This is a genomic window from Streptomyces sp. NPDC006365, assembly GCF_042870755.1.
GTDB classification, from domain to species: Bacteria; Actinomycetota; Actinomycetes; order Streptomycetales; family Streptomycetaceae; genus Streptomyces; species Streptomyces xiangluensis.
Genome location: NZ_JBIAHS010000006.1, coordinates 1 through 115,343, shown reverse-complemented (window position 1 = coordinate 115,343; position 115,343 = coordinate 1). Strand labels below are relative to the sequence as shown.

At 70.9% G+C, this 115,343-nt stretch carries 87 protein-coding genes and 4 pseudogenes (1 of these 91 running past the window's edge); 54 read left to right on the top strand and 37 right to left on the bottom strand.

Annotated features, from left to right (window positions below; genetic code table 11):
- Both ACFYO0_RS18850 and ACFYO0_RS18845 read left to right on the top strand, forming a co-directional pair.
- On the top strand, positions 1 to 1,074 hold the 3' portion of the coding sequence (locus ACFYO0_RS18850) for a helix-turn-helix domain-containing protein (protein WP_388676837.1). Its footprint begins 117 nt before the window's first position; only the last 1,074 of its 1,191 coding nucleotides appear in the window; its start codon lies beyond the left edge, outside the window; it ends in the stop codon at positions 1,072 to 1,074.
- Between the two features lie 172 nt (positions 1,075 to 1,246).
- Complete coding sequence (locus ACFYO0_RS18845) at positions 1,247 to 1,612, top strand: hypothetical protein (RefSeq protein ID WP_388676834.1); 366 nt, start codon at positions 1,247 to 1,249, stop codon at positions 1,610 to 1,612.
- A gap of 262 nt (positions 1,613 to 1,874) precedes the next feature.
- Here the strand turns inward: ACFYO0_RS18845 and ACFYO0_RS18840 are convergent.
- Positions 1,875 to 3,132, bottom strand: a pseudogene (locus ACFYO0_RS18840) (glycosyltransferase).
- A gap of 22 nt (positions 3,133 to 3,154) precedes the next feature.
- Positions 3,155 to 3,952, bottom strand: a pseudogene (locus ACFYO0_RS18835) (ABC transporter substrate-binding protein); the annotation flags it as partial.
- A gap of 175 nt (positions 3,953 to 4,127) precedes the next feature.
- Here ACFYO0_RS18835 and ACFYO0_RS18830 point away from each other — a divergent pair.
- A complete protein-coding gene (locus ACFYO0_RS18830) occupies positions 4,128 to 4,982 on the top strand; it encodes a phosphotransferase enzyme family protein (RefSeq protein ID WP_388676831.1) in 855 nt (284 codons plus the stop codon).
- A gap of 14 nt (positions 4,983 to 4,996) precedes the next feature.
- Here ACFYO0_RS18830 and ACFYO0_RS18825 read toward each other — a convergent pair whose 3' ends face one another.
- The gene (locus ACFYO0_RS18825) at positions 4,997 to 5,902 is read right to left on the bottom strand and encodes a LysR family transcriptional regulator (RefSeq protein ID WP_388676828.1); all 906 of its coding nucleotides are present in this window, start codon (positions 5,900 to 5,902) and stop codon (positions 4,997 to 4,999) included.
- A gap of 80 nt (positions 5,903 to 5,982) precedes the next feature.
- Between ACFYO0_RS18825 and ACFYO0_RS18820 the strand changes: the two genes are divergently transcribed.
- From ACFYO0_RS18820 to ACFYO0_RS18810, 3 genes are all read left to right on the top strand, one after another.
- A complete protein-coding gene (locus ACFYO0_RS18820) occupies positions 5,983 to 6,969 on the top strand; it encodes a DMT family transporter (protein ID WP_388676825.1) in 987 nt (328 codons plus the stop codon).
- Positions 6,918 to 7,427 (top strand): YbaK/EbsC family protein, encoded by a 510-nt coding sequence (locus tag ACFYO0_RS18815; protein ID WP_388676822.1) that lies wholly within the window; start codon positions 6,918 to 6,920, stop codon positions 7,425 to 7,427. Before ACFYO0_RS18820 ends, ACFYO0_RS18815 begins: the two co-directional genes overlap by 52 nt.
- A gap of 176 nt (positions 7,428 to 7,603) precedes the next feature.
- Entirely contained in the window at positions 7,604 to 9,400 is a 1,797-nt protein-coding gene (locus ACFYO0_RS18810; RefSeq protein WP_388676819.1) for a protein kinase, read from the top strand.
- Positions 9,401 to 9,502: 102 nt separating this feature from the next.
- Here ACFYO0_RS18810 and ACFYO0_RS18805 read toward each other — a convergent pair whose 3' ends face one another.
- The 4 genes from ACFYO0_RS18805 to ACFYO0_RS18790 all read right to left on the bottom strand — a co-directional run bounded on the left by ACFYO0_RS18805 (position 9,503) and on the right by ACFYO0_RS18790 (position 13,930).
- Positions 9,503 to 10,225 carry a 3'-5' exonuclease gene (locus ACFYO0_RS18805; RefSeq protein WP_388676816.1) on the bottom strand — a complete coding sequence of 241 codons (723 nt, stop codon included), beginning with the start codon at positions 10,223 to 10,225 and terminating at the stop codon, positions 9,503 to 9,505.
- A 122-nt stretch (positions 10,226 to 10,347) separates the two neighbouring features.
- A complete protein-coding gene (locus ACFYO0_RS18800; RefSeq protein ID WP_388676813.1) occupies positions 10,348 to 11,580 on the bottom strand; it encodes an SAV2148 family HEPN domain-containing protein in 1,233 nt (410 codons plus the stop codon).
- A gap of 102 nt (positions 11,581 to 11,682) precedes the next feature.
- The gene (locus tag ACFYO0_RS18795) at positions 11,683 to 13,014 is read right to left on the bottom strand and encodes a copper amine oxidase (protein WP_388676811.1); all 1,332 of its coding nucleotides are present in this window, start codon (positions 13,012 to 13,014) and stop codon (positions 11,683 to 11,685) included.
- Between the two features lie 85 nt (positions 13,015 to 13,099).
- Entirely contained in the window at positions 13,100 to 13,930 is an 831-nt protein-coding gene (locus tag ACFYO0_RS18790; protein WP_388676808.1) for a Tat pathway signal sequence domain protein, read from the bottom strand.
- Positions 13,931 to 14,102: 172 nt separating this feature from the next.
- Between ACFYO0_RS18790 and glgX the strand changes: the two genes are divergently transcribed.
- From glgX to ACFYO0_RS18775, 3 genes are all read left to right on the top strand, one after another.
- The gene (gene glgX / locus ACFYO0_RS18785) at positions 14,103 to 16,220 is read left to right on the top strand and encodes a glycogen debranching protein GlgX (protein WP_388676806.1); all 2,118 of its coding nucleotides are present in this window, start codon (positions 14,103 to 14,105) and stop codon (positions 16,218 to 16,220) included.
- A gap of 206 nt (positions 16,221 to 16,426) precedes the next feature.
- Positions 16,427 to 18,829, top strand: coding sequence for a malto-oligosyltrehalose synthase (treY, locus tag ACFYO0_RS18780; protein ID WP_388676804.1), 2,403 nt, complete (start codon positions 16,427 to 16,429; stop codon positions 18,827 to 18,829).
- A gap of 104 nt (positions 18,830 to 18,933) precedes the next feature.
- Positions 18,934 to 20,184: a M14 family zinc carboxypeptidase gene (locus tag ACFYO0_RS18775; RefSeq protein WP_388676802.1), complete on the top strand. Its 1,251-nt coding sequence runs from the start codon at positions 18,934 to 18,936 to the stop codon at positions 20,182 to 20,184.
- Between the two features lie 11 nt (positions 20,185 to 20,195).
- On the opposite strand, the gene ACFYO0_RS18770 is transcribed toward ACFYO0_RS18775, so the two are convergent.
- Positions 20,196 to 21,524, bottom strand: a complete 1,329-nt coding sequence (locus ACFYO0_RS18770; RefSeq protein WP_388676800.1) for a M14 family zinc carboxypeptidase — start codon at positions 21,522 to 21,524, stop codon at positions 20,196 to 20,198.
- 193 nt (positions 21,525 to 21,717) lie between these two features.
- Positions 21,718 to 22,272, bottom strand: a complete 555-nt coding sequence (locus tag ACFYO0_RS18765) for an FHA domain-containing protein (RefSeq protein WP_388676797.1) — start codon at positions 22,270 to 22,272, stop codon at positions 21,718 to 21,720.
- A gap of 197 nt (positions 22,273 to 22,469) precedes the next feature.
- Here ACFYO0_RS18765 and treZ point away from each other — a divergent pair, with 197 nt between their 5' ends.
- On the top strand, positions 22,470 to 24,215 hold the full coding sequence (treZ, locus tag ACFYO0_RS18760; RefSeq protein WP_388676795.1) for a malto-oligosyltrehalose trehalohydrolase: 1,746 nt from the start codon (positions 22,470 to 22,472) through the stop codon (positions 24,213 to 24,215).
- Positions 24,216 to 24,352: 137 nt separating this feature from the next.
- Here treZ and ACFYO0_RS18755 read toward each other — a convergent pair whose 3' ends face one another.
- Both ACFYO0_RS18755 and ACFYO0_RS18750 read right to left on the bottom strand, forming a co-directional pair.
- Positions 24,353 to 25,270, bottom strand: coding sequence for an aminoglycoside phosphotransferase family protein (locus ACFYO0_RS18755; RefSeq protein WP_388676792.1), 918 nt, complete (start codon positions 25,268 to 25,270; stop codon positions 24,353 to 24,355).
- 139 nt (positions 25,271 to 25,409) lie between these two features.
- Positions 25,410 to 26,033: a LysE family translocator gene (locus ACFYO0_RS18750; protein ID WP_388676789.1), complete on the bottom strand. Its 624-nt coding sequence runs from the start codon at positions 26,031 to 26,033 to the stop codon at positions 25,410 to 25,412.
- Between the two features lie 249 nt (positions 26,034 to 26,282).
- On the opposite strand from ACFYO0_RS18750, the pseudogene ACFYO0_RS18745 reads away from it, so the two are divergent.
- From ACFYO0_RS18745 to ACFYO0_RS18695, 11 genes and pseudogenes are all read left to right on the top strand, one after another.
- Positions 26,283 to 27,547 (top strand): annotated as a pseudogene (locus ACFYO0_RS18745) (endonuclease/exonuclease/phosphatase family protein).
- 140 nt (positions 27,548 to 27,687) lie between these two features.
- Entirely contained in the window at positions 27,688 to 28,161 is a 474-nt protein-coding gene (locus ACFYO0_RS18740; protein ID WP_388676786.1) for a hypothetical protein, read from the top strand.
- Between the two features lie 54 nt (positions 28,162 to 28,215).
- Positions 28,216 to 30,579, top strand: a complete 2,364-nt coding sequence (locus ACFYO0_RS18735) for a hypothetical protein (protein ID WP_388676783.1) — start codon at positions 28,216 to 28,218, stop codon at positions 30,577 to 30,579.
- A gap of 355 nt (positions 30,580 to 30,934) precedes the next feature.
- Entirely contained in the window at positions 30,935 to 37,051 is a 6,117-nt protein-coding gene (locus tag ACFYO0_RS18730) for a CHAT domain-containing protein (RefSeq protein ID WP_388676781.1), read from the top strand.
- On the top strand, positions 37,048 to 37,407 hold the full coding sequence (locus ACFYO0_RS18725; protein WP_388676778.1) for a hypothetical protein: 360 nt from the start codon (positions 37,048 to 37,050) through the stop codon (positions 37,405 to 37,407). Before ACFYO0_RS18730 ends, ACFYO0_RS18725 begins: the two co-directional genes overlap by 4 nt.
- Before the next feature lie 14 nt (positions 37,408 to 37,421).
- Positions 37,422 to 37,871 carry a nucleotide exchange factor GrpE gene (locus ACFYO0_RS18720; protein WP_388676775.1) on the top strand — a complete coding sequence of 150 codons (450 nt, stop codon included), beginning with the start codon at positions 37,422 to 37,424 and terminating at the stop codon, positions 37,869 to 37,871.
- Positions 37,868 to 40,009: an Hsp70 family protein gene (locus ACFYO0_RS18715; RefSeq protein WP_388676772.1), complete on the top strand. Its 2,142-nt coding sequence runs from the start codon at positions 37,868 to 37,870 to the stop codon at positions 40,007 to 40,009. The genes ACFYO0_RS18720 and ACFYO0_RS18715 overlap by 4 nt, the downstream gene beginning before the upstream one ends.
- Positions 40,006 to 41,820: an Hsp70 family protein gene (locus ACFYO0_RS18710; RefSeq protein WP_388676769.1), complete on the top strand. Its 1,815-nt coding sequence runs from the start codon at positions 40,006 to 40,008 to the stop codon at positions 41,818 to 41,820. The genes ACFYO0_RS18715 and ACFYO0_RS18710 overlap by 4 nt, the downstream gene beginning before the upstream one ends.
- Before the next feature lie 61 nt (positions 41,821 to 41,881).
- Entirely contained in the window at positions 41,882 to 43,135 is a 1,254-nt protein-coding gene (locus tag ACFYO0_RS18705; protein WP_388676767.1) for a hypothetical protein, read from the top strand.
- Positions 43,132 to 43,626 carry a hypothetical protein gene (locus ACFYO0_RS18700; RefSeq protein ID WP_388676765.1) on the top strand — a complete coding sequence of 165 codons (495 nt, stop codon included), beginning with the start codon at positions 43,132 to 43,134 and terminating at the stop codon, positions 43,624 to 43,626. Before ACFYO0_RS18705 ends, ACFYO0_RS18700 begins: the two co-directional genes overlap by 4 nt.
- 83 nt (positions 43,627 to 43,709) lie before the next feature.
- On the top strand, positions 43,710 to 45,878 hold the full coding sequence (locus ACFYO0_RS18695; protein ID WP_388676762.1) for a hypothetical protein: 2,169 nt from the start codon (positions 43,710 to 43,712) through the stop codon (positions 45,876 to 45,878).
- A 33-nt stretch (positions 45,879 to 45,911) separates the two neighbouring features.
- Here the strand turns inward: ACFYO0_RS18695 and ACFYO0_RS18690 are convergent, their stop codons facing one another.
- The 4 genes from ACFYO0_RS18690 to ACFYO0_RS18675 all read right to left on the bottom strand — a co-directional run bounded on the left by ACFYO0_RS18690 (position 45,912) and on the right by ACFYO0_RS18675 (position 51,374).
- Entirely contained in the window at positions 45,912 to 47,285 is a 1,374-nt protein-coding gene (locus ACFYO0_RS18690) for a protein kinase (RefSeq protein WP_388676759.1), read from the bottom strand.
- Positions 47,282 to 48,175 (bottom strand): protein phosphatase 2C domain-containing protein, encoded by an 894-nt coding sequence (locus ACFYO0_RS18685; RefSeq protein WP_388676756.1) that lies wholly within the window; start codon positions 48,173 to 48,175, stop codon positions 47,282 to 47,284. Before ACFYO0_RS18685 ends, ACFYO0_RS18690 begins: the two co-directional genes overlap by 4 nt.
- The gene (locus ACFYO0_RS18680; protein ID WP_388677596.1) at positions 48,172 to 48,837 is read right to left on the bottom strand and encodes a tellurium resistance protein; all 666 of its coding nucleotides are present in this window, start codon (positions 48,835 to 48,837) and stop codon (positions 48,172 to 48,174) included. Before ACFYO0_RS18680 ends, ACFYO0_RS18685 begins: the two co-directional genes overlap by 4 nt.
- A 173-nt stretch (positions 48,838 to 49,010) precedes the next feature.
- Positions 49,011 to 51,374, bottom strand: coding sequence for a GTPase-associated protein 1-related protein (locus ACFYO0_RS18675; protein ID WP_388676753.1), 2,364 nt, complete (start codon positions 51,372 to 51,374; stop codon positions 49,011 to 49,013).
- 262 nt (positions 51,375 to 51,636) lie between these two features.
- Here ACFYO0_RS18675 and ACFYO0_RS18670 point away from each other — a divergent pair, with 262 nt between their 5' ends.
- A complete protein-coding gene (locus ACFYO0_RS18670) occupies positions 51,637 to 51,825 on the top strand; it encodes a hypothetical protein (RefSeq protein WP_388676751.1) in 189 nt (62 codons plus the stop codon).
- Between the two features lie 212 nt (positions 51,826 to 52,037).
- Here the strand turns inward: ACFYO0_RS18670 and ACFYO0_RS18665 are convergent, their stop codons facing one another.
- From ACFYO0_RS18665 to ACFYO0_RS18650, 4 genes are all read right to left on the bottom strand, one after another.
- The gene (locus ACFYO0_RS18665) at positions 52,038 to 52,715 is read right to left on the bottom strand and encodes an AIM24 family protein (protein ID WP_388676748.1); all 678 of its coding nucleotides are present in this window, start codon (positions 52,713 to 52,715) and stop codon (positions 52,038 to 52,040) included.
- Between the two features lie 190 nt (positions 52,716 to 52,905).
- Positions 52,906 to 54,708 (bottom strand): S8 family serine peptidase, encoded by a 1,803-nt coding sequence (locus ACFYO0_RS18660; protein ID WP_388676745.1) that lies wholly within the window; start codon positions 54,706 to 54,708, stop codon positions 52,906 to 52,908.
- A gap of 565 nt (positions 54,709 to 55,273) precedes the next feature.
- Positions 55,274 to 57,037 carry an ABC transporter ATP-binding protein gene (locus ACFYO0_RS18655; RefSeq protein ID WP_388676742.1) on the bottom strand — a complete coding sequence of 588 codons (1,764 nt, stop codon included), beginning with the start codon at positions 57,035 to 57,037 and terminating at the stop codon, positions 55,274 to 55,276.
- 266 nt (positions 57,038 to 57,303) lie between these two features.
- Entirely contained in the window at positions 57,304 to 57,834 is a 531-nt protein-coding gene (locus ACFYO0_RS18650) for an ATP-binding protein (protein WP_388676739.1), read from the bottom strand.
- 241 nt (positions 57,835 to 58,075) lie between these two features.
- Here ACFYO0_RS18650 and ACFYO0_RS18645 point away from each other — a divergent pair, with 241 nt between their 5' ends.
- The 4 genes from ACFYO0_RS18645 (at position 58,076) to ACFYO0_RS18630 (ending at position 63,371) form a co-directional block, all read left to right on the top strand.
- Entirely contained in the window at positions 58,076 to 58,951 is an 876-nt protein-coding gene (locus ACFYO0_RS18645; RefSeq protein ID WP_388676736.1) for a helix-turn-helix domain-containing protein, read from the top strand.
- Positions 58,952 to 58,979: 28 nt separating this feature from the next.
- The gene (locus tag ACFYO0_RS18640; protein WP_388677593.1) at positions 58,980 to 59,192 is read left to right on the top strand and encodes a DUF397 domain-containing protein; all 213 of its coding nucleotides are present in this window, start codon (positions 58,980 to 58,982) and stop codon (positions 59,190 to 59,192) included.
- Positions 59,193 to 59,308: 116 nt separating this feature from the next.
- The gene (locus tag ACFYO0_RS18635) at positions 59,309 to 60,124 is read left to right on the top strand and encodes an SAM-dependent methyltransferase (protein ID WP_388676734.1); all 816 of its coding nucleotides are present in this window, start codon (positions 59,309 to 59,311) and stop codon (positions 60,122 to 60,124) included.
- A 145-nt stretch (positions 60,125 to 60,269) separates the two neighbouring features.
- Positions 60,270 to 63,371: a beta-N-acetylglucosaminidase domain-containing protein gene (locus ACFYO0_RS18630; protein WP_388676731.1), complete on the top strand. Its 3,102-nt coding sequence runs from the start codon at positions 60,270 to 60,272 to the stop codon at positions 63,369 to 63,371.
- 9 nt (positions 63,372 to 63,380) lie between these two features.
- Here the strand turns inward: ACFYO0_RS18630 and ACFYO0_RS18625 are convergent.
- The 5 genes and pseudogenes from ACFYO0_RS18625 to ACFYO0_RS18605 all read right to left on the bottom strand — a co-directional run.
- Positions 63,381 to 63,518, bottom strand: a pseudogene (locus ACFYO0_RS18625) (sugar isomerase); the annotation flags it as partial.
- Between the two features lie 155 nt (positions 63,519 to 63,673).
- Positions 63,674 to 63,796 carry a hypothetical protein gene (locus ACFYO0_RS18620; protein WP_388676728.1) on the bottom strand — a complete coding sequence of 41 codons (123 nt, stop codon included), beginning with the start codon at positions 63,794 to 63,796 and terminating at the stop codon, positions 63,674 to 63,676.
- Positions 63,797 to 63,894: 98 nt separating this feature from the next.
- Positions 63,895 to 64,518: a hypothetical protein gene (locus ACFYO0_RS18615; RefSeq protein WP_388676725.1), complete on the bottom strand. Its 624-nt coding sequence runs from the start codon at positions 64,516 to 64,518 to the stop codon at positions 63,895 to 63,897.
- A gap of 265 nt (positions 64,519 to 64,783) precedes the next feature.
- Positions 64,784 to 65,227, bottom strand: coding sequence for a hypothetical protein (locus ACFYO0_RS18610; RefSeq protein WP_388676722.1), 444 nt, complete (start codon positions 65,225 to 65,227; stop codon positions 64,784 to 64,786).
- 827 nt (positions 65,228 to 66,054) lie between these two features.
- Positions 66,055 to 66,564, bottom strand: coding sequence for an ATP-binding protein (locus ACFYO0_RS18605; RefSeq protein WP_388676719.1), 510 nt, complete (start codon positions 66,562 to 66,564; stop codon positions 66,055 to 66,057).
- Positions 66,565 to 66,738: 174 nt separating this feature from the next.
- Between ACFYO0_RS18605 and ACFYO0_RS18600 the strand changes: the two genes are divergently transcribed.
- Together ACFYO0_RS18600 and ACFYO0_RS18595 are read left to right on the top strand one after the other, a co-directional pair.
- Positions 66,739 to 67,608: a helix-turn-helix domain-containing protein gene (locus ACFYO0_RS18600; protein WP_388676716.1), complete on the top strand. Its 870-nt coding sequence runs from the start codon at positions 66,739 to 66,741 to the stop codon at positions 67,606 to 67,608.
- Positions 67,605 to 67,814, top strand: a complete 210-nt coding sequence (locus ACFYO0_RS18595; protein WP_388676713.1) for a DUF397 domain-containing protein — start codon at positions 67,605 to 67,607, stop codon at positions 67,812 to 67,814. Before ACFYO0_RS18600 ends, ACFYO0_RS18595 begins: the two co-directional genes overlap by 4 nt.
- 109 nt (positions 67,815 to 67,923) lie before the next feature.
- Here the strand turns inward: ACFYO0_RS18595 and ACFYO0_RS18590 are convergent, their stop codons facing one another.
- On the bottom strand, positions 67,924 to 68,688 hold the full coding sequence (locus ACFYO0_RS18590) for a sugar isomerase domain-containing protein (RefSeq protein WP_388677591.1): 765 nt from the start codon (positions 68,686 to 68,688) through the stop codon (positions 67,924 to 67,926).
- A 279-nt stretch (positions 68,689 to 68,967) separates the two neighbouring features.
- Here ACFYO0_RS18590 and ACFYO0_RS18585 point away from each other — a divergent pair, with 279 nt between their 5' ends.
- From ACFYO0_RS18585 to ACFYO0_RS18560, 6 genes are all read left to right on the top strand, one after another.
- Positions 68,968 to 69,858, top strand: a complete 891-nt coding sequence (locus tag ACFYO0_RS18585; RefSeq protein WP_388676710.1) for a MurR/RpiR family transcriptional regulator — start codon at positions 68,968 to 68,970, stop codon at positions 69,856 to 69,858.
- A 122-nt stretch (positions 69,859 to 69,980) separates the two neighbouring features.
- Positions 69,981 to 74,306 (top strand): NEW3 domain-containing protein, encoded by a 4,326-nt coding sequence (locus ACFYO0_RS18580; RefSeq protein ID WP_388676707.1) that lies wholly within the window; start codon positions 69,981 to 69,983, stop codon positions 74,304 to 74,306.
- 26 nt (positions 74,307 to 74,332) lie between these two features.
- On the top strand, positions 74,333 to 74,971 hold the full coding sequence (locus ACFYO0_RS18575) for a peptidyl-prolyl cis-trans isomerase (RefSeq protein ID WP_388676704.1): 639 nt from the start codon (positions 74,333 to 74,335) through the stop codon (positions 74,969 to 74,971).
- Between the two features lie 198 nt (positions 74,972 to 75,169).
- Positions 75,170 to 76,540 (top strand): extracellular solute-binding protein, encoded by a 1,371-nt coding sequence (locus tag ACFYO0_RS18570; RefSeq protein WP_388676702.1) that lies wholly within the window; start codon positions 75,170 to 75,172, stop codon positions 76,538 to 76,540.
- Positions 76,540 to 77,559, top strand: coding sequence for a carbohydrate ABC transporter permease (locus ACFYO0_RS18565; protein ID WP_388676699.1), 1,020 nt, complete (start codon positions 76,540 to 76,542; stop codon positions 77,557 to 77,559). Before ACFYO0_RS18570 ends, ACFYO0_RS18565 begins: the two co-directional genes overlap by 1 nt.
- Positions 77,556 to 78,470, top strand: coding sequence for a carbohydrate ABC transporter permease (locus ACFYO0_RS18560; protein WP_388676696.1), 915 nt, complete (start codon positions 77,556 to 77,558; stop codon positions 78,468 to 78,470). The genes ACFYO0_RS18565 and ACFYO0_RS18560 overlap by 4 nt, the downstream gene beginning before the upstream one ends.
- On the opposite strand, the gene ACFYO0_RS18555 is transcribed toward ACFYO0_RS18560, so the two are convergent.
- The gene (locus tag ACFYO0_RS18555) at positions 78,434 to 80,746 is read right to left on the bottom strand and encodes a glycoside hydrolase family 3 N-terminal domain-containing protein (protein WP_388676693.1); all 2,313 of its coding nucleotides are present in this window, start codon (positions 80,744 to 80,746) and stop codon (positions 78,434 to 78,436) included. The two genes, ACFYO0_RS18560 and ACFYO0_RS18555, sit on opposite strands and share 37 nt — an antisense overlap.
- A 241-nt stretch (positions 80,747 to 80,987) precedes the next feature.
- Positions 80,988 to 82,232 carry a glycosyl hydrolase gene (locus tag ACFYO0_RS18550; protein WP_388677588.1) on the bottom strand — a complete coding sequence of 415 codons (1,245 nt, stop codon included), beginning with the start codon at positions 82,230 to 82,232 and terminating at the stop codon, positions 80,988 to 80,990.
- Between the two features lie 106 nt (positions 82,233 to 82,338).
- Between ACFYO0_RS18550 and ACFYO0_RS18545 the strand changes: the two genes are divergently transcribed.
- Complete coding sequence (locus tag ACFYO0_RS18545; RefSeq protein ID WP_388676690.1) at positions 82,339 to 83,364, top strand: N-acetylglucosamine kinase; 1,026 nt, start codon at positions 82,339 to 82,341, stop codon at positions 83,362 to 83,364.
- Positions 83,365 to 83,735: 371 nt separating this feature from the next.
- Here the strand turns inward: ACFYO0_RS18545 and ACFYO0_RS18540 are convergent, their stop codons facing one another.
- Entirely contained in the window at positions 83,736 to 85,214 is a 1,479-nt protein-coding gene (locus ACFYO0_RS18540) for a glycoside hydrolase family 3 protein (protein WP_388676687.1), read from the bottom strand.
- A 170-nt stretch (positions 85,215 to 85,384) separates the two neighbouring features.
- Between ACFYO0_RS18540 and ACFYO0_RS18535 the strand changes: the two genes are divergently transcribed.
- The 8 genes from ACFYO0_RS18535 (at position 85,385) to ACFYO0_RS18500 (ending at position 94,581) form a co-directional block, all read left to right on the top strand.
- Positions 85,385 to 86,317, top strand: a complete 933-nt coding sequence (locus ACFYO0_RS18535; RefSeq protein ID WP_388676684.1) for an SCO3242 family prenyltransferase — start codon at positions 85,385 to 85,387, stop codon at positions 86,315 to 86,317.
- Between the two features lie 40 nt (positions 86,318 to 86,357).
- Positions 86,358 to 87,263, top strand: coding sequence for a sugar phosphate isomerase/epimerase family protein (locus ACFYO0_RS18530; RefSeq protein ID WP_388676682.1), 906 nt, complete (start codon positions 86,358 to 86,360; stop codon positions 87,261 to 87,263).
- Between the two features lie 17 nt (positions 87,264 to 87,280).
- The gene (locus ACFYO0_RS18525) at positions 87,281 to 87,547 is read left to right on the top strand and encodes a hypothetical protein (protein ID WP_388676679.1); all 267 of its coding nucleotides are present in this window, start codon (positions 87,281 to 87,283) and stop codon (positions 87,545 to 87,547) included.
- A gap of 2 nt (positions 87,548 to 87,549) precedes the next feature.
- The gene (locus tag ACFYO0_RS18520) at positions 87,550 to 88,416 is read left to right on the top strand and encodes a TatD family hydrolase (RefSeq protein WP_388676677.1); all 867 of its coding nucleotides are present in this window, start codon (positions 87,550 to 87,552) and stop codon (positions 88,414 to 88,416) included.
- 7 nt (positions 88,417 to 88,423) lie between these two features.
- Positions 88,424 to 89,881, top strand: a complete 1,458-nt coding sequence (gene eboE, locus ACFYO0_RS18515) for a metabolite traffic protein EboE (RefSeq protein ID WP_388676674.1) — start codon at positions 88,424 to 88,426, stop codon at positions 89,879 to 89,881.
- Positions 89,878 to 91,299, top strand: coding sequence for an alkaline phosphatase family protein (locus ACFYO0_RS18510; RefSeq protein ID WP_388676671.1), 1,422 nt, complete (start codon positions 89,878 to 89,880; stop codon positions 91,297 to 91,299). The genes eboE and ACFYO0_RS18510 overlap by 4 nt, the downstream gene beginning before the upstream one ends.
- 321 nt (positions 91,300 to 91,620) lie before the next feature.
- A complete protein-coding gene (locus ACFYO0_RS18505; RefSeq protein WP_388676668.1) occupies positions 91,621 to 92,292 on the top strand; it encodes a cinnamyl alcohol dehydrogenase in 672 nt (223 codons plus the stop codon).
- 3 nt (positions 92,293 to 92,295) lie between these two features.
- On the top strand, positions 92,296 to 94,581 hold the full coding sequence (locus ACFYO0_RS18500; protein ID WP_388676666.1) for a Tat pathway signal sequence domain protein: 2,286 nt from the start codon (positions 92,296 to 92,298) through the stop codon (positions 94,579 to 94,581).
- An 8-nt stretch (positions 94,582 to 94,589) separates the two neighbouring features.
- On the opposite strand, the gene ACFYO0_RS18495 is transcribed toward ACFYO0_RS18500, so the two are convergent.
- Positions 94,590 to 95,471 (bottom strand): PhzF family phenazine biosynthesis isomerase, encoded by an 882-nt coding sequence (locus ACFYO0_RS18495; RefSeq protein WP_388676663.1) that lies wholly within the window; start codon positions 95,469 to 95,471, stop codon positions 94,590 to 94,592.
- A 365-nt stretch (positions 95,472 to 95,836) separates the two neighbouring features.
- On the opposite strand from ACFYO0_RS18495, the gene ACFYO0_RS18490 reads away from it, so the two are divergent.
- From ACFYO0_RS18490 to ACFYO0_RS18465, 6 genes are all read left to right on the top strand, one after another.
- Positions 95,837 to 98,692 (top strand): nitrate- and nitrite sensing domain-containing protein, encoded by a 2,856-nt coding sequence (locus tag ACFYO0_RS18490; RefSeq protein ID WP_388676660.1) that lies wholly within the window; start codon positions 95,837 to 95,839, stop codon positions 98,690 to 98,692.
- Between the two features lie 11 nt (positions 98,693 to 98,703).
- Positions 98,704 to 99,129, top strand: a complete 426-nt coding sequence (locus tag ACFYO0_RS18485; RefSeq protein WP_033328462.1) for a roadblock/LC7 domain-containing protein — start codon at positions 98,704 to 98,706, stop codon at positions 99,127 to 99,129.
- Position 99,130: 1 nt separating this feature from the next.
- A complete protein-coding gene (locus tag ACFYO0_RS18480) occupies positions 99,131 to 99,487 on the top strand; it encodes a DUF742 domain-containing protein (protein ID WP_388676657.1) in 357 nt (118 codons plus the stop codon).
- Positions 99,474 to 100,112 (top strand): ATP/GTP-binding protein, encoded by a 639-nt coding sequence (locus ACFYO0_RS18475; RefSeq protein WP_388676654.1) that lies wholly within the window; start codon positions 99,474 to 99,476, stop codon positions 100,110 to 100,112. The genes ACFYO0_RS18480 and ACFYO0_RS18475 overlap by 14 nt, the downstream gene beginning before the upstream one ends.
- 231 nt (positions 100,113 to 100,343) lie before the next feature.
- Positions 100,344 to 101,354: a YbhN family protein gene (locus ACFYO0_RS18470; protein ID WP_388676652.1), complete on the top strand. Its 1,011-nt coding sequence runs from the start codon at positions 100,344 to 100,346 to the stop codon at positions 101,352 to 101,354.
- A gap of 340 nt (positions 101,355 to 101,694) precedes the next feature.
- Positions 101,695 to 102,564 (top strand): SDR family oxidoreductase, encoded by an 870-nt coding sequence (locus ACFYO0_RS18465; protein ID WP_388676650.1) that lies wholly within the window; start codon positions 101,695 to 101,697, stop codon positions 102,562 to 102,564.
- Here the strand turns inward: ACFYO0_RS18465 and ACFYO0_RS18460 are convergent, their stop codons facing one another.
- The 3 genes from ACFYO0_RS18460 to ACFYO0_RS18450 form a co-directional block, all read right to left on the bottom strand.
- Complete coding sequence (locus ACFYO0_RS18460) at positions 102,565 to 103,662, bottom strand: fatty acid desaturase family protein (protein WP_388676647.1); 1,098 nt, start codon at positions 103,660 to 103,662, stop codon at positions 102,565 to 102,567.
- Positions 103,663 to 103,796: 134 nt separating this feature from the next.
- Positions 103,797 to 104,000, bottom strand: a complete 204-nt coding sequence (locus tag ACFYO0_RS18455; RefSeq protein ID WP_388676644.1) for a cold-shock protein — start codon at positions 103,998 to 104,000, stop codon at positions 103,797 to 103,799.
- Between the two features lie 299 nt (positions 104,001 to 104,299).
- On the bottom strand, positions 104,300 to 105,658 hold the full coding sequence (locus ACFYO0_RS18450; protein WP_388677585.1) for an FAD-dependent oxidoreductase: 1,359 nt from the start codon (positions 105,656 to 105,658) through the stop codon (positions 104,300 to 104,302).
- Positions 105,659 to 105,921: 263 nt separating this feature from the next.
- Between ACFYO0_RS18450 and ACFYO0_RS18445 the strand changes: the two genes are divergently transcribed.
- The 4 genes from ACFYO0_RS18445 to ACFYO0_RS18430 all read left to right on the top strand — a co-directional run bounded on the left by ACFYO0_RS18445 (position 105,922) and on the right by ACFYO0_RS18430 (position 107,477).
- Entirely contained in the window at positions 105,922 to 106,044 is a 123-nt protein-coding gene (locus ACFYO0_RS18445; RefSeq protein WP_388676641.1) for a hypothetical protein, read from the top strand.
- A gap of 11 nt (positions 106,045 to 106,055) precedes the next feature.
- Entirely contained in the window at positions 106,056 to 106,487 is a 432-nt protein-coding gene (locus ACFYO0_RS18440) for a hypothetical protein (RefSeq protein WP_388676638.1), read from the top strand.
- Positions 106,488 to 106,607: 120 nt separating this feature from the next.
- Positions 106,608 to 107,261 carry a DUF3105 domain-containing protein gene (locus ACFYO0_RS18435; RefSeq protein WP_388676635.1) on the top strand — a complete coding sequence of 218 codons (654 nt, stop codon included), beginning with the start codon at positions 106,608 to 106,610 and terminating at the stop codon, positions 107,259 to 107,261.
- 54 nt (positions 107,262 to 107,315) lie between these two features.
- Entirely contained in the window at positions 107,316 to 107,477 is a 162-nt protein-coding gene (locus ACFYO0_RS18430; RefSeq protein ID WP_388676632.1) for a hypothetical protein, read from the top strand.
- A gap of 153 nt (positions 107,478 to 107,630) precedes the next feature.
- Here ACFYO0_RS18430 and ACFYO0_RS18425 read toward each other — a convergent pair whose 3' ends face one another.
- From ACFYO0_RS18425 to ACFYO0_RS18405, 5 genes are all read right to left on the bottom strand, one after another.
- On the bottom strand, positions 107,631 to 109,307 hold the full coding sequence (locus tag ACFYO0_RS18425; RefSeq protein ID WP_388677582.1) for a VanW family protein: 1,677 nt from the start codon (positions 109,305 to 109,307) through the stop codon (positions 107,631 to 107,633).
- Between the two features lie 510 nt (positions 109,308 to 109,817).
- Positions 109,818 to 111,095 (bottom strand): MFS transporter, encoded by a 1,278-nt coding sequence (locus ACFYO0_RS18420; protein WP_388676629.1) that lies wholly within the window; start codon positions 111,093 to 111,095, stop codon positions 109,818 to 109,820.
- Between the two features lie 17 nt (positions 111,096 to 111,112).
- Positions 111,113 to 112,234, bottom strand: coding sequence for a PLP-dependent cysteine synthase family protein (locus ACFYO0_RS18415; protein ID WP_388676627.1), 1,122 nt, complete (start codon positions 112,232 to 112,234; stop codon positions 111,113 to 111,115).
- 1,465 nt (positions 112,235 to 113,699) lie between these two features.
- Positions 113,700 to 114,332: a DUF305 domain-containing protein gene (locus ACFYO0_RS18410; RefSeq protein ID WP_388676624.1), complete on the bottom strand. Its 633-nt coding sequence runs from the start codon at positions 114,330 to 114,332 to the stop codon at positions 113,700 to 113,702.
- Positions 114,333 to 114,419: 87 nt separating this feature from the next.
- Positions 114,420 to 114,833, bottom strand: coding sequence for a DUF6153 family protein (locus ACFYO0_RS18405; RefSeq protein ID WP_388676622.1), 414 nt, complete (start codon positions 114,831 to 114,833; stop codon positions 114,420 to 114,422).
- Positions 114,834 to 114,918: 85 nt separating this feature from the next.
- Between ACFYO0_RS18405 and ACFYO0_RS18400 the strand changes: the two genes are divergently transcribed.
- Positions 114,919 to 115,293 (top strand): BlaI/MecI/CopY family transcriptional regulator, encoded by a 375-nt coding sequence (locus tag ACFYO0_RS18400; protein ID WP_388676620.1) that lies wholly within the window; start codon positions 114,919 to 114,921, stop codon positions 115,291 to 115,293.
- The last annotated feature ends 50 nt before the right edge of the window (positions 115,294 to 115,343 follow it).

The following is a 115,343-nucleotide window of genomic DNA, read 5'->3' as shown; positions in this document are numbered from 1 at the left end:
GGGGTGCGCCGCTTCACGTCACTTGACCTGGCGCTGATCGCCGAGGCGGGCGGCAGGACGGTGGACTGGCTGCTCACGGGGCGCGAGCCGCTGCGTCCGTCGTTCGCTGCGCGGACAGCCGCCGGAGCGACTCCCGGACGGGACCGCGTGAGCGATGCGGCGAGCCGTTTCACGGCGGCGTACGAGGTGCTCGAACTGCTGGGGAGGCCACCGAGGCTGCCGCCGCTGCCCACCGTGCGCGACGATCTCAAGCGTTACGTGGATCAGGGGAAACGGCTCGCGCAGGATGCCGTCGGCGTCCTGACGGCTCAGGGCGCCTCCCCGACCGTGGCCGATCTCGAGACCGACGTACTGATTACGGCGTGTGCCCAGCTGTTCGGCGTGGACATCGCGGTGACGCGGCTGCCCGACGGCGTGGACGGGCTCACGTGGCAAACGGACACCTTCCGGCTCATCCTCATCGGGCCCACGGAGATCTGGACCCGGCAGAGGTTCACGCTGGCTCACGAACTCGGCCACATCCTGGCCCGCGACGCCCAGGAGCTCGTCGTCGAGTCGCATGTGGCGCCGGGGCGGCAGAAGGACCTCACAGAGGTCCGGGCCAATGCCTTCGCCTCGAATCTGCTGATGCCCGCATCGGAAGTCCGGGATCAGTTCCGTCGGGTGGCCGACCGACATGGCAGGCTCTCTGACGAAGCGTTCTCCGAACTGGTCGTCGGCTTCAAGGTCTCGCCCAGCGCGCTGACCGCACGGTTGAGCCAACTCGGGCTTGTCGACGGGAAGTCGGCACCGCACTTCCGGGGGCTCACGACAGAGATCTGCCACCTGATGGCGGGGGCGACGGACGCGTTTCAACGGCAGCTCGCCTGGGCCGCGGCCGAGCGGTTCCCCGTACGTCTCGTGGCCGCCCTCTACCAGTGCTATGCCGACGGGGAAGCGACGCTTCGCCCCCTCGCCGCCCTGCTGGGGATGGACGTGGACCATCTGCACGACCTTCTCGACCCGGCCGAGGCCGACACACCGGATCTTGCCGGCGGCGAAGTGGAAGAAGGGGACCTGATCTTCCAGCCATGAGAATCTGCTGGTTTCCCGATAACACCGTGTTGTGCAACTTCGCAGCCGTCGACCGCCTGGCATTGCTGGAGAAACTGCTCGACGGGCGCGGCCGCTGGACGGAGGCCGTGGCCCACGAAGCCGAGCAGTCCGCCGCGTATCTGCCCCGGTTAAGGACATCGTTGCGGTCGGCATGCTCGGTGAGCCGATCGCCATCACGGACATCCGGGAAATCGCCGAGGTCGATCGTGTACGTCGGGCCGTCTTCGGTGGTGTCGTGTCGGCGCCGACCAAGCACCTTGGTGAGGCGGAGACCTGCGTACTCATCACGATGCGTCGCGAGTTCCACGATTCGGTATGGATCACCGATGACCGGTCTGCCGGCGCATTCGCACGGCGACGGGGCATCACCACGAAGGAGACCTTCGATCTCGTGAAGAAGGCCGTCGTCGGTGGGCTGGTCAGCGCCGTGGACGGCCATGAACTGCTCGGCCGGATGGTGGCCGCCGGGCGCTACTTGCACCGCGTCTCGACACGTCCGGAAGACCTGATGCGCTGAACCTTCCTGGGCCACGGGCTTCCGCATCCCCAACGAGGCGGTTCCGCTGCTGCGCGAGACGCCGTGCCGGAGCGGCTGGCCCAAGCACATCCGCGAGCTCGGGCGGGCTACAAGGCGTCGGGGCTGACCCGATCCATGGGAGGAGCACTTCCCGCGCCTTGCCCGCCGCCCCTCCTGTGACTCACGCTCCTGCGACTGAATTCGACGTGTGACCGGCTGCCGTGGTTTGCTGCCGAGCCGGCCGGTTGCCGGTTCCAGCCACCTACACTGCAGCGCCGAGCTCCGCCTCGATCAGGTCCGCCGCCCGCTTCGTGCCGCCCTCGGCCGCCATCTGCCCCTGGATCTCCTTGAGGCGTCGCGCCACCTCCGGGTCATCGGTCAGCGCGAGTACGGCCTCGCGCAGCGTGTCCGCGGTCGCTTCCTCCATCGGTACGTGGCGGGCGACGCCGAGCGCCTGGAGCATGTCGGCGTTGCCGAACTGGTCGACGGCCTGGGGTACGCAGACCATCGGTGTAGCGGTCGCCAGACCCTCCTGGCTGCCGCCCGCACCCGCGTGCGTGATGAACGCGTCGGCCTGCTTCAGGATCGCCAACTGCGGTACCCAGTCCCGTACTTCCACGTTCGCGGGGATCGGGCCGAGCTCGGCCCGGTCTACGTGCTTGCCGACCTGGAGCACCATGTGCCAGCCCGGCAGATCGCCGAAGGCCTTGACGCACTCGCGATAGAAGGCGGGCTGCTTGGTGAAGGCCGAGCCCAGCGACACGAGCAACACCTTCTCGGCACCGACGGGCCGCTGCCAGTCGCCCTGCGCCGCGCGGTCGCCCTGGCAGGCGCCGACGAAGGAGTGCACGGTCTCGTCCACCTGGTCGGCGTTCGGCTGGAGCGCCTTCGGGATCAGGACGATGGAGCGGGCCGGTCGGCCGACGAACGAGTCGGGGTGCTCGGTGATGCCGTTCTCCTCCAGCCAGGCATGGAAGCGGGCGTAGTACGCGTGGCCGCGCTCGGTTTTCTTCGGCTCCTCCCACATCGGCTCGGAGACCTCCTCCTCGTAGCCGTCCCAGGCAACGAGGTTCGGCGAGAGGGAGACGACCTTGACGCCCCAGCGGTGGGCGAGGACGCGGGCCGGGTACGAGGTGATGTCGTGCAGCACGAGGTCCGGCTCGTCGCCCTCGTACGCCTCGATGAGCTGCGGCAGGGCCTGGATCGCGTCGTCGAGGAACGGCTCCACATTGTCGAGGAGCGTGGTCCCCCATGCCTCGGGGTCGGCGTCGGGGCCGGGCAGCGTCGAGTTCCAGAGCTTGGGCTCGGCGCCCGTCTCGGCGACCTGCTCGGCGAAGGCGGGCGGGATCGCGTACGTCACGCGGTGCCCGCGGGCGACGAGTTCCCGAATCACCTCGATGCTCGGGTTCACGTGCCCGTGGGCGGCGATGGAGAACATGGCGATGTGGGCGGGGCGTGGGGTGGTCATGACGACGACCATAGACGAGACGATACGTCTCGTGCAATCCATATTCGGTCACCGTAACCTCCGATCGATGACCGTCACCTCTGATAGCGCTTGAGCACCAAGTTCCCGTCGTCCACCAGGCGCCCGCGCAGCTCGTCCAGGTCGATCGCCCCGCTGTAGTACTCCTGGAAGGCAGGCGTCGCGATCTTGTCCTTCCACTCGGGATAGCCGCGTACGGACTGTGCCAGTGCCGAGCGCAGGTGGGCGGCGAGGGCCGGTCCGGTGGCCCAGTCGTGCTCGGTCGTGTCCAGTGCCGGGTCCTGGAGGGCCTCGGTGCCCGTGGGCAGCATCCAGTCGCCGAGCGCGAGCCGGACCATGTTCTCGGGCAGCAGCAGGAAGTCGATGAACTCGGCGGCCTCCTCCTTGTGCGGGCTGTCCTCCGCGATCGACAGCGTCTGCGGACTCACCCCCTGGGCGAGCCCGTCGGCACCCGCCGGCGCGGGCAGCACCTGCCAGTCGAAGCCCTTGGGCGCCTGCTGCACGATCGGCTGCCGCTATGAGAAGCCGAGCGGCACCATCGCGTACCTGCCGCCGAAGAAGCCGGGAAGTATGTCGGAGCCGCTGCTGCCGAGTGTCGAACTCGACGCGCTGCCATCGGTGTTGACCTGGTCGTGGATGGTGTTCGGCACCACCTCGTCGGCCTTGCCGAAGCGGATCTTCACCTTGCCGTCCGCGCCTCGGTGGAACAGCTGCCCACCGGTCGACAGCGACAGGTTGAGCGTGGCCGAGACGGGCTCTTTGAGCGGCCATGCCACGCCGTACTTGCCGTCCCCGTCGCTCAGTTCGTCGGTGATCTCCATGAACTCGCCCCAGCTCCAAGGCTTCTCGGGCGTTCGGCCATCGTGCTGGCGGACTGACGTGCCGTCAAGGCAGTGTGCAGGCCCTGGCCAGGGCTCCCACCTGGGCGAATGCGACACTGGGCGGCGTATGGCGCGATCTCGACGCCGTACGCGGGCATGCGGCGCGTACGTGTCTGATGCCGGACTGAGCAGCCATGGGAGGCGACCGATGGACGAGGCACGGGCGCGGGACGTGCTCACCGCAGCGGGGTTCGGGCAGGCCGGGGCGGAGCTGCTCGCGCTGGGCGAGAACGCCGTGTTCGCCGCCGGTGACCTGGTCGTCAAGGTGGGGCGTGACGCCGAACTCCTCGACCGGGCGCGGCGGGAGCTGGCCGTCGCGTTCTGGCTCGCGTCGGTGGGCGTCCCCGCGGTACGGGCCGCCGAGCCCGAGGCACGGCTCGTGGCCGGTCACCCGGTGACGGTGTGGCACCGGCTGCCCGATCCCGTACGCCCCGCCGAGCCCCGCGATCTGGCCGAACTGCTGCGGAGGGTGCACGCCTTGCCCGCCCCCGCCTTCGACCTGCCGCGCCGCGAGCTGCTGGGCGGCGTCGAGCGCTGGCTGCGACTCGCGGGCGACGCGATCGACCCGGCGGACGCGGCGTATCTGCGCGATCGCCGCGACGGCTTCACGAGAGCCGCCGCCGAGCTCACCCCGCAGCTGCCGCCGGGCCCGATCCACGGTGACGCGCTCCCGCGCAACGTCCATGTCGGCCCGGACGGCCCCGTCCTGGTCGACCTGGAGACCTTCTCCGCCGACCTGCGCGAGCACGACCTGGTGGTCATGGCCCTGTCCCGCGACCGCTACGGGCTCCCGGCCGAGGCATACGACTCCTTCACGGACGCGTACGGCTGGGACGTGCGCGAGTGGGACGGCTGCGGCTTGCTGCGCGGGGCGCGCGAGACGGCCAGCTGCGCCTGGGTGGCCCAGCACGCGCCGAGCAGCCCGAAGGCGCTGGAGGAGTTCGAGCGGCGGGTGGCTTCGCTGCGGGAGGGGGACGCGACCGTGCGGTGGTACTCGTTCTGAAGCCCGGCTGAGGTTCAGCGGTCCTGGCGTCGGATCGCGTCGGCTGCCCGGTGCAGCTCCGCCAGAACCGTGCGGACGGCCTTCCGTGCCGTGCGCTCGGGGCGGTAGAGGGCATCGATGTGGCGCCGGGCCCGCACGCCGGTGAGTGGCTTGAGGACCAGTGCGGGGTGCGGGCGTGTGGTCCAGCGGGGCATCAGGGCGAGACCTCCGCCTGCGGCGACTGCCTCGGCGACGACGGCGAACTCGTTGATGCGGTGGGCGAGATGGAGCCTTTGGCCCGCGGCTGTGGCGATGGCTTCGATGGTGGCCATGAGCGGGAAGCCGTCGTGCACGGTGATCCACGGCTGGTCGGCCACATCGCGTGGGACGAGCCGCCGCTTCACGGCCAGCGGGTGATCGGCGGGCATGGCCACGTCGAGCGGCTCGCGCAGCAGCGTGGTCGCGGTCACGGTGCGCGGCCACGAGGGAGCGTGCTCGAGACGGTGGGCGAGTACGAGGTCGTACTCCCTGGTCAGCGGCGGGAAGTCGGCCTGCGGGACGTCCTCGTCGGCGAAGGCCGGCCGTGGCCCGCCGGGTGCGGCGAGGCCGCGCAGCAGCAGGGGGAAGAACGCAGAGCCCGCGCTGTGGAAGGCCGCGACCGAAACCTCGCCGTCCGGCCGGTCGACAAACTCGGCGACGGTGTGCCGCGCCCGCGCCAGTGCCGTCTCCACCTCGATCGCCGCGTCGGCCAGGGCCTGACCGGCGTCGGTGAGCGCCAGCCGGCGCCCCTGCCGCTCGGTGAGCGGGACGGGCATCGCGCGTTGCAGCAGCCGCAGTTGCTGCGAGATCGCCGAGGGCGTCACCAGCAGCGCCTCGGCGACCGCCGTGACGCTGCCCAGTTCGCCCAGCTCACGCAGGATCCGCAGCTGCCGTTCGTCCATTGCCTCAGTGTAGGGCAGCTAAATGATTGCTTAAGAAGGTGGCTCTGGGCTTCATGGACCGGGAAAGGCAAGGTGGGCGCGTGCCTGATGCCCGCCGTACCGATGCGGTACTTCTCCTTGTCGCGCTCGTCTGGGGCTCGAGCTATCTCTCCGCCCAGACGGCAGCCGCCGCGCTCCCGGTTCTGGTGGTGCTGTTCGCGCGGTACGCGCTGTCCGCGCTCGCCTGCCTGGGCCTGGCCGTCACCGCCCGTCGAGGGCCCCGTGGGTGGACCCGTGAAGAGATCCGGGCCGGTGTGCCCCTGGGAGTCACACAGGCGGCCGTCCTGCTGATCGAGACATACGGCGTCGCCCACACGAGCGCCGCCAACGCGGGGTTGATCATCAGCCTGACCATTGTGCTCACCCCTCTCCTGGACCGCTCGGGTGACCGTGGCGGTCTGCCTCCGGTCTTCTTCGTCGCCGCCGGGGTGTGCGTGCTGGCCGTCGGGCTCCTCATGGCCGGCAACGGGTTCCACGCACTCCGCCTCGGTGACCTGCTGATGCTCGGCGCCGCGGTGGTGCGGGCGGCGCACGTGGTCCTCGTCGGACGGCTCACCGCGGGCCGGGCGATACGTCCGCTGCAGCTGACGGCGGTTCAGACCCTGGTCGGCTCGGCCCTGTTCCTGGCGCCCGCCGCCCGCGGCCTTCCGGACCTGGCGCACGTCGGCCTCGCGGCCTGGGCGCAGCTGCTCTATCTCGCCCTGTTCTGCAGTGTGTTCGCGTTCCTCGCACAGACCTGGGCCGTGCAGCGCACCTCGGCCAGCCGGGCCAGCCTCCTGCTCGGCACCGAACCGATCTGGGCCGCGGCGGTCGGCATCGGTCTCGCAGGTGAGCACTTCACCGTGCTCACCGCGCTTGGCGCGGCCCTGATGGTCACCGGCACGTACTGGGGGCAGGCCGTGGAGCGCGCCCATCGCGGCACCGCGCCACACGCAAAGAACCCGGAGATCCCGCACCACACCGAAGAGGACCCCGCATGCCCGACAGCCACGGCGCAACCCACACCCACGACACCTACCAACGTCTGATCACCCTGCTCGACACCTCCTCCATCGCATACGAACTCATCGACCACGAGCCCGAAGGCACCACCGAAGCCGTCAGCGCACTGCGCGGTCACCCCATGTCCGAGGCCGCGAAGTGCATCGTCCTGAGAGTCAAGGTCGATCGGCGGACCACGCGCCACGTCCTCGCGGTCGTCCCCGGAGACCGCCGCGTGGACCTGGACGCCGTCCGCGCGCTCTATGCCGCCCGCTACGCGGGCTTCAGCGACGCGGCCACCGCCGAGCGCCTGGCCCGTGCCGTACCCGGCACCGTCCTCCCCTTCAGCTTCGATCCCGACCTCGAACTCGTCGCGGACCCGGACGTCGTGGCGCAGCCGAGGCTCTATTTCAACGCGGCCCGCCTCGACCGCTCCCTGGTCATCTCCGGTGAGGACTACGCCCGTGTCGCCGAGCCACGGGTGGAACGGATCGCGAGTCCCTGAAGGATCCGCGCTCCCGCCTGGCCCGGCACACCGAAGCCGAGCACCAGATCAAGCCATCCCTGGTGGTCCGGGTGACAGAAGTGGTTGAAAGCCTGAACGCGGGTCCGGGCTGGGGTTAGCCTCGTTCTCCCATTGGGGGCGAACTGACGTACGCATGAAATCACTTCGGGGGGTACGTGTCAGAACAACGGCCGGCGCCACCGGACTCACCGACGAACGAGGCTGCCGCACTACGGGAATCCGGTGCCACACCCCTGCGGCCCGGCGACCCGGGCCGTGTCGGCCCCTATGTGCCGCTGGGGATGCTCGGCAGCGGTGGCATGGGGCGGGTCTATCTGGCTCGTCCCGCGGACGGCGGCCCCGGCCTGGTCGCGGTGAAGGTGATCAGGCCTGAGTACGCGGAGGACGCCCAGTTCCGCCGCCGGTTCAAACATGAGGCGTCGGTGCACGCCCGGGTCCGTACGCCCCGCACGCCGCGATTATGCGGCACGGACTTCCAGGACGAACTGCTGTGGATAGCCACCGAGTACGTCCCGGGACTCGATCTGGCCGATGCCATACGTGAGGACGGCGCCCTGGAGACGGCCACGGTCTGGCGTCTGGTGAAGGAACTGGGGCAGGCGCTTGCCGACCTCGCCGCCGGGGGGATCGTGCACCGGGACCTGAAGCCGTCCAACGTTCTGCTGTCCGTGCGGGGCGCGCATGTGATCGACTTCGGCCTTTCGAAGGCCGCGGACGCGAGCGCGATCACCGGCACGGGCAACCGGGTGGGAACTCCGGCCTACATGTCGCCGGAGCACCTGCGGACGGGCCGGTGCGACACGGCGTCGGATGTCTTTTCGCTGGCCGGGACGCTGGTCTACGCGGCGACGGGGCGTGGTCCGTTCGGCGACGGCACGGGTGTGGATGTGATGCACCGGGTGGCGTTCGAGGAGCCGAATCCGGAGCTGATGGCCAAGGTCTCGGCGGCGGACGCGGCGCTCGGTTCACTGCTGTCCATCTGCCTGGCGAAGGAACCCGAGAGGCGGCCCACCCCGCAGGACCTGATCGACGCGGCGGCCGGGGCGCTCTCCGGGACGTCCACCTGGCGCGAGCCACTGCTCGGCAAGGTGCTGGCCCGGCAGCGGGCGTACGAGGCGCTGCACCGCCTCCCCGTCGAACAGACGACTCGTCTGCGGTCCTCGGACGACCGGCCGGCGGCGGAGCCGCGCCCCTCTTCCGAGCCGGTGCCCCAGCCCAGTCAGCCCGGTTCCGGACCACCGGTACAGGCGCCAGCTCCTCTCGACGTCACACCGCCGGGACAGTCACGCCCGGCGGGAGCCCGTCCTTGGGCACGGAGGAAGCCGGTGCTGGCCGTCGCCGCAGGCATCACCCTCTGCGCGGTGGCCGCGGGAGTCTTCATGCTCACTCGTCAGGACAGCGACCCGAACGCTTCGTCTCCGGGAGCCGGTGCGACGGCCTCCGTCGGCACCGTGCCCGGCGATGCCGACGTCTCGCCGGTGCCGGGGGTCTCGGACGGCACGTCTGCCCCGGCTGCGTCCGGCAACGATGCGTCCGGCAACGGTGCCAATGGCCTCGGCGGTGTCGACGCCTCGCGTCCTGAGGTCTCCGGCACCGCCGACGACAGCCAGCGAAACGATCCTTCTGCTCCCGGCACCGAGACCAGCGGCCCCGCTGACGCCTCTCCGTCCCAGAGCAGCCCGTCTTCCGAGCTCGCAACCCCGCCTTGGATCTCCGACTGCACGCACTACTCCGGCAACGGACGCACAAGCCAGGGGGACAGCGGCAAACGCGTGCAGCAGGTGCAGTGCATGCTGACGAAGCGCGGATACAGCGTGGGGAACACCGGCGTGGACGGCGACTTCGGCCCCGGCACGGAGTCCGCGGTGCGAAGCTTCCAAAGCGGTAAGGAACTGGCCGCCGACGGCGTCGTCGGCCGCGAGACCTGGGTCGCGCTGCGCAGCACGGAGTGACGCCCCGACCCCGTGCCCCGTCGCGCCGACGCCGGGCATGACGGCCGCGCCGGGGCGGCGGTGTCACCGCGTCCCGTGCGTGGCCTTGCGGTCGGCGCCCCCTCAGACCCGTTCGTCCGCCAGGTCCCGCAGCGGCCACGTCCCGTCGACCACCGCGGTCGCGTCGCCCTTGCGGCGCAAGAAGTTCTGGAAGTCGGCCGCCCACTCGGCGTACCACTCGATCTGGCGGCGGTGCAGCTCCGCCGGGCCGAGGGCCGCGACTTTGGGGTGGCGGCCGGCTATGGCGCGGGCGAGGCGGGCCGCGGCCAGGGCGTCCGCCGAGGCGTCGTGGGCGGAGTCGAGTGCGACTCCGTACTCCGCGCAGACGGCTTCGAGGTTGCGCTTGCCTCGGCGGTAGCGGTCCACGGAGCGGTCGATGGTGTACGGGTCGATGACCGGTGCCGGGGCGAGGCCGTCGAGCCGTTCGCGCAGTGAGGGCAGGTCGTGGCGGCGCAGTTCGGCGGAGAGGAGGGTCAGGTCGAAGGCCGCGTTGTACGCCACGACCGGTACGCCCGTCTTCCAGTACGAGACGAGTACCGAGGCGATGGCATCGGCCACTTCGTCGGCCGGGCGGCCCTCCGCAGCTGCCCGTTCGTTGGTGATGCCGTGCACTGCCACCGCGTCCGCCGGAATCTCCACTCCCGGATCGGCCAGCCACTCGCGGTGCCCGATCGGCTCTCCGCCCCTGACCTCGATCACCGCTCCCGTGACGATGCGCGCCTCGCGCGGATCCGTCCCGGTCGTCTCCAGGTCGAAGCCGATCAGCAGCTCGCCGTGCCAGCCCATGCCGGGCCCCCTTCTTCGTGGTGCGTTCCCCCCAGTGACCTCCACGATCCCATGGGCCACTGACAATCAGAGGACCGCGTTCCGCTTACCGCCACCACTGCGCCTGCCGGTCACGGGAGTTGTCAGGACACAGGCCGCGAATCCGCCCAGGCCACCTCGAACTCCTCGCGATACGTACCGAAAAGTCCCTCTTCGCCGGTGTCCTCCGCTTTGACCACGCGTCCGCCACCGCGCAGTACGAGCACCGGCGCCTCCATCCCCCGCGTCCGGCGCAGATACGACTGGACGACCGCTATGCCGTCCGAGCCGTCCCCGTCGACGAGGTACGCGGTGAAGCGGGGCGTCTCGTCGTAGACCTGGATCTGGAAGGCGCCGGGATCGCGCAGCCGGGACCTCACGCGCCGCATATGGAGGATGTTCATCTCGACGGAGCGGCTCAATTCGCCGCGCTTGATGCCGAGTTCGCGCTCCCGCCGCTTCACGGCGCTGGACGCGGGGTTCAGGAACAGCAGCCGCACCCGGCAGCCGGATTCGCCAAGGCGTACGAGCCGCCGTCCGGAGAAGTTCTGCACCAGGAGGTTCAGGCCGATGCCGATGGCGTCGAGGCGGCGGGCGCCGCCGAAGATGTCCTCGGCGGGGAACTGTCGCATCAGCCGCACCCGGTCGGGGTGCACGGCCACCACGTCCGCGTAACGGTCACCGACGAGGTTCTCGACGGCGTCGACGGGCAGCCGCCGCGCGGACGGCACATCGCTGCCCGCCCCGAGTATCTCCAGGAGTCTCGCCGAGGCGCGCTCGGCCTGGGCCAGAACCGCCTCGGACAGGGCGCGGTTGCGGGATACGACGTTCCGGGTGACTTCCAGTTCGTCCAGGGCGAGTTCGACGTCCCGGCGCTCGTCGAAGTACGGCTCGAAGCACGGCCAGTGCTGCACCATCAGCTCGCGCAACTGCGGCAGTGTGAGGAAGCTGAGGACGTTGTCGTCGGCCGGGTCGAGCAGGTAGCCCTTGCGGCGGCTGACTTCGCGTACCGCGACCGCGCGCTGCACCCACTCCTGGCCGGCGGGTCCGGCGGCGGCGACCACCCAGTCGTCCTCGCCGTGCATGGGTTCGTAGATGGGGCGCAGAACAGCGGCCACGACCGCGCGCAGCCGCTGTTCGACCAGGTTCAGCCAGATGTAGGCGCGTCCGGCCCTCTGGGCGCGCGTACGCACCTCGCCCCAGGCATCGGCGCCCCAGTCCAGCTCCGCACCGATTTCCATCGGCCGCGCCAGAGACACCGCCCCGGGCGGGGCATCCGTGGAGTTCCCCTCGTGACCTACGTCACCAGAAGGCAACTCCCGCCCTCCCGAGCCCACCCGCGCACCGCCTTCCGCTCCCCCGAGCACTCCCCCAGCCAACGATCAAGGAAGAGTACTCCGGGAGCGGTCGGCGGTGCAGCCGGATGGACAGGTCGTTTCTCAACCTCCGTCTTCCACATGCCCGTTCTGATCGGCAAGGGCGGGCGGAGTGAGCGGATTCATAGCGGTGAGGTCACGCGGGGTGAGGGAGAAGCCCTGCCAGTGGACCGGCATCGGCTGCTGGTCCTCGTCCCGGGCGACATGGTGGAAGCCGATGTTCACCCAGCCCACCGGGTGGGTGAGGTCCTGTCCGTTGACCCACTTGTCGACGGACTTGCCGCCTCCGGCACCGCAGTTGCGCAGGTTGTGGCTGGCGAACTGCTCGCACTTCTTGTACTGGGTGAAGTAGACGTCGTGCTTGGTGTAGCTGCGGCCCGGGTACTTGGACGTGGCGCCGGGGACGAGTTCGTACGAACGGACATGGCCGTCCTTGTTCTTGCCGGTCGTGCTGACGACCCGCCACCAGCGCATGTTCTTGGCGTCGCCCGCGAGTTCCTTGGTGACCGGCGTGCGGGTGGTCTTGTTGCTCGGGGCCTCGCCGCCCTGTGCGGGCGGGCTGACCTTGGAGTCGTACTGCTCGACCTTGTTCTTGGAGTTGCCGTCGAGGCCGAAGTTGAGCCGCCAGAAGACGTTGTGGCTGTGGCTGGTGGCGTAGTCCTTGGCACCCTTGCCGATCGGCCAGCCGCGGCCGTCACCGGCGTCGTAGTCGCTGGGCGAGAGGCTGCCGGTGGCGCCGACGTTCATGTTGATCTGGCCGTCGTCCTGGAAGCGCCACTCGGTGATGTACTCGTACCAGCCGACCTGGTTGACGGTGTAGACGAGCAGGTCCTTGCCCTGCCGCTGATAGACCTTGTTCGCGGTGTCGCCCTGCATACGGTAGGCGTGGCCGCGAGAGCGGGTCGTGGCGCACAGGCCCTTGACGTTCGGGTTCTGCCCCTCCATGGCGCCCGGGACCTTGACGGTCTTGATGGTGCCGCCGGGACACTCTCCGGGGGCCAGGTTCATCAGGCCCAGCCCGAAGCCGGCGCCCGTGAGGTCGTCGTACTCGACCGAGCCGTCGTCGTAGGGTACGTGGATCTGGGCGAGCTTCGCGCTGGTCAGGACGCGTATCGGGCGGGCCTCGCCCTTGGGCTGGTACGAGACGTTCTCCAGGACGAGCCCGGCCTCGCTCTCGTAGTGCCAGCACATCGTCCACTTGGTGCCGGTGGCGAGCTTCTGCTCGATCTTGTACGCCGCGCTGCAGTCGGCGGCCGCCGCGGGGGCGGCCTTCGGCTTGGCCGCGGGTTCGGCGGCGGCCGGGCCCGCGGCCGATGTCGCGCCGACGGTCAGGGCGGCCACCGAGAGGCCCACCATCGTCCGGCTGCGGGCACGGCTGATTCTGTTCACGCGCATGGAGAGATGACTTCCTTACAGAAGAGCGTGAGTTGGAAAAGCGGACTGAGGGAGCTGAGTCGACTGTCGACTGTCGACTGTCGACTCAGCCGACCTTGGCGACCTTGCGGTCGCTGAGGTCGATCACCAGGTCACGGGTGTCGATCCAGGGCCCGTTCTTGGCCTTCACGAACAGACGCAGGCAGCGGTGCTCGCCGCAGTCGGCGAGTGCGGCGGGCGTACCCGGGTTCGCCCGGTAGACCATGCTGTTGAGCAGCAACTGGTCGGGCTTGGTCAGTTCGTTGCCGGTGGCGTCCCTGTAGTCCGCCTTCAGACCGTCGCCGAGCGGGTCGGCGATCAGGAGTTCCGCGGCCTCGACGTTCTCGGCACGGCTGAGCGGCGGCTGGACACCTTGCTGGGTGTCCGTCGCCTCGACCTTGCCGGTGTCGAGGTTGACGGTCTTCGTGACGAGCGAGTCGTCCTTGTAGTCGTAGAACGACACCTCGGCGCGCCGCGGCGCGTCCGGGTCGTCCAGTTCGCTCGTCTCGGGATCGGCGAGGTCGACGGTGATCGGCTGCGGGCCGCCTTCGCCCTCGACGTTCTCGCTGGAGCGCCGCAGTTGCCGGTCCAGGGCAAGCTGCTCGACCCGCTCGGCCTCGTCCTCGGTCAGCGGATCGCGCCCCTCACCGGTGTCGCCCTCCGCCGGCGCCTGCTCGACGACACCCGGCTGCACGGCGGCCCGGCCCTGCTCCTGGCCCGTCCCCTGAGCGCCCTGACCCGCCTGCTGGCCGCTCTGACCGGCCCCCGCGCCGCTGCCGGAATCGTCGGCCCCCGCCGAACCCGGCAGCGTGACGGCCACCATCACGGCGGTCGCGGCCACCGCGATACCCGCCCCGGCGACCGCCTTGCCCAGATGGCGGTGCACTATCTTGCGCACATTTCCCCCTGCTCCCCTGTATCCCTAGGATCCCTTGAGCCCCACTGGCATAGGGCGTATGCACTGGTCGGTCGGTAAGAGGGACGTAAGTCATAGGTGGTTCCATCACTTTCGGGGAGACTCGGGCCGGAGTCGCCCCAAGCGACGTCGCACAACTGGAAGAGTCGTATCCATGCAGGTCTGGCCTGGACAGGCGTACCCACTCGGTGCCACGTATGACGGCGCCGGCACCAATTTCGCGGTCTTCTCGGAGGCTGCCGACCGAATCGAGCTGTGTCTGCTCCATGACGACGGTTCGGAGACGGCGATAGAGCTGCGGGAGACCGACGCGTTCGTGCGGCACGCGTACCTGCCCGGCATCATGCCGGGGCAGCGCTACGGCTTCCGTGTGCACGGTCCGTACGCGCCCGAACGCGGACAGCGCTGCAATTCCGCGAAGCTGCTGCTCGATCCGTACGCACGCGCCATCAGCGGCAGCATCGACTGGGGCGAGGAGGTGTACGGATACCACTTCGGGTCGCCGAACAAGCGCAATGATCTCGACTCGGCTCCCCACACGATGTCCTCGGTGGTGGTCAACCCGTACTTCGACTGGGGCGACGACCGGCTCCCGCGCACCGAATACCACGAAACGGTTCTCTACGAGGCCCATGTGAAGGGCCTGACCATGCGCCATCCGGCACTGCCGGACGAGCTGCGGGGCACGTACGCGGCGCTGGCGCACCCCGCGATCATCGAGCACCTCACGGAGCTGGGGGTCACGGCGCTGGAGCTGATGCCGGTCCACCAGTTCGTGAACGACCACCGTCTGGTCGACATGGGCCTGAACAACTACTGGGGCTACAACACGATCGGCTTCTTCGCCCCGCACAACGCGTACGCCTCCTGGGGCGACCGCGGACAGCAGGTCCTGGAGTTCAAGTCGGCCGTACGCGCGCTGCACGAAGCGGGCATAGAGGTCATTCTGGACGTCGTCTACAACCACACGGCGGAGGGCAACCACCTGGGTCCGACGCTGTCCTTCAGGGGCCTCGACAACGCCTCGTACTACCGGCTGACGGACGATCCCCGCTACTACATGGACACCACGGGCACGGGCAACTCCCTGCTCATGCGCTCCCCGCACGTGCTCCAGCTGATCATGGACTCACTGCGCTACTGGGTCACCGAGATGCACGTCGACGGCTTCCGCTTCGATCTCGCGGCGACGCTCGCCCGGCAGTTCCACGAGGTGGACCGGCTGTCGTCGTTCTTCGACCTGGTGCAGCAGGACCCGGTGGTCTCCCAGGTGAAGCTGATCGCCGAGCCGTGGGACGTCGGCGAGGGCGGCTACCAGGTGGGCAATTTCCCGCCACTGTGGACCGAGTGGAACGGCAAGTACCGCGACACCGTACGGGACCTGTGGCGGGGCGAGCCGCGCACACTCGCGGAGTTCGCGTCCCGGCTGACGGGGTCCTCGGACCTCTACCAGGACGACGGGCGGCGCCCGCTCGCCTCGATCAACTTCGTGACCTGCCACGACGGCTTCACGCTGCACGACATGGTGTCGTACAACGACAAGCACAACGCGGCCAACGGCGAGGACAACCGCGACGGCGAGAGCCACAACCGGTCCTGGAACTGCGGGGTCGAGGGCGAGACCGACGACCCGGAGGTCCTGGAGCTGCGGGCGCGGCAGATGCGGAACTTCATCGCGACGCTGATGCTCTCCCAAGGCGTGCCGATGCTCAGCCACGGCGACGAGTTCGCGCGTACGCAGGGCGGCAACAACAACGCGTACTGCCAGGACAACGAGCTGGCCTGGGTGCCGTGGCCCGACAACCCCGCGGACGGCGGCGAGCTGCTCGCGTTCACCCGCGCGATGGTGTGGCTGCGGCGTGAGCACCCCGTCTTCCGGCGGCGCCGGTTCTTCCACGGGCGGCCCGTGCAGGGCACGCACGACGAGCTGTCCGACATCGCCTGGTTCACCCCGGCGGGCGAGGAGATGACCCAGCGCGACTGGAACTCCACGCAGGCGCGGGCCCTGTCCGTCTTCCTCAACGGCAACGCGATCTCCGAGCCGGGGCCGCGCGGGGAGCGGATCACCGACGACTCGTTCCTGCTGATGTTCAACGGATCGCCGAAGACCACGGAGTTCGTGGTGCCGGTCGATCACGGGAAGCAGTGGCAGGTCGTCGTCGACACGGCGCGGGCTGAAGCGGTGCCTCCGGGGACGGGGGCGAAGGTGCAGGCGGGGGATCGTCTGACGCTGGTGGACCGGAGCGTGATGGTGCTGCAGCGGCCGGCGTGATGTCGCAAGCCCGGCGCTATGCGGCTCCGCCGCGATGGGGCCCCCGCTCAGGGGGGTCCCCCGCTCGAGCGAAGCCGAGAGTGGGGGAGCAGCCGAGAGTGGGGGAGCGCCCAGCCGCAACGGACCGCAGCGTCAAAACTGCCCACCCAGCGGAGCGCCAGCGTGTCTATGACACGAAAGGCTGTCTTGCGGGTACGTAGGTTGCCATGACACCTGAGCGTCCCGAACCGGTGCTGCCCGCCGCTCCGACCGCCACGTACCGGCTTCAGCTGCAGCCGGAGTTCCCGTTCGGGGCCGCCGCGGCGGCCGTGCCGTATCTGGCCTCGCTCGGCGTCTCGCATCTGCACCTGTCGCCGGTGCTGGAGGCCGTGCCGGGATCGCTGCACGGCTATGACGTGGTGAACCACGCGCGCGTGCGGGACGAACTGGGCGGCGAGGAGGGCCTGCGCTCCCTGTCGCGCACCGCGCGGGAGCACGGCCTGGGACTCGTGGTGGACATCGTGCCGAACCACATGGCGATGGTCCCGCGACACAACCGCGCCCTCTGGGAGGTGCTGCGCGAGGGCCCGGACTCGCCGTACGCGCGCTGGTTCGACATCGACTGGGAGGCCCAGGACGGCCGGGTGCTGCTGCCGGTGCTCGGGGGGCGGCTCGGCACGGAGCTCGGCCACCTGGAGGTCGACGGCGACGTGCTGCGCTATCACGAACACGCGTTCCCCTTGCGTGCCGGCACGGAGGAGCTGCCACTGCCCCAGCTCCTGGATGCGCAGTGGTACCGCCTGGGGTGGTGGCGGCTGGCCCGCACCGAGCTCAACTACCGCCGTTTCTTCAGCATTTCGGAGCTCATCGGGGTACGGGTCGAGGACCCGGAGGTATTCGACGCCACCCACGCGAAGATCCTTCAGCTGCTGGACGAGGGTGTGGTCGACGGACTGCGGATCGACCACCCCGACGGCCTCGCGGACCCTGACGCGTACCTCCAGCAGCTCCACGAGGCGACCGGCGGGCGCTGGACGGTGGTCGAGAAGATCCTCGCGGAGGGCGAACCGCTGCCCGCCGCCTGGCCGGTCGCGGGCACCACCGGCTATGACGCGCTGCGGCACATCGACGGCCTGTTCACGGATCCGGCGGGCGCGGGCGAACTCCTCGGCCAGTACCGGCGGTTCGCGGCGCCCCAGGCCGACCGTGGCGGCGTCTGGGAGGCGACGGTGCGGCGGGCCGCGTACAAGGTCGTCCATCACGAGCTGGCCACCGAGATCGACCGCCTGACCCGCGAGGCCGACCGACTGTGCCGAACGTCCCCGGACCCGGCGCTGCGCGACCACGCCCCCTGGGCCCTGGGCACCGCCCTGCGCGAACTCCTCGTACGTCTCCAGGTCTACCGGCCGTACGCCTCCGGGGACGCCGCCGCGGTCGTCACCGAGGAGGCCGCACACGAGGCGCGGGGGGCCTTCACGGTGCCCGAGGAGGCCCACGCGGTGGACGTCGTACGGGACCTGGTGCTCGGCCGCACCGGTGACGGGCCCGGGCGCGAGGGGTTCCGGGCCCGGTTCGCGCAGACCGCGTCGGCGCTGCGGGCCAAGTCCATGGAGGACACGGCGTTCTACCGGTACGTACCCGTCCTCTCGGCGAACGAGGTGGGCGGCGAGCCGGAGTACCCCGCCGTGCCCCCGGAGGACTTCCACGCGTACTGCGCGCGCGTGCAGCGCGACTGGCCCGCGACAGGCACCGTGCTGTCCACCCACGACACCAAGCGCAGCGCCGACGTGCGGGCAGCGATCTCCGTACTCACCCAGTGCCCCCTGCGCTGGGCCGACCTGCTGGCCGAAGTGACCGGGCAGACGGCGGTCGGCGGGGTGGGCGCGCCGGATCCCCAGGTGGCGTGGGCGGCGTGGCAGACGGCGGTCGGTCTCGGGCCCGCGGCCGAGGACCGGCTCCAGGGCGCCCTGTTGAAGCATGTCCGGGAGGCCGGCCTGTTCACCTCGTGGACGGAGCAGGATCCCGCGTACGAGGCCTCTGTCGCCGCGTTCCTCAGGGCGGGGCCCTGCGGGGCGCCCGGGCGGCGTGCGGCCGAGTTCAGGGCCGTCCTGGAGCCCCATGTGCGGGCGAACGTCCTCGGGGCCGCCCTCGTCCAGCTGACGATGCCGGGCGTGCCGGACGTCTATCAGGGCACGGAGGTCGAGTACCGGGCACTCGTGGACCCGGACAACCGGCGCTCGGCCCACTTCCCTCCGCAGGCGTCGGACGGTCTGTCCGCCGAGAAGGCCGCGCTGACCGCGACCGCGCTGCGACTGCGCAGGGAACGCCCCGCTGCCTTCGGCGAGTCGGCGGCGTACAACCCGCTCGACGCGGAGGGCCCGGCCGCCGCACACTGCGTCGCCTTCGTACGCTCCGGAGAGGCGATCACCGCCGTCACCCGTCTGTCCCTGCGTCTGGAGGAGGCGGGCGGCTGGCGCGACACGGTGCTGCCACTGCCCGCGGGCCGGTGGGCCGATCTACTCACTCCGGGACGGGAGTTCACGGGGCACGCACGGGTGGAGGAGCTTTGCGAGCGGTTGCCCGTGGTGCTCCTGGAGAGGGTGAGCGATCCCGAGGGCTCGCGTGCCTGAGGCCGGCGCCGTGCATACATCCGTACGCCTGAGGCCACCTCCTTGACAGTTCATCCAGTCCGTGGAGTACTGCGGATGGCGACGCCGGGCGGTCCAAGACGGGGGTGAGTCTCCTGACGGAGCTGCGCTACCCCAGTGTGACCGAAATCGTCGCGTCCGCCCGGGCGTTGGCGGCTCAGCGGCCATGGCTGTGCTCCCTTGAGCAGGTCGGGGTCTCGCGGGCGGGGCGACCCCTGCATCTGCTGTCGCTGGGGCATGCCGAGCGGGCCGTGCTGGTGGTCGCGGGGGCTCATGCCAATGAGCCCACCGGAGGTTCCACTCTGCTGGCACTGGCCGAACGGGTGTTGCACGAGCGGCAGTTGCGGGCCGACACGTCTTGGCACTTTCTGCTGTGTGCGGATCCGGACGGGGCGAGTCTTCATGTGACTCCGGCGCCGCGGACACTGCTCGACTATCACCTGGGGTTCTTCCGCCCCGCCGGACCCGAGCAGCCGGAGTGGTCGCCGTCCGTACTGCCGCCCGATCGGCTGCCGCCCGAGACGCGTGCCCTCACCAGGGTCATCGACGATCTGCGTCCGTACCTCCAGGCGACACTCCATGGGACCGATCTGGGCGGCAGCTGGGTGCAGTTGACGAAGGCTGTGCCGGGGCTGGCGGAGCCGTTCGCCAAGTCAGCGGCCGAACTGCACATTCCGGTGGAGACGGGGGCCTCGGACGCGGCAGGCTGGCCTGCCTCCGGGCCCGGGGTGCATGTGATGCCCGAGCCGGGCTCGGACGCGCCGTACCCGAGCATCCCGGACGACGTCCGGCACAGCACCTGGTACCACGCCCACCGGTACGGCGGTCTGACCGCGGTCGTCGAAGTGCCGATGTGGGCCAGCGACCTCGTGGACGACCCCGCACCGCATCCCGCGCCGGACGCGGCGATGCGGCATCTGGCGCGCCGGCTGCTGCGGGACTCGCTCCAGGTGGAGGGCGTCCTCACCGACGCGCTGCCCCGCCTCCCGAGCCCCGAGGGGCCGCTGCTGCGGGCCACGAAGTGGGCCCTGGAGCTGGTCCCGGGACTCGCCGGCGACTGGGCCCACCATCCTCCGGCGGACACGACGAGGGCGTACGTAGGCAGCGTGGACGCCTTCGGCCGCCGGCTCCCGCTGCGGGCCGCCGCGATGCTGCTGCGCGTCCTCCAGAAGACCGACGACCGGGCGGCGCCGCACCTGGAACACCTGGTCGCCTCCTGGAGCGAGGCCTTCGCCAAACGCTTCCGCGCCCGCTGGGTGCCACTGGAGCACCAGGTCGAGCACCAGAGCCGTACGGTCGTGGCGGCGGCACAGCACGCACGTGAGCGCGCGGAGTAAGCCCGCGCCGCTTACTCGAACGGCACTTCGGCCTTGGCCGGAGGCGTGCCGATCGCACTGGCGCCAGGCCGCGACACCGGCGCCCGGCGGCCCGCCAGTTCGAAGGCATGGAGCACCACCCGCGCCTGGTACTCGACCTGTCGCGCGACGGGAATCCAGCGCGCCTGGTACCCGTCGTGGTAGTCCGCGCACCACGCGTCGATCAGCCGGTCGAGCTCCGGCAGCGCGCCGGACGGATCGTGTCCGGCGCGCCTCACGAGCTGGTGCAGCAGACCCGCCGTACGCAGCGCTATCCGCCGCGCGGAGATGCGCAGGGCGGTCAGCCGGGCGGCGTCGAGCGGCGGCAGGGGATGCGTGCCGTCGTCGGCTTCCGTGTCGGGGTCCCAGGAGTCGGCCAGGCCGGGGCAGACCAGTAAATAGTCGTCGACCGGTGCGAGGAGGGAGGCCGTGTCCGCTGCCGTGCCGAGGCCGGGGCGGATCCGCGTCAGCAGCGCCTGAAGAAGCCGGGTGTCGCGGCGCAGCGTGCGGCTCACGGCCCTCAGCGCCCCGTCGGCGTCGGCGGACGGCGCGGCGTCCCCCACGGCCCGTACGCCCCACATGGGGGCCTCGACGACCGCGGTCACCGTGCCGTACCGGTGCGGGTGGAACCAGGTGGACTCGACCGCCGCCTCCGTGATGGCGGCGGCCAGGTCCGCGCGCCGCGGGGGCGGGATGCGGTAGACGGCGGGCCCCAGGGTGGGCCAGTACAGCGTGTCGTACGGCCCGAGTTCGAGGGGGATGCCCAGCCGGGCCGCGGTGTGGGCGAGGCGCGGGGCGAGGCCGGGCAGTTCACGCGTCAGCTCGACGAAGCCGCCGCCCACGTCGACGCCGTGCAGGGAGCACTGGAAGAAGGGCCGCAGTTCGTCCTGGAGGTCGAGCAGGGCGCGGGTCTCCGGCAGGGCGGCGCCGTCCGCGCCGTCGGGCAGCCACTCGGGCTGCTCACGGAAGCCGGGTCTGAAGAAGTGGCGGAAGTAGTGGCCGAGTGTGTACGGCCCGGACAGCCAGCCCTCGTTGCGGCGCGCACCGTCAGGGTCGAGGCACAGCAGCAGGTTCCAGGTCGCGTCGGCGCCCTCGCACAGCCGGGGGTCGGCCAGCGCCCGTTCGGCAAGGCGCAGGGCGGTGGCGCCGCCCACGGGCTCGTTGGCGTGCGGGCCCGCGACGACGAGGGCCTGACGGCTGCCGTGTCCGACGGACAGCAGCCACATCGGGAGCCCGGCACGTGAGGTGCCCACCCGGCGCAGCCGGGCGTCCTTCGGGTGACGCTGGACGAGCGCCGCCGCCCGGACGCGCAGCTCGTCCACGGACGGGTAGCGGAGGAGTTGCGGCAGGGTCTTACCTCCGCTGCGAGTAGCCGTCGGTTCACTTGCTGTGGATGGTGTACGCACAGTGAGTCACGATCGCGCGGGTACGTCAACACCGCCGTACCGGCAGGATGTCCGGCCCTTCGCGGGCCGTTGCCCGGAGGTGACGGTTCCGCACACCGGGCAGGAGGCGTCAGTCCGTGGCGAGCCGGAAGGTCATGCGACCGAAGCTGATCTGATCACCGGCCTGGACCACGGCCGCACCGATCACGCGCCGCCCGTTCACGGCGGTGCCGTTGGTCGAGCCGAGGTCGCGCAGCACCCACAGGCCGCCCTGGCGGGTGAGTTCGGCGTGCACACGGGAGACCGTCTCGTGGCTGAGTCTGAGCCCGCTGGCCGGGTCGCGGCCGATACGCAGCGGGTACGGGCTGTCGGGGCGGGGCAGCAGCAACTTGGGGAGCTTCTCGGCCTGCCAGGCCCTGCGCAGCCGTACCGTGAAGCCGGAGACCGACTCCACGGCGCCGAACAGCAGACGCGAGAAACGGCTCTCCGTGCGCAGATCGGCGGTGAGCGCGGCAAGTTCGTCGGATGTGCGGGCGGCCAGCGCGAGTTCCATCCGTTGGACGAACGTGTTGTGGGAGATCCGGCCCAGGACGGCGCCCTCTCGGAGCACACTCAACGCCCTGTCGCGCTCGGCGTCCGACAGCCGCGCGGCGGGATAGGTGTGGAACTCGAAAGACGACGTCACGCTGGTGATTGTCGGTCAGCGGCGCCAAGGTGTCCAGAAAACGGGGAACTTGGGACACCTCTGGTTCTGCTCTGGTTCGGTACTGCGACCGACACGGGTTCAATCCTTCGTTCGAGCGGTTTCAGCCGCGCGCTGATCTCGTGTGACGCACCATGGGACCGGCGAGATCACGGTGAGCAGACGAGGGAGAAGCGTCCGTGCAGTTCGAGGTGTGGGCACCACAGGCCGGCCGTATGACGCTCCACTGCGCGGGCGGCACACAGACGATGGAGCGCGATCCGGCCCGCGCGGGGTGGTGGATGTGTGAGGCGGAAGCCGGCCACGGCACGCGGTACGGGTTCGCGGTGGACGACGGACCCGTACGGCCCGATCCGCGCTCGCTGCGGCAGCCCGACGGGCCCGACGGGCTGAGCGCGGTGGTCGATCACGAGCGGTACGCGTGGCGCGCCGAGTGGGCCGGACGCGGGCTGCCGGGCGCGGTGCTGTACGAGCTGCATGTGGGCACGTACACGCGCGAGGGCACCCTGGACGCGGCTGCCGAGCGGCTCGGACATCTCGCGGAACTGGGCGTCACGCACGTCGAGTTGATGCCGCTGTGCCCGTTCCCGGGGCAGCACGGCTGGGGGTACGAGGGGGTCTCGCTGTGGGCGGTGCACGAGCCGTACGGCGGCCCCGAGGCGCTGAAACGATTTGTCGACCGGGCGCACGAGCTCGGGCTCGGGCTCGTCCTGGACGTCGTGCACAACCATTTCGGCCCGTCCGGCAACCATCTGCCCGCGTTCGGCCCGTACTTGACCGACACGCACCACACGCCGTGGGGTGCGGCGGTCAACCTGGACGCGCCCGGTTCGGACGAGGTGCGCGCGTATCTGCTGGGCAGCGCCCTGGCCTGGTTGCGCGACTACCGGATCGACGGACTGCGGCTCGACGCCGTGCACGCGCTGCGTGACACCCGCGCGTACCACTTCCTTGAGGAGCTGTCGGCCTCCGTGGACGCACTCTCCGTCGACCTGGAGCGGCCGCTGTTCCTCGTCGCCGAGTCCGATCTGGCCGATCCACGGCTGATCACGGCCCGCAAGGAGAACGGGCTCGGTCTGCACGCGCAGTGGAACGACGACTTCCACCACGCCCTGCACACCACGCTGACCGGTGAGTCGCAGGGCTACTACGAGGACTTCGCCCGGGCCCCGCTCGCGGCCGTCGCGAAAACGCTGACGGGCGGCTTCTTCCACGACGGCACATACTCCAGCTTCCGCGGCCGGCGTCACGGCCGCCCCCTGGACCGTACGCGCGTCTCCTCACACCGCCTTCTCGGCTACTCACAGACCCATGACCAGGTCGGCAACCGCGCCCAGGGCGACCGGCTCTCCGCCACCCTCTCCCCCGGTCTGCTGGCCTGCGCGGCGGCGCTGACGCTCACCGGGCCGTTCACGCCGATGCTGTTCATGGGCGAGGAGTGGGCGGCGGGCACGCCCTGGCAGTTCTTCACCGACCACACGGATCCGGAGCTGGCCGTGGCAGTACGCCGGGGCAGGCGACGGGAGTTCGCGGCGCACGGCTGGGCCGAGGAGGACGTCCCGGACCCGCAGGACCCGGCGACCCGGGACCGCTCCTGCCTGAACTGGTCCGAGCAGGAGAACGAGCCCCACGCGCGCGTGCTCGCCTGGTACCGCGAACTCATCGCCCTCCGGCACGACCAGGCGGACCTCACGGACCCCGACCTCTCGGACGTCAAGGTCGCCTACGACGAGGAGGGCCGCTGGCTGGCGTTCCGCCGGGGTGACGTCCGGGTGGCCGTGAACCTCGGCAAGGAGACCGCGTCGATCCCCCTCGGCACCGCTCACGTGCGCATGCTGGCGGCATGGGAGCCGGTCGAAGTGCCGGGCGCGGACGGGCTGTTGAGCCTGCCGGGCGAGTCGTGCGTGGTGCTGACTCAGGAGTGATGCGGTGCTGCTGCTTACGCGGTGGTCAGCGCTGACGCGGGAGTGATCCGTGGCGCTCACGCGGCAGGGATCACTGAACACTGACGCAGGAGTGATCAGTGATGCCGACGCGGGAGTGCGTGCTGACGCCGGAGCGGTCAGTCCTCGTCCCGCAGCTCCGTGACCCGTTCGAGGAGGATCGCCTCCCACGCGCGGTCCAGCTGGGAGCGCAGCGGCGGCAGCGGGTCGCTGCCGTGCCCCCGGAGGCGGTCGGCGAGGCGGATCAGGGCGTCGCAACGGGCCAGCCACAGGCCGCGCAGGCAGGGTCGGGCGCCGTATCCGGCGAGGGTCGCCGCGCGGACGGCGGCGGGGGCGCCGACGGCGCGGGCGAGACCGGCGATGTCCTCCGCGGGGTCGCCGGCCAAGGCGTCGGCCCAGCCGAGGACGCCGCGTACGCGCCCGTCGGCGCTCACCACGAGACGATCCCCGGTAAGGCCGTGGTGGACGAGAACGGCGGCCCCGGACTGCGCCCCGAGTTGTACGGCGGCGGGCGCGGTGAGCTGGTGGAGCCGCGCGGCGTCGAACTCGTCGGCCGCGCCCAGCCGTTCGGCGGCCCGTGCGGCGGCGGCCCGCAACGCCTCCAGGGACCGTGGCGTGGCACGGGGCACACCCAGCGCCTCGGCCTGACGTACGGGCACCTCGCGCAGCCCGGTGAGCAGCCCCGCCAGATCGGCCTCCCCCACGGCGGAGACGTCGTGCCGCTCGCCGGAGCCGCCGGGAATCAGGGTGTCGAGCGTGTACATCAGACCGCTCGCCCACTCGCCGTGCGCGATGCTCGTCGGGACGGCGACCGGCAGGTGCGGGCGCACCACGTCCCGCAGGCGCAGCTCGCGTCGCTGGCGTACGGAGGCCTCGCGGTCCGGGGCGAGGCGCAGCACATGGCGCGCGCCGACGTACCAGGTGGCGGACTCCGCGCCCGTGCCGACGGGCCGGATGTCGGATCTGCCGCCGTCCGGGAGCAGGGAGCGGACGAGACGTCGCACGGTGTCCGCAGTGGGTGTCGTTGCCTGGGTCATGGTCACGCCGTTGCCGTTCGGTGTCCCGGTCTCCGTAGGTCAAAAGGGCTACGGTCAGCATCCTGCCCGGACAGCGGGGGCGACGCGAGCCGTGAACAGCACTTTTCCGGGCTCTGCGAGCGGACACCCGACGACGGAATCAGCTCTCCAGCGCCAGCCGCGCCCCCAGAAACAGCAGTACGCCTCCGGAGACCTGCTCCAGCCTGCGCCGCACCCCGGCACGGGACAGCACCGTCTTCATCCGGCCCACGAACCACACGTACAGGCCGTAGTAGCCGACCTCGAAGACCGCCCAGAGTGCGGCGAGCCCCACCATGGCGGGCAGATGCGGTGCTCCCTCCGGCACGAATTGCGGGAGGAAGGACATGGCGAAGATGGCCGCCTTCGGGTTGGCGAGATTGAGCAGCAGCCCGCCCCGGTAGGAGGACCAGCCGCTCTTCTCGACGGCTTCCGCTCCATCCACGTCCGCCGCGCCCTTGGCGTGCCGCGCCTGCCACAGCGTCTGCACACCGAAGACGACGAGCACGACGGCGCCGACGATGCGCATCACGTCGTACGCCACCTCCGATGCCGCCAGCAGCGCCGTCAACCCGAACGCCGCGAAGATCCCCCAGAGGAAGACACCGGTTTCGTTGCCGAGCACGGTCAGAAAGCCGGAACGTCTGCTGCGGATCGACTGCTTGATGATCAGTACGGTGCTCGGGCCGGGCGAGGCGGCGATGAGCAGACAGGCGCCGAGGAAGGCGAGCAGGGTGCTGAGCATGGGGCCATCGTCGCCTGCGGGCGGGTGCGGGGCCAGTTCGTTTCCCGGGCCTGGTCGGTCGTACGGGCGCAGTGACTTTGACGGCGGCTTGGGCGGGCGGTCTTCGGCGGCCGTACACCGCGCTGTCGGCCGTCCGACAGGCTCCCTTCACCCTCAGCCGCGAGTCATCCCAACCCCCTTGTGGCAACTGCATCTACGCGCAGAGACTACGGGAGTTCGCGCGTCCCCCCTTCCTTCTCCGGAGCCCCGATGAACCACCCCAGACCGCAACGTCCACCGTTCTCGCGCCGTGCCGCGCTCGCCGGTCTCACCTCAGCCGCGCTGGCCGGTACGGCGGCATTCAGTGCGGAGGCGTCCGCCGCGTCCGCGGGCTCGTACCGACGGACCGTCCGTTTCGCCACGTTCAACGCCTCGCTGAACCGCGGCACTCAGGGCGCCCTCGTCGCGGATCTGTCCACGCCGGACAATCAGCAGGCGCGGAACGCCGCCGAGACGATTCAGCGCGTCGACCCGGACGTCCTCGTGATCAACGAGTTCGACTACGACGAGGACGGCGCCGCGGTCCGGCTGTTCCTGCGCAGCTACCTGGCTGTCGGTCAGAACGGGGCGAAGCCGGTCCGTTATCCGTTCCGCTTCACCGCGCCCGTGAACACGGGTGTGGCCTCCGGAGTGGACTTCGACGGCAAGAACGGTGCCGTCACCACTCCGGGGTCCGATGCGTACGGGCAGGACGCGTTCGGGTACGGCTGGTTTCCGGGGCAGTACGGGATGCTCGTGCTCTCCAAGTACCCGATCGATGTCCGGGCGGCCCGTACGTTCCAGCACTTCCTGTGGAAGGACATGCCGGGGAACGTCATGCCGCCGGGGTACTACAGCGAGGAGGCCCGGGCGATCTTCCGGCTCTCCTCCAAGAGCCACTGGGATCTGCCGATCCGGCTCGGCCCCGGCCGGTCCTCCACCGTCCATTTCCTCGTCTCGCATCCCACTCCGCCCAGCTTCGACGGCCCCGAGGACCGCAACGGCCGTCGCAACCACGACGAGATCCGCCTCTGGGCCGACTACATCGGCGGTCGCCGCCGCAGCGCGTACCTCTACGACGACAAGGGCGTACGGGGCGGCCCGGGGCCCGGTTCGTGATCGCCGGCGATCTCAACGCCGACCCGCACGACGGCGACAGCTACGACCACGCCATCCTGCAGCTCCTCGACCACGAGGCGGTCAACCTGCCCGCCACACCTCCGGCCGCTCGCGGCGGCGTCGAGGCGGCCCGCCTCCAGGGCGGCGCCAACGCCACCCACACCGGCAACCCGGCTTACGACACCTCCGACTTCAACGACGCCGCCCCCGGCAACCTCCGCGTCGACCACGTGATCCCGTCGCGCGGTCTCGTCCCGGTCGGGAACGGCATCTTCTGGCCGACGTCGGACGATCCGCTGTACCGGCTGGTCGGCGGCGGGGCCGACGTCCCGACCTCGGACCACCGGCTGGTGTGGCAGGACGTGCGGGTGGTCTGACCGTACGGCGCACGCCCCCGAAATCCCAACTACGGGTGACAGCAGAGGCGTTCAGGTGGCGCCCGGCGATCCGCCGGCTCTAGGCTCGGGCGCCACACACATCCCGTTGGGCTGTGTCGGCTCGGGGGAGGTAGGCCGTCATGACCGAGACGCCGCTGCGCGCGGAACTGCTGTTGGCCCAGGACGTGTCCGAGGGCCTGGAACAGGAACTGACCGCACGGTTCCGGGAATTGGGAGTGCGCTCGGTCCGCGTCCGGCGGGCCCTCGGCCATCGCGGCCCGAACGAGCTCCAGTGGCTGGTCCTGACCGCCCTTCCGCTCCAGGCCTTCCTCAGCGGGCTGGGCAGTGAGGCCGTCAAGGACGGCTATCGCCTGCTCAAGGAGTTGGTGGGCCGCATCGTCCGGCGCAGGAGTACGGCGGCGGATGCGGCACCTTCTCTGCTCGTGCTGCAGGACGAGCGCAGCGGACTGCGGATCGTGCTGGAACCGGATCTGCCTCAGGAGGCGTACGAGGAGTTGACGGCTCTCGATCTCACCCGGTTCTCCGTCGGGCCGCTCCACTACGACCGTGCCCGCGCCCGGTGGCGGTCCGAGTTGGACGAGGCGGCGGGCTGAGGCGGGAGACGACCGGCGTGCGGCGACATCCACCACGGATCGAGGGCTGGGAACGTGACGCAGCCCAGTGAGCTGGACCGGGCCCGGCATGACTGTGCGGAGGGCGAGGCCCTCCTGGCGGCTGGGCACCCGGGAGAAGCGGCACGGGCCTTCCGGTCGGTGCTGACGGGTGTCGGGGCGTTCGCGTCCGCCGCGTCCCTCGGGGGCAGCGACTCGGACGGAACGACGGGCGGCGGTGCTTCCGACGGGTCGGAGAGCAGGGCGACCGGGGCTTCGGACGGGGCAGCCGACTCCTCTGGCCGGGCGGTCGATGCCTCCCGCACGGCCGACTCCCCCGAGCGAATCGTCGCCCGGGCCTGTGTCGGGCTCGGGCGGGCACTGCTCACGGCCGGGAAACCAGTGCGGGCGGCGGCGGAGTTCCGGCAGGCCACACGGCTGGACCCGGCGGGCCTCGACCCGCTGTACTGGCTCGGCTGCGCCGCCGCGCACCAAGGCGCGTACGCGACGGCCGAGCAGCGGTTCAGCAGGGTCCTGGAACTGTCCGCCGGGCACGGACCCAGCCTCGTTCAGCGGGGCTACGTCCGGGTGCGGCTGGGCCGGACCGCCGACGCGTTGGCCGACTTACGGTCCGCCGAGCGCACCGGCGCTCTGGACGCCGAGGCCCGCTGGGTCCTGGCCGCGCTCTCGGGCGCCACGGCACGTGACGTCGCCCGACTGCTGGGCGCGGCCGCACGGGCAGCGATGACACAGGCGCAGGACGCCCGGGCGGAAGGCCCGTCCCACGCCGCGACACCACATCCCCAGGGCGCCGAGGCGGAGGGGCTGTCCCGATCGAAGACGGCACAGGCCCAGAACTCCGGGCCGGAAGGCCGACCCTGGGCCGCGACGCCACAAGCCCAGAACACCACGCCGGCCGATCGCCACCACGCCGCGACGACACAGCTCCAAGACGCCGGGCCAGGAGGCCGGTCCCGCTCGTGGAGCGGCTGGAGTCGGGCCGTGGCCCTGCTCGACCGGGCCCGTCAACTCGACCCGGACGAACGTGAGTTCGTTCCCCTCCACGCCGTTGCCCTCTGTCTGAGCGGCCGTCGCGACGAGGGTCTCGCCGTGCTCACCGCGGCGTCCCACTCCGTCCCCGCCGACCGGCATCTCGCCCACGCCCTGGCCGTGATGGCCTGGCACGCGCTCCCGCCCACCGACGCCACCGGCAGGGAAGCGGCCCGCGCCTGGGCGCGCTGCGTCTCGCTGTGGGCCGGGCTGCTGCACGACACCGCCTTCTGGGAGCGGCTACGCGCCGATGCGGTCGAGCGCTACGGCACTCCGGTCGACGACGGGGCCCTCGCCACGCTGCGCACCGATCTCCAGGCCCGGCTCGAAGCACTCGTGCCCGAGGGCAACGGCGAGGGCAGCAGCGTTGGCCGGCCGTCTCCGGAGGTGGTGCTGAGCCGCGAGAGCGAGGCGGCACGGCTGCTGGCGGAGGCCGGCGGGCTATCCGTGGCCGTCGGTGCGGCGCCCCTGGTCTGCGGTCCGTTGCGGATCGTGGAGCTCGGCAGGGAAGGGGAGTTGGGCGCATTCGTCGCCGAGGCGGGTGAGGCGGCTTCGGCGCTGCGCCGGGCCTTCTCACACCTCGGTTTCGCCCAGGCCCTGCTCCGCCTCGACCGGCCCCAAGAAGCACTGACGGCCCTGTCCGGACTCCGCTGCCCCAGCTGCCGCGCCCGCGGCACCGCCGGCGACGAGGTCCCGCGCCGCGACCGCCCCCCGGCCGCAGGGGCCCCGGGCCACCACCCGGCGGACGGCGCGCAGGAGACCGTACGACCGCCGGACCGGCCGAACGAGACAGCCGCGCACGCGCCACCACAGTCACAGCCACCGGCACCGGCACCGGCACCGGCACCGGCACCGGACGACGGCACCGCACCCCGGAGCGAGGCGACACCCGCTCCCGGCTCGGGACACCAGCCGGCCCCCGACCAGGGCGACACCGCGCGCTCCCTCCCCACGGGAAGCACCAGCCTGGACACCACCCGCCCCGCGACCGCGGCGACCACGACCGGGCCGCCGTATGCGACACCGGTTGCCCCCGCTTCGATGCGCGGAATCCGGCGTACGCCGGGCAGGACGGCAAGCGGGGGATGTTGCTGCGGGACGGGCGGGTGCTCGCCTTGGAGGCGCGGCTGGCGTTGGGGCGGGCGGCGTTGTCGCCGACGTCGCCCGACGTCCGTGCGGCGGCCGCCAGTTGGCGGCGGGCGCTCGCGCACGGGCGGGCGCTGGAGCGGGTGGCGAAGGTCGAGGACACGATCGCGGGCACGGCGCTCGCCGCGGCCAAGGCCCTGCACCGGGCTGGTGACATCGACTCCGCGGGCACGACACTGGAAGCTGCCTACGGGCTCCTCGGCGAGGGACAGCACGAGCGGCTGAAGGGGCAGTTGGCGCGGGTCCTGGCCGACCGGGGCATCACGCGGGCCAACCGTGATCCGGAGCGGCTGGAGTCCCCGGCCGCCGATCTGCGGCGCGCCGTCGAGCTGAACCCGCATCTGCTGCGCGCGCAGGTCAATCTGGGCCTCGTCCTCCGTGTACTCGCGGCCCAACTGCGGTGGTCGGGCAGCCTCGCCGGCTGCCGGGTCCGGCTGCAGGAGGCGGTCGACCGGCTCACGGCCGCGCTGGGACACTTCCCCGGGGACCCCGAACTGACCGAGCTGCATGAGCAGGCCGGCGGCGATCTCGCGCGGGTCCGTGCGGAGTTGGAGCAGGGGCGGATCGGGGGTCTGCCGGGATGACGGAGTACGAGGAACTGCGCTTCAGGGTGCGCCCGGTCGGCGTCAACCGCCATGTGGTGACCGTGAGCGGTCCCGGCGGCGCCGCCGACGTCATGACGGTGGACGGGCGGCCCGAGGCGTACCGCGAGCGGTGGGAACGGCTGATCGAGTCGGAGCTGGGTCACGCCCCGACGGCCGGTGAGCACGCCGCGGCCCGGCTGCGCGACCTCGGCCGGGACGTGTTCGGTCTGCTGCTCGGCAAGAGGGCCGAGGAGTACCTGCGGGCCGCGCACGCGCATGTGCGGCGCATGCAGCCGCCGCGCGGTCTGCGGCTGCGCTTCGATCTGCCGCCCGAGCTGCGCTCCCTCCCGCTGGAGGCGTTGTGCGCGCCCGCCACCAAGCCGGGTCAGGCGCCCGCGCTGCACGACGGGCTGTCGCTGGTCCGGTCGCTGCCGGGCGGACCGCTCGGCGGCCGACTGCCGGAGCCGTACGACGAGCCGAGCCGGATCCGGCTCCTCGTCGCGCACGCCTCGCCCAGCGGCGAGGGGCAGCTGCACGCCGAGGCCGAAGTCGAGGCGCTGCTCAGGGAGTTGCCCCAGGTCGCGGTGGAGACCACGGTGGTGGCACGGGCCACGCGCGAGCGCCTGGAGCTCGCGCTGGGCGACCACTCCGACCTGCCCACGGCCGTCCTGCTCATAGCCCACGGTTCGTACGACGGCGAGTACGGCAAGGGCGTGGTGCACCTGGAGACACCGGGCGGCGGCACCGACCGTGTGCCCGCCGACCTGCTGAGCGGGATGCTGCTCAGGGCGCCACGGCTGCGGTTGGCCGTGCTCAACCTCTGTTCGGGGGCGGAGAGTTCGCGCACCGAGCCGTTCTCGGGGCTCGCCCAGGCGCTGATCGAGGGCGGGGTGCCGGCCGTGGTGGCCATGCACGGCAAGGTGAGCGACCGGTCCGCAGGCCTGTTCGGGCCCCGCCTGCTGAAGGGGATCGCGACCAACCAGACCATCGACGCGGCGATGGCGTCGGCCCGGCGGCGCATCTCCTACCTGCCCGGGCTGACCGCGGCCGAGTGGGCGACGCCGGTACTGTTCCTGCACGAGGAGTGCCGGCACGGCTGGCTGTTCAAGGCGCGCGAGGTGCGCGACGACGAGCGTGCCGCGCATGATCCGCTGCGGCAGGGCGCCGAGGCCCTGCGGGCCGTCCGCAGCTTCACCGGACATGTCGAGGCGGCCCAGCTGATCGAGGCGGCCCGCTTCCACCGACTGGGCCGGGACTGGCAACAGGTGTTGGGCATCCTGGGCACCGATGCCAAGAAGTTCCGGGACGAGCAGCGGCTGCTGCTGGCGGAGGCCGCGTACGAGCTGGCCTGGCCGAAGGTGCAGGAGCTGTGCGAGCTGCTGGCCGCGGAGCGGGCGGAACCGGCCGCGCAGGCGCTCGCGCGGATACGGGAGGCGCTGCCGGGCGAGGAGAGCGCGTGGCTGCCCGTCCTGGACAAGGAAGTCCGAGACCTGGGCCGGCTCAGCGGACTGCTCGACGCGGCGTACTCGGCCGGGCGGAACGCGGACTGGGCCGCGGCCCTGGGCCGCTGCGAGGAGATCCTCGCCGAGCGGCCGGGCGGCTTCGGTGACACGGTACGGCTGCGCGACACCGCCTGCGAGGAGCTGGCCATCGCCGAAGCCTGCACGGGTGCGGCCGCCGCCTCGGCCGCGGGCGACTGGGCCGCCGCGTCCGCCGCCTACGCGCAGGCTCTCGGCCGACGGTCCGATCACGCCCCGGCCCTCGCGGGCACCGCCTACGCGCAGGGCCGCGCCGCCGAGGAGGCCGGAGACTGGCCCGCAGCCGCCACCGCGTACGGCCACTGCCCGGCCCTGCATGACGCGTCCGCCCGCGCGGCCTACGCCCGTGGCCGCACCGCCGCCCGCGCCGACGACTGGCCCACGGCCCACCACGCCTTCACGGAGGCGTCGGCACTGTACAGGCGCGGCGACTTGAGTGCGCCGGACACGACACCGCCCGGCGTGCGCAACGACGCGTCCGCCCCGAACGGGCGCACCGGCATGTCGACTTCGGGCGCGGCGAGCGACGCGACCGACGGCGACACACGACTCGGCGCGACCGCCCTCGACGTACGACCCCACACACGAGCCCCAGACGCGGAATCCCACGCGGCCGACGGCGACGGACGATCCGGCACAACCGACCTCGCCGCACGACCCGACACCCCGACCGCGAACGGACAACCCGGCCCACTCACCCCCGACGCGGAGCCCGACGCAACCGACAGCGACGCACGATCCGGCACGACCGCCCTCGACGTACGGCCCGAGGCGATGCCGCCGGACGAAGGGCCCGACGCGGCCGCCGGTGGCGCACGCTACGACACGCATCTCCGGTGTCCCCGATCCCTCCACCTCCCCGCCTGGTCCGCCTACGCTGCCGGGCGTGTGGCCGAGGCCGAGCAGCGGTGGGGGGACGCGGCCGGGCGGTTCGTTCTGGCCGACGGCTTCCCGGACGGGGCGTTGCGGACGCAGTACGCCCGCGGCAGGGCGGCCGCCGAGGCCGGCGCGTGGCCCGACGCGCTGGCCGCGATGGAGGCGGCGGCCGTGTTGCGCGGGACGGAGACCGACGGAGCGCTCCCGACGGCTGCCGACGCGGACCGGCACGCCGGGTCCGTCCGCGCCACCGACGAGCCCCGGTCCGCCCTCGACGCGCCGGAACCCGGCCCGGCCTCCCTCCCCGACCCCGACGCCTGGCTCGGCGTACTCCGGCAGCGGGTGCACGAGAGCGCGATGGCCGCCGCCGAGGCCGGTGACTGGAACCGGACCCTCGAATCCCTGCTGCTGCTTCCCGACGCGTACGAAGACACCCTGGCGCAACGCCGGTTCGCCGAAGGGCGGGTCGCGGAGGCCGCCGGGGACTGGGCGGTGGCCGCCGCGGCGTACGCGGAGGCTGAGGCGGGACACGCGGATGCTCGGGCGCGCCGGCACTACGCCCTTGGGCGGAGGTGCGCACTGCACGAGGAATGGGACGCGGCCAAGGCGCACTTCGCCGCCGTACCCGCGCGGATCCACGACTTCCCGGAGCCGCCCGCCGGGCTGCTGCTGTACGCCCAGGGCCGGGCCGCCGCCGCGCGAGGGGACTGGAAGGCCGTCGTGGAGGACTTCGGCGGGCTGCCGGACAGTCACGCGGACGGGGATGTCGGGCACCGCCGCAAGTACGCGCGTGCCCGGCTCGCCGAGCAGCAGGAGGACGCGAGGCCGGACACCTGGACCTCGGTGCTCGGGCATCTGGACGACGTACCGGACGAGGCGCTGGACGGAGCGGTGGGGTTGCTGCGGCGCAAGGCCGCAGGGCTGCACGCGCAGAGTGTCGGCGACTGGGAGCGGACACTTGAGCTGTACGAACCGTTCATCGCCGACGAGGAGTTCGCACGGCTGCATCGTTACGCGCTGGCCCGGCTGCACGAGCGGGCGGACCGGTGGGCCGAGGCGCTCGCCGCGTACCAGGACCTTCCCGACACCCACGGCGACACGGCTCCGCGGGCCCAGTACGCCGAGGCCCGGGTCGCCGAGGCGGATGCCGTGGGCGCCGGGCCGTGGCGTGCCGTGCGGGAGGCCTACGAGGAGTTGGCGGGCGCCTTCGCCGACGACGCCGGTTTCGCGGACGCCGCACTGCGTGCGCAGTACGCGCGGGCCAGGGTCGCGGAGGCCGAGGGCGACTGGGAGGAGGTCTGCCGTGCGGCCGACATGCTGCGCGCCCACGCCGACGCACCCCGCCTCGCCGCCTACGCGCGCGGACGGCTGGCGGAGAGTCAGCGGGACTGGCACCGGGCCGTGGAGGCCTTCCGGGGCTGTGCCCCGTATCGCGACGCCGGGCCGCGGCTCGCCCACTGCGAGGGTCGGCTGCTGGAGGAGCGGGGTCTGTTCGCGGCTGCGGCGGAGGCGTACGAGCGGGCCGGGGCCGGCCACGAGGACGCCGGGGCACAGGCCGTGCGGCTGCGCGGGGTGCTGCGGGCGCTGCCCTGGGTGGACGGCACGGTCGGCGAGCCGCTGGTGGCCGACCCGTTCGCGCTGCGCGACACGACGTTCCCGTATCTGGCGCTGCGGGACGCGGGCGTCGGCCCCGGTACGTCCATGGACGCGGTCGGCGAGATGTCGTTCGCGCTGATGGAGCGGGACGACACCACCTGGACCTGGCCGGAGCGGATGGCCTGGGACCGGCTGCGGGTGCCCGCGCGACGGCTCGAACTGGACGCCCTGCTGTACCGCTGGAACTCCCCGTCGGCGGTCCGGGAGGCGGTCGCGCGTCTCGTGCCGGACGACGGGCCCGATCAGCTGGACGCGCTGTGCGAGCGGTTCTCGCGTGACGCCCCGCTGCTGCTCCTGCTCGCCCGGGGTCGGGGGGCGGCCGTCGAGGCATGGGAGCAGCGGCTCGCGTCGGCACCCGGGGACATGGCGGTGGCGCACGGGCTCGCGGTCGCGTGGCTGTGGCAGGCGTGGGAGCTGGAGCACAGCGGCGCCTGGGAACACGCGGTACGGGCCTGGGAGGCGGCGCTCGCCCACTGGGCGGCGCTGCTGAGCGACGAGGACTACTGGGACGGCTGGCGTGCCGAGCGGGCGGGCTGCTACCAGCGGAACGTGACGCCCGACGAACTGGCCCGGCTGCGCTACGACCTCAGCCGACACCTCTTCGAGCGGCTGGCCGCGGGCGAGCAGAGCCACACTGAGCAGGGCAGGCCGGAACAGGCGGAGGCCTACCGGGCGCTGACCGCCCTGTTCGAGGCGGAGCTGGGCGGGGCCCGGGTACTCAAGGAGGTCGGCGGGCTGCCGTCGGTGGCCGGCACGGGCGGCGCGCTGGCCTGCGGCCCCCGCTATCTGCGCCTGCTGCGGCTGGAGACGGCACTGGCCGAGCGGGCCGCCGAGCTGAGCGTGTCCGCACAACAGGGCCAGGATCCAGGTGAGTTGGTGGTGCGTCAGCTGCGCTGGGCGTTCTCGGAACTGTCCCACGCCTACGCCCTGTCCGAGACGCACCGGTTCGAGCAGGCGCTGGATGCGCTGCCCGAGCCGGCCACGCTCACCGAGCTGCCTGAGGACTGCACGGGCCCCGCTGCCGCGGCCGAGCCCAAGGAGCACATTCGGGAGTGCGGCCACTGCCAGGACTTCGTACGCCGCAATCCGGCATACCTCGGGCTGCGGCGGCGTCGCGCCCGGTTCGTGCAGGACCGCGCCGCGCTCGCGGTGCACGCCCGGCTCTCGCTGGCGCAGGCGGCGCTCACCAGCGGCTCCGGCGGGCTCGACCTGGCGCTGGCGCACTGGACGCAGGCGGTGCGGGTCTCGACGAGCGCCGGGATGGCGGCCCGTACCAAGTGGTCCGTGGTGCAGATGGTGCTCGGGCGGATCGAGGCGCTCATCAGCACTCCCACCGAGCAGTGGGGCGCGGCCCTGGACACGGCGGTGACGCTGGTCGAGCAGGTCAAGCCGGTGTTGCAGCCGCTCGCCCGCGATCTGGCGGGCCAGTTGGACGCCCAGCTGTCGCAGGCCCTGTCGATGCGTGGGGTGTGGCGGGCCTCCTCGCGCAGACGCTTCGGGCTGCCGCTGGACGTGCCGGCGGGGGAGGCCGATCTGCGCCGGGCCCTGAAGCTGAACCCAGAGTCGGGCCATGCACGCGACAACCTCGTACGGGTCCTGGTGTTCACGCTCGACGAGCGCACCGCCGACCCCGTCGAGCAGTTGCTGATCCTTCAGGAGGCGCTCGGTCTGCTGCACACCGGTCTGCGCCGGCAGCTGGCGCATCGCTACCGGGAGACGCTCGCCGAGACGCTGAACGCGCTGGAGCGGATCGTGTCCGCGCGGATCGGCATCGGCGGCCTGGCCGACCTGATGCGGGCGATGGCCCAGGAGCAGCCCCCTGACGAGTCCGATCTCGCCGCGCTCGCCCGGCAGTTGGCGGACCGGGCGCGACGGGAGCTCGCGGACGGCGGCAGCGTCCCGGTGGCCCTGCATCTGCTGATCCGCGCCGTCCGCGCGGACACGTCGGCGGCGGAGCTGCGCAGTCTCCTGCTGGATGTCGTCGCCCGCTTGCGCGACACCCTGCGGGGTCCGGACGAGGCGGAGGAGGGAGACCGCAGATGATGATCGAGGACCCGGCCGACGGGCCGGGCAGGACCTCGCCGTACACGGTGCTGGCCGCGGTGGGCGTCACGCCGCGGACGACGCATGCCGAGATGCAGGACGTGTCCTTCGAACTGCAGGCCCGGCGGCTGATGTCGCCACAGACCCAGCAGGCGTGGAACGACCTCCGCGACACCCGCCGCCGACTGCTGCTCGACCTGCTGATGTACGACGTCGGCGACGGGCCCGACCACGACCGTCCGGAGGCCGCGGACTGGCTCGACCACGACCGTCCGGAGGCCGCCGACCGGCCCGCCGGGCCGCCGGCGCCGTGGGCGGCCCGGCTGCTGGACGATCTGATCCGGTTCGACCGTTGAGCGCGAGGAGTCCGATGACCGAACACGACACGTCGGCCGCCCGGCTCGGCTACGACCACGCTCGGGAGCTGGCCGCCCGCGAGGTCGCGCACCGGGCGCGCCTGGAGCGGCTGTTGCTGGTGTGCGCGAACGCCCTCGACGACTTCGACCGGCTGCTGGCCGACGGCCCGGTGCGGGACGGGCAGGCCTACCGGGGCAGCCTCCGGCTGATCGCCGACCGGTTCGAGACCGCGCTGCGCGGCGAGGGCCTCGAACCGATAGGTGCGGCGGGCGAGACGGCGGATCCGGACACCCATCACGTGGTCGGGGTACGGCCGTCGGCGATGGCCGGCGAGGACGAGGTGGTCGAGGTGGTGCAGCGCGGATACCGCTTCGCGGACCGGGTGCTGCGGGCGGCGCGGGTGGCGGTCGCCGTACCGGCCGGCGAGCAGAGTACGCGGGAGAAGAAGGGGGAGCAGGGATGACGGCGATCGGAATCGATCTCGGCACCACCAACAGTGTGGTGGCGCGTTACGACCCCGACCGCGGCGAGGCCCGGGTCGTCCGCAACGGCGAGAGCGACAACCTGACCCCGTCGGTGGTCGGCCTGCTCCGCCGCGACGGCTCGGAGTCGCTGCTGGTCGGCCGGAACGCGCTCAACTGGGCGGACCGGCAGCCCAGGGAAACGGTGGTGTCGGTGAAGCGGCTGATGGGCCGCGACTTCACGGACGCCAAGGTCGCGCGGGCCCGAGATCACCTGGCCTACCAGATCGTCCCGGGGCCGGACGACGATCCACGTGCGCACGTGGTGTTCGGCGGGCGCACCACCACGCCGGCCGAGGTGTCCAGCGCGATCCTGGGCAAGCTGGTCAAGGACGCCGCGCGGAACCTGAACGAGGACGTGACGCACGCAGTGATCACTGTCCCCGCGTACTTCGGCGACGCCCAGCGGGCGGCCACGCGGGAGGCGGCGGAGCGCGCCGGGATCACCGTCAAGAAGATCATCGACGAACCGACGGCGGCCGCGATCGCCTTCGGCCTGGACAAACCGGGTGGGGAACGAAGCCGCATCCTCGTCTACGACCTGGGCGGCGGGACGTTCGACATCTCGATCCTGGATTCGGTCAAGGGCCATGACGGCAACGCCCAGTTCGCCGTGCGCAAGTTCTCGGGCGACGACTGGCTGGGCGGGGACGACTTCGACCAGGCCGTCGTCGCCCGGATCGCCCGATGGGTCCAGAAGGAGTGCGGGGTGGACCCGTCCGGGGACGAGCAGTTCAAGTTCACCGCGAAGAAGTTCGCGGAACAGGCGAAACGGGAACTCAACGACTCGCCCGAGGCCGTCATCATCATCCCGGCCGGATACAGCCGCGACGGTGTGGTCGTCGACGTCGACATGACGCTGACCCGGGCGGAGTTCAAGGAGCTGACGGATCCACTGGTGCAGCGCACCATGGACCTGGTCCGCGAGACCCTCGAGAGTGACGGGCTGAACCCGGCGCAGATCACCGACGTGCTCCTGGTCGGCGGCGGCACGCTGACCCGGTCGGTGTACGAGGCCGTGGAGGCCCTCTTCGGCCGGGAGAAGGTCCGCCGGGACATCAACCCCATGGAGTGCGTGGCGCTCGGCGCAGGCATCCTCGCCGGGACCCTGGACGGGGTGGAGTGCCCGGCGCACCGCTGCGGCACCGTCAACGACGAGTCGGCGACCGCGTGTTCGGCCTGCGGCACGAGCCTGGCCAACGCCCGTGCGGTCGGCACGACCGGCCTGTACGAGGTGACGGGCGTCGCGATGGGCATCGGCGCGGTCCGCGGTTCGCAGCGGGACGTGTTCGTGCCGATCATCGAGAGCGGCACCGCGTACCCGCTCCCCGAGCCGTGCAGGAAGACGTTCCAGGCGACGGACAGCCGACTGATCCGGGTCCCGGTGTACGAGGGCAACAGCCCGGTGGCCAGCAAGAACGACGAGCAGGGCGTCGTCGAGTTCGAACTCCCGCAGGAGATCGACGTCAACCAGCGCGTCGAGGTGTCGTTCAACTACGACGCGAACCGGACCATCACGGTGACGATCACCGTGCCCGGCACGGACATGCAGACCACGGCCCGGCCCAAGCGCGAGAAGCCCCGCACCCCGCCGCCCGCCCCCGTGTACGAACCGGACAGCGCCACGCTGCGCCAGCGTCTGGAGTACGCCAGGCGGGACGCCGAGAGGTTCCTGCAGAGGTACGGCGGTTACATCGAGGACCTGCAGGAGATGAAGGTCCGCCGGGATCTGCAGCAGGCGGAGCTGGCGCTCAGGCAGGGCGAGAGCGGGGAGTACAAACGGCTCACCGAACTGCTGATCGACGACATGTACCACAACTGCGGATACGCCAGTCAGTTCCTGCACGCGGAGGAGGCCACGGACGGCGCGCCCCCGGAGACGGCGGGCCTGATCAACGAGGCCGTCGGCTATGTGAAGCAGGCCCACGCCGAGGGCAACCGTCTGCTGGCCGCACAGCAGGCCCGCAATCTCGCCAACCTCGTGGCACAGGCGTACGACGCGCGCCGGGTGTCCGCCCTGCGGGACACGGAGCGCTTCGACGGGATCCTGCGGGTACTGGACGACGCGGGGGACACGTGACGGCGCCGCCCGGCCCGGACGGGCAGGGGCTCGAGCCCGGTCTCGGCCTCGGTCTCGACTTCGGCAGTACGGGGCTGCGGGCGGCGTACGGACACCCTGGAGGCCCGGTGCGGCGGCTGGTGCTGTCCGGTGCGCGATGGCCGTGGCTGCTGTGCGAGCCCGTGGTCGCCGGGGCACTTCCGGTCACGTTCCCCAGCCTCAAGAGCCGTTTGGGCAGCGGCCGCCCGATGGTCGTCGGCGGGGTCCCGAGGACGGCGGACGAACTGGTTGCCGGCCTGCTGCGCGAGGTGCGGGAGCAGGTCGAGGCGGCGGCTGGCAGCCGGGTCTCGCTCACCGTCATCAGCGTCCCGGTCGGCTACCGCTCGGCGCAGCGCACGGCCCTGCTGGAGGCGGCGCACGCGGCCGGGCTGTCCGAGGTGCGGCTGATCGGTGACGCGATGGCCGCGGTCATCGGGCACACGGAGGGGCGGGGCAGCACGACGTGCCTCGTCTACGGCCTCGGGTACGGCGGGTTCGAGCTCGGGCTGGTGCGCGGTGCCCGGGACAGCTACCGGGCGCTCGGGCACGAGACGGCGGCGAGCACCGGGGGCCGGACGTTCGACGACGCGGCACTGACCGCCGCGATACGGGCCGTGCGGGGCCGGTCCCATCAGGTCGGCCTCGACGGGACGGGCTGGCTGCGGCTGCGCGCGCGGGTGGAGCGGATCCGGGAGGAGCTGGGCGGCACCGCACCGCCGGAGGGCGACGCCGCCGCGCTGCTCGAACTGGACCTCGGCGACGGCTACACGGAGCAACTGCGCTTCGACCGCGATCAGTTGGACGCGTATCTGGAACGCCATGTGCGGCGGACCCTCGACCGGGCGCAGACGCTGCTCGACCAGTCCGGGATGGCATCGCGGGACGTGGACATGCTGCTGCTGGTGGGCGGCGGGACCCGGCTCGAGGCTGTCCGTTCCGGGGTGCGCGGGCTCGGCCGGGACACGGTGCACGCACCCGGCCACCTGCTCGCCACGGGCGCCCTGATGCACGCCTCCCAACTCGCGGGCGTATCGCCGGCCAGGCTCGACACGATGGTCCCGCAGCCCGCCGACGTACTCGACGACACGCTGTCGGACGCGCCGCGGCTGTCGGTGACGCTGCTGTCGCCGCCGGCCGGGGCCGGACCTCTCGACGCAGGTCCCTCCTCCCCGCCCCCGCCAGATGCTCTCGACGTGGGCCGGGCACGGCAGTTGGCGGAACAGGGGCACACTGCTCAGGCCCGCGCACTCCTTGAGACGATCGTGGCCGAGGCACAGGCCCTGCTCGGTTCCCTCGACGCGGCCCCGGTCGTCCCGGAGGAAGAGCCGGAGGACACGGACGACTGGGCCGACCGCAAGGCGGCGCGGCGGCTGTCGGCCGCGCGGGACCTGCTGACGGAGCGCCGGTTCGAGGAGGCGGTACGGGCCTCGCACGCCGCCTGGCAGGTCGCGCGGGACGGCTCGTCCGGGCCCGTCGTGCTGGACGCGATGATCGGCGTGCACTGCGCGGCGGCGATGGCCGACTCCTCGCCCGAGCACTTCGCCGACGCCGAGCGCTGGCTGCGCTGTGCCTACGGTCATGATCCCACCAACGCACGGGTGCGCGAGCTGCTCGCCGAGCGCACCTACCGGCACGCGGAGCGGCTGGACGGGCGCGGGCGGCGCGACGAGGCCGTCGAGGCGCTGCATCAGTGCCTGTCCTGGAATCCCGAACACACGGACGCCCAGACCCTGTTGGAGCAGTTGACCCGCCGCGGCAGGAACCAGCGGGACAGGGGCGGCGTCCCCCGCTGAGGAGTGACCGGCAGATCGCAGGAGCACCGGCCCACCCGGTGCTGAGTCAGGAGAATCGCGCTTGCCCACCGCACCCACACCCCCCGGATCGCCGTTTCTGGACCGCAAGGTCCTGGGCAAGGAGCTGGAGGAGCTCCTCAACCAGCACTCCTCCCGGCTTGCCGTGCGCAAGAACGAACTGACCGCTCTGGCCGACGACTTGACACACGGCAACCGGCTCGACCGGTGGGCCGAGATCGACCTCGTCCATTCCTACGTACGCCCCGAGACCGTCACGGCCCCGCCGCCCGCGGCCCTGGCCCCGCCCTGGTGGCGGCGGAGCCCGGGGTACGGCGCGTTGGAGGCCGTGCTCGGCGTGCTCGTGTTCATCCCGCTGCTGGTGACCTGGTTCGGGCTGCGGGAAGCGGTGCGCGCCTACGGGGAGTTGAGCAAGGAGAGCCCCGAGCAGGCGACCCGCCCCTTTCTCCAGTTGTGGCAGACCGGCTTCGACGGACATCTGTCGGCGATCGGCCGCTTCGAGAACGTGGCGCTCATGGCCGTCGTACTGATCACGCTCTTGGTCCTGCTGTCGGTGTGGCACGCCCGTGCCCGGACCCTGACGGAGCGGGAGGAGGAGAGCCGGGAGGCCGAGGACGAGCGGCTCCTCGGGTCGCTCGCCGGGCTGCTGACCCGGGTGCAGATGTGCCTGACGCCGCACCGGGCCGCGTCTCCGGACCAGTTCACGAAGGAACTCGCCCGCGCGGTACGGCAGTTGCAGAACCTGTTCAAGCAGGCCGACGGCAGCCACCAGAAGCTGGTGGACAGCGCCACGGCGGTCGGCGACGCCACCGACGCCCTGCGGAAGGCGGCCGGTGCGCTGTCGGCCGAGGTGCCCGGCATCGCCAAGGCCGCCGACCGGGTGGAGGCGGCGGTCAAGGCGAGCATGTCCGCCTCGGACCAGGTGCGGCAGGACAGCAAGGAGGCGGCCCGTACGGTCGCGGAGCGGGTGCAGGCCGCCGGCGACGCCATGCAATCGGCGGTCACCTCGCTGGTCACCGCCCAGCAGGCACTCGCGGCGAAGTCCGACGCGGTGGCGCAGTCCGCCGAGCGGGCCGCGCAGGCAGTCGCGGCGGGCGCGGGCCGTACGAACGACGCTGTCGACGGCATGCGCGAGGCCACCGAACGCTGGGACGCGGCGGCCGCGCACTGGCAGGACGCCGCGGCGCGGCTGGACCAGGGCATCCGAGTCCTGTCCACGGGACAGCTTCCGCCCGGGCAGGTCAACGGCGCCCGTGTACCGGCGCCCTCGAGCGGTACGGACGGCGGTGACATGTGAGCGCTCGTCCCCGGCGCCGTACGCGCGGTCTCAGCGTCGTCGTGCTGGCGGGCTGGCTCTTCGCCGACCTGCTGCTGGTACTGGCACTGGTGTCGATGGCCGACCGACCGGACCCGCTGGCTTCCCGCCCCGAACCACCGGGCCGCCCCTCCGCCCCGCCCAGCGAGTCCCCGACCCCCACACCGACCGGGCCGCAGGGCGTGTCGCGCACACCGCAGCAGTTCCGGGTGAAGGGCAACGACACCGACGGCCTGCTGCGTCAGATCCGGTCGGGCACCGACAAATGGCGCGGGCGCACCGCGGCGCTGGTGCTGACCTTCGGCGGCGGCCAGAGCGGCACGTCGTACGCGCACCGTGTCAACGGGCTGCTCGGCAAGGCCCGACCGGAGATGTTCGTCGGCCGGACAGCGACGGACGACTTCCACGACCTGAGCGAGTCACCGCAGAGCGCGGTGGTCCGCGTGTACTTCTACACGCAGCCGGGCGAGTGAAGTCCGGTCCCCCGACGGCCGATTCACGGCTGCGATGAATGACGCACGACGAGCGACACACGACGAGGAGAGGACCGAACGCGGTGGCACAGCGGCAGTGGCGTCCGGGCGAGCGGGTGTCATCGGACGAGGGATCGTCCCGGCCTCCGCTGCCGGACCTGCCGTGTCTGCCCGCCATGCGCGGCTACGGCCGGCTGCGCGAGGCCCTCGACACGATCGGCTTCCGGCATGTGGCCGACGCGCTGCGGGCGCCGACGGCGGCACGGCACGCCTCGTTCGGCTCTCTGCCGCAGGCCGAGACCGACCGCGGTTTCCGTGTCCTGGACGGCTTGTGGTTCCCCGGCCGGGGCAATCTGTGGCAGCGCGTGGACCTGGAGTACGTCCGGAAGGTACGCGCCGACTGGCTGGCCTCCGGCGATGCGCGGGCCGCCGAGGCGGCGGGCGTCGTGGACACGCTGGAGGCATACGTCCGGCACGAGCCGATGGGGCTGCGTCGGCTGCTGCTGTGGCAGCTGGGCTGTCTGCTGCGGGACGGCTCCGACGGGGCCACCGAGGAGGCGGCCGTCGCGCTCGGCGTGCACCGGGACGAGGCACGACACCTGGCGGCGGCCGTCGCGGCCGGTTTCCCGGCTGCCGGGGACGCCCGCCGGGCCGCCGAGCGGCTGGGCGACATGTGGCCGGGTGACCGGCTGCGCGAGACCGAGCGGTTCGTCGCGGAGATGCACGACACGGGACGGGACCCCGCTCTCACCCAGCTCCTGGAGTCACTGCGCGCCCGCTCCACCGAGGTGGCCCGCCTGACAGCCGGGGCAACCCGGCTGGCGGCCAACGGTTCCGCCCGCGCCGCGGCCTCCGCCTGGCTCGGCGCCGCCCGCCGAGCCGCCGACGACTCGGGCATCGAGGCAGCGCTCCTGGCCGCCGCGGCCCACGCGGCGGACACGGGTCCGGCGGACACGGGGGCCCGCCTGGAAGCCACAGTCCACGAGCGCACAGTGACCCTCACCTGGCCGCCGGCACGGTCCCGGGCGAGCGGGGTGACGTACCGCTTGCTGCGCTTCCCGGACGGCTCACCGGGTGCCGCGACGGATTTGAGCCAGGGGGCGGCGACGGACGCAGCCGGGACGGCGGGTGCGGTCACGCCGGAGAGCGCGGATGTCCCCGTGGGCGCGGACAGCACCGGTTCGGCGGGCCGGCCTCTGCGTCGTACCGACGCGGACGCCCCCGTGGGTCACCCTCTGCGCTATGCCGTGGTCCCCTTGCGGCGGGGGCTGATCGCTGCCGTGCCGTTGGTGTCGGCGCCCGTCGTCATCGCGCCCGACGTAGCCGGTGTGACCGTGACGCTTGTGCCGGGCGGTGTGCGGCTGCGCTGGGGTGCCCCCGATCCGGCCTGTACCGCGGTGTCGGCGCACCGCATCGCGGACGGCGCCCCTGCCGTGTCCGTGACCTGCGGGCGGGACGGGTTGCTGGATGTGCCGCTCGCCCCGGGCGACTACACGTACGAGGTCCGCTGTGGCTATCCGGGGCCCGGCGAGCAGACGGAATGGTCCCCCGGTGTGCGGGTGGGGGCCAGTGCCGAGGAGTGGCCCGGGCAGGTGGAGGACCTGACGGCGCGGTTCGTCGGGGACGGCGACCGGGTGGCGCTGACCTGGCGTCCGCCCGACCGGGGGCGGAGCACGGTGCTGCCCTGGCGGAGCGTTCCCGTGGGGCCGGGCACGGATGTGTCGGGGCGGGCGGGGCTCACCGTGCCGGAGTCCCCTGCGGACCCGGAGCCGTCCGTCGAGGTCGCCGTGCCCGAGCGGTCGCGGCTGCGGATGACGTCGGTGAGCGTGCTGGGCGAGCGGACGGTGACCGGTCCTGACGTGGTCGTCGAACGCCCCGGGATGGTGAGGGATCTGACGGCCCATCGCATCAGCGCCGACCGCGCCGCCGTGCGGTTCGACTGGCCGGAGCCCGCCGTGCTGGTGGTCGTCAGGTGGGAGGGCGGCGGGCGCCGCGAGGAGCGCCGGGTGGCCCGCAGCCGCTATCTCGTCGACCAGCGCGTGTCGTTCGACGTGACGCCGGACGCCTACCGGTTCACGGTCGCGGCCCTCCCCCGTCCCGACGCGCTCGCCGTTCCGGCCGACGCGGCGGTCGTGGACCTTCCCGCGGTCCCGGCGCCGCCTCGTCTGCTGCTGCCGGCCTTGTCGGCCTGGTCTCCCTCGTCGTACGGCTGGTGGACGCGTTGGCGCCGCCGGTGGCCGTTCCGCATATGAGAGGTGTGAGCGGGGTGAGAGGACCGCAGGATCTCAGTCCTGCACGATCGCCTCTGCCCCACCCCCGAATTCCAACCGCAGTCCGGTGCTCAGGCCGACGGTCTTGCCGGGGTCGACGTCATGGACGGATCCGTCCGCCCGTCGTGCCGTCCAGCGGTGCCCGGTCCGGTTGGTGATCCCGAACCGCCCGCGCTGCTTGGGGTGTTCGGTCACCTCGGCGACCACGGCGGTGAAGTCGTGCCGCTCGGGGTCGACGTCCAGGTGGTGGGCGTACATCCGGGCCTGTGCGCCGAGCCGGATCGACCGGGGCTTGCTGCGCGAGGTCGCCGTACCAGTGGCCAGACACAGGCGCGGCGGCAGGCTCAGACGGCGCCCGCAGCTCCAGCAGACGGGGGCGGGCCCGTCCGGTTCCGTGAGGTTCTGCCGACCGCAGCCCGCGCAGAGGCAGATCGTGTCGAGTACCTCGCTGAGGGTGTCCCGCCACTGCCCTTCGCGCACCCGCCGGGAGGGGTTCTTCAGTCCGTCGGTGAAGGTCTGCTCGAACAGTCCGCGCAGGACGGGCGGGAGGGCTCCCCAGGTGGCGACGACGGTCTGCTGCTCCTCGGGCACCGGCCGGTTGCGCACGTCGGACGGGTCGTAGATGAAGACCGGATCGGTCCCGTACAGCTTGCGCCGGGCCCGCTCGTCCAGGCAGCGGATCTGCAACGACAGTGCGCCCTCCAGCGGGTGATGGTTCATCAGCAGCAGGAAGAGCAGGACGGCGAGGGAGTGGAGGTCGCTCTGGATGCCGGGCTGGGCGGTCTTGTCGCCGCGCACCAGTTCCGGCGCCATGAAATCCATGGTGCCGGCTACGCCCGCACTCTCGCCCTCGACGACCGCGTTGTCGTTGTCGCACACCAGGACGTCGCCGGTGCGCGGGTCGAAGAAGATGTTGCCCCAGTTGATGTCGCGGTAGGCGATGCCCTTGGCGTGCAGGGCGCGGTAGGCCTCGACGGTGTGCAGGGCCGCCATGACGAGGGTGCGGGTGGTGGTGGCGGCGAGCGCGGGGTCGCGGCGGAACAACGCGGGCAGGTCGTGGAAGCGGGCGGGTCGTACGTCCATGAGGTAGCCGAAGCCGGGCTGCTTGCCGTCCGCGTCGACGACGATGGTCTGCGGCCACAGGAAGCGGTCGTCGCCCCAGCCGCGCCCGATGAGCCCTTCGAGGATCTGCCGCTGGCGGCCGTCGGCGAGTTGGGGGTAGTACCACTTCACGGCGCGATCGCCCTTCCGCGTCTTCACCCGGTAGACCTCGCCCTGGCCGCCGGAGCCGAACATCTCGGCGACCTTGACCTTCTCCCCCTCCTCGGTCACCAGGGTCTGCCCGGCGGCGAGCATGCCGTTCACCATGCGGTTCCTCTCGTGGCTCATGTGTGTGGCGCGTCGTTCTGCTGGAGCGCGGCCTCGAACGCGCCCACGAGTGTCGTGTCGTCCCCGGAGTACTGGGCGGCCTGCCCGAGCCACTCCGGCAGCCGGGTCCGTAGGGCGGGCATCCCGAGTTCGGTGGCGCGGCCCTGCACTCCGGCCGCGAAGTCGAGGAAGCCCTGGTGGTCGGTGAAGCTCTTGGACAGTCCGTCGGTGGAGAGCAGGACGCCCGACGGGCCCTCGTTCGTGAGGGGCTGCCAGTGGCAGCGTGCGCGGTGCCAGGACTCGGCGGCGCACAGGGAGTCCGTCTCGTCGCCGAGGTCGGGCCCGGTGTACAGAGGGGTGTACGGCGTGCCGACCGCGTCGAGGACGACGATGTCACCGTCGCCCAGTTGCCAGCACACCAGCAGCCGCCGGGTGAGGACAGCGCCGACGAGGGTGGCGCCGTACGCGGTGAGGTCCGGGCCCTTCGGGTTCTGGGCGGAAGGGTCGGGCAGGCCGCCGTGGGCCGGGGAGTTGCAGTCGTGCAGTGTCGCGCGCTCGTACCAGCGGTGGGCCACCTGTTCGGGCAACCGCCGGGCCTGGGCGCGCAGTTCGGTCAACGTGGCATACCAGCGGCCCTCGTCACCGTCCTGCTCGGCCGTGTCGTCGTACGCCACCGCCGCGCACGCGAACTCCCGTGCGCACGCGACGAATTCGTCGACGGCCCAACGCGCACCCAGGTCGCTGCGGAAGTGGGGCGCCGAACCATGGCCGTCGGCCACGGCCAGGACGACGGCCTCTCCGGCGGCGACGTGCCGTGCGGCGCAGCGGTCCTGGCTGTATTTCTTGCCCGCACCCTTCACCGCGCCCTCGAGCAGTTCCCACCGCCCCGGCGGTGTCACGCCACTGTTCACCAGATGGGGTCTTCGTCCTCGTCCTTGCCCAGCGCCACGGGCGGCGGGGCCTGCATGGGACCGGCACCGTCGCCGTCGGCCTTGGGGGTGGAGGCCTGCTTCACTGCCGTGGACATCCAGCGGATCGCGGCGGCGAGCTGGCGCGGGTTCTTGGCGTGCAGCGGTTCCAGCTCCGGATTGGCCAGGAACTCCTTGAGCATGCTCTTGTCGGCGTCGTCGCCGATGGCGAGGGCCACCCGCACCGCACGCTTGCCCCAGGGCGTGTCGTCGATGGCGCGCAGCCCGGAGCGCCAGTCGTCGGTCGGCTGACCGTCGGAGACGAGGGCCAGCACCGGCGGCAGGGCGCGCTGCGGCATGGGCGGCGTCTGCAGCGCGCCGGCCGCGAGCCGGAACGCGGCGCCCATGTCCGTGCCGCCGTAGGTGTGCAGGTCCTCCCAGGTGAACTGGTCCACCGGGGTCGGGTCGTTGATGTGCCAGCTGGCGCCACTGGCGAAGGAGACGGCCCGGACCAGCAGGGTGGCTCCGGGGTTGGAGAGGGCGGCCTGCTGCATCTCCGGGATGGCCTCGCGGATGGCGAAGTTCAGCTCGGCGATCTTTCCGTTGATGCTCATCGAACCGGAGCAGTCCAGCAGCCAGATGAAATGGACGGGACGGCTGGCCATACTGCCGCCGGGCAGGTCGAAAGTTTCGCTCACACGTGTCCTCTCCCCCGAGACCGGGCGTATGTCCGCCCGGGAGTTACGTCGTCAAACCCTTCGCGGGCAAGCCTAGTTGAGAAGCAGGCGGAAGATCTGGCGCGTGGCACGATTGCCGGGAAGCGGAGCGCTTTCCGGGATCATCCGTGCTCGCGCGCGCCCCCGTGGTGACCCTTCAGCCGATGGCTCCACTTGTTCCAGGCCTGCACCCACTCCTGGCCGCCCGTGCGGCGGGACAGCACGGTGGCCACCTCGTCGACGCCGCGCTCGCCCAGCTGCGCCAGCACGGAGCCGATGACGTCGTCGGTCAGCTGGTCGGCGGCGTCGTACCAGCTGCGCCGGGCACCGTCCCGGCGTTCGTGCCAGACGATGAACAGAGCGGCCACACGCCGCGGTTCACGCAGCCTCGCGGGGTCCAGGGCGCCGCCCGAGCGCTGGGCGTCGGCCACGGCCCGTCGGTAGTGGCCGAGCAGCCCCTTGCCGCGGGTGGCGACATAGTCCAGCGCGTGGGTGTCGCGCACCTCCTCGGGATCGGCCCGGGCGATGCCGTATGCGACCCATTGGTCGACCGCATCCCGCAGCACGCTGTCCAGGCCCCCCGCGTCGTGCTTCAGGACGGGCAGGAGCTCCATGACGCGTCCCAGCCGTTCCCGCCCGTGCGCGAGGTCGTGGGCCAGGACCAGAAGTCGGGCGACGGCCAGCTCCCCCGAGTTGAATTTCCCGGAAGTGGCGGTCTCGCGCGCGAAGTCGATGAGCGCGGGGGTGACTCGGGCCGGGTGCTTGAGCCAGTGGCAGAGGCGGAGCTCCAGCTGCTCCTCGACGATCAGCCGGGGGGAGCAGACCTCCGTGACCCTGCTCTGGTCATGCGGGCTCGGCTGACCGTTCGGCGGCCAGACCAACGCCCACATGATCCGCAGGATGGCGCCGTCGGGCACCTTGCCGTCCAAGTGCCGTCGGGCCAGCTCGACCCAGAGCTCGGCGCCCGTCAGGCGGTGCGGATCGCGGCTCAGCTCCGCCGCCGACGCGGCGAGGCGTACGGCGAGCGGAGCCCCGTCGAGGTGGGTGCGCAGCCAGTCGCCGTGCGGGGAGCGGGCCAGGTCGCGCACTCCGCGGATACGGCGCTCGGTGGGGTCTTGGGCGAGCCGTTCGAGGACGCGCCGGACCAGCCCGCGGTCCCCCAGCGCGTCGAGCAGCGCGACGGCGTCGGCGCAGTTCCCCCGCACGTCGGGGCGGCTGAGGGCGCGGGCGAGCAGCGCCACGGCCTTGTCCATGACCGCGCTCTCGCCGACCCCGGAGGCGAGCAGGCCGCGCAGCGGCTCCTCCCAGGCGTCGAACCTGTACGGCAACAGCTTGCGCAATTCCTCTTCAGGCGCGGGACCGTGTTCGCCGCGCAGAGTCCGCCAAGCCCCGTCGTCGAGCGGCAGGTCACGGCAGGACTCCAGCACCGCAGCGGTATCCCGCGGGCCCGCCGCCTTCAGGCGCCGCCGGGCCAGTGCGAGGGAGAGCTGCTGCACCGCGTCCCGCTGGTGTCCACCGATCCGTTCGCAGATCTCGGTGAGGAATTGCTCGTCGTCGGCGTCCAGCCGGTCGCGCTCAGCCGCGTCCGTGGCGGCGGCCGCGATCTCCCGCAGTACGTCGCTCCGGAGGGCGGCAAGTTCGTCCCAGGAGCAGGTGGCCAGGGCCCGGCGGGCGAGCGGGAGCAGAGCGAAGGGTTCGTCGCCGGGCCGCGGGGACGCCCCCTGGTGCCAGAGCCACGCCGTCAGCTCGGCCCAGGCATCGGTCAAGGGCGGGCTGCCCGGGCCGCCGAGGCCGTCGTGGACCCGGTAGAGGTGGGTGACGGTCGGGGCGTCGGACCTGTCGAAGACCTCCGGGTCCGTGTCCGGGCCGATCCCGAGGATCTGCTGCGGGGCGCCGCCGGGGTCGGCGGTGGCGGTCGTGAAGGTCAGCGACCGTGCGTGTGCCTCGGGCAGCGAGGCGCAGGCCAGGGCGATCCAGCGGGCGACGGTCTCCTGGTCGGGCTCGGCCACCACGATCTGGCGGCCCGCGGGGTCGGCGAACAGCCTGCGCACGTCGGCGAGGAAGGGGGCCACGCGCGGGGCGTGTTCGCGCGCGTGTTTCACCAGCAGCGCCTCGTCCCAGCGCCTGCCGGGCTCCGCGAACGGTTCGTCGTCCGGCCGACGCAGAGTGACCGGGCGCCAGGCGTCGACGGGCCGGCGCGGCCAGGTGGCACCGTCGTCGCCGTCCACATACTGCGCGTCGACGCGCAGTCCGGCCGACTGCTCGTCCGGGCGAACGCTGCACAGCAGTCCGCCGCCGTCCCGGTGGGGCAGGCGGGTGTAGCTGAGGGCGGCTCCCGCAGCGGGCTCCGCGCGGTGCGTGGCGGCGATGATCCGTTCCATCAGGTGCTCCGGCACGCCGTCGGGCACTGCGGTGACCGGGGTGAGCCGGTCGGCGCCGGTGTCGGGATCGCGGCGGAGCACGTAGCTGAGTTCGCGGATGGCCATGCCCCCGATTCTGGCGATCTGCACCCAACGGCGCAGGCGGACGCGGAAGTTGGGCGCGGGGCGCACGGAAGCGGAGCGCTCCGCGTCGGGGACCGGCCCGCGCCCCCGACCTACGCCCAGGGACCGGTCGCCCCTGCCTCCCCTACCCTCCCCCACTCGCGGCTCCGCTCGAGCGGGGGACCCCCCTCACCCCTGGGTCTGCGCCCCAGCCCCCCATCGGCCTTGCGACCTCGTCCTCAAACTCCCCCAGCCACCGCTGGGGGTGCCCTCGGACGGCCTGATTTCAGCTTGCGGTGGCGGCTCGGCGGACACGTCCGGCGAAGGCATCCTCGCCTCCACCGGCGCCACCGTGCTGCTGACCGCCGGAACCGCCGCCGCCCTGCTCGCCGGCGGCGGCGCAGCGATCCTGTGGCGCCGCCGAGTGGCCGCGAACGGAGCGGCGACAGAGTAGCGGCGTCAGCGCCGCGGAAGCCCGACGGCCGGACGGGCTGATTTCAGCTCGTCGTGGGGGTCCCCCGCTCGAGCGAAGCCGAGAGCGGGGGAGCTTGAGGATCAGGCCGTCAGGCCGATGGGGTCCGGGGTGTAGCCCCGAAGGGGGTCTGAGGGCTACGCCCCCCAGCGGGGTTCCAGGGGCGGAGCCCCTGGTGGTAAGGACCGTACGTGTCAATGCTGTTGGGGCTTCTGCGGTGTCGCCTCACTCGGGCGTACGACCACGTACCCCTCACCCTGCAGCACCAGCTGCACCGCCTCCCCCGAGCCGCCGCGCAGCATCGAGCCGATGGACTGCGAACGGTGCAGGGACGTCTGGAGGTTGGCGGTCCAGCCGACGATCGCGTCCGTGTCGACGTACACCGGGTACTGCGGCGAGACCGGGATGACCAGCGGATTGCCCTCGCAGACGAGGCCGAGCCTGCCCTGCCCGGTGAAGACGCTGTTGAACAGGCCGCCACCGGTCATGCCCGCGCCCTTCACGGTCTTGATCTCGTACGACAGGGAAGCGTCGAAGCACAGGACGTTGCGGCCGTTGACGGTGAAGACGTCGCCGGGGTCGATATCCACGATGAAACAGTTCTGTGCCTCCTGCGCGAACCAGGCCTCTCCCTGCCCGCGGACCGCCATGAGCGGCAGCCCTTCCCCGGTGACGGCGCGCTTGAACATGCCGCCGACTCCCTGGCCCTTGCGCTCGAACTGCAGGTTTCCGCGGTAGGCGATCATCGCCCCCTGTCGTGCGAGCATTTCGCCGTTGATCATGTATCGGATCGACTTGGCGTTCTGCACGCTCATGCCCACGGTGGTGGCGGGCTGCACCATGTACTCGCTGGAAAAAAGATCACCCTTCATTCAGGCATCGTGTCCCGGACGTGCACGTTCCGCCAAGAGTTGTCGCCGCGACGCGCCGCAGGAACGCGGACGTACACGCACCGCGTGAACGAAGGGCGGGGCGGCCGACGCCCGCTCGCGTCGGCCGCCCCTGTGGGGGGTGGCGGTCTGTAGCTGCCAGAAGGTCAGCAGCAGGTCGTCATGAGGCCCTTCAGAAGGTCAGCTTCCAGCTGTTGAGCCTGCCGGTGTCGGCGGAGGCGACGTCCTGGACGCGGAGCTTCCACGTGCCGTTGGCGGTCTCGCTGGAGGCGTTGACCGTGTAGGTGGTCTTGACGTCGTCGGCCGAGTCCGAGCTGCTGGACTTGAGGCGGTACGCCGTCCCGTCCGGGGCGATGAGGTCGAGCACCAGGTCGCCGCGGTAGGTGTGGGTGATGTCGACGCCGACCTGGAGGGCCGAGGGCGCGGTGCCCGTGCGGCCGGTGACGGCGATCGGGGACTCCACGGCCGAGCCGTTGTCCGGGATGGAGAGGGCCGAGGTGCTGGTGAAGGTGGTGCCCCCCGTGGAGCCTCCGGACCCGCTCACCGCCTGCACCGTCTTGGTCGCGTCCGCCAGACCCGCACCACAGCCGCCTGAGCAAGTACCCGGCAGAGCACGCGAGTTGGTCTTGATCGCGGACTCGATCTGGGCCGGGGTCAGCGAGGACTTCGCCGACTTGGCCAGCGCCGCGAGGCCCGCGATGTGCGGAGCGGCCATGCTGGTGCCCTGGTAATAGGCGTACGACTCCGAAGACGGCCCCTGCGCACCGGAGTTCAGAGTGGACAGGATGCCGTTGGCGGTGGTGGTCCTGGTCTCGCCGCCGGGGGCCGCGATGTCCACGGTCGAACCGAAGTTGGAGTAGTAGGTCCGGGAGCCGGCGCGGTTGAGCGCGGCCACGGAGATGACGTTGTTGCAGCTCGCCGGGGAGTAGTTGGCGGCGTTGGCGTTGCTGTTGCCCGCCGCGACGACGACCGTGGTGCCGCGGTTCACGGCGTTGTTGATCGCGGTCTGGGTGGCGCTGGTGCAGGCGCCGCCACCGCCGAGGCTCATGTTGATGACCTTGGCGACGTTGGTGTTGGCGGGCACGCCGGAGACCGTGCCGCCGGACGCCCAGGTGATGGCGTCGATGATGTCGGAGTCGTAACCGCCGCACTTGCCGAGGACGCGCACCGGGGAGATCTTCGCGTTGTACGCGATGCCGGCGACGCCCTTGCCGTTGTTGGTGGCGGCGGCGACGGTGCCCGCCACGTGGGTGCCGTGCCAGGAGGAACTCTGGCCCGCTGCCTGGCCGCACTCGCCGGCCGCGTACCAGTCGCCCGGGTCGGCCGGGTTGCTGTCGCGGCCGTTGCCGTCGACCGCGACAGCGGGGTCGGCGATGAAGTCGTAGCCGCCGACGATGTTCGCGGCGAGGTCGGAGTGGGTGACGTAGCCGGTGTCGATCACGGCGACGGTGACGCCGCTGCCCGTGGTGGTGTCCCAGGCGCCGGGCACGCGCATGCCCGCGGTGGACTCGAACAGATCCCACTGCTTGCTGTACTCGGTGTCGTTCGGGTCCGCGAGGGGCTTGTTGAGGCGGTCCGGTACGACGTACGCGACCTGCGGGTCGGCCTGGTACTCGGCGACGACGTCGGCGACCGCGGCCTTGCTGAGCTTCTTGCCCAGGTCGACGAGCGCTGCGCCGGTGCCGAGGCGACGCTGGAAGTCGAGGTTCTCGCCCGCGTCCTTGCCCTTGGCCTCGGCGTCTTCGGCGGCGTCCTTGTTCGACTTGGCCTCACTGGCGCCGGACTTGTAGCCGACGATCAGCCGCTCGGCGGGGGCGGCCACGGCGGAGGCGGCGGCCGTGGTCTGCTCGGCGGCGGCAGCCTTGGTCTGCCCGGTGGAGACGGCGGCGGCCGAGGTGGCGGTGCCTGCCAGCAGCGTCGCGGATATCGCGGTGACGGATATCAGCGTCCGTCTCGCGGAGCGTGAAGTACGCAAGAGTGTGTGCCTTTCGGGGGCCGGCTCCGGGGCGAGGCGCCCAGCGCGACGCGACGGAGCAGCGTTCGAATCGCTTCGTCGTCGAAGCGGCGGGGGGTGCGATCGGAAACACGGGTGCGATCGGAAAGACGCGGTGGCCGGCCAGGCGCGAACGACCCTTATGGGGGTGACCCATGGGTCAGCTGTGTTCGAACAATAAGCGGGGCTGTGATCCTCCGGATACGGGGAAAACCCTCGATCCGGGTTGGGGATCCCCCTGCGGGCCGACCGGTTGAGGACCGGAAGACACCGCTTTCCGCCGCTCGGTCCGCTCTCGTCCCGCACCGGGCTGCGGAGCTGCCGGCATTGGTCAAGTCAGGCTGCCCTTACTTGACGTTTGGTCGCTCGCTGAAGGATGCGTTCCAGGAACTCGCCGCGCCCTGCACTCACTTCGTATCCCGGAGCCCTTTCCCGTCGCGGCGTTCTCGGAGCGGCCGGTGCGGGTCGGTCCCGGCGCCGTGCTCACGGCGTGTGGCGGTGAAGGAGTCGAAGGCCGTGACTGCGTAACAGCGAGCCGGTGCCGGTGTCAGGCGTCGGCCGACGCGAGGAACTGGGTGGCGGCGAGTTCGGCGTAGAGAGGGTCGGCGGTCACGAGTTCGCGGTGGGTGCCGACGGCTCGTACCTCGCCCGCGTCCATGACGACGATGCGGTCGGCCATGGTGACCGTGGACAGCCGGTGCGCGACGACCAACACCGTGGTCGTACGGGCGACATCGGCGACGGTGTCGCGCAGCGCCGCTTCGTTGACCGCGTCGAGCTGGCTGGTGGCCTCGTCGAGCAGCAGCAGCCGGGGTCGTCTCAGCAGAGCGCGGGCTATGGCGACCCGCTGACGCTCGCCACCGGAGAGCTTGGTGCCGCGGTGCCCGACAAGGGTGTCCAGGCCGTTCGGCAGCCGGTCGACGAGACCGTCGAGACGAGTGGTCTTCAGCGCGCGGAGCAGATCGTCCTCCCCGGCGTCGGGATTGCCGAGCAGGAGGTTGTCGCGGAGGCTGCCGGAGAGAACGGGCGCGTCCTGCTCCACATACCCGATGGCGGACCGGAGCCTGGACACATCCCAGTCCGCGAGGTCCTGGCCGTCCAGGGCTATCCGGCCCTCTCCAGGGTCGTAGAACCGCTCGATGAGGGAGAAGACGGTGGTCTTGCCCGCGCCGGACGGCCCGACGAATGCGGTCATGCCGCGCGGCGGGACGGTGAAGGTCACCCCGTGGTGGACGTACGGCAGGTCGTCGGCGTACCGGAAGCGGACGTTCTCGAAGACGACCGTGGCGGGTTCGGCGCCGGGCAGGGGCAGCGGCGCGGGTGCGCTCGCCGGCTCGGCGGGCAGCCGCCGGGCCTCCTCGATCCGGGCCAGGGCCGCCGCACCGGTCTGGTACTGCGCGACGGCGCCGACTACCTGCTGGATCGGCGACATCAGATAGAAGACGAACAGCAGGAAGGCGACCAGCGTGCCGATGTCGATGGCACCCGTCGCGACCCGTGCTCCGCCCACCGCGAGCACGGTGATGAACGCGACCTGAATCGACAGACCGGCCGTGTTCCCGGCCAGCGCCGACCACTTGGCGGCCTTCACGCTCTGCCGCCACGACTCCTGGGCGGCGGCGTGCACGGCCTGCTCTTCACGGTGCTCGGCCCCGGACGCCTTGACGGTACGCAGCGCGCCCAGGATCCGCTCCAGTGCGGCACCCATCGCGCCGACCGCGTTCTGCGCCTGTCTGCTGGCCCGGTTGATACGGGGCACGATCACCCCGATCACCACGCTCGCGCCGATCACCACGCCCAGGGTGACGGCGAACAGCACCGGGTCGACCAGACCCATCATCACGAGCGTGGCGAGCAGGGTCAGTCCACCCGTACCGATACCGACCAGCGAATCCGTGGTGACCTCGCGCAGCAGGGTGGTGTCGGAGGTGATCCGGGCCATCAGATCGCCGGGTTCGCTGCGGTCGACGGCGGAGATACGCAGCCGCAGCAGATGCGACACCAGCGCGCGCCGCGCCCCGAGCACCACGGATTCGGCGGTGTACCGCAGTACGTAGCCACCCAGCGCGCCGATCGCCGCGTTGGCGATCACGAGTGCGGACATCGCCAGCAACGCCCCGGTGATGGCCCGTTCGTGCTGCAGATCGTCGATCAAGCCGCGGGCCACCAACGGCAGCGCGAGCCCGGTGGCCCCGGTCATCAACGACAGAACTGCCCCGCCCAGCAGCGCCCAGCGGTGCGGCCGCACATAGCCGAGCAGCAGCCGCCACGGCGGCACGGCGGGCGGAACAGACGGCTCGGAATCCGGCACGGCACTCCCCCGTCTTGCATTGATGACACCCTGACGTGGGTAGAACTGTAGCCGTACGCTGGTCGCCACTGACCTCTACTACGGGGGCGACCACGGGGTATCGCTCGACTTCTCCGAGCAGGCCCGGGAGTCCTGGCGCACCATTTTCGGCGAGGAGGACCAGCAGACACTTCTCATGGGGCACTGGCTCTGCTTCGTGTATCTTCCCCCGGCGTGATCCCGGCACGCGTGGGGGACAGCGAGGCAAGGCACGACCCGGCTCGCCTTTACGCCAAGGACGGATCGGCCGCATGGGCGTCGGCCGATCCGTCCTGGGGCTCTGGTACCGCCGGTGGTGTCGTCGCCTCCGTCGCCTCCGCCGGCAGTTCGGCCCAGACGATGCGGCCGGACCCGCGGGGTGCGTCCCTGACACCCCAGTCGATGCTCAGCATGCCGACGAGCAGAAGCCCGCGGCCACCTTGGTCGTCGGGCTCGGGCTGTCTGCACGCGGGGAGCGTACGGCTGCGGTTCTGGTCCTCGACCTCGACGTGGAGCCGATCCCCGGCGGTGCGGAGTCTGCACACGATCAGGTCGCTCTCCGTGTGCGTGAGCGCGTTGGTGACCAGCTCGGAGGTCACCAGTACGGCGTTGTCACAGGTCTCGCGGCTGATTGCCCATTCGCTCAGCAGCAGCCGCACGTTCCTGCGGGCCTCGGCCACCGAGACGGGGACGGCGGGCAGGCCGAACACGCCTGCCTTGTGGAGGATTTCGTCACCGGAAAGTCGGCCCAGGGACTGAGGGAAGGAGGGCGAAACCATCGCCGTACGCCTTTCGTCTGCAGAGCACAACACTCCTAGTTGCGACCCTTGATCCCCCAACTGGGCTGCGCAGCCCCTTCGTTCACCGGACCGGGGCGTACGACCACTGTGACACCTGCCAACAACGTCCCGCAACCAGCAAGTTGAAAATTGCAATTTGTAGGGCGCAGGCCGCCCCAGTCGCCGATGATCGTGACAGACTGCAATGCGTTGGCCCGGACTACGGGTGAGGAGGTAAGGCGTGACCTCGGAAACCGACTGGGGCGGCGCGCCTTCCGTCCTGCGCATGATCCTCGGCAGGCAGCTCGAGGAGCTGCGCAACCGGGCCGGCCTGACGTACGAACAGGCGGCCACGGCGATCGGGGTGAGCCACTCCACGATCCGCCGGATGGAGTCCGCCAAGGTGGCCCGGCTCAGGCTCGCGGACGCCGAGAAACTGCTCCAGGTCTATGGCGTGAAGGACCAGCAGGAGATCGACACCTTCCTGAAGTCGGTCCGCGAGGCCAACAAGCGCGGCTGGTGGCACACCTACCGTGACGTACTGCCCGACTGGTTCGCCGCGTATCTGAGCCTGGAGCAGGCGGCGTTGCAGATCCGGGCGTACGAGGCGCAGTTCGTACACGGACTGCTGCAGACCGAGGCGTACGCGCGCGCCCTGCTCGGCGCCGGCAATCCGCACGCTTCGGAGGAGGCCACCGAGCGCCGCGTCGCGCTCCGTATGCAGCGCCAGGAACTGCTGTCCCGTCCGAACCCGCCCCGTGTGTGGATCGTGATGGACGAGACGGTGCTGAGGTGGCCGGTCGGCGGACCCGAGGTGATGCGCGCCCAGGTCGACCACCTGATCAGCCTGAACGCGCTGCCCCATGTGACCCTACAGATCATGCCGTTCAGCAACGGTCCGCATCCGGCGATGCGGGCCGGCGCCTTCCATCTCTTCCGGTTCAGGGCCAGGGAGTTGCCCGACATCGTGTATCTCAGCGGCCTGGTGGGCGCTGTGTATCTCGACAAGGCCGACGACGTCCTGGTCTATCGCGAGGCCCTGGACCGGCTGGGCGCGCAGTCGACGCCCGCCAGCAGGACCGAGGCTCTCCTCGGTGCGATACGCAAGGAGCTCTGACGTGCACCACCACCACATACGCAACGGCATGCCGGCCCGTGATCTCGGCGCGCAGGACTGGCACAAGCCGTGGAGCGACGACGCGGGCGGCGCCTGCGTCGAAGTGAAGAAGCTGGGCGACGGAAGGGTGGCGGTGCGTCAGTCCACCGACCCGGGCGGCCCGGCGCTGGTCTTCACCGACCGCGAGATCACGAGCTTCCTGACGGGCGTGAAGGCGGGCGACGCCGACTTCCTGTTCTGATCGACTCCGGGCCTTGAAACGCCCCTGCCTGAAGCAGACTGTCTCAAACACCTCCGTCCCACACACCTCCGTCTGAAACCCCCTTGCTGACCTACGACTTGATAGGAGGGGCCGCGTTGTCCGACAACGGATGGCCTGCCGACCGAATCGACACCGAGAGCGCACACTCCGCGCGTATCTACGACTACATCCTCGGCGGAAAGGACTACTACCCCGCCGACAAGGAAGCCGGCGACGCCATGTCGCGGGAGTGGCCCGCCCTGCCGGTCCACATGCGGGCCAACCGCGACTGGATGAACCGTGCCGTGCGCTGGCTGGCCAAGGAGGCGGGGATACGCCAGTTCCTCGACATCGGCACGGGCATCCCCACCTCCCCCAACCTCCACGAGATCGCCCAGTCCGTGGCCCCCGAGTCCCGCGTCGTCTACGTGGACAACGACCCCATCGTCCTCACCCTCTCCCAGGGCCTGCTGGCCAGCACGCCCGAGGGCAGGACGTCGTACATCGAGGCCGACTTCCAGCACCCGGAGGCCATCCTCGACTCCGCCGAGTTCCGCGAGACCCTCGACCTGTCCAAGCCGGTCGCGCTGACTGTCATCGCAATCGTCCACTTCGTCCTCGACGAGGACGACGCGGTCGGCATCGTCCGCCGCCTCCTCGAACCACTCCCCTCGGGCAGCTACCTCGCGATGTCCATCGGCACCGCAGAGTTCGCGCCCGATGAGGTGGGCCGCGTCGCACGCGAGTACGCGGCGCGCAACATGCCCATGCGGCTGCGTACGTTCCCGGAGGCCGAGGAGTTCTTCGAGGGCCTCGAACTCGTCGAGCCGGGCATCACGCAGGTCCACAAGTGGCATCCGGACGGCAGCGATACGGAGCCCATCCGGGACGAGGACATCGCGATGTACGGGGCGGTGGCTCGTAAGCCCTGAGCTGGGCCCCGTCCTGGCCGCAGGCACCGTTGAATGTTCTATTCAGCATCTCTAGCATCACTCGGTGGATCCATTCACCCACCGAGGAGATCCCGTGCTCTCAGCCACTCGTGTCAGGGGTAGGAGTCGGACGCGGCGACCGGCGATGCTGGTCGCCGCGCTGCTGACGGCCGCGGGCGTGGCGGCCCCGCCGTCGTCGTCCGCGGCGGAGCCGCCGCCGAGCGCTGTTCCGAAGGTGTGGCCGACTCCCCAGAACATCAAGGCCGGTTCGGGTCAACTCACCGTCCCCGACCGGGTGGTGGAGGTCGTCGGCCGTCGGACCGACCCGTCGGCCCGACGGCTCGTCGAGGCCGTTCTGCGCGATGCCGGAGCCGACAAGATCATCACCGTGAGCGCCGGGGACAAGCCCCCCGCCGCCGGGCTCACGGTCTACGTGGGCGGCCCGGACGAGAGCGGCGCCACCGGGAAGGCGCTGACACGGCTGGGCGCCGAGCCGCCGACCGGCCTGACCTCGGGTGGCTACGTCCTGGCGTCCGGGCGCAAGGACGGACGGGCCCTCGTCGCCCTGTCCGGCGTCGACACCACCGGCACGTTCTACGCGGCCCAGACCCTGCGCCAGCTCGTCACCAAGACGCGCGGATCGCGTTCCGTACTCCCCGAAGTGGCCGTGCGGGACTGGCCGACGGCCGCGTTGCGCGGGGTCGTCGAGGGTTTCTACGGAGCACCCTGGTCGCACGCCGAGCGGCTGAACCAGCTGGACTTCTACGGTCGTACGAAGCAGAACGTCTACGTGTACTCGCCCAAGGACGACCCGTACCTGCGGGCGAAGTGGCGCGACGCGTATCCGTCCGCCGAACTCGCCCGGATCGAGGAGCTGGTGGACCGGGCCGACGCCAACCACGTCCGCTTCACCTACGCCCTGTCGCCGGGACTGTCGGTCTGCTATTCCTCGGACGCCGACATCAAGGCCCTCACCGCCAAGTTCGACTCGCTGTACGACGTCGGCGTGCGCTCTTTCGCGATCCCGCTCGACGACATCAGCTACACGAAGTGGAACTGTGACGCCGACGAGAAGGAGTTCGGCACCGGTGGCGGCGCGGCGGGCACGGCACAGGCCCAGCTGCTCAACCAGGTGTGGCAGGACTTCTCCGCCGGCCACGCCGGGCTGCAACCGCTGGAAATGGTCCCCACCGAGTACTCCGACCTCGCCGACTCTCCCTACAAGAAGGCGCTCCGGGAGAAGCTCGACCCCTCTGTGGTCGTGGAGTGGACCGGCGTCGGAGTGATCGCGCCGAGCATCACCGCCGACCAGGTCGAGCAGGCCCGCAAGGTGTACGGCCACCCGATCCTGATCTGGGACAACTACCCCGTCAACGACTACGTCACCAGCCGCCTGCTCCTCGGCCCCTACACCGGCCGCGAACCCAAAGTGGCCGCGGCGGCAACCGGAGTGACCGCCAACCCCATGGTCCAGGGCGAGGCGAGCCGGATCGCCCTGTTCACCTCCGCCGACTACCTCTGGAACCCGGACGCCTACGACCCCCGTACTTCCTTCCTCGCCTCCGTCCGCGACCTCGGTGGGTCCGCGGCGGCGAAATGGCTGCGGATCTTCGCCGAGAACAACTACTCCTCGCAGCTCGACGCGACCGAATCGCCCACGCTCACCCCGCTCATCGACGCCTTCCGCAAGGCGTACGAGGAGGACAGCGGCCTCGACCAGGCCGCCGAGGCCCTCAGGACGTACTTCACCGACATGGCCGCCACGCCCCGCGAACTGCGCGCCCGGCTCGACAACTCGGGCTTCCTGACGGAGACATCCGCCTGGCTGGACAAGCTCGGCCGCTACGGCACGGCGGGACAGACGGCCGTGGACCTGCTCCTGGCGAACAAGCGGGGCGACGCCGACGCGGTCACCACGTACTGGAAGAAGCTCAGGGCCGAGCGCAAGCAGCTGGACGCGATTCCTCAGCAGGTCTCGCCGGGAGTGATGGACCAGTTCCTCTACACGACGGTGATCGAGAACGCGCCCGACCCCGGCGTCGACATCTCCTTCGATCCCGGTTCCCTCGCCCTGAGGCCCGGCGCGACCGAGACAGTGACCCTGGCTCTGACCGACAAGCGGTCCATGTCCGCCCGGACGGTCTCCTGGAAGCTCGACGTACCCGACGGCGTAACCGCCTCACCCGACCAGGGCACCCTGACCGTCCCCGCCGGAGGCAGCGCCTCCACCACCGTCACCTTCACGACCCGGGAGGGCGCCGCAGACGGGGTCCGCTCCGTCGTGGCGACGGGCTCGGCGAACGGCACTGCCGTCCTGGACCGGGCGATCCCGGTCCAGGTCGGCGACGGCGCGGGCACGCCGCGGGCGCTGACGGCCAACTTCAGCGGTGCTTCGGTCAGTTCGATCGACCTGGACTCCGGGAAGAGCACCAACATCTCGGTGGGCAACAACCCCGGTGAGGTGATCCTCAGCGCGGACGGGCGCACCGCCTACGCCGCCAACCAGGGCTCGAACTCGGTCAGTGTCATCGATGTGGCGCGCGGCACGGTCACCGACACGGTCGCCGTGGGGCGCGTCCCCGCCGGGCTCGCGCTCACGCCGGACGGCCGCACGCTCTGGGTCGCCAACTACTCCGACAACACGGTTCAACCGGTGGACACCGCCGTCCTCGAGGTGGGCACCCCTGTCCCGGTCGGCTCCGGCCCGGAGAACATGGCGATCACGCCTGACGGCAGGAGGCTGTACGTGGCCGACATCCACGACAACACCGTCACACCGGTCGACCTGGCCGCCCAGAAGGCCGCGGCCCCCATCCCGGTGGGCCCCCGCCCCTTCAACGTGGTGGCCGCACCCGACGGCAAGACGGTGTACGTGTCCAACTCCGGTGGTTCGACGGTCACTCCGATCGACACGGCCACCAACGACACCGAGCCGACGCTCCTGGTCTCCGGCCAGGCCTACGGTCTCGCCCTGTCCCCGGACGGACGGACCCTGTGGGTCAGCCCCAGTACCGGCGACACCGTCACCCCCGTCGACACGGTCACCGGCGCCCCCGGCACCACGACCAAGGTCGGCAGGTCCGCCTTCGACGTCGCCCTGGACTGGAACGGAGCCAAGGCCTACGTCACCACGGCCGACGAAAACGTCCTGGTGCCGGTCGACACCTCGTCGGGCACCAGCGGGTCGCCTCTGGCCACAGGCGCCTATCCGCTCGCGGTGGCGCTCACACCCGTACCGGTGGAGTAGCCGGCGTCGGCTCGAGACGCGGCGGATGCGCCCCGCGTAGTGCCTCTCCAGTTCCAGGTTGCCTTCGAAGCTGCCGGGGACGTTGGCCGAGACGTAGGCCGGTGGGCGTCGGCCGGCGAGAAGGCGGGAGGCCGCCTCGGCGACGGCACCCGTGCCCAGGGCCACCTCGCTCACCAGCGGTGCGAGCCCGGCAATGCGGATCGGTGGCTCCGCCATGACAGTGGGCAGCAGCCACATGTGATACGCCTCCTGCTGTGCCCGGGACGTGAAGATGGGCCCCTTCGCCCCACCAGCCTTCCCGCTCAGGTCGTGTATTCCAGCTCCGTCATAGCGGCCTGGTGTACCGCCATGGCTACCTGTGACATGTCGAGCCCTTCGAGGTGCCGCACCAGGGCCTTACGAGCCTCCAGGAGCTGATGGCCCAACTCGTCCCCTTCCAGCTGGCCGGGACGAATGACGCGGCGGAACTTTTCGGTTGGTGCTGCAGCGGTCGGGCCGGCGAGGTACAGGCCGGCGCCGATTCTCAGTTGATCCAGACGACCGGGCTGTCGCGGTACGCGTCGCCCTCGTCGAACGAGGCGCCGATGATGGGCGAGCTTTTCGTGGCGCTGAGCGCGCAGGTCTCGTACGACGCACCCTTGGTGGTGAACTCGGTGGGCGCGCCCTCGCGGTCGCACTTGCCCGGGATGTCACCGAACAGTACGACGCCCGTCCCGGCGCCACCTTCCAGCACACCGTCCAGCTTCAGCGACGCGTAGGACAGGTCGGTGCCGCCGACGTTCTCCACCTTCATCTTGATGAAGTAGGGCGTCATTCCCTTCGCCTTCTCACCAAAGGCGGCCATGTCGGCCTCGGCGCCCTTCTCGATCGCCGTGACGGTTACGGCGATGGTGCCCTTCTTCTCGCTCGTGTACTCGAAGGGCAGGACAGCCCTGTCGCCGACCTTGATTTCCGTGCCCGGCGCGGTGACATCACCCTCGGCTGGCGCGGCACTGTCGTCGCCGCTGTCGGCAGTCGGGCTCTCGCTGCTCGGCGCGGACGAGGCCGGGGCTGACGCCGCCGGCGAATCCTGCGCCACCGGCCCTCCCCCGTCGCCGGCGCAGGCCGAAAGCCCGAGCCCCATGGTGGCCAGAGCAGCCGCGAACATGATACGTCCCTTGTGCACTACTACTACCTCACTGGTAACGAGAGCTGTCCGATACGGCAGCTTGGAACGGTCGATGGTTTCGAGAAATGACCGACCACACAGCCGGACATGCCAGAGCGGCTTCCTGACGGCGTTTCGTCGTCGACGCGCACAGTGAGCCTCTTCCATCCTCGGCCTGAGCTGGCGTGATGCAGGCAGAGGATGGCCTGGACAAGGCTCGTGATGCGGGTGTGTGACGCCCCGTGAGACGGACGCGTTCGGCGGGTCAGTCGCAGAGATGGCCCCACGCGTGGTTGGGACGCCAGGTCTTCTCGCCGGAGGACGCACCCTTCCAACTGAAAGTCGCCACCACGCTGAAACTCTCCCGTGGCCGGCTGCACGGGTTGACGGTGCTGGTGCCGGCCAAGTCCTCGGTGCCATGCCAGCCGTCGTAATCCTTCGCGGAGCGCACCGTCACCCAGCCGCTGCTGCTGGTGCGCAGAAGCTTCACGTTGGTGACCTTGACCTGGTAGCTGCCGCCACCGGCGACGTCGGTGATCTTCGCCCGCGCTCGGAAGGTGTCGGCGGTCTCGTCCCACCAGACGGTGGCGCAGCGCTTGACCTGGGTGCCGTAGCACTTCCAATCGCTTGCTGCGGATGCGGACGACGGGGTGATGACGATCGACGCACCAAGCGCCGCGGCGACCAACGCGCCGGTAGTGCGGAACATGTGACTCCCCCTTCTCTGGCCTCGCCCATGGACCTTAGGGTCATCGGGGGCTTCGGACTTTGTCATCCGTGCAGGGAACTTTGTCAGTGGTGCACCACCTCAAGGTGGCGCCGCATCAGGTGAGGGTCCTGCGCGTGCCCGTCGAAGCCGTTGCACAGCGAGAGGGAATCCCGCCACACTGGTGTCGGGAACTGCGTGCCGAGGGGGACTTCTGGGGGAACGGGCCGAGGTACTGTCAGGCTGGCTCGGTGACCGACGCAGACGAGGGTCCGCCTCATGAGCCCGCTCCTGGACACCGCGTTCATACCGCCGCAGGACCGGGAGGAAGTGCTCCGCAACGTGGTGTGGAAATCCATGGTGGAGGGTCTCTTCCTGTCGTCTCTTCCTGTCGTCTCGCCCACCGAATGCCGTCCCTCCCGCCGGGCAACGGCCCGGTGGGAGGGACGAGGTGTTGACCCCTGTCGCGAAAAACGTGAACACTCAGGGGGAGCATGTCCTCCAGATGCTCAAACGAGCGGTGCGTGAACATCACAGTGAGAAGTGCTCACGCCGTGCACCAGTACCCACCAGGTTCGTCGGCCGACTGCCACGTCCACCGCTGCAACGCCCCATCCATGGGCATGACATGGGATCCGCTGTCGCTCCAGACAAGCGTGCGCCGATGAAGTCGAGCCCAGCGATTGCCCTGGCGGATCCATCGTTGCCGGTCCAGTCATCCACTGCATGACCGTCCGACACCCGTGACGCCGTCCGGTGTCGATGCCGCCCCGGCGAGGGCGGTGCACTTCCGGACCACGCCGTCCTGCGATGCGGCGGGGAGCAGGCGCTCAGCCCCAGCCGGGTTCGGCGGGTACTCGGCAGCGCACCTTCTTCCCGATTGGCGAGCGCCGTACGTGCCATCCCGGCGCGAGGAGGTCGACCAGCCCGAGCCCCCGCCCGGTCTCCGCCTCCGGGCTGTCGAGCGGCGTCGCTCGGCGCCTGGGCAGGGTGCTGGGGTCCGGGTCGTGGACGTTCACCGCGACGCCGTGCGACGTCACGTACACCTCGACCACGAGCGGTACGCAATCGCCGTACGCACGAACCGAGTTGCCCACCAGTTCGGAAAGAACGAGCTGTGCGGAGTCGACGGCGTCGGCCCCAACGCCCTGCGCCAGCAGTTCTGTGCTTGTCAACTGCCGTACCTGACACAGGTTCTGGGACGAGGCACAAACGTGTGCGGCGAAGCCGTGAGGGCGGGAGCGCAGGTAGAACCCGGGGATGGTCGGTGCAGCGGGCACAGCGGGTGCGGCTGTGTTGAGGATCGTGAGGTGCGGGCTGAGGGATGAGGTGGGGTGCATGGCGCCTCCTTGCGGCCACGGGCGTACCAGACCAAAGCAACTGCATGCTCCGGCCGCCGACTTGACTTCAGCATGACGATTTAACGCACCAACTCGCAAACTTGTCACCCGAAATGCACACTCGACTCTTTGTTCTCGTCGCTTCGACCGTGCAGCCGGTGCCATGCTGTCGCCATGCCAAATGCGCGCCCTGTTCCCACCGTCCGCCGCCGACGCCTCGGCCAAGCTCTGCGGCAATACCGCAACTCGGCCGGCCTGAGCCTCGACGTCGCAGCACAGACGATGGGCTGGATCGGCCCGAAGCTTTCGCGCATCGAGACGGCCAATGGCTACATCCGCCCTGCGGAGGTAGCCCCTCTGCTCAAGGCGTACGGAGTGGTCGACCCTGAAGTGGTCTCGGCGCTGGAGGCCCTGGCCAAGGACGCGCGCAAGCAGGGCTGGTGGCAGACGTACAGCGGCATCGTCTCCCCCTCCTACGCCGACTACATCTCCCTGGAATCGGACGCCGACACCATCCGCGAATTCGCACCGCTCCTCATCCCTGGGCTGTTGCAGACGGCCGCGTACGCGCGCGAGAGCATCGCGGCCAACGCCATCACGCGCACACCGGAGGAGGTGGCGGCGCTGGCCGAGGTACGTCAGGCCCGCCAGGCCGTACTAACGCGTCCCGACGGGCCGCTGAAGCTCTGGGGCGTGATCCACGAGGCTGCACTCCACCAGCGGTTCGCCCTTCGGCCCACGACAATGCGCGAACAGATGCAGCGGCTGCTCGACGTCGCGGACATGCCTCACGTGACCCTTCAGGTGATGCCCCTGGAGGCGACACCGCACCCAGGGAACGTCGGCGGTTTCAGCGTGGTCAGCTTCCCCTCGCCGATGCCTGACGTAGTGCTACTGGAGAATCTCATCGGCTCGTCCTATGTTGAGGGCGTCGGCGACGTTCGGACCTTCGCCGATGCCTTCGAACGCATCGTCGCGGCAGCGCTCCCGACCGATGACTCGTTGGCTCTCATCGCCCGCATCCAGGAGAAGCAGCGCAAGTGAGCAACAACCGCAAGCCCGACCTGCACGCCGACCTGACCACGGCCGTATGGCGCAAGGCATCAGCCAGCGGCGGGGAAGGGAACTGCGTCGAGATCGCCGACAACATCCCCGCCCTCGTGCCGGTCCGCGACAGCAAGCGCCCCACCGGGCCAGTGATCACCTTCACCGCCCACGCCTGGCGCACTTTCATCGCCCACCTGAACTGAACCCGACGACGCCCATAGGCCCAACGCGGGCAATCGCCCCTGCCGGGCCTGATCTCGGCGCCGGGACCCCCCGAGCGAGGCCGTGCCGCTGGCGCCGTACCGCGTCGGCTCAGCTAGCCGTACGGCGGATCCGCCCCGCATAGTGCCTCTCCAGCTCCAGGTTGCTCTCGAAGCCACCGGGAACGTTGGCCGAGACGTAGACCGGTGGGCGGTGGCCGGTGGTGAGCAGGAGGGAGGTCGCCTCAGCGACGGCCATCTGGACCAGCATCACGCCGGTGAGTGTGGACAGGGCGCATACGGCGCCGCCGTCGGGGAGTTCCAGGAGGGCGTCGCCGCGGGGGGCCGCGTTGTCGAGGACGACGTCGGCCAGGTCGGCGAGCTTCTTGCCGCTGGGGTGGGCGGCGGGGACGGCGTGGGTGTGGGCCACCGAGGTGATGGCCAGGAGGCGGTGGCCTTGTTCCTTGGCGTGCAGGGCCATCTCCACGATCACGTTGTTCACGCCGGAGTTGGAGATGATGACGAAGAGGTCCTCGGGGCGTGGGGCGGCGAGGTCGTAAATCCGCCGCGCGACACCGGACTTGCGCTCCAGAAGCGGGTCGTCGAGGACGCCGGCGTCCTCGCCGCCGTACAGGACCAAGTCGGCGATGCTCAGCCGGTTGGTGGGCACCAGGCCGCCGGCGCGGCCCGCGACCTCCAGGACGATGGCCTGGGAGTGCCCCGTACCGAAGGCCTGGATGACGCCGTCCGCGCGCACGCAGTCGGCGATCAGCTCGGCGGCGCGCCGCACCTCGCCGCGCGCGGACCCGGTGATGCGGTCGAGGACCGCCAGGCTCTCGCGCGCGAAGCCGTCGGCGCTCACGGAGCCGGCGTTCACGGAGTCGCCGTTCACGGATTCGACAGACACGGGGTGCTCCCCACCGGTGGATTGAACCACCATCGCGTACATCCCTACGTGAATGAATAAAACACACGGGGCGATCGTCGGGCAACATCACTCCCCCCGCCCCACCAACCGTCCTGCACCCGTCCTGCACCCGTCCGGCACCCGTCCGGCACCCGTCCGGCACCCGCCGGGTCCCTCCGGTCCTGAATTTCAATCACGGAGTTATACGGTGGCTGTCACATTCTCGGCAGCCAGCACCAAGGAGATCGGATGCCCCCGACGGACGTCACCTCACTCATCCGCACCGAGCTGCCCCGGCTGGCCGGCTCCCTGCGGAAGGTGGGTGAGCTGATCCTGGAGGATCCGGCGGGCGTCACGCACTGCTCGGCCGCCGAGCTGGGCCGCAGGACCGGGACGTCCCAGGCGACGGTGACCCGTTTCTGCCGGGCCATCGGGCTCGACTCGTACCAGCATCTGCTGATCGAGCTGGCCCAGGAACGAGGGCGCGGCGAGGTCTCCGACTGGGGCAGCGCCGAGATCGGACCGGACATCTCCCCGGACGACGACCTCGAACGGGTGGTCCAGGTCGTGGGCAGCGCCGACCTGCGCGCGGTGCAGCAGACCATCGACCGGATCGATCTCGACGCGATGGAGCGCGCGGCCCAGGCCGTCGCCCGCGCCCGGCGCATCGACGTCTATGGCGTCGGCGGCAGCGGCGCGGTGGCACAGGAGACCGAGACCAGGCTCTTCCGCATCGGCTGCTCGGTGCGCGGCTGGACCGAGGTGCACGCCGCGGCCACCTCCGCGGCCCTGCTCACCCCGGCGGATGTCGCCGTCGGCATCTCGCACTCGGGCGCCACCCGCGAGACCATCGAGCCGTTCGAGCTCGCCAAGGAGCGCGGTGCCACCACGGTGGCGATCACTTCCGATCCGCGCTCGCCGCTCGCCAAGGCCGCCGACATCCGGCTCATTTCCACCTCCACTGAGACCATCTTCCCTGGGCGCACCGGCAGCATCGGTGGCCGGCACTCGGTGCTGGTCCTCATCGACTGCCTGTACGTTCGGGTCGCCCAGCTCTCCTACCAGCGGGCGAGCGCGTCACTGGCCCTGACCGACCACATCACCCCGCGGCATGCGGTGAAATCCCGCCGTACGCGCTGAGACGGCCCTTGTACGGGGCCCGCCCTGCATGGACGAACCACCAACAACGCGCATGCATGGTTGTTTGAACCATCCCCCCGGTGTCAGGATGTGGCTCTGCCGAGCCCCCTCGTAGGAGACCCATGCGCGTCACCTCTGTCGAGTCGACCGAGCTCTTCGTCGGAACCACCGAGCAGCCGCGCCAAGTGGTCGCCGTCGGGCTGAGCCACCTCCCCGGCCGGACCGTCCGCCTCAGTGTCGAGGGTCCCGGCGTGACCGGCGAGACCGAGGCCACCGCTGCCGAGGACGGCACCGTGCGCGCCGAGATCCCCGTGGTCACCGATCTGTCCGTCGGCGAGCGTCGCGCGATCACGGTGACCGCCGCCGACGGGGACCGACTCGCCCGAGACACAGGCGAGTTCACGGTCGCTGAGCCCGGCTGGACCATGTTCATGGTCAGCCACTTCCACTACGACCCCGTCTGGTGGAACACCCAGGCCGCGTACACCGAGACCTGGGACGTCGCCGACGACCCCGCGTCGAGCGGACTGCCGGCCCGTACCTTCGACTCGCGCGGCCAGTCCGGGATGAGCCTGGTGCGGGCCCACTGCGATCTGGCGCGGCGCGATCCGGCGTACACCTTCGTGCTCGCGGAGGTCGACTACCTCAAGCCGTACTGGGACGCCTTCCCGGAGGAGCGGGCCTTTCTGCGCGAACTGATCCGTACCGGTCGCGTGGAGATCATGGGCGGTACGTACAACGAGCCCAACACGAATCTCACCGGTGCCGAGGCGACCGTACGCAACGCCGTGTACGGCGACGGTTTCCAGCGAGCCGTCATGGGCGCGTCCCCCGAAACCGCCTGGCAGCTGGACGCCTTCGGGCACGATCCCCAGTTCCCCGGGCTGATGGCGGACGCGGGGCTGAGCTCCAGCTCGTGGGCGCGTGGGCCCTTCCACCAGTGGGGGCCGACGCTGTCCGTGTTCGGGGAGGAACCGAGGGATCCGAACCGGATGCAGTTCCCGGCGGAGTTCTCGTGGATCGCTCCCTCGGGGCGCGGGCTGCTGACCGCGTACATGGTCAACCACTACGGGGCGGGCTGGGCGATCGACAACGCCCCCACCCTCCCCAAGGCCGAGCAAGCCGCGTACAAGCTGTTCAAGGGACTCAAGCAGGTGGCGCTCACGCGCAATGTGCTGCTTCCGGTCGGCGGGGACTACGCGCCGCCGTGCCGTTGGGTGATGGACATCCACCGGGACTGGAACGCCCGTTACGTCTGGCCCCGCTTCATCAGCGCGATCCCGAGGGACTTCTTCGCAGCCGTTCGCGCGGAGCTCGACAAGGAAGGCCGCAAGGCCTCGCCGCAGACGCGGGACATGAACCCCGTCTACACCGGCAAGGACGTCTCGTACATCGACACCAAGCAGGCACAGCGGTACGGGGAGACGCTGCTCGCCGACGCGGAGGCGTGGGCGACGCTCGCCTCGATGGTCACCGGGCATCCGTATCCGGAGGCGGCGCTCGACAAGGCGTGGCGGCAGCTGGTCTACGGCGCCCATCACGACGCCATCACCGGCTCCGAGTCCGACCAGGTCTATGTCGATCTGCTGACGGGCTGGCGGGAGTTGTACGACCTGGCCGGGACGGTGCACGCCGACGCGACCGACGCCCTGGCCCGGCGGGTCGCCCAACTCCCCGGCGGAACACCGGACTTGGTCGTCTTCAACGCCGCCACCCGGGAGCGGCGGGACGTGCTCACCGTGGCCGACCCGGGTCTCGTACCGCTCGACGACACGGGCCTGCCGCTGCCCGCCGTACGCGACGACGACGGCCAACTCCGCGTGGTCGTACCGCAGGTGCCGGGCATGGGCCTGCGCGCCCTGCCGCTCGCCGAGGGCTCCGTGGCCGGGTGGGCGCCGGGCGAGGGGACGACCATCCGCAACGAGTTCTACGAGGTGACCGTCGATCCGGGGCGCGGCGGGGGCGTGAGCCGGTTGCGCGCGATGACGGAGGGAGGCCGCGACCTGCTGCGCGCCGGGGACATCGGCAACGAGCTGGTCGTACAGGAGGAGTACCCGAGGCATCCGCGTTTCGGCGAGGGCCCCTGGCATCTCACGCCGACCGGCACGACGGTCGCCCGCAGCCGCGAGGTGACCGCCGATGTACGGGCCGAGCACTCCCCCGCCGGATCCCGCATCACCGTCACCGCGGATCTCGGCCTCTTCCGCTACACCCAGCGGCTGTGCCTCTGGAAGGGGATCGCGCGACTCGACGTGTCCACCACCATCGACGGTTACGACGGGGCCGACCGGCTCATCCGGGTGCGGTGGCCGTCGGACGTGCGGGGCGGGCTGCCGGTGCACGAGGTGGCGGACGCGGTGATCGGGCGCGGGTTCGGGTTCGTGGACGTCGACAGCGAACGGTTTCCGTGGACCTTGGACAATCCGGCGAACACCTGGTTCGGGCTCGGCTCCACCGCCCGGACCGAACTCCGGGACGACGCGGGGACGTTGCTCGGGCACCGGGCGATCGGTGTCGCCGAGTTGATCTATGCCTCCTGGGAGGAGGCCGGCGAGCTCGGGGCCCCGCTCGCGGCGGCCCTCGTCCGTGCGGGTGTCACGGCGACCTCGACGATCGCGGACGGTCCTCGGTACGGCGACCTGGAGATCGACTCCAACCTCCCCGACATCCGTATCGCCGTCGGCGCCCCCGGCCGCAACGCCGTGGTCGCCGAGGCGCTGGGCTGGGACCCGGCCGCGGGGCGCGAGCTGCGGCGGCAACTCGCCGAGCGGGGTGTGGCGGCGGTATGGGTCGCGCCGCGCGCGGGGCTGCGCGAGGAGTGGGTGCCGGGGGCGGACCTGCGTGACCTGGAGCGGCTGCCGCTGCTCGTGGTGGCGGGTGCCCGCCCCGAGGACGACGCGAAGGCGGTCGCCGAGCTGGTGGCCGACCTGGAGGACGCGACGGTACGGGCCACCGCGGCGGGCGGTGGCGAGGCCTTGCCACCGGGTGACGCCTGGGACGGCCGCACCTTCGCCGTCCTCAACCGCGGCACGCCGGGCTGCGTGGTCACCTCCTCCGGCGACCTCTACATGTCCCTGATGCGCTCCTGCACCGGCTGGCCCTCGGGCATCTGGATCGACCCGCCCCGCCGCACCACCCCTGACGGCTCGTCCTTCCAGCTCCAGCGCTGGTCCCACACCTTCGAGTACGCGGTGATGGGCGGCGAGGGCGACTGGCGCGAACTGCAACTCCCACAGACGGGCCATGAGTTCAACCATCCGCTCACGGCGCGGTTGCGTGCGGCTGCCGGCCTGACGGCGGACGCCCCCGTACTCCCGAGGCGGACGGCTCTGCTGGCGCTCGAGCCGGAGGGGCAAGTACTCCTCGACGCCCTCAAGCCGCTCGGCTCCCCACTGGCGCGGGGCAGCGCGACACCGGCCGACCCGGCGCTTGGGATCGCGGTGCGCATGCACGAGGTGTCGGGCCGCCCGGTGCGGGCGCGGGTGCGCGGGCCACTGCCTTGGACGGGCGGCTCGCGTGCCGACGTCCTGGAGACGCCGGGGGAGCCACTGGTCCCGGAGGACGGTGCTCTAGGTGTCGAGCTGACCGGGTTCGAGGTCGCCACGGTGCTGGCGACGCCCGAAGCCTCGGCGACCGGGGCCGGCCGGTCGGCAACGGCGGACCCGGCCTCGTCCGGCGCGCGCTCCCGCAGCTCGACGCATGGGCCCGGGATCGCCGCGTACGAGCCCACCCAACCCGTCCCCACCCGGTACTGGCTGCACAACTCCGGCCCCGCGCCGCGCGGGAACATGCCCGTGACCGTGTACGTCTCGCCCAGCACACTCACCGTCGACGGGCCCGTCACGGCGACGGTGCGGATCGCCTCGGAACTCACCGACGCACCGGTGTCGGGCGACGTGATCCTGCACGTACCACCAGGCTGGGTCGCCGAACCCGCTCAACTGCCGTACGCGCTGGGCCCCGGCGGATTCACCCTCGCCGAGTGCACGGTGACGCCCGCCGCCGATGCCGTTCCCGGCCGGCACTGGCTCGCCGCGCGGCTGTCGTACGGCGGGCAGGTTTACGAGGATGTCGTGGCCCTCGATGTGCCGGGCGCGGTTCGGGAGGGCGAGCCGGACGGGCGTACCGGTCCAACCCTCGTCTCCCGGATGGGAGTTGAGCGGGTCCGGGTGCGCAGGGGTGAGCGGACGCGAGTTCCGGTGAGCGTGCGCAACACGACCCGTGGTCCGATCAATGGCACCCTGTGGGCCGTTTCCTCGTGGGGCACCTGGCCGGGCGTGGGGCCCGGCTGCCAAGGGTTCGCCGTGGCGCCCGGGGAGCAGATGGAGTGCGTCATCGACGTGGACGGCGGGGCGGTGCCGCCGGGCTCGTACTGGCTGCTGGCGAAGGTCGCCTGGCACGGCAACGTCGCCTACACCGAGGCCGTTCCGCTGGAGGTGACCCCGTGAGGGGGCACGCACATGCAAATCCGCACGTGCGTCCGCCCCATGGTGCCGCCGCCCTGGTGCACGGCGAACCCCTCGCCGAGGAGCGCGTGGACGCCCTGCTGGAAGCCGTGCCGCCGCGTGACCGCGAGGCGCGTCCCGAGGGCCTGGCGCGTGCGGAGCGGCAGCGTCGGCGTTGGGCGACCCAGGTGGTCGTCGCGGACGAGCTGGCGCAACGGGCTTGCACCGAGCGGGGGTTGAGCCCTCCCGACGAACCCGCGTCGCACCACCGGATGCTCGCCGTGGACGAGGCCGACGTCGCCGGACTCGGGAGCATCGTCGCGGTGGTCCTCGCCTTCTCCCCCGCCGCCCGCACTCTGCTCGCCCGTCTCGCCGACGAGCAGGACATCTCCGAAGCGGCGGTACGGGACTACTACGACCGCAACCGGGACCGCTTCCTCACTCCGGAGGCCCTGCGGCGAGGGGCCGATCCCTTCGACGGGGCGGCACCGGCCGACTTCCTGCCGTACGAGCGGGTGCGGGAGGGCATCGCCCGCGAGCTGCGACGGGCGGCGGGCCGTCGTGCCTTCTTCGCCTGGCTCGACGGGGCCCGTACAGGCGTCGTGTACGCCGTCGGCCACGAGCACCCGGGCGACCCCTCGCACCCGGACCACGAGCACCGGCACTGACCGGCACCGGGCATCGGGCATCGGGCATCGGGCATCGGCCCCACGTACCGGTCCCGACCTCCATCCGGAACCCAAAAGCAACACGACGCCCCATTGACCTCCGATGAATTTAGGTCCACATTTTCATCAATCGGAGTCCAAGTTGGTGAATTGAACCAGCATCTGAACCAGCAGAAGCCTGGTCGCAGGAGGGCAAAAATGCGCGCAAGAAGACTCACCGGATCCCTGGCAGGCCTCATCGTCCTGTCGCTGGCCGCGGCCGGCTGCGGTCTCTCCGGAGACTCCGGGGACGGCGAGGCCACCGCCGGCGGCTGCAAGGTCGACAAGGGCAACGTCGGTTCCGGCAAGCTCACCGGGGACGTCAAGGGCAAGATCACCTTCCAGACGACCAACTTGAAGAAGGACTTCGGGACGTTCTTCAACGGAGTGATCAAGGCGTTCGAGAAGGAACACCCCGGCACCTCCGTCAAGTGGGTCGACGACCCGGGCGACGCCAAGTTCACCGAGCGGAACGTCGCCGACGCCCAGGCCTGCTCCCTGCCCGACGTGATCAACCTGAACAAGGTCACCGCGACGGCCCTCACCAAGTCCGGCTACCTGCTCAACCTCGACGAGAAGGACCCCGATGCGTCGAAGCCCTTCGTGAAGGCGTTCTGGGACTCCAGCGCCCTGAAGGACGCCTCCGGCTCGGACGTCCACACCGTGCTGCCCTGGTACACCGGCGGAATCAACCTGACGTACAACACCGAGATGCTGGAGAAGGCCGGTATCGACCCCGAGAAGCCGCCGACGACCCTCTTCGGGCTGTTCGAGGACTACGAGAAGATCGCCAAATCGGCCAAGGGCAAGTACTACGCGACGATGGCCAACCCGATCTGGCGCCTCCCGGCCGACTGGCAGCAGATGGACATCAAGGTGTACTCCGACGACGGCAAGTCCTTCGTCTTCGCCGACGACCCCAGGACCACCGAGTGGGTCGCCTGGATGACGAAGCTGTATCAAGGAGGCGCGATGCCGAAGGACTCGCTGTCCTCAAGCGACGACCCCTCCACGCCCTACAGCAACGGCCAGGTGGCCTACGGATCGACGAACCCCAGCTTCGTGCGCTTCGTGAAGCAGAACAGCCCGTCGGTCTACGACAAGACCGGCGTCGGCCAGTACCCGTTCGACAAGCTCGGCCACACCACCGGCGCCCCGCAGTACATCTCCGTCCCCGCGACCAGCAAGAACGCACCCACCGCGCTGGCGTTCGCGAAGTTCCTCACCAACGCGGAGAACCAGACGGCGTGGTGCAAGGACCCGAACGTCGTGATCTTCCCGACGACCACCGAGTCGCTGGACGACCCGTTCTTCACCACGGTGACCGGAGACGACCCCTTCGCCGAGGCCCGCAAGGTGGTCGCCGAGCAGCTCAAGACCGCCACCGCTGACGAGGTCGTCCTCTCCGACCCGCAGCGGAACGCGATCGTGGCCCAGGTGCAGCTGGCCATGCAGGGCAAGAAGAGTCCCGAACAGGCGGTCAAGGACGCCCAGGACAAGGCCAACGAGCTGCTGACGCAGGGCAGTTGATGGCAGCGACACAGACCGCGAAGCCGACGGCCGGGTCAGGTGGGGCGAGCAGCGCCGCACCGGGCCCGGCCCCGGGCCGTCTGCGGCGCCTGGGCCGGGCGCTGCGCCCCGGGCCCGCGCCGGGCGCCAACGGCGCCGCCCTGTACCGCCGCTGGTGGCTGCCCTGGGTGTGGGCGCTCCCCGCCATCGTGTGCGCGGCGGGCTTCGGCGTGTTCCCCTTCCTCAACACCTTCCTGCTGTCGTTCACCGACGCCAAGCCGCTCGGCGGCGCGGCGAACTTCGTCGGGCTGTCCAACTACACCCGCCTGCTCGGCGACGACGACTTCTGGCTGGCGACCCGCAACAGCGTGCTGTACGCGGTGATCGTGGTGCCGCTGATGATGCTGCTGCCGTTGCTGCTCGCCGTGCTGGTGGAGAAGAAGCTGCCCGGCATCGGGTTCTTCCGGTCCGCCTTCTACACGCCGGTGATCGCCTCCAGCGTGGTCGTCGGACTGAGCTGGCAGTGGCTGCTCAAGGACGAGGGACTGGTCAACACCTGGCTGGAGAAGGCCCATCTGATCAGGGAGGCCATCCCCTTCCTGTCCGATCCGTGGCTGATCCTGCTGTCCGCGATGGGCCTGACACTGTGGAAGGGGCTCGGCTGGTACATGATCTTCTACCTCGCCGCCCTGGGGAACGTCTCGCAGGACCTGCACGAGGCGGCGGCCATGGACGGCGCGGGCGCTGTCCGGCGCTTCTGGCACATCACCGTGCCGGGCGTGCGGCAGACGATGCTGCTGGTCGGCGTGCTGACGGGCATCGGCTCGCTGCGGGTGTTCACCGAGATCTACATGCTCGGCAGCCCCACCGGCGGCCCCGGCGGCCAGGCCCGCACCCTGCCCTTCTACATCCGCGACGTCGGGCTCGATCCGCTGAGCGGCAACGCCGGGTATGGCGCCGCGGTCAGCGTCGCTCTGTTCGCACTGACCTTGGGCCTCACGCTGCTGGCGCAGCGCCTCACCAGGGGGGATGAGGAATGACCACGAGCACCCCGACCGCCCCGAGCGCGCAGAGCACCCCGGCCGATCCGCGGCCCGCGCGGCGGCGCTTCCGCTGGCGGGACTACGGACGCCCCCGCGAACTCGTGGTCCGCTATCTGCTGCTGCTCTTCGTGCTGGCGATCACCGTCGGCCCGCTGCTGTGGCAGTTCCTGACCTCGCTGAAGGGGACGACGGAGGACGTCTTCGGTGCGAACGCCACCCTCCTGCCCCAGGAGCCGACGCTGCGGGCGTACCAACAGGTCTTCGACCAGGTGCCCGTGGCGACGTACATCAGGAACAGCATGATCGTGGTGGTGCTGTCCCTCGTCAGCCAGTTGCTGTTCTCCACCCTGGCCGGCTACATGCTCTCCAAACCGGCGTGGCGGGGCCGAAAGGCGGTCTGGGTCCTGCTGATCGCCTCGATGATGTTCCCCTTCGAGGCGATCATGGTGTCCCTCTTCCTGAGCATGAGGGACCTGGGGCTCGTGGACAGCCTGGCGGGCGTATGGCTCCCGGGCTTCGTCGGCGCCATCAATGTCCTCATCATGCGGGCCGCATTTCTCGCCGTCCCCCGGGAGATCGAGGATTCGGCCATGCTCGACGGGGCGGGAGAGTGGCAGCGCTTCCGGCTTCTGTACCTTCCGAGCGCCTTCGGTGCGATGTCGGTCGTCGCCATCAACACCTTCATCGCCGCCTGGGACGACTTCCTGTGGCCGCTGATCGTGCTGCGCTCCGAGGAGAACTTCACTCTCACGCTGGGGCTGGCCCGGCTGCAGACCTCGTCGTTCGGCTATGACCAGCGGGTGGTGATGGCCGGGTCGGTGATCTCCCTGATTCCGGTGCTCGTGCTGTTCGCCATCACACAACGGTGGTTCTACAAGGGCGTCGCGTCGGGAGCGGTGAAGTTCTGATCCACGCGGAACAGGACGGGTACCGCGGTCAGCGCGGCCCGGGCCGACTCGGCGATCCGGACCTCGAGCGTGCCGGGCAGCAGTGCGGTCTCCAGATCGGCGCCGACCTGGGCCAGTTGGTCGGCGCCGAGGGAGAACGTGACGGTACGGCACTCGCCGGGAGCGAGGTCGACGGAGTGGAAGGCCCTCAGTTCGAGGGTGCGTGGCCAGACGGGGGTCAGCAGCCGCCGGACGTACAGCTGGACGACCGTACGCCCGTGCCGCTTCCCCGTGTTGGTGACATCGACCTCGATGGTGTGCCCCGACAGGCCCGACAGGCCCGACAGGCGAGGCGGGCCGTACTTGAAGGTCGTGTACGACAGTCCGTGCCCGAAGGAGTACAGCGGCTCGGCGCTGTCGTCGACGTAGGCGCCGTACTCCGTGTCCTTGTGGTTGTAGTAGACGGGGAGCTGGGCTGCCGACCGGGGGACGGAGACGGGAAGCCGGCCGGCCGGTTCCGCGTGCCCGAGCAGGACCTCGGCGATCGCGTCTCCTCCCCACGGGCCCGGATACCAGACGGTGAGCAGTGCCGCCGTGAGGTCCGCCGCCTCCGGGACGGCGTGTGGGCGCCCCTGCACCAGGACCACCACGGCGGGGGTGCCGGTCGCCGAGGCGGCGCGCAACAGCTCGTACTGCGCCTCGCCGAGCCGCAGCCCGGCGAGGTCGACGCCCTCGCCACAGGTCATCCCGGAACCGGTCTGTTGTGCAGCCCCGTTGGCCGCGAAGCCGGTCTCCGGGGTACGGGCACTGCTGCCGCCGAGCACGAGCACGGCCAGGTCCGCGGCGGCGGCGAGGGCGACGGCTTCGGGTATGCCGGAGGTGTCGTCGCCGGTGAGGGCGCAGCCGCGGGCGTGGGTGATCTCCACCCCGGGCGGGGCGAGCCGCCGTAGCCCGTCGAGCACGCTCGTGCCGGTGCCGGGTCGTTGCGGGGCCGTGTAGTCGCCGAGTTGGTGCGCGGTGGTGGCGGCGTGCGGTCCCAAAACGGCGATACGGGTCGCGGTCGAGGGGATCGGGAGGACGCCGCCGTTGTTGTGGAGGAGGGTGACCGCGGCTCGGGCGAGGGCCGTGCTCAGATCCCGGCCGAGGGCTGCGAGGGCTGTGGGAGGGGTTGCCAACTGGTCTGCGGCACAGGGGCGTTCGAAGAGGCCGAGGCGGAACTTCAGGCAGAGGACTCGGGTGACGGCCGCGTCGAGGGTTTCCTCGCGTACGAGGCCCCGCTCAACCGCCTCCTCCAGGTGCGTGAAGCCCTCGTCCCACAGGCTCAGGTCCACGCCTGAGTTCAGGGCGAGGGCGCCCGCCGAGACCGGGTCGCCGGTGATCCGGGCCAGCCGGTCCACGGCCAGCCCGTCTGCCATGACCAGCCCCTCGAAGCCCCAGCGGCGGCGGAGCAGATCGTGCAGCAGGGCGCGGTTGCCGGAGCAGGGCATGCCCTCGACCTCGTTGTACGCGGCCATGACGGCGGCGGCCCCGGCGCGTAGGCCGGCCCTCGCGGCGGGGAGGTGGATCTCGTGGAGTTCGCGGGGGCCGAGTTCGGACTCGGCGGAGTTGCGGCCGCCGATGGTGGCGCCCTGGCCGGCGAAGTGCTTCAGCACGACGGGGACCTTGTCGGGGGCGAAGAGATCCCCGGGGTCCCCTTGCATGCCCCGTACCAGCGCCCCGGTCAGACGGGACGCGAGGTACGGATCCTCGCCGAAGCACTCCTCGGTGCGGCCCCAGCGGGGGTCGCGGGCGATGTCCAGTGCGGAGACGAGCGCCAAGTGGCCGCCACGGGACCGGAGTTCGGCTGCCGCGTGGGCCGCGGCCTGCTCGTACAGCTCGGGGTCCCAGGTGGCGCCGACCGCCAGGTTCACCGGGAAGACGGTGCCGTCCAGGGCCATATGACCGTGGGGCACCTCCTCGACGAACAGGGCGGGTATGCCGAGCCTGCTTTCGCTGACGACGTGGCGCTGCACCATCTCGGCGAGCGCCGCGCTGTCCGCGGCATCGGCTCCGGTGGCGTGGTCCACGCCCGACCAGGCGTCGGCGCGCAGCAGGCCGTACAGGGCGCCGAGCCCGGCGAAGCGCTCGGTTTCGGCGTGCAGGGCTTCGGTGAGTTCGAAGCCGGACGGGGTGCGGCGGTAGGCGTTCCAGCCGTACATGCGCTGGTTGAGCTGTCCCACCTTCTCGCGCAGTGTCATTCGGCCGAGGAGGTCGCGGGTGCGGGCTTCGACCGAGGCGGTGGGGTTGCGATAGAGCATGGGGGCGGTCGCTTCTTCGGTGTCGGCTGCGGGTTGTGGGTGGCTGGTCGCGCCGTTCGCCTCAGGGACGCGGGGCTGTATCAATGTGCGGCTCCGCCGCGATGGGGGCCCGCTCATGGGGGTCCCCCCGCCCATGGGGTCCCCCCGCTCGAGCGAAGCCGAGAATGGGGGGAGAAGCCGAGCGTGGGGGAGCGACCAGCCACAACGGACCCGCAGTCGGCATACGACCCAGGGACCACGCTCACCGCATCCGAATCAGTTCGCTGATCCCCCGTGCCGCCAGGTACTCCGCGTCTTCCGCCCACGCGGCCGGCACCACCGCCGGGCGGAGCCCATCCGCACGCAGTCGCATCCACTCCTCGAAATACGCCCCGCCCGGTCCGGACACGGACCGGGTCGCGGGCGTGCAGTCCAGGATCAACGCGGTGTCGCGGGGCTGCGCCTGGTGTGGCCCGGTGCGCAGCTTCGCCACCACGTCGGCGAGAGCCGAGGCGATGGGCTTGGCCCGGCCGGTGGAGTCGAAGAGGCCCAGGGTGTACTCCAGTTCCGGGAAGTCGGCCAGGGAGCGGTCCACGTCGTGGGAGCACCACCAGGTCACGCCCCACAGGTGCGTGCATTCGGCCGCGTTCAGGACGGTCGCGCGGGCGAAACCCGGGGCGTCGGGCGCGGGGATGTGCGGCTCGGGCGCTCCGGTCTCCTGGACCCAGACCGGGCGGGCCCGTTCGGTGGCGTAGGCCTTGGCGAGTTCCACTCCGTACTCGGCGAGGTGCCGTACCTGCGGGGAGCGGGGGCCGTAGCGGCGTGCGCAGTCGGCCGAGAACACCCAGGGGTGGACTGTTGTCAGGTCGCCCTTGCGGGCGGAGGCCTCGGGGGTGAAGGGGTGATCGTCGCCGTACCAGGCGGCGTCGTATGCGGAGTGGGTGACCAGGCCTTTTGCGCCCAGTCCGGAGCGGGCGGCGGTCAGCAGCGTGTCGAGGTAGTGGTCCACCTGGTCCGGCGTGGCCGGGTTGTGTTCGACCAGGTTGTTCAGCTCGTTGCCGAGCTGGAGTCCGAGGAGGTTGGGGCGGTCGGCGAGGGCGCCGCCCAGGACCCTCAGCAGTTCGGCCTGGGCCTCGATGGCTTCGGGGTCGGTGAACACATTGCGGTGGTGCCAGCTGCGGGTCCACTCCGGGTAGAAGTCGAAGCTGGACAGGTGGCCCTGAATGCCGTCCACGAGAACGTCGAGCCCGGCCTCGGCAGCCAGGTCGACCAGGCGCACCAGCTGGTCGACGGCGGCGGTGCGGATGAGCATGCGGTTGGGCTGGAGGAGCGGCCAGAGGTGGAAGATCCGTACGTGGTCGAGGCCCAGGCCTGCTATCTGCGCCAGGTCCTCGCGTGCGTGCGCCGGGTCGAAGTCGTGCCAGGAGTGGAACCAGCCGCGACGTGGGGTGTAGTTGACGCCGAAGCGGAGTGCGGGTGCGGGCGCGGGCGCGGTGGGAGTGTTGATGGGGACCTCCTCCTGGTCTGGCCCGCCGGAACACGTCAGGCCTCGGGACCTGTCGGCCCTCGTCGGACCTTGTCTCCGGCGAATGTATCAACCACCATGGTCGCCAATGAACAATGATTTGAACCAGGAATGCGTGGTCGGCCTGGACGCGGGCGGCACACGTACGCGCGCCGTTCTGGCGTCCGTACGCGACGGCCGCCCGCGCGGTGCGGGCGCGGCAGGGCCGGGCAACGCCCTGACCGTCCCGGTGCCTCAGCTCACCGACCACCTTGCCGAGGCGGTCGCGGAGGCCGTGCCGGAAGCGCTGCGCGGCCGGGTGGTGGCGGTGGCGGGCGGGTTCGCGGGCGCTTCGCGGACCGCCGCGGACGAGCCCGGCCGGCTCAACGCCCACTCCGCCCTCACCTCGGCGCTGCGGCGGCTGGGCATCGCCGCCGCATCGGTCGAGGTCTACAGCGACATCGAGGCCGCCTTCGCCTCCGCGCCCGGCGCCCCCGCGAACGGCCTCGCCCTGGTCGCCGGCACCGGCGCGGTCGCGGCCCGCATCACCGACCGCCGCTGCACCGCTACCGCGGGCGGTGACGGCTGGCTCCTCGGCGACGACGGCAGCGGCTTCTGGATCGGGCGTGAGGCGGTGCGTTCGGCGCTGCGTATGGCGGACGGGCGGGGTGGTTCCACGGTGCTGGCTGCGCTGGTCGGCCGGGCGTTCGGGCTACCGGCCGACGTGTTGCCGGGCGGTGGTGGGTCCGAGGGGCCTGCCTTCACGTCCCGGGCACAACGCGAGGCGTATCGCATGCGGCTGCTGCCCGCCGTCATGGCTCAGCCGCCGATCCAACTCGCCGGGCTAGCCCCGCTGGTGAGCGAGGCGGCCCGCGGCGCGGATGCCGTCGCCACGGCCATTCTCCGCGAGGCGGCCGATCAACTGGCCGCGACGGTCCGCGCGTTGGGCTGCCGCCCGGGGGAACGGCTGGTCGCCACCGGCGGGCTGCTCGGCGCGGACGGGCCTCTCACGGAGGCGGTGCAGCGTCGCCTGGAGGAGCTCGGACTGGAGGTCGACCGGGTGGCGGACGGCTGCGGTGGCGCGGTGGCGCTGGCCCGGCTGGAGCGGGAACTCGCTCCGCGGGTTGTGCGGTAGGGCGGCCGCTGGTCCGCGTCGGGTCTTTGGAGGTCCCGGCGCCGCGCGTGCCCGCGGCCGAGTCACTCTCGGCGTGACGAAGTCTCGGAAGTCGGTCGGCCGGCGGGACTCCAGGCCGGCACCGGCGGGTGCTGCGCCACCCTCGCCGGATCGGGAACGGCTCCGTCCGAGCCGCCACCTGGGTACGCTCACCGTGATCAGCATCGTCCACGGGAAGGCGCGGTGGCTGCGGCGCTGCCCGTCCATGCGCGGCGAACGCGACGCGACGGCGGTTGCCCCGGCGGCGAGGGACATTATGCGCGTTCGGCAGGACCCCGAGCCTGGGGGTGATCCGCGATCACCACGGCCTCCAGGCCTGCCGGACGTCCACCTCAAGCAACACCCACCAGCACCTCCGCCACCGCCCGCAGGTTCACCCGGCCGCGTCCGTACGAGCACACGTCACCGCCGTCCGGCAGCCCCGTCGACACCCGGACGGCGTCCGCACGCCCGGCCAACAGCGCGCCCCGGAGGGCGAGTTGCCAGGGATGCAGGCCTGCGTCGCACGTGGCGACCACCAGCGGCGCGCCCTCTGCCAGTCGCAGTATCCCGGCGGCGAGGCCCACCACATCCGCCGGAGGATCCGTGACCGCCGTTCCCGTGGCCGTGGGATCGAGGGCGCGTACCTCCGTCAGCAGGTCCTCGCCGCCCCAGTTGAGGGCGGGATGCGGTGGCGGGAAGAGGTCGACGACGTGGGCTCCCCGTACCGGCGCCGCAGGCACCCGTACCGCCCGCCGTGCCGCCTCCAGTCCGGCCCCGACATCCCATCTGGCGACCGCGTCCGAAGCCACCGGCGCCGCATACCGATCGGCCAGCCGCCGGACCCGGCCCGCGGCCTCCCGCACCCGTTCCGCCGGCAACGCACCGCTGCCCACCGCGTCCAGCACCGCATCCCGGCAACCGGTCGTGACCCCCAAATCCGGTACGGCGACGATGACTTGATCGGCGCCTGCCGCGAGGGCCAGCCGTGCCCCGGCCGCCTCCCCGTACCTGTCCGCGATCGCCTTCATCTCCAGCGCGTCGCTGACCAATACGCCGTCGAAGCCCAGCTCGTCGCGCAGCAGGCCGCTCAGGATGCGGGGGCTCAGCGTGGCCGGACGGTCGGGATCCAGTGCCGGGAACACGACATGTGCGCTCATCAGCATCGGCACGCCCACAGCGATCGCGGCGCGGAAGGGGGCGAGGTCGAGTTCGTCGTACGTCCGTGGGTCGACCGCCACATCGTGGTGGCTGTCGGTGACGGTGCCCCCGTGGCCCGGGAAGTGCTTGGCGCAGGAGGCGACGCCGCGCGCCTGGGTGGCGGTGATCCAGGCACGCAGATGCCGGGAGACCAGCTGGGGATCGGCGCCGAAGGAGCGGGTGCGCACGATCGGGTTCAGCGGGTGGTGCTGAAGGTCGGCGACAGGGGCGTACGAGGCCGTGATGCCGAGCGAGGCCAGGTGTCCCGCCAGTGCGTCGGCGCACCGGGCGGTGAGCCGGGTGTCGTCCACGACACCCAGGGCGAAGGAGCCGGGGACTTCGGGTGCGCCCGCACTCACGAGGTGCCCGATGCCGCCGCCCTCGTTGTCGATGGCCACCAGCAGATCGGACCGGATGCCCCGCAGCGCGTCCGTCAGTTCGCGGGCCTGCTCCGCGTCGCGCACGTTGCGGGTGAACAGGATGACGCCGCCGAGGCCGCGGTCGATGAGCCGCTTCAGAGTGTCGGGGACGGTCGTGGTGCCGTCGAATCCGGCGACGAGGCAACGGTGGACGGCCTCGTCGAGGTCGGGAGGGAGGGCCGGACCGGCGTACGTGTGCTCGGTGTGGGTCACTCCGGGAATCCTCTGGTTCACCCAACCGAAAGTCAATAAGGTAGATGGATGGCCGATTCAACGGAAGCACTCAGCACGCAGACGGAAACACCGACCCGTCGCCACACTCATCACATAACTCCCACAAACCTCAAGAATGAATGTCCAATCATCGCGTGTAACTTGCTCCCATGAACGACCGGAAAGCGGACATCCGCTTGAGATCCCGGCCCATACGCCTCGCTGACCTGGCAAGTCTCGTACGCGCTCCGGCGGCGCTGAGCGTGCCGGGCGACATCCTCGCGGGGGCCGCCGCCGCGGGGCGCCCGCTGGCACCCCGGACGGTGGGCACGATGGCCTCCTCCGTCTGCCTCTACTGGGCGGGGATGGCTCTCAACGACTACGCCGACGCCACCGTCGACGCCGTCGAACGCCCCCAGCGCCCCGTCCCCTCCGGCCGAGTCCCACGTCGTACGGCCCTCTCCCTGGCCTGCGGACTGACCGCCGCGGGTCTCGGACTCGCGGCCATTTCCGGCGGTCGCCGTGGCCTCGGCGTCGCGCTGCCGCTGACGGGGCTGGTCTGGGCGTACGACCTGAAGCTGAAGTCGACGAAGGCCGGGCCCACCGCGATGGCCGGGGCACGGGCCCTGGACGTGCTCGCGGGCGCGGTGGCGGCCGGTGGGGGGAAGTCCGGGCGGCGTGGGCTCGTGCCCGCGGCCCTGGTCGGGCTGCATACGTACACGCTCACCGCCCTCAGCCGGCACGAGATCTCCGGCGCCCCGGCGCGGCTGCCTGCGGCCACACTCGGAGTGTCGGCCGCGACAGCGCTGGCGGCAGCGGGCACCGCGCCCTCCGGGCCCGGGCGGCACCCTGACGCCCGTACCGCCGCGGTCGCCGCCGCCGGAGCGCTCGGCTACCTCGGTACGTACGGACTGGCGCAGGTCAAGGCCGTGCGGGAGCCGTCGGGGGAGAACGTACGGCGGGCGGTGGGGGCCGGGATTCTGGGGCTTGTGCCGTTGCAGACGGCGTTGACCGCGCGGGGCGGATCGCCCGTGGTGGCGGCGGCGCTGGGGGCCGTGCATCCGCTGGCGCGGCGGCTGGCCCGGCGCGTGTCACCGACCTGACCCGAAGAGCGACCTGAAAGCGACCCAAGGAGCGCCCCTCATGGATCTGCGATTCGGCTACGGCACCAACGGTTTCACCAACCACCGGCTGAGCGATGTGCTCGCCGTGCTCTCCGACCTCGGCTACGACGGGGTGGCGCTGACGCTCGACCACGGCCACCTCGATCCGTACGCCGAGGATCTGCCGCGCCAGGTCAACTCGCTCGCAGGAGAGTTGGCGTGGTACGGGCTCAGCGTCACGGTCGAGACGGGCGCGCCCTATCTGCTCGATCCATGGGGCAGGCACGAGCCGACGCTGATGTCGGAGGGGGCGCAGCGGCGCGTCGATCTGCTGCGGCGGGCGATCTGGATCGCGGCCGACCTGGGTTCGCCCACCGTCCATCTGTGCAGCGGTGCCGCGCCGAAGGGGCTGCCGGAGGAGGACGCCTGGAAGCGGCTCACGGCGGGTATGGAGACCGTGTTGCAGACGGCGGAGGCCAATGGCGTCGCCCTCGCCTTCGAGCCGGAGCCGTACATGTTCGTCGACACCGTGGAGCGGTGCCTGGAGCTCGGGAAACGGCTCGGCGGGCATGAGCTGTACGGGATCACGCTGGACATCGGGCACGCGCACTGCGTCGAGGAGATCTTGCTGCCGGAGTGCGTACGACTGGCCGCACCCCACCTGCTGAACGTGCAGATCGAGGACATGCGGCGCGGTGTCCACCAGCATCTCGAATTCGGTGAAGGCGAGATCGACTTCGTCCCGGTGCTGGCCGCCCTCGGTGAACTCGGGCATCAGGGGCTGGTCTCCGTCGAGATCCAGGGCGGTTCGCTCGACGCGCCCGAAGTGGCCCGACGCTCCATCGAGTTCCTCCGACGGACGGCACTTGAAGCACCGACGGTTCAGAAAGTGCAGAGAGAGCAGAAGGCACGAGAGGCAGTACAAGAAGCGCAAGCAGCACAGTAAGCACAGAGAGTGCGACCATGACCTCCGGCATACCTGAACTCCGTGCGGTCCTCGAACCCGAGGCCCGCGCCTGGCTCGACAGCTCCGTCGACCGCATCCTCGCCGATCCCACCGCCATCGGCGCCCTCTTCCCCGCCGTCCGCCGCCGCGGCCGGGCCGGGATCGACGGCCACTGGACCGTCGACGAGGCCGCCCGTCCCGTACTGCTCACCGCCCTGCCGCTGCACGACCCCGCGCTCATCGACACGGTCTTCGCGCCCGCCGCCCTCGACGGAGTCTCCTGATCATGCGCATCTTCGATCCCCATATCCACATGACGTCCCGTACGACCGACGACTACGAGGCGATGCACGCCGCCGGGGTACGCGCCCTGGTCGAACCGGCCTTCTGGCTGGGCCAGCCCCGTACCTCGCCCGAGAGCTTCTACGACTACTTCGACTCGCTGCTGGGCTGGGAGCCGTACCGCGCCGCGCAGTTCGGCATCCAGCATTTCTGCACGATCGCCCTCAACCCGAAGGAAGCCAACGACCCGCGCTGCACACCGGTACTTGACGAGCTGCCGCGCTATCTCGCCAAGGACCGGGTCGTCGCGGTCGGTGAGATCGGCTACGACTCGATGACCAAGGAGGAGGACGAGGCCCTGGCCCGGCAGCTCCAGCTCGCCATCGCGCACGAACTCCCGGCCCTCGTCCACACCCCGCACCGCGACAAGGCGGCCGGCACGCGGCGGACGCTGGATGTCGTACGGGAGTCGGGGATCGCGCCCGAGCTGGTCGTGCTCGACCACCTCAATGAACTCACCGTCGGCATGGTCCTCGACAGCGGCTGCTGGGCCGGGTTCTCGGTCTATCCGAAGACGAAGATGAGCGAGGACCGGATGGTACGGATCCTCCAGGAGCACGGGACCGAGCGGGTGATGGTCAACTCGGCGGCGGACTGGGGGCGCAGCGATCCGCTCAAGACCCGGAAGACCGGTCTCGCCATGCTGGCGGCCGGGTTCGAGGTGGACGAGGTCGACCGGGTGCTGTGGCGCAACCCGGTCGCCTTCTACGGGCAGAGCGGCCGGCTGGACCTCGACCCGGTCCTGGACGAGCCCAAGCCCGACGAGTCCGTGACCTATCAGGGCAACTCCATCAAACGCGGCGGAGAGTGAGCGGGCGATGCGCCTGCGCCATCCCGACGGGACGCCCATCCACCTCGCGTACTGCAGCAACGTCCATCAGGCGGAGGACCTGGAGGGGGTGCTCGCGCAGCTCGCCGCGTACGCCGAACCCGTACGGGAGCGGCTCGGCGTCGACCGGCTCGGCATCGGCCTGTGGCTGGCCCGCGATGTCGTCACCGAACTCGTCGACGACGGAAGGGCGTTGGCGCGGCTGAAGGACGAGCTGAGCCTGCGGGGACTGGAGACCGTCACCCTGAACGCCTTCCCGTACGCCGGTTTCCATCGCGAGGTCGTCAAGAAGGACGTCTACCTTCCCGACTGGACGCACAAGGCCCGCCTCGACTACACCCTCGACTGCGCCCGCGTCCTCACCGCCCTCCTCCCGGACGACGCCCGCCGCGGCAGCGTCTCCACGCTTCCGCTCGCCTGGCGCACGCCCTGGCCGGCCGAACGTTCCAACACCGCCCGCCGCGCCCTGGACCGGCTGGCCGATGGCCTCGCCGCGATCGAGCGCGAAACCGGCCGTCCGGTCCGCGTCGGCTTCGAGCCGGAGCCGGGGTGCGTGGTCGAGACGACCACGCAGGCGGTACGGGAACTGGGCGGCCTGGACCCGGAACGGCTCGGAATCTGCCTGGACGCCTGCCATCTCGCGGTCCAGTTCGAGGACCCGGGTGCCGCACTGGCGCGGCTGGCCGCCGCCGGGCTGCCGGTGGTCAAGCTCCAGGCGTCCTGCGCGGTGGAGGCGGACGATCCGGCGGATCCGGCTGCTCGGGCTGCGCTCGGGCGGCTTGCGGAGCCGCGGTTTCTGCATCAGACGCGTACGAGGGTTGCTGCGCTGGGCAGTGGGGGCACATCCAGCGGGCCGGTCGAGGGACCGGCCCTCGGCGTCGCGAGGCCCCGGATCCCCCGCCAGCGGGGATTGGCGGCGGGCGAGCAGGGAGACGGGTCCCGGCATGCCCGCGGGCTCGGCGGCCCGATCGGCGCCGACAACTCCGGGGGCTCCCGACGGCCGGACGGACACGACGGCGGATTTCCCGCCGGGCCGATTCCCGTCGGCGGGCCCGGCGACCCGACAGGCCCCGCCGGCCCGGGGCATGCCCGTCGCTCGGGCGGGCAGCGCGTGCCGGGCGAGGGCCCGGTCCTCGGTGTCGACGATCTCCCCGATGCCCTGGCCGGCGGGCTTCCCGCCGACCGAGGCGCCTGGCGGGTGCACTTCCATGCCCCGCTGCATGCCGAGCCCGAAGCCCCGCTCCGTACGACCGCGCCCCAGCTCACCGCCGTACTCTCCGAACTTCTCGGTGGTCCGGTCGCCGCCTGTGACCATATAGAGGTGGAGACCTACACCTGGTCCGTGCTGCCCCGGCCGCCGGCCGACCTGGCCGGAGGCATCGCCGCCGAACTCGCCTGGGCCAGAGACCGGTTGACGGGGCTCGGCCTGAAGGAGGAAACGTCATGACCGACCGGCTCGTCGTGCTCGACATCGTGGGGCTCACCCCGACGCTGCTGCGCCATATGCCAGCCGTCGCCGCCCTCGGCGAACGCGGTTTCCAGGCCACGCTCGGGACCACCCTGCCCGCGGTGACCTGCACCGCCCAGTCCACCTTCCTCACCGGGGAACCGCCGAGCACCCACGGCGCGGTCGCCAACGGCTGGTACTTCCGCGACCTCGGCGAAGTCCTGCTGTGGCGGCAGCACAACGCGCTCGTCGGCGGCGAGAAGATCTGGGAGACGGCCAGGAAGAGCGACCCAGACTACAAGGTCGCGAACATCTGTTGGTGGTACGCCATGGGGGCGGACGTCGACTTAACCGTCACCCCTCGGCCCGTCTACTACTCCGACGGCCGCAAGGAACCCGACTGCTACACCTGGCCGCCCTCCCTGCACGACGAACTCACCGACCGGCTCGGCCCGTTCCCCCTGTTCACCTACTGGGGGCCGAACGCGGGCATGCCCTCCACCCAGTGGATCCTCGGCGCCGCCCGGCAGGTCTTCGACGAGCACCGCCCGGACCTGACGCTCGTCTACATCCCGCAGATGGACTACGAGCCCCAGCGGTCCGGCCCGGACTCCCCCGAGACCGCCCGCGCCGCCCGCCAACTCGACGAGGCGCTCCGCCCGTTGATCGACCACTTCCTCGCCGAAGGCGCCACCGTCGTGGCACTCAGCGAGTACGGCATCACCCCGGTCTCCCGCCCCGTCGACATCAACCGCGCCCTGCGCCGTGCCGGACTGCTGGACGTGTACACGCAGGACGGCATGGAGTACCTGGACCCCTGGACCTCACGCGCGTTCGCCGTCGCCGATCACCAGGTGGCGCATGTGTACGTTCGGGACCCTGCCGACACCGCGGCCGTCGCGAAGATCGTCGGCGAACTGGGCGGTGTGGAGCGGGTGCTGGACGCCGAGGGCAAGGCGGCGTACGGCCTCGATCACGAGCGGTCTGGCGAGCTGGTCGCCGTCGCCGATTCCGATGCCTGGTTCACGTACTACTACTGGCTGGACGACGAGCGTGCCCCGGACTTCGCCCGCCAGGTGGAGATCCATCGCAAGCCCGGCTACGACCCCGCCGAGCTGCTGTACGACGAGACTGTCCCGGCGGTGAAGCTGAAGGCCGTGGGCCAGATCGCCCGGAAGAAGCTCGGGTTCCGCTACCGGATACAGACCGTCCCGCTGGACCCGTCGGGGGTGCGCGGCAGCCACGGCCGGCTGCCGGAGGATCCGGACCACGGGCCCGTACTGCTGTGTTCGGAGCCGGGTCCTGCGCGTACGGAGTTCGCGGCCACGGACGTCAAGCCGCTGCTGCTGCGGCTCGCGGGACTTGAGCAAGAGGGACTTCCTGAAGAGGAAGAGAAGCGAGAAGGGCAGGCCCAATGACCTCCCCGCACGCACCCGGCCCTGCCCACGGATCGGCCGCCCCTCGTTCCCCCGGCCTACGCCACGTGGCGTGCTGAGGAGCCCGTTCGGCGGGTGACGATCCGGGGCGAGAACAGCCCTTGACCGATCACCCGTCATGAGACGCCCGCGCGGTGCCCGCCGATCCGCCCTTTCACGTATCACGCCCGGTGAGTAAGGTCCAGACTTAGCGACCCGTACATCGGATCTATCCTCGACGCGTCCGACATGTTGACGCACTTCTCCGCCAGCTTCTACGTTGCCCCTCGAGAGATAGATCCGATGAATCGTTGAGGGAGTGACATGAACCCATCAAGACGCACGGTTCTTGCCGCCGGAGGCTTACTCGCGGGGGGCGCCGCCTGGGCGATGACCCCGTCGGTGTCCTCCGCCGTGGCCGCGTCTCCCACGGACGGCTGGGAGAAGACCTCGTTCACGTACGGCATGCAGAAGCCGTGGAATCTCAGCCTGAGCGAGCGTTACAGCAACAGCGGTGGTGTGCACCGGATGTGGGTGTACGACACCGACGAGCCCATGTCGCAGGGCAGTTCCACGGACCCGCGCACCGAGATGCGCTGGAGGCAGGAGTACACGTCCGGGCAGCACATGTGGGACGCCGATGTGTATCTCCCGTCCGGTACGAACGGCGCGACCTTTGTGCAGATCCTCCGAGTGATCCGCCCCGAGGGCACCCACGCCACGGACTTCATGCTCAACGCGTACAGCGCGAGCGGCGGCACGGTACGGGCGTACGACCGCACGGTCCTGAAGACCAACGCGTACAACACCTGGTTCAACGTCAAGCTGGAGCACAACGCTTCCAGCCGCAGCGTCAAGGTCTACTTCGACGACGAGCTGGTGCTGACGACCCAGGACCGCGGCCCGGCCACCCGCCACTTCAAGAACGGCGTCTACCACCACGGCAGCGGTCGCGCCGAGGCACGCTTCCGCAACATCACGTACTGGACGCGGTGAGCCATGACTTCACGAAGAGCAGTACTCGGTTCAGCCCTGGTCGGCACAACTGCCGCCGCTCTCCCAGGAGTTGCCCACGCCGGTCCGGCCGGTCCCTCCTCCGCCGCTCAGGGTGGCGGTCGCTGGAAGCTGCGTAACCGTATGGAGTCGGACGGTGCGTGGGCCGACTTCCTGCGGAAGCAGGATCTGGTGTGGCGCAGACTGCCCGCGCTGTGGCACGAAGGGCCGTTTCTGGGGGACGGTCGGCTGGGCAGCATGGTGTACCGGGAGCCCGGGGCGAACAGTATTCGATTCACCGTGCAGCACGGTGAAGTGCAGGACCACCGGCCCGAGTTCGGCAGTGGCTGGGGGACGTGCCGGCTGCCCGTGGGGCATCTGACGCTCGATCCGGTCGGCACCATCAGTGCGGTCGACTGGCGGTTGAGTCTGTGGAACGCCGAGCTCACCGGCACGATCAGCACCGACAAGGGCACGCTGACGCTCTCCGCGCTCATCCATGACGGGATCCTCGCGGCGCGCGTGACGGCCGACGGCGACGAGGAGGTGCGCTGGACGTTCCATCCCGAGGAGGCCGTCAGCCCCCGGAAGATCAGCGAGGCGCCGCCCGCCGGGTATGTCGCCAACCCTCCCTGGACCACAAGGACTTCGGGCGACATCGAGCAGGTCCTCCAGCCGCTCCTCGGCGGCGGCCAGACGGCGACGGCATACCGCCGCTCGGGCGACACGCTCCTGCTCGGCGTCGCCCACAGCCACCCCTCCGACACGCGCGCCGGGGAGGTCTCGCTGCGGAAGGTCCAGCGCGCCGCTCCGTACCGCGCGCTCCGCGCGCTCCACACCCGCTGGTGGCACGCCTTCTACCGCAAGAGCTTCGTCTCGATCCCCGACGAGCGCCTGCAGAGCTTCCACTGGATCCAGCTCTACAAGGTCGCGTCCGCCAGCCGCGCCGACGGCCCCGTGATGGCCACCTGCGGGCCCTGGCTGGAGCCCACGCCCTGGCCCGCCGTGTGGTGGAACCTCAATGTGCAGCTGGAGTACTGGCTCATCCACGGCTCCAACCATCTGGAACTCGACTCACTCGCCACCACCCTGAGGCAGAACCAGCAACAGCTGATCGCGAACGTGCCCGCCGCGTACCGTTCGGACAGCGCCGGAGTCGGCCGCAGCTCCGACATGTTCGCCAACCGCAGCGCCCCCACCCCGGGCAGCGGCGGTGAGTCGGGCAATCTGACCTGGGCGCTGCACAACGTATGGCTGAGCTACCGCCACACCATGGACGAGGCGTTGCTGCGCGACACGGTGTTCCCGCTGCTGCGCCGCGCGATCAACTACTACCTGCACTTCCTCCAGCCGGACAGCGACGGCAAGCTGCACCTGCCGTCGACGCTGTCGCCGGAGTATCCCGTCGTACCGCCGAAGGACACCAACTACGACCTGGCGCTGATCCGCTGGGGCTGCACCACGCTCCTGGAGGCGGCCGAGCGGCTGGGGGTCGACGATCCGCTGAAGCCGCGCTGGCAGGAGGTGCTGGCGAAGCTGACGCCGTATCCGGTGGACGAGAACGGCTTCATGATCGGTGCGGACACCCCGTACGCCCAGTCCCACCGCCACTACTCCCACCTGCTGATGGTGTACCCGCTGTATCTCGTCAACTGGGAGCAGCCGGAGCAGCGCGAACTGATCGAGAAGTCGGTCGTCCACTGGCACGCGGTGACCGGATCCCACCGCGGCTACAGCTATACGGGCGCCGCGTCGATGTACGCGATGATGGGCCGCGGCTCCACGGCGCTGGAGTACCTGAAGAAGTTCTTCGACCCCAGCACGCGGTACCCATGCCGGGCCAACACCCACTACACGGAGGCCGGCCCGGTCATCGAGACACCGCTGTCGGCGTCGCAGTCGCTGCACGACATGCTCTGCCAGAGCTGGGGCGGTGTCGTACGGATCTTCCCCGCCGTTCCGGATTCCTGGGCCGATGCCACGCTGCACGACTTCCGCACGCAGGGGGCCTTCCTGGTCAGCGCGGTCCGCAGGGGCGGGGGCACCCGTTTCGTACGCGTACGGAGCCTGGCGGGCGAGCGGCTGGAGATCCGGCACGGTCTGACGGGCGGACCGGTGACGGCGGTGCTCGACGACGGCAGCCGGGCGCGCACGCATCCGACGGACGACGGCACCTTGGTGATCGAGCTGGCCAAGGGCCGGGAGGTGTTGTTGTACGCCGGTGAACGCCCCGAACTCGACATCGCTCCGGTGGCCTTGAGCGAGCCGGGCGAGCCGTGGGGGCTGCCGTAGTAGGTCTTTTATCGGTGCGGGTCACCGATCGGGCGCGCCCCGCCGGTGACCCGCACCCGTGGATCCGTCGGGTCGATGTCCACGAGCAGTTCGCTGGGGCGTCCCATGTCCTCGCCCTGGCGGAGCGTGAGGGTCATCGGCTCGCGGACCAGGCCGAGGGTTCGCAGATAGCCGCCGAAAGCGGCGGCGGCAGCTCCCGTCGCGGGGTCCTCCACCACACCCCCTACCGGGAAGGGGTCGCGGGCGTGGAAGAGGTCGTCCGCCTCGCGCCAGACCAGTTGGAGCGTGGTCCAGCCGTGTTGTCGCATCACGTCGGCAAGGCCGTCGAAGTCGTACGCGAGATCCGCCAGCCGGGCGCGGGACGTGACGGCGAGCACGAGGTGCTCGGCCCCGCCGAAGGCCACGTGCGGCGGCAGTTCCGGGTCCAGGTCGCTCTCGGCCCAGCGCAGCGCGGCAAGAGCCGGGGCGGTCTCGTCCGGGGTGGCCGGGCGGGAGCGGGTGGGGACGCTGGTGAGGGTGGCGCGCACCGGCCCGTCCGGGTCGGCGACCGTGGACACCGGGATCTCTCCGGCCGGGGTGTCGAAGACGAACTCCCCGGCCCCGTTCCGCTCGGCGAGCGCCACGGCGGTCGCCACGGTGGCGTGCCCACAGAACGGAACCTCGACAAGAGGGCTGAAGTACCGCACCCGAAAGCGGCGTTCGGCATCATCCCGCGCCATGACGAACGCCGTCTCCGAGTAACCGACCTCGGCGGCAAGGGCCAGCATCCGGCTGGGGTCGAGCCCGGCGGCGTCCAGAACGATCCCGGCGGGGTTGCCACCGTCATCGGCAGACCCCTCCGGGGTGAAGGCGGAGTAGCGCAGAACCTCGGTGCTGGTTTCGGGTCTCATGGCTGCACGCTCCCACGAGGCAGCACGCCTTGAGAAACGAGTTGTCGGCGACGAGTCAGCATGTCCGCTCCTCGATGAGCGCAACCGGGGTGCGGACGCCGTCCGGCCGATCAGCCCGCGGTCACCAACGGACAGCTGTGGACGATGAGTCAGGAGACGGTCACCCACCGCTTTCATGCCGCCTCATCGTCAAGCTTTTAGGTCTCTCACAGTGCGTACGGACGCTGGTACGGATAGCATCCTGCGCACCCCTAGTGTGATGTCGGACACGCGGCCACCCACCGTCTTCGTCTCACCGCCTCGCCTCCCCGCTACCCAATACCGCTCATAGCTCGCAGTTCTTCGCTCCTCGCCCTAGGACGACGATGTCTCCACGGACAGGTCCCCGCCGTCTCGGCTCCATACGTCTCTCCCTGATCCTTCTGGCGTTGGTCCCCAGCATCACCCTCGCCGCGATGTGGGGGGTGACGACGACGCAGATGTTCTCCGAAGGGCTACGGCTGCGGGCGCAGACGGAGCTGAGCAGGTCGACCGGCGCCATGGGCACCGACGCGACCCTCGCGCTGCAGCGGGAGCGGAGCCTGTCGGCCGCCTGGCTGGCCACGCCCGGCAGCTCCAGGGCGCTCCTGGACAAGCAGCGGGAACGTACGAACGCACAGGTCGCCAAACTGATCGGCCGGTCGGAAACAATCGACAAGGCGCCCGAGCGGATAGGGGACCGGCTGTACTCGGTCATCGCCGCCGCAGGGAGCCTGGAGTTCTACCGGAGCCAGGTCGACGGCCGCACCGACATCGCCCGGCAGTCGCTGGACCAGTACACCGCGATCATCGACGACCAGATCCACGCCTTCCAGGAGCTCTCCAAGGTCGACGACGGTGACCTCACCTCGCAGGCCGAACCGCTCGTCGCGCTGGAACACGCCGCGGAACTGGTCTCCCAGGAGAACACCCTGCTCACCTTGGCCTGGCCGTCCGGCCAGCTGGACGACGAGTCGCACGCCGCCTTCGTCCAGTTGGTGAACACCCGGCGCTGGCTCGTCGAGGACCAGATCGTCCATTCCGCGAGCGGCACGGCGAAGACGCAGACCGAGCGCATCCTCCAGGGATCGGCCTGGAAGGACCTGGAGGCCGTCGAGGCCCAGGTGCTCCAGGCCCGTACGACGGGCCGTGGCGACGCCCGGAAGATCAATCTGCCGGACGCGCGGGACCAGTGGAACAACGCGATGGGCCAACTCACGGTCCAGTACCCCAATCTGATCCAGCGGCAGACCACGGAACTACTCGACCGCAGCAGTGACGAAGCCCATGCACTGCTGGTCAAGGCCGCCGCACTGAGCGCCGGCGGACTCGTAGCACTGCTGCTGTGCGTCGTACTGTCCTGGCGCATCACCCGCTCCCTGTTCCGGCGGCTGCGCGGCCTGCGGATGGCCACCCTCAGCCTCGCCCAGGAGCGACTGCCCGACGTGGTCGCACGGCTCGACCGGGGCGAGAAGGTGGACGCGGACTCCGCCGCGCCCCCGCTGGACTACGGCCGGGACGAACTCGGCCAGGTGGCGCAGGCGTTCAACACCGCCCAGCGCACGGCCGTCCACACCGCGGTGGAGCTCGCCGACACCCGGCGTGGCTTCCAGAAGGTGATCCTGGGGATCGCCCGGCAGAGCCAGAACCTGGTCAATCTCCAGCTCAGCAAGCTTGATTCGCTGGAACGCGAACACCAGGACCCGCACATTCTCCAGGGCCTGTACGAACTCGACTCCAACGCCAGCCAGCTCCGCCGCTACGAGGAGAACCTCGTCATCATCAGCGGCGAGCGGCCGGGCCGCAGCTGGGCCGAACCGGTCGCGCTGATCGACATCCTGCGCAGCGCCGTCGGCGAGGTCGCCGAGTACCAGCGGGTGGAGGTGCACACCGACGAGGAGGTGTACCTCGCCCCGCCCGCGGTGGCGGACGTCATCCATCTGCTGGCCGAACTCATCGACAACGCGACCGCTTACTCGCCCGCTCCCAGCCCGGTCGGGGTACGGGCCGCGATGGTGGCCAAGGGCCTGGCCATCGAGGTCGAGGACCGCGGTCTCGGGATGTCGGAGGACGACTACGAGGCATTCAACGCCCAGTTGGCGGTGGAGCCGCAGTTCGACGTGGTGGCGCTGGCCGACGATCTCCGGCTCGGCATGTTCGTGATCGCCCGGCTCGCCACGCGGCACGGCATCGCCGTCACGCTGCGGTCCTCTCCGTACGGCGGAACGACCGCGATCGTGCTGGTGCCGCACGACATCGTGGTGCGGGAGGGGCCCGCGGCCGACACGGATGCCGTCGGCTGGGGCTCAGCAGACGCTTCGGCGGATGAAGCCGACGTCCCGGCCCAAGGGGGCCAGGAAACCCGGACGCGCCGGGAGGACGTCGAGCCGGTCGCAGCTCTCACGGAAAGCTCGGCCGGTACGCCCGCACCAGGCTCGACCGAACCGGACTCGACCGGACCAGGCCCCACCGAACCAGACTCGACCAGACCAGGCCCCACCGAACCAGACTCCACCGGACCAGGCCCCACCGGACCAGACTCCACCGGACCAGACTCGACCGAACCGGACTGGGCCAGACCGGGCTCGGCCGATACGCAGGGCCCTGACCGGCACAGCCACGCGCGCAGCCGCGTGGCCCGGCCCGCGACCCGGCCGCGGACGGCCGATACCGCCGGGTCCGCGACCGGCCCGGGGTCCGGGCCAACGTCCGTGTCCGCGTCCGGCCCGGGGTCCGGGCCAACGTCCGGGCCCAGGTCCGGCCCGGGCTCCGGGCCTGGGTCCGGCCCGGGCTCCGGGCCTGGGTCCGGCCCGGGCTCCGGGCCTGGGTCCGGCCCGGGCTCCGGGCCTGGGTCCGGCCCGGGCTCCGGATCAGGCCGAGGTTCCAGCCAGCGCAGCGGCCTCGCTCCGCTGCCGCGCCGCGTACCGCAGACCAGCCTCGCCACCGAGCTGCGGGAGGACTCCGTGCCCACCCGGGCGGACGACCCGTTGGAGGACTTCGACGCGGAGCGCGCGGCCGCCTCGCTCTCCGGTTTCCAGCGCGGAACGCTTCGGGCCCGTGACGACGGAGAGGAGTGGACGTACGACGAAAGAGGAAACGAACTAGGAAACGGAGGAGAGGAAGCCCCACTCGCGAGCCCAGGTACGCAGGTCCCTGTCCCCGGAAAAACCGTCACCTCGACTCCGCCGGCAGACCGCTCATGAAGGACACAGAAATGACACGCCCCATCCCCGCCACGCACAGCCAGCTCGACCAGCTGCTCACCGGACTGGTGGACCGGGTCGCCGAGGTGAACCACGCCGTCGTGCTCTCCGACGACGGCCTGGTCGTCAGCAGGTCCACGGCGTTCCTGCGCGACGATGCCGAGCGGCTGGCGGCGACCGCCTCCGGACTGGTGAGTCTCAGCAAGGGCGTCAGCATGGACTTCCGCGGTGGCCCCGTACGCCAGGCGCTCATCGAGATGCGCAACGGCTACCTGATCATCACCGCCGCCGGAACCGGCGCCCATCTCGCCGTGCTCACCCACCAGGGCGCGGACGTCGGCGTGGTGGCGTACCAGATGAACCTGCTCGTGAAGAAGATCGGCGAGCACCTGAGTGCGGCGCCGCGGGGCACGGTCGCCGCCGACCGCGGCGAGTGAGGTGAGCGGAGGCGAGGCGGCGGGTCGTCTCGTACGGCCGTTCGCGCTGACCGGCGGCAGGACCCGGCCCGACCGCAGTGACTTCTCCCTCATCACGACGGTGTCCGCGGTGGACCCACCGCCCGCCTGGGCTGCCCGGACACAGCCCGAGCACGCCCGGATCGTGCGGTTGTGCGCGAAGCCGGTCGCCGTCGCGGAGCTGGCGGCCCACCTCGACCTGCCGGTGAGCGTGGTCTCCATCATGCTGTGCGATCTGCTGGCGGCGGGCCGAATCACCGTTCATGCGCCGCGTCCTGTCTCCGGGACACCAGACATGGACCTGCTGCAGAAAGTGAGGGACGGCCTTGGCCGGCTCTGACGCACCAGTCAACGGGACTGAAGTCCAAGGGAATTCGGCCCAAAGGGCCCAGGCCCAGGGAAACTCGGCACCCGACACGGTCAAGATCCTGATCGCCGGCGGCTTCGGAGTCGGGAAGACCACCATGGTCGGATCGGTCAGCGAGATCGTCCCGCTGCGCACCGAGGAACGGCTGACCTCCGCGAGCCTGGGCGTCGACGACCTCCAGGGCCTCGACGGGAAGAAGGCCACCACCGTGGCGCTGGACTTCGGCCGGATCACGATGGGCCAGGACCTGGTGCTGTATCTCTTCGGTACGCCCGGACAGCAGCGGTTCTGGTTCATGTGGAACGACCTCGCGATCGGCGCGCTGGGGGCCGTGGTCCTCCTCGACGTACGCAGACCCGAGTCCAGCTTCGCCGCGATCGACTTCTTCGAGCGGCGGGGCATCCCGTTCGTCGTAGGCGTCAACGGCTTCCACGGGCAGCATCCGTACACGCCCGAGGAGATCCGGGAGTCCCTGGCGCTCCCCGAGGGCACCAAGGTGCTGCTCTGCGACGCACGCGAGCGCGAGTCGTCCCGGGACGTCCTGATCGCTCTGCTGGACCAGTTGATCGCCGCTTCGGCGAAGTCCTCGGCGTCGTAAGAGGAGCCCTAGGAGACAAGTCACAGGGAGACAAAGGCCACAGAGAGGCGTTCTTGCTGCGGAAACAGGGCATCATCCTCGGCACCGTCGCCCGCCCGCTGGCGCCTCTTCGGCTCCAGGACACCATGCCGTCACACCGGGAGGGAACGGTTCCCGCTGTCCCCCTTTGCCACGCCTTGTATCCGTCACGCCCGCCCCCCACGGGCGTGCCGCGAAAGGACGACGTGCGCTGTGTCCTTGCTCCCGCTCGACAAACTCCCCGGGCCGCTCCCCGCCACCACCACCCTCGGCCCCCTCCGCTCCCCCTCCCGTACCCGCCACGCCCTTCGGGCACTGAGTCTGCTCCCGCTCCTTCTGGTCGCGGCCTGGGCGGCTCTCGACTGGCGCACCGTGTACGACGGCGCCGCCCAACTGGCGTCCGCCGACCCCTGGTGGCTGCTGTCCGCTTTCTTCTTCATGTGCATGGGCTGGGTGGCAGCCGCGTGTGTCCGGCAGGGCGCCCTGCCGGAACGGCTCCCACCGGGGCTGCTGCTCGCCTCCCAGGTCGCCGCCGGCACCGCGAACCATGTGCTCCCGGCGAGCATCGGCGCCCACGCCGTCACGCTCCGCTTCCTCCAGCGCCAGGGCATATCCCTCACCAGGGGCACCGCCTCACTCGCGCTGTACTCGCTGGTCAAACCCCTGGCGAAGACGCTGATACTCCTCGTCTTCCTGGTGTTCTTCCCGGGCGTGCTGGGGCTGGATGAACTCGTCCCGGACGAACGAACGATGCACCTGATCACCGGAGGCGTGGCGATCGGTCTGGCCGTGGCCGCGCTGCTTCTGACGTTCGTACGTCCGCTGCGGCGCCCGATCCTCAAGTTCGTACGCACCGCCCTGACCGACGCACGGATCCTGCACACCCGGCCCAGCCGCATCCTCGCGCTCTGGGGCGGAGCCGCCGCCACCCCGCTGCTCCAAGCCGGCGTGATCGCCTCGGTCGGCTTCGCACTGGGCCTACCGCTGACCTGGGCACAGGTGACCTTCGCGCTTCTCGTGGCCAGCACGGCGGTCGGAGCCGTACCCGCGCCGGGCGGCATCGGCCCCATCGACGCGGCACTGGTGTTCACCATGGTCCTCTTCGGCGCCCCCATGAGCCTGGCCACGGCAACGATCATCGGCTACCGGGTCCTGACGATCTGGGTGCCGCTGCTGCCGGGGATGCTCGTGCTCTCGTGGCTGGTGCAGCGCAGGGTCTTGTGACCCGGGCCGACACTCGGGGGCAACCAGGCTTCCCGTAGGACGACATGTCGAGGGCGACGATTCCGGTTTTGGTCCCGAGGTACAGGTGCTGGCCGTACACGGGGTGAGCGCCGTCCGCGGGGCGGTGGGTCGGCACGGTGTCCCGCGACGTACACCTGACGGACACCAGGGTCTGCAGGACCGGGTTGCTGTAGTGCTCGTACAGGTGGTCCAACCGCTTGAGGCGGGGCATGATCCTCCACCGGCGCGGCGTGCCGTCCACCGACCCTGACGCGGCGCCCGTGCACATGTGAGACTCGGCCGGACGGCAAACCCACCCGACCGAAAAGTGACGCCAATCATGACCGACCTTCCCGAATCAACGCTGGTGGTCACCGGAGCAACGGGACGCCTGGGTGGGCGCGTCGCCCGCCGCCTGGCCGAGCGCGGCATGGCGCAGCGGTTGCTGGTGCGTAACCCCGAGCGGGCGCCCGAACTGCCCGGCGCCACGGCGATCGGCGGCAGTTACCACGACCATGACGCCGTGGTCCGCGGCCTGAGCGGGGCGAAGACCGTGTTCATGGTGTCCGCTTCCGAGAGCGCCGACCGGCTCGACCAGCACAGGGCTTTCGTGGACGCCGCGGCAGAGGCGGGCGTCGGGCACCTCGTCTACGTGTCCTTCTTCGGCGCCGCGCCCGACGCCGTGTTCACGCTGGCCCGTGACCACTTCCACACCGAGGAGCACATCCGGGCCAGCGGGATGGCGTACACCTTCCTGCGCGACAATCTGTACGCCGAGTTCGTCCCCGACCTGGCTGGTGAGGACGGTGTCATCCGCGGTCCGGCCGGGCAGGGACGTGCGGCCTTCGTATCCCACGACGACATCGCCGACGCCGCCGCCGCGGTCCTTGCCCGGCCGGCCGGGCACGCCGGAGCCGTCTACGACCTGACCGGCCCCGAGTCCCTGACGCTGGACGAGGCGGCGGAGATCGTGTCGGAGGTGCTCGGCCGCACCGTCACGTACCACCCCGAGACGGTCGAGGAGGCATACGCCTCCCGCGCCTCCTACGGTGCCCCGCAGTGGCAGCTCGACGCTTGGGTGTCCACCTACACGGCCATCGCGGCCGGCCGGCTCGACGGCGTCAGCGACGCAGTCCCCCGCCTCACCGGACACCCCGCCACCCCCCTCGCCGACGTCATCCGCGCCGCCCGGGGAGGGGCCGACAGGTGATCAGTACTCCAGCTCGGGGCGCAGGCGCAGCGGGCCGCCGACCGCGTGGAGGTGCTGCAGCACTTGGGCGTAGGACTGGAAGAGCCCGGTCTCGTGGTAGGCGATGTCGTGCCGGGCGCAGAACGTGCGCACGAGTTCTTGGGCATGGCGCAGGCTGGGCCGCGGCATGGAGGGGAACAGGTGGTGTTCGATCTGGTAGTTCAGCCCGCCGAGCACGAAGTCGGTGAGCCGTCGGCCGCGGATGTTGCGTGAGGTCAGTACCTGTCGACGAAGGAAATCGATCTTGTCGTCCTTGGCGAACATCGGCATGCCCTTGTGGTTGGGGGCGAACGAGCATCCCATGTACAGCCCGAACAACCCTTGGTGCACGGCGACGAAGCACACGGCCTGCAGGGGAGGCAGCACCCAGAACACGGCGCCGAAGTAGCCGCCGAGATGCGCCGTCAGCAGGCCCGCCTCAGCCACCTTCGTCCTCCGCGAAGTACGGGCACCGGTGCGCTCGAGCAGCGCCCGCACGCCGGCGACGTGCAGGGCGAGTCCCTCCAGAAGCAGCATCGGAAAGAACAGCCAGGCCTGGTGGCGGGCCAGCCAGGCGTACGCTCCGCTGCGGACGCGGGCGTGGTCCTGAGTGAAGGCGATCGCACCGTCGGCGATGTCCGGGTCGCGGTCGATGTGGTTGGGGTGGGAGTGGTGCCGGTTGTGCTTGGAGATCCACCAGCCGTAGCTGAGACCGATCAGCAGGTCGGCGTGCACGCGGCCGAGCAGGTTGTTGACGCGCTTGGAGCCGGAGATCTGGTGATGGCCGGCATCGTGCCCGATGAACCCGGTCTGGGTGAACATCACCGCGAGGAAGGCGGCGGTCACCATCTGCCACCACGACGGTCCGATCAGCGCGAACGCGGTCCATCCGGCGGCCAGCAGAAGCAGGTTCCCCCCGATCTTGACGGAGTAGTAGCCGGGTCGCCTCTTCAGCAGCCCGCTCCGCTTCACCTCTCGGGACAGAACGGCGTAGTCGCTGCCCCGGCTGCCGGGCGGCGGTTCGGTCGTCGCGGCGTAGTCCGCCGGATCAGTGCTCCGGGCGCTGATGTCAGTGGCCACAGGGTTCCTTTCGGGGTGCACGGGCGCTGCCTGCCCGGCATGGGGAGGGATGCCGGACGCGGCACCGTATGGAGGCAGCACGAAACAGGCCCGCGGCGCGGGCCTGCCTCGGAATGGGGTTCGACGGGGTGTCCTCAGAGCGCGCGGACCTGGTCGGCCTGCATGCCCTTGGGGCCCTGGCCGGCGGTGAACTCCACCCGCTGGTTCTCCTCCAGAGAGCGGAAACCACCCGTGTCGATCGCCGAGTGGTGGACGAAGATGTCGGCGCCGCCCTCATCGGGGGCGATGAAGCCGAATCCCTTGTCCGGGTTGAACCACTTCACGGTTCCTTGAGCCATGTGATGTCTCCTCCGAGATGGCGAAAAGTGCGGGAAACGCGCGCTCGCACGATCCCGGGCTGCTGGTCGCCAGCCGTCGAAGAAAACCCCCCAAAAACGACAAAGCGCCCGCTGTCAGAACTCCGCGGGCGCTTCCACGTTCGCAAACTTCAACTACAACCACTGCCTACAACGTCCGGAGGGCCGGGAACGTTCCCGGCCCTCCGGCCACTGGGCTCGAGCCTGCCCGCTCAGCGGGTTTCCGGGAGGGACGGGCTGATGCGTGGACCGGCGCGAAAAGATGCCGTCGGCTGCCGGCCTCACTCAGGCCGTCGGTCCTCCGGTGTCGCCGGCGGCTCGGTGGGCGCCGGCGCCGGCGGACGGAAGAGGACGGCCCGGGCCACGGGCGGGGCGAACAGGGTGGCGACGGGCGCGGAGAGGGTCAGTACGGAGCGGAAGGCGCGCCCCACGACGGGGTCGCCGGGGTAGCGCTCCTGGACTCGCCGCAGGTACCAGTCGGCGACGCGGTCCGCGGGCTCGCCGGCAACCGCGGTGCCGACCGCACCCGGCATCTTGCGGTCTGCCCCGGCGGAGATGTCCCATGCCTGCCGGGACGCCGCCAGGAGAGCCCGCTGCACACGCCGCGTCGTGGGGGTCCGGCGCTGATCGGCCAGTGCGTCGCGCAGGGCGACCGCGCTCATCGCGGCGACGGCCATGCCCTGCCCGTAGATCGGGTTGAAGGTGCACAGGGCGTCGCCGGTGGCGAGGAACCCGGCCGGGCGACGGCCGGGCAGGTCGTAGCGGCGGCGGATGTTCGCGGTCCGCCGGTAGCCGAACGCCGGCGAGAGCGGTTCGGCCTCGTCCAGCCACCGGTGCAGGAGCGGATGCGGCAGCCTCTTGGTGTACGTCACGAACTCGTCGTCGTCCGTGGGCGGTTCGTCGCCGCGCAGCCCTGAGACGATCACCAGATGGGTGCCGTCTTCCAGGGGCAGCGCACCGCCGCCGTGGACCTCGGTGGGGCTGGGGTAGACGTAGTAGCCGAGGGTGTCGCCGTCCAGGACGCCGCTCTTGCCGCGGTAGATGCGGGAGGCGTACGCGAGCCCCGTCTCGATGGTCTCCTCGTGCGGGGCCTCGGCCCCGATCGCCGTGAACCACTGCGGGACCTTCGTGCCGCCGCCGGAGGCGTCGACGACCAGGTCGGCCTCGAGGGCCCGCTGCTTGTCGCGGTCGTCGCCGGAGCGGTCCCGCAGCAGCACACCCCGCACGCGCGAGGCGTCACCGAGGAGCCCGACGACATCCGTCCCCTCCACCGCGCTGATCACCGGGTTGGCGAGGACGCGCCGCCGCACCAGTTCCTCGAGCTGCGCGCGGGAACCGGTGTAGATGTGCGTCGTCGCGGGCAGCCGCCGGAGCCAGCGCCCGTCCTGCCGCTGCACCATGTCCGAGGGCATGCCCACGCGCGGCGCCCCCGCCGCCAGCAGCTCCGCCAGGAAGCCCGGCAGCAGCGACTCCAGGGCCACCTGCCCGCCCTCCAGCAGGACATGCGGATGGCGGCCCTGCGGTACGCCGGGCCGCGGCTTCGTGCCGTCCGGGAACCGGTCGCGCTCGACGACGGTCACCCGCTCGGCGTGCCCGGCCAGGACATGCGCCGCGAGCAGCCCCGCGAGGCTCCCGCCCACGACGACCGCATGCCGCCCGCCCCGGCCACCGCCCACACCCCAACGGCCCGTTTCTTGGGCAGAGTTCACCGATCCGCTCCCCTGGTCGCCACGTCGTGAGAAGGCACCAGTATCCCGCTCCGCAAAGAGGGGTTGGCCGCGTTCCGGCCCTTCTGCGCGTCCCGAACACACCCGCCCCGGATCACTCCCCCGGCCCCGCCGTCAGGGCGCGTTGCCGCTCAGGATGTCCACAGGCCACCCGGTTCGCTCCGCGAGGAAGGCGCATGGCCCAGTTCGGCGAACGGAAGGCCGCGATCACGGACGCGGTGTGGGCCGCGGCACACCGCTGCGCGTGCGCCGCTGAGCGTCCGGGCAAACCCGCCGGCTCCACCACAGGAACCGCCTAATATCACCTGTGATGCAGAGCCGGAGACAGCACACGGCCCGCGGAACGCGGTGGACTACGCGGGTCGCGGCGTTCTGCCCTGCCATGGCCGTGCTGCTCGCAGCGCTGGCGTTCTGCCTGGGGGTCACCGCCCACGGCCAGAGCGCCCCGGCCACCGCCTCCATGACCACCGTGTCCTCCGCTGCCGTCCCGGCGGGCACACCGGCAGGACACCACGGGACGACAGCCGCGCACTCATCCGACTGCCTGCCCGGCGATGCGTGCTGCCGCCTGGCCGCCGAGGGTCTGCGAGCCGTGCTCGCCACTCCCGCCCAGCCCCTCCCAGCGGTCCTGTCCCGTATGCCGGGCCTTCCCCTGCTGCCGGACACTGCCTCACGCTCCCCGGGAGCCGCGCCGGCCTGTCAGGCTCCCGACCTCCACGTCCTCCAGGTGCAACGGACCTAGACGGATGCCCGGCGCCGTGCGCGCTCGCGCACAAGCAGCCGACTTCCGCCCATCGACCCCCACATCTGCACCCACCGCCGCGCGACGACACCGCGCGGCGGGGACGAGGAACACACAGCCATGAGCAAGACGAGCAAGAAGGCGGCCGCCGAGGCGCGGCGGGCCAAGATAGAGGAGATGCGCCGCGCCGAGCGGGCCCGCGAGCGCCGCAACCGCATCATCACCATCACACTCAGCACGGTCATCGTCGCCGGGCTGGTCGGCTGGGGCGGGTACGCCCTCAACAGCGCCAACGAGAAGGACGAGCAACAGGCCGCCGCGGCGAAGAAGCCCGTACGCGGCGAGAAGACCTGGGACAAGAAGAAGCTCGGCCAGAACCACGTCCAGGGCACCGTCGACTACCCGATGAACCCGCCCGTCGGAGGCGACCACAACCAGGCGTGGATGACCTGCGACGGCACCGTCTACACCAAGCCCATCACCAACGAGAACGCCGTCCACTCGCTCGAACACGGCGCTGTCTGGATCACGTACAGCGACAAGACCGCCGACGCCGACGTCAAGGCACTGAGCGACAAGGTCTCGAGCACCCCGTACACGCTGATGAGCCCGAGCGACGACCAGTCCGGCACCATCATGCTGTCCGCCTGGGGCACGCAGCTCAGCGTGGACAAGGCCGCCGATCCCAGGGTCGAGCAGTTCTTGTCCAAGTACGTCCAGGGCTCGCAGACCCCCGAACCCGGCGCCGCCTGCACAGGAGGCCTCACCGTCTGATGAGCGATCCCATGGGCCGTCGCCGCGGCGGCGGCCCTTGTCGCCCCTGGTCTGGTGCTCTGGCCGGTGGCCGCACCCGGCGACGATCGCGCCTGCGCCGAGCAGTGCGAGGTGTCCCAGGAGCGGCAACTGGCGCAGGGGATGGCCGAGGGCCAGCAGTCTGAGATGAGGCTCATGGCCGAAATGCTCAAGGAGCGCGGCTCGGCGCCTCGCTGATGACGCCGTCCGTAAGGGCCGGTGGCCGGGGCGAGCGTCCCGGCCACCGGGGCACTCCGTCAGCCGGCCCGGCGGCTCCCGCGTGCTACGAACCGGAAGACGGCTGAGGCGGGAAGTGCGCCGCCGGGTTCGGCGATCGTCACCGACGGTCCCTCAGTCGCAGGTGACCTCGTCGCGGGGCACATACCGCGTCTTGAAGGTCTCCCGCTTGACCTCCTTGCCGCTGTCCTTGAAGACCCGGTCGACCGCGACGTCGAAGCCTTCGAGCGGGGTCTGCGGCACGCACTTCTCTCCGGAGCCCTCGCGGGTTTCGGGCTGCTTCACGTTGGTGCGCGGGCCCTTGGCCGCTTCCACGGTGTCGTACTTCTTGGTGCCGAGGAAGGTGACCGTGACAGAGGTGTCCGTCGCCTGCGCGTCGATGTAGATGGCGTTGCCCGAGTCGTTCCTGAACTTCAGGTCGAGGAGGCCCCAGGCCACCGTCGCCTCCCGGCCCTCCGGATAGCGCTCGATGTAGAAGGAGTGAGCTCCGTACTCCACCGGCTTCACGCCGGCGAAGAAGATGGCGTTGAAGACCGTGGTGGCGACCGTGGAGACGCCGCCTCCGGCCGCCTTCTCGTACTGGTTGTTGTTGATGATGATGCCTTCCACGAACCCGTTGGCCTCGGTCCGCTCGCCCACGGTGCCGTTCAGGCTCCAGGTCTCGCCGGGCAACACGACGGACCCGTCGATCAGTTCCGCGGCGCGGCCGATGTTCGTGACGCGGTAGGCCTCGGGCTCGAAGTTCTCCGTGAAGCTCGACACCCTCTCCTTGATGCCCAGGCGGCCGACGTTGTCGCGGGTCAGCTCGGGCTGCACCTCCTTGGTGGCCACTGCTCCGGTCCGGGCCGCGCCGGTCTTGGTCAGCAGCGGCAGTACGGCCTTCTTGAGCGCCTCGGACGTGACCTCCTGTCCGATCTTGCCGTCCGAGGCCACTGCCACTCGCCCGCCGTCCAGGCGCAGCTTGGCGTTGACCGCCTTGTCGGTGACCAGTGCGAGCGGACTCACCACCGCGGGATCGGCCAGGAGCCCCTTGCCGTCCAGTGCGAGGGTCAGCCGCTTCTCCCCGTCCGGCTTCATCGTGAGGTGCTTGCCGAGCGTCGCCGGGCTGATCTCGATGTCGCGGCCACCCGCGGTGAGTGTGACCGGGGCCGACATCGCCGGCGTGGCGAGTTCCTTCATCGCGCGGTTCACCTCGGCCGCGCCGACCTCCGGTTCGGTGGTGCGGACCGGCAGCCGCACCGGCTCCTTCCCCTGCCCGGGGACCGCCGACGCCAGGGCCTCGACCGCACCGTCCACGTCCAGGGCCCGCCCGGTGACCGGCCGCTTCGGCACCGGCTCGCCCGCCTGGAAGATGACGTCACCATCCCGCGCCTTCCGGTCGTAGGTCTTCGCCTTCTCGGCCAGTGACGCACGGGCTTTCGTCTCGTCCACGCGGATCACCGGTTCGACCTCGCGCTCACCACTCGTGAACAGGCGGCCGATCACGGTGAACGGGTCGGACCCCATTTGCGCGGCACGAGCGACGGTCTCCTCACTGTCCAACGAGATGCCGTCCACGCCGACGGTGCCGGCAGTGTCGCCGAGGCGCACCTTGACCGGCTCCGACCAGGCCCCGCCAAGGCCGCTGTCCAGCCTCTCCCGCGCCTGCGCGCGGCTCAGCCCTCCGATGTCGACGCCGCTCACCCGCGTGCCCTCGGGGACATCGTCACCAGAGGTCAGCAGACCCACCAGATACAGCCCGCCGAAGCCGACGCCCGCCACCCCCGCCACGAGCGCGACACGACGGCCTATTCGGCGACGACCGGCCGACGCGGCGTCGGCGGGTGGATCGAGAAGGGATGGGCGACTCACTGGTTCTCCTCGGCTGTGACTGTCGCGTGCGGGCAGGCCCCGCGCCGGGGGCCGCTCGCCGGGCGATGAAGAAGAGGTTTGCGGTGATTCCGAAGACTTCGGCACTGGTCCGGAGAGCCCGAGCGGCGGCAGTGCCGTTCCGTCTCTCCGCCGGGTCAGCCCCTCGGCTGGTCGCCACACCCTAACTCCCAACTCACTAAGCCAGTTAGTGGTAGGGGGGTAACGTCGGTCACTACTGCTGACGTCGTGAAGGGGGCAGACGGATGCGTCGCCCTTCGGCGTCTCGCCCGACTGCCCGCCCAGCCTCTCGGCGCCGGCTGCACACCCGCAGTGCAGCCGGCGCCGAGAGGCTGGGCGGCGGCGAAGCCGCAGCGGTGTCGGTTCCGGTGCCTGAACAGCAGGGGCGGACACCATGCGGCGCCCGCCCCTGGTCAGAGGACCTGCGGTGGGTCAGGCAGCGACGGGCTGCGGCTCGGGCTCGGGGGTCACCAGGCGGCCGGTGCGGTGCAGGCCGTACAGGGCGGCCGCGCAGGCGAGGCCGAGCGCGCACAGCGAGACCCACGGCAGCGCCGGCATCCCCGCCTCGCGGGCCGCGTCCAGCGCGGCACCGGTCAGCAGGTTGCCGAGCGTGATGCCGACCCCACAGATGGTGTTGTACAGCCCGTAGTGCGTGGCCACGAGACGGTCACCGGAGAGACGCACGATGGTGTCCATCTCGAAGGGGTACGCGATCATCGTGCCGACCGCGAGCAGCAGCGCGGCAAGCGTCGGGGGCACCGCCGCCAGCAGCCACAGCCCCACTCCTGACCTGGGTACGGGCACGGCGGTGGCCACCAGCAACGGCACGAACGCCAGCCCCATGATCGCCAGCCCTCGGGTCAGCGCCTGGCCGGGTTCGTACCGGGCCTTGCACCAGGCGGTCACCCTCGTCTGCCCGACGATGGTGCTCAGTCCGGAGACCGCGAAGAGCACCGCCACGGCGGCCGTGCCGAACTCGCCGTCACCGCCGAGCCTGCGCACCTCCAGCGGCAGGGACAGATACACCTGGAAGGTGAGGACGTACGAACCGATCATGGCGCCGGAGAAGAGCAGGAACGGCCGGTTGGCGAGGATGCCGCGCCACTGGGCGAGCACACTGTCCCGGCCCTTGCTCTCCTTGCCCTTGGTGTCCTCGGCCCGCCGGGCGGGCAGCGCGCGGATCTGCACGACGGACAGCAGCGCGAAGATCGCGGCCGACACCAGGCAGGTGATGCGGAAGTCCACCCCGGTCAGCACCATGCCCACGAGCGGGCCGAGCAGGATGCCGGCCTGGTAGAAGACGTTGAACAGCGCGAACGCCTCCACCCTGCGCTCCCCCGCGTCCGCGGCGAGATACGCCCGGACCGCCGGGTTGAACAGCGCTCCGGCGAGCCCGGTGGCCGCCGACGCGGCGATCAGCGCGGCCAGCGAGTCGACCAGGCCGAGCGTCGCGAAGCCGACCGTACGCAGCACGCATCCGGCCACGATCATCGGCTTGTAGCCGAGGCGGTCGGCGAGCGTTCCGCCGACGAGGAACATGCCCTGCTGGCTGAAGTTCCGTACGCCGAGGACGAGTCCGACGACCCAGCCGGCCAGTCCGAGGGTGCCGGACAGGTGGGCGGCCAGGTAGGGCATCAGCATGTAGAAGCCGAGGTTGATGGTGAACTGATTGACCATCAACAGCTGGACACTCCGGTCGTAGGAGCGCATCTGCGTGAGTGTCGCCTTCACCGCGAACCACCCGCCCCCGTAACCGTCTCCGAAACGGTCTCCGCCACCAGGGCAACCGGATCGGTGACCGCCGTGCAGCGGGCCCAGCGGGTGACTTCCTTCTCATCGGGACGGCCGACGACCTCCGGCTCGGGCGCCGGAGTCACGCCCAACAGCCCATGTTCGGCGCAGTATGCGTCGTCGTAGACCGTCTCCAGATAGCGCTGGGGCCCATCGGGGAAGATCGCCACGATACGGGTGCCCGGCGGGGTCGTACGCGCGACCCAGCCGGCCACCAGCGCGACCGCGCCGACACTCCAGCCACCGGTGGCGTAGTGGGAGGCGGCCAACTGCCTGCAGGCCCAGACGGATTCGCCCGGGGCCACCCAGTGCGCCTCGCTGAAGTTCTCGTACGCCACGTTGCGCGGGTAGATGCTGGAGCCGAGACCGCGCATCAGGCGGGGCCGGGCGGGCTGGCCGAAGATGGTCGAGCCCACAGTGTCCACGCCCACCACCCGCAGCTCGGGGTACAGCTGACGCAGGACACGTGAGGTCCCCGCGGAGTGGCCTCCTGTGCCGACGCTGCAGACGAGTACGTCGATGTGGCCCATCTGCGAGGCGAGTTCGAGGGCGAGCGGAGTGTAGGCGGCGACGTTGTCGGGGTTGTTGTACTGGTCGGGGCACCAGGCTCCGGGGTGTTCCGCCATGAGTTCGGCGACGCGGTCGCGGCGGGCCTGCTGCCAGCCTCCGGTCGGGTGCGGTTCGGGGACCATGTCGACGGTCGCGCCGTAGGCGGCGAGCAGCCGGTTCATCGACGGTTCGAGGCCGGGGTCGGTGACCAGGGTTACGGGGTGGCCGTAGACCATTCCGGCCAGGGCGAGGCCGAGGCCGAGGGTGCCGCTGGTCGACTCGATGATCGGGCGTCCCGGCCGCAAGTCGCCGCGTGCTCGGGCCCGTTCGACCATGTGCAGTGCCGGGCGGTCCTTGATGCCGCCGGGGTTGAAGCCCTCCAGCTTCGCCCAGAAGCCGCGGTCCGGCTCGGTGAACGGCTGGGAGATCCGCAGAACGGGGGTGTTGCCAACGAGCCCCTGGAGCGTGGGGCCGGCAGGGGTGGGGTCGCTCGTGGTCAGTGAGTGCATTTCGTTCGCTCTCGTATCGATACGGACGCGTGCGGATGCTCATCTCGCGCGACGGCCAAGGCACGCCGCGCGGCGGGGCGCCGAGGGCCGCCCCGCGGGGCGGCCTCTATATGCGCCACCTGCAGATGGCGGTGAGAGCGGACCGGCCACCACTCGGCAGCAGTCGTCGCACAGCGCCAGAGGGCTGTCGTACGGGAGTTGCTGTGGCGTCCGTCAGCGACAGCGCTGTGACGGCTGGCGGCGGCGGGACCCGAAGGGACGGCTGCGGGACGAAGGCCTGTCCGAGGCGGGGACCGTGGCAACGGTCGGGAGACTCGGACGCGTCGGGGTTCTCACCGTCGAAGCCCTCGGCGGGCGGAGGGGCTTCACTCGAGGCCGCCGCCGATCGAACGGGCGGCTCAGGCGCGTGGCGTTGATCGCCGAGGCACGCCGGCAGCATGAACAGCAGGGCGAACAGCGTGCTCCGTATGAGCAGGCTTCTCCGGAACGGACGTACCCGTAAAGCACGGGAACTGGAGAAGGCAGGGATGTGCGGCACAGGTCCTCCGCTGGGCGGTCACCGCCCGTACGGGAACACTCCCGGTCGGGGCAGGGATCAGTGGGGGGTGAGGGAGAGAGCCGTCGACCGTCCCCGCGCCACGCCGTGGGCACTGTGCGCGGGAGGCCGTACGTGATGTACCGGTCGCCGGGAGAAGGCATGACGCGGTCTTGGGCCGGGTCCAGGGATGCCGGGAAGGGGTCGACCGGTCCGGAAAGCGCCGACCTAGATACGAAGAACCGTGGAGTCCGCCGCTTGCGTTCTCGGAACCGCGAAGCCCCGTGCCGCGGCGGCATGGCGGGCGGGCGCGGAGCCGGGCCCCTCGTCGCCGCTCTCCGAGCTCAACGGAGACAGGCAGGGCACCGCCACATCGGGACCCTGCGAAGGCTGCCCCATCACACAGTCCGCATCGGCGTGCTGCTGTCCGTGGCCGTCGTGATGACCCTCCGGCTGCCCGCCCGTCGGCTGCGCCGACATAGCACTCGCGACGTCTACGTGTTCGACGGCGGACCCGGAATGAACGTCTGCCGCCGAGACGCCTTTTCCGGAGGCAAGGTGACTCACCGTGGCGTCAGGACTGGCGGCATGCGTATACAGCAGACCGAAGAGGAACAGGCCGAGCCCCACCACACGCCACAGAGCCGCTGATGAGCGGCTCCTTGGCATACGAGATGGAGACCAGGCCGTAATCATGCCGTGATCCTAACCCGACCGCGAGGACCCGGCATGCCGTCCCAGGAGAACAACGCGTGAACCCAGCCACATGACGGCGCCAAGGCCACCTGATAGGGCCAATTGCGCCGAATTTCTGGGGACTTCACAGTTCGCAAACGTCTTGTTCTGCCCTGCTCCACGGCCGCGGGGAACAGGGAACGGGGGGCCGGAAGGCAGCGTGCACCGCCCGGCACCCCCGCTCCTGTCGCCGCGTCAGCTCTTGTCGAGCATCTTGTTCATCTGCTCGATCTCGGCCGTCTGGGCCGTGATCACGGCGTCACCGAGCTTCATGGCGTCGCCGTACTTGCCGTCGGCCTTCTGATCCCCGGCCATCTCGACGGCTCCCTCGTGATGCTTGATCATCATCTCGAGGAACATCTTGTCGAACTCGGCGCCGGAGGACTTGTCCAGCTTGTCCATGTCCTCGGTGCTCATCATGCCGGGCATGCCGGACGACATGTCGTGACCCATGTCCGACATGTCCTCGGGGACCTCCTCGCCCCACGAGGTGAGCCAGCCTGACATCGTCTTGATCTCCGGGTCCTGGGCCCCCTTGATCTTCGCGGCGAGGTCCTTGACCTCCTGTGACGAGGCGCGGCTGTCGGCCAGTTCGGCCATGTCGACGGCCTGACGGTGGTGCTGGATCATCTCTTTGGCGAAGGAGACATCCTGGTCGTTGTGATCGCCGGCCTTGGCCGAGGCGGACGCGGACGGGCTGGAGTCGGAGTTCATCGACCCCATGTCGTGCCCGCCGTCGTCGCCACCACAGGCGGCCAGCACGAGAGCCGCCGCACCGGCGGTGACGGCGAGTGCGGTACGACGGACGAGCTTGCGCTGTGCAGTCATGGTTGAGCTCCTGCGTTCGGATCTGGTGAAGTGCATGCCGAGACGCGGCGCCGCCCTGTGTGGGCGTACGGCGACGCGTGGGGCGCTCTAGATCCGCAGGAGCTGGAGTTCGGAGAGTGAGGGCGGAGCGCGACCGCCGTCGGGATCGCTGCCGACCCGCGACGTTGGCACGTCCGCCGCACCGGCGCGGGCCACCGCGCCGGGCAGGAGCGCCGGTGCCACCGCGGGCCCCCCGGGTACGGAGGCCGAAGCGCAGGTCGGATCGGCATGGTCCGTGTGGCCCGAACAGCCGCCCTCACCGTGATCGCAAGCGCCGGGCATCGACACCATGACGTCCGTGTACGCGACCGACACCATCCGGTCGTGTCCCGAGGCGGGGGCGTTCCCGGGAACCGGCCCGAGTCCGTGCATGCCGAGCAGGCCCAGCAGCAGAGCGCATACGAGCAGCCCACAGGACCGCACCGTCGAGTGCGGTCGAGGGAGCTGCCGTAAGCGGGTCACGGGCACATCGTAGGCCGTTGAAAAACTGATCGGCCCGCCGCCTACTATGGGCTTACGTATTCGGTGGCGAGAGGAAGTCAGGGCGATGCGACGGCTGGGGGATCTCGAGGCAGAGATCATGGATCGTCTCTGGACATGGAACCGTCCGGCGACGGTGCGGGAGGTCGTCGACGACATCAACAAGGTCCGTCCCATCGCGTACACCACGGTGATGACCGTCACCAACATCCTGTACAACAAGGGCTGGCTGCTGCGGGGAAAGCAGGGTCGCGCCTGGTTGTACTCCCCGGTGCGCAGCCGCGAGGCGTACTCCGCCGCGCTCATGGAGGACGGTTTGGGAGAGAGCAAGGACCGCCCGGCCGCGCTGGTCCACTTCGTCGAGAACATGTCCGATGACGAGATGGCCGCCCTGCGCAAGGCCCTGCGGACCGTGGGACGACAGGACAAGGCCAAACCGTGAACGCGGCCCCGGCCCTGGTCGGCTACACGGCAGCGGTGGGGTTCCTCGCC

What these genes read in the sequence shown, in the direction of transcription:
- ACFYO0_RS18845 (WP_388676834.1), top strand. Translation starts at nt 1,247, where the DNA reads ATGCTCGGTGAGCCGATCGCCATCACGGACATCCGGGAAATCGCCGAG.
- ACFYO0_RS18830 (WP_388676831.1), top strand. Translation starts at nt 4,128, where the DNA reads ATGGACGAGGCACGGGCGCGGGACGTGCTCACCGCAGCGGGGTTCGGG.
- ACFYO0_RS18825 (WP_388676828.1), bottom strand. Translation starts at nt 5,902, where the DNA reads ATGGACGAACGGCAGCTGCGGATCCTGCGTGAGCTGGGCGAACTGGGC.
- ACFYO0_RS18815 (WP_388676822.1), top strand. Translation starts at nt 6,918, where the DNA reads ATGCCCGACAGCCACGGCGCAACCCACACCCACGACACCTACCAACGT.
- ACFYO0_RS18805 (WP_388676816.1), bottom strand. Translation starts at nt 10,225, where the DNA reads ATGGGCTGGCACGGCGAGCTGCTGATCGGCTTCGACCTGGAGACGACC.
- ACFYO0_RS18795 (WP_388676811.1), bottom strand. Translation starts at nt 13,014, where the DNA reads ATGCGCGTGAACAGAATCAGCCGTGCCCGCAGCCGGACGATGGTGGGC.
- glgX (WP_388676806.1), top strand. Translation starts at nt 14,103, where the DNA reads ATGCAGGTCTGGCCTGGACAGGCGTACCCACTCGGTGCCACGTATGAC.
- treY (WP_388676804.1), top strand. Translation starts at nt 16,427, where the DNA reads ATGACACCTGAGCGTCCCGAACCGGTGCTGCCCGCCGCTCCGACCGCC.
- ACFYO0_RS18755 (WP_388676792.1), bottom strand. Translation starts at nt 25,270, where the DNA reads ATGACCCAGGCAACGACACCCACTGCGGACACCGTGCGACGTCTCGTC.
- ACFYO0_RS18750 (WP_388676789.1), bottom strand. Translation starts at nt 26,033, where the DNA reads ATGCTCAGCACCCTGCTCGCCTTCCTCGGCGCCTGTCTGCTCATCGCC.
- ACFYO0_RS18740 (WP_388676786.1), top strand. Translation starts at nt 27,688, where the DNA reads ATGACCGAGACGCCGCTGCGCGCGGAACTGCTGTTGGCCCAGGACGTG.
- ACFYO0_RS18730 (WP_388676781.1), top strand. Translation starts at nt 30,935, where the DNA reads ATGACGGAGTACGAGGAACTGCGCTTCAGGGTGCGCCCGGTCGGCGTC.
- ACFYO0_RS18725 (WP_388676778.1), top strand. Translation starts at nt 37,048, where the DNA reads ATGATGATCGAGGACCCGGCCGACGGGCCGGGCAGGACCTCGCCGTAC.
- ACFYO0_RS18720 (WP_388676775.1), top strand. Translation starts at nt 37,422, where the DNA reads ATGACCGAACACGACACGTCGGCCGCCCGGCTCGGCTACGACCACGCT.
- ACFYO0_RS18715 (WP_388676772.1), top strand. Translation starts at nt 37,868, where the DNA reads ATGACGGCGATCGGAATCGATCTCGGCACCACCAACAGTGTGGTGGCG.
- ACFYO0_RS18690 (WP_388676759.1), bottom strand. Translation starts at nt 47,285, where the DNA reads ATGAGCCACGAGAGGAACCGCATGGTGAACGGCATGCTCGCCGCCGGG.
- ACFYO0_RS18680 (WP_388677596.1), bottom strand. Translation starts at nt 48,837, where the DNA reads ATGGCCAGCCGTCCCGTCCATTTCATCTGGCTGCTGGACTGCTCCGGT.
- ACFYO0_RS18675 (WP_388676753.1), bottom strand. Translation starts at nt 51,374, where the DNA reads ATGGCCATCCGCGAACTCAGCTACGTGCTCCGCCGCGATCCCGACACC.
- ACFYO0_RS18665 (WP_388676748.1), bottom strand. Translation starts at nt 52,715, where the DNA reads ATGAAGGGTGATCTTTTTTCCAGCGAGTACATGGTGCAGCCCGCCACC.
- ACFYO0_RS18650 (WP_388676739.1), bottom strand. Translation starts at nt 57,834, where the DNA reads ATGGTTTCGCCCTCCTTCCCTCAGTCCCTGGGCCGACTTTCCGGTGAC.
- ACFYO0_RS18640 (WP_388677593.1), top strand. Translation starts at nt 58,980, where the DNA reads ATGCCGGCCCGTGATCTCGGCGCGCAGGACTGGCACAAGCCGTGGAGC.
- ACFYO0_RS18630 (WP_388676731.1), top strand. Translation starts at nt 60,270, where the DNA reads ATGCTGGTCGCCGCGCTGCTGACGGCCGCGGGCGTGGCGGCCCCGCCG.
- ACFYO0_RS18615 (WP_388676725.1), bottom strand. Translation starts at nt 64,518, where the DNA reads ATGTTCGCGGCTGCTCTGGCCACCATGGGGCTCGGGCTTTCGGCCTGC.
- ACFYO0_RS18610 (WP_388676722.1), bottom strand. Translation starts at nt 65,227, where the DNA reads ATGTTCCGCACTACCGGCGCGTTGGTCGCCGCGGCGCTTGGTGCGTCG.
- ACFYO0_RS18605 (WP_388676719.1), bottom strand. Translation starts at nt 66,564, where the DNA reads ATGCACCCCACCTCATCCCTCAGCCCGCACCTCACGATCCTCAACACA.
- ACFYO0_RS18600 (WP_388676716.1), top strand. Translation starts at nt 66,739, where the DNA reads ATGCCAAATGCGCGCCCTGTTCCCACCGTCCGCCGCCGACGCCTCGGC.
- ACFYO0_RS18585 (WP_388676710.1), top strand. Translation starts at nt 68,968, where the DNA reads ATGCCCCCGACGGACGTCACCTCACTCATCCGCACCGAGCTGCCCCGG.
- ACFYO0_RS18580 (WP_388676707.1), top strand. Translation starts at nt 69,981, where the DNA reads ATGCGCGTCACCTCTGTCGAGTCGACCGAGCTCTTCGTCGGAACCACC.
- ACFYO0_RS18570 (WP_388676702.1), top strand. Translation starts at nt 75,170, where the DNA reads ATGCGCGCAAGAAGACTCACCGGATCCCTGGCAGGCCTCATCGTCCTG.
- ACFYO0_RS18565 (WP_388676699.1), top strand. Translation starts at nt 76,540, where the DNA reads ATGGCAGCGACACAGACCGCGAAGCCGACGGCCGGGTCAGGTGGGGCG.
- ACFYO0_RS18560 (WP_388676696.1), top strand. Translation starts at nt 77,556, where the DNA reads ATGACCACGAGCACCCCGACCGCCCCGAGCGCGCAGAGCACCCCGGCC.
- ACFYO0_RS18555 (WP_388676693.1), bottom strand. Translation starts at nt 80,746, where the DNA reads ATGCTCTATCGCAACCCCACCGCCTCGGTCGAAGCCCGCACCCGCGAC.
- ACFYO0_RS18545 (WP_388676690.1), top strand. Translation starts at nt 82,339, where the DNA reads ATGAACAATGATTTGAACCAGGAATGCGTGGTCGGCCTGGACGCGGGC.
- ACFYO0_RS18535 (WP_388676684.1), top strand. Translation starts at nt 85,385, where the DNA reads ATGAACGACCGGAAAGCGGACATCCGCTTGAGATCCCGGCCCATACGC.
- ACFYO0_RS18530 (WP_388676682.1), top strand. Translation starts at nt 86,358, where the DNA reads ATGGATCTGCGATTCGGCTACGGCACCAACGGTTTCACCAACCACCGG.
- ACFYO0_RS18525 (WP_388676679.1), top strand. Translation starts at nt 87,281, where the DNA reads ATGACCTCCGGCATACCTGAACTCCGTGCGGTCCTCGAACCCGAGGCC.
- ACFYO0_RS18520 (WP_388676677.1), top strand. Translation starts at nt 87,550, where the DNA reads ATGCGCATCTTCGATCCCCATATCCACATGACGTCCCGTACGACCGAC.
- eboE (WP_388676674.1), top strand. Translation starts at nt 88,424, where the DNA reads ATGCGCCTGCGCCATCCCGACGGGACGCCCATCCACCTCGCGTACTGC.
- ACFYO0_RS18510 (WP_388676671.1), top strand. Translation starts at nt 89,878, where the DNA reads ATGACCGACCGGCTCGTCGTGCTCGACATCGTGGGGCTCACCCCGACG.
- ACFYO0_RS18505 (WP_388676668.1), top strand. Translation starts at nt 91,621, where the DNA reads ATGAACCCATCAAGACGCACGGTTCTTGCCGCCGGAGGCTTACTCGCG.
- ACFYO0_RS18500 (WP_388676666.1), top strand. Translation starts at nt 92,296, where the DNA reads ATGACTTCACGAAGAGCAGTACTCGGTTCAGCCCTGGTCGGCACAACT.
- ACFYO0_RS18495 (WP_388676663.1), bottom strand. Translation starts at nt 95,471, where the DNA reads ATGAGACCCGAAACCAGCACCGAGGTTCTGCGCTACTCCGCCTTCACC.
- ACFYO0_RS18490 (WP_388676660.1), top strand. Translation starts at nt 95,837, where the DNA reads ATGTCTCCACGGACAGGTCCCCGCCGTCTCGGCTCCATACGTCTCTCC.
- ACFYO0_RS18485 (WP_033328462.1), top strand. Translation starts at nt 98,704, where the DNA reads ATGACACGCCCCATCCCCGCCACGCACAGCCAGCTCGACCAGCTGCTC.
- ACFYO0_RS18465 (WP_388676650.1), top strand. Translation starts at nt 101,695, where the DNA reads ATGACCGACCTTCCCGAATCAACGCTGGTGGTCACCGGAGCAACGGGA.
- ACFYO0_RS18455 (WP_388676644.1), bottom strand. Translation starts at nt 104,000, where the DNA reads ATGGCTCAAGGAACCGTGAAGTGGTTCAACCCGGACAAGGGATTCGGC.
- ACFYO0_RS18445 (WP_388676641.1), top strand. Translation starts at nt 105,922, where the DNA reads ATGGCCCAGTTCGGCGAACGGAAGGCCGCGATCACGGACGCGGTGTGG.
- ACFYO0_RS18440 (WP_388676638.1), top strand. Translation starts at nt 106,056, where the DNA reads ATGCAGAGCCGGAGACAGCACACGGCCCGCGGAACGCGGTGGACTACG.
- ACFYO0_RS18435 (WP_388676635.1), top strand. Translation starts at nt 106,608, where the DNA reads ATGAGCAAGACGAGCAAGAAGGCGGCCGCCGAGGCGCGGCGGGCCAAG.
- ACFYO0_RS18420 (WP_388676629.1), bottom strand. Translation starts at nt 111,095, where the DNA reads ATGCGCTCCTACGACCGGAGTGTCCAGCTGTTGATGGTCAATCAGTTC.
- ACFYO0_RS18415 (WP_388676627.1), bottom strand. Translation starts at nt 112,234, where the DNA reads ATGCACTCACTGACCACGAGCGACCCCACCCCTGCCGGCCCCACGCTC.
- ACFYO0_RS18410 (WP_388676624.1), bottom strand. Translation starts at nt 114,332, where the DNA reads ATGACTGCACAGCGCAAGCTCGTCCGTCGTACCGCACTCGCCGTCACC.
- ACFYO0_RS18400 (WP_388676620.1), top strand. Translation starts at nt 114,919, where the DNA reads ATGCGACGGCTGGGGGATCTCGAGGCAGAGATCATGGATCGTCTCTGG.